Annotated in this window: 106 protein-coding genes and 1 pseudogene; 46 read left to right on the top strand and 61 right to left on the bottom strand. The window is 41.3% G+C overall.

Annotated features, from left to right (window positions below; all coding sequences use genetic code 11):
* Positions 1-3: 3 nt before the first annotated feature.
* From cas4 to PseudUWO311_RS24035, 11 genes are all read right to left on the bottom strand, one after another.
* Complete coding sequence (gene cas4, locus PseudUWO311_RS13880; RefSeq protein ID WP_190303499.1) at positions 4-585, bottom strand: CRISPR-associated protein Cas4; 582 nt, start codon at positions 583-585, stop codon at positions 4-6.
* Positions 586-655: 70 nt separating this feature from the next.
* Positions 656-1,015, bottom strand: a complete 360-nt coding sequence (locus tag PseudUWO311_RS13875) for a four helix bundle protein (protein WP_142655838.1) — start codon at positions 1,013-1,015, stop codon at positions 656-658.
* A 12-nt stretch (positions 1,016-1,027) separates the two neighbouring features.
* The gene (gene cas6 / locus PseudUWO311_RS13870; protein ID WP_142655836.1) at positions 1,028-1,942 is read right to left on the bottom strand and encodes a CRISPR-associated endoribonuclease Cas6; all 915 of its coding nucleotides are present in this window, start codon (positions 1,940-1,942) and stop codon (positions 1,028-1,030) included.
* Between the two features lie 3 nt (positions 1,943-1,945).
* The gene (locus tag PseudUWO311_RS13865) at positions 1,946-2,500 is read right to left on the bottom strand and encodes a Uma2 family endonuclease (protein WP_142655834.1); all 555 of its coding nucleotides are present in this window, start codon (positions 2,498-2,500) and stop codon (positions 1,946-1,948) included.
* Positions 2,501-2,597: 97 nt separating this feature from the next.
* Entirely contained in the window at positions 2,598-2,906 is a 309-nt protein-coding gene (locus PseudUWO311_RS13860) for a hypothetical protein (protein ID WP_142655832.1), read from the bottom strand.
* Between the two features lie 6 nt (positions 2,907-2,912).
* Entirely contained in the window at positions 2,913-3,617 is a 705-nt protein-coding gene (gene cas5d / locus PseudUWO311_RS13855; protein ID WP_142655831.1) for a type I-D CRISPR-associated protein Cas5/Csc1, read from the bottom strand.
* 5 nt (positions 3,618-3,622) lie between these two features.
* Entirely contained in the window at positions 3,623-4,690 is a 1,068-nt protein-coding gene (cas7d, locus tag PseudUWO311_RS13850; protein ID WP_142655829.1) for a type I-D CRISPR-associated protein Cas7/Csc2, read from the bottom strand.
* A 50-nt stretch (positions 4,691-4,740) separates the two neighbouring features.
* Positions 4,741-8,253 carry a type I-D CRISPR-associated protein Cas10d/Csc3 gene (gene cas10d / locus PseudUWO311_RS13845; protein WP_142655828.1) on the bottom strand — a complete coding sequence of 1,171 codons (3,513 nt, stop codon included), beginning with the start codon at positions 8,251-8,253 and terminating at the stop codon, positions 4,741-4,743.
* Positions 8,254-8,349: 96 nt separating this feature from the next.
* Positions 8,350-8,649: a hypothetical protein gene (locus tag PseudUWO311_RS13840; protein WP_142655827.1), complete on the bottom strand. Its 300-nt coding sequence runs from the start codon at positions 8,647-8,649 to the stop codon at positions 8,350-8,352.
* Between the two features lie 249 nt (positions 8,650-8,898).
* Positions 8,899-11,088 carry a type I-D CRISPR-associated helicase Cas3' gene (gene cas3 / locus PseudUWO311_RS13835; RefSeq protein ID WP_142655826.1) on the bottom strand — a complete coding sequence of 730 codons (2,190 nt, stop codon included), beginning with the start codon at positions 11,086-11,088 and terminating at the stop codon, positions 8,899-8,901.
* Complete coding sequence (locus PseudUWO311_RS24035) at positions 11,085-11,222, bottom strand: hypothetical protein (RefSeq protein ID WP_190303498.1); 138 nt, start codon at positions 11,220-11,222, stop codon at positions 11,085-11,087. Before PseudUWO311_RS24035 ends, cas3 begins: the two co-directional genes overlap by 4 nt.
* Before the next feature lie 239 nt (positions 11,223-11,461).
* On the opposite strand from PseudUWO311_RS24035, the gene PseudUWO311_RS13830 reads away from it, so the two are divergent.
* Positions 11,462-12,100 (top strand): Uma2 family endonuclease, encoded by a 639-nt coding sequence (locus PseudUWO311_RS13830; RefSeq protein ID WP_142655824.1) that lies wholly within the window; start codon positions 11,462-11,464, stop codon positions 12,098-12,100.
* 39 nt (positions 12,101-12,139) lie between these two features.
* The gene (locus PseudUWO311_RS13825; RefSeq protein WP_142655823.1) at positions 12,140-13,006 is read left to right on the top strand and encodes a WYL domain-containing protein; all 867 of its coding nucleotides are present in this window, start codon (positions 12,140-12,142) and stop codon (positions 13,004-13,006) included.
* A gap of 384 nt (positions 13,007-13,390) precedes the next feature.
* Here PseudUWO311_RS13825 and PseudUWO311_RS13820 read toward each other — a convergent pair whose 3' ends face one another.
* Entirely contained in the window at positions 13,391-13,747 is a 357-nt protein-coding gene (locus PseudUWO311_RS13820; RefSeq protein ID WP_142655821.1) for a hypothetical protein, read from the bottom strand.
* Positions 13,748-14,183: 436 nt separating this feature from the next.
* On the opposite strand from PseudUWO311_RS13820, the gene PseudUWO311_RS13815 reads away from it, so the two are divergent.
* Positions 14,184-16,415, top strand: coding sequence for an NADP-dependent isocitrate dehydrogenase (locus tag PseudUWO311_RS13815; RefSeq protein WP_142655819.1), 2,232 nt, complete (start codon positions 14,184-14,186; stop codon positions 16,413-16,415).
* Positions 16,416-16,670: 255 nt separating this feature from the next.
* On the opposite strand, the gene PseudUWO311_RS13810 is transcribed toward PseudUWO311_RS13815, so the two are convergent.
* Entirely contained in the window at positions 16,671-18,407 is a 1,737-nt protein-coding gene (locus tag PseudUWO311_RS13810) for an ATP-binding protein (RefSeq protein WP_142655818.1), read from the bottom strand.
* A 265-nt stretch (positions 18,408-18,672) separates the two neighbouring features.
* A complete protein-coding gene (locus tag PseudUWO311_RS13805) occupies positions 18,673-19,368 on the bottom strand; it encodes an SRPBCC family protein (protein ID WP_142655816.1) in 696 nt (231 codons plus the stop codon).
* A gap of 18 nt (positions 19,369-19,386) precedes the next feature.
* On the opposite strand from PseudUWO311_RS13805, the gene PseudUWO311_RS13800 reads away from it, so the two are divergent.
* Positions 19,387-20,088, top strand: a complete 702-nt coding sequence (locus PseudUWO311_RS13800; protein WP_142655815.1) for a phosphoribosylanthranilate isomerase — start codon at positions 19,387-19,389, stop codon at positions 20,086-20,088.
* A gap of 103 nt (positions 20,089-20,191) precedes the next feature.
* Here the strand turns inward: PseudUWO311_RS13800 and PseudUWO311_RS13795 are convergent, their stop codons facing one another.
* Positions 20,192-21,667 (bottom strand): cryptochrome/photolyase family protein, encoded by a 1,476-nt coding sequence (locus PseudUWO311_RS13795; protein ID WP_142655813.1) that lies wholly within the window; start codon positions 21,665-21,667, stop codon positions 20,192-20,194.
* A gap of 636 nt (positions 21,668-22,303) precedes the next feature.
* On the opposite strand from PseudUWO311_RS13795, the gene PseudUWO311_RS13790 reads away from it, so the two are divergent.
* Positions 22,304-24,838, top strand: a complete 2,535-nt coding sequence (locus PseudUWO311_RS13790) for a glycogen/starch/alpha-glucan phosphorylase (protein WP_142655812.1) — start codon at positions 22,304-22,306, stop codon at positions 24,836-24,838.
* A 76-nt stretch (positions 24,839-24,914) separates the two neighbouring features.
* Positions 24,915-25,928 carry a 2-hydroxyacid dehydrogenase gene (locus tag PseudUWO311_RS13785; protein ID WP_142655810.1) on the top strand — a complete coding sequence of 338 codons (1,014 nt, stop codon included), beginning with the start codon at positions 24,915-24,917 and terminating at the stop codon, positions 25,926-25,928.
* A 61-nt stretch (positions 25,929-25,989) separates the two neighbouring features.
* Here PseudUWO311_RS13785 and PseudUWO311_RS13780 read toward each other — a convergent pair whose 3' ends face one another.
* The 3 genes from PseudUWO311_RS13780 to ureE form a co-directional block, all read right to left on the bottom strand.
* On the bottom strand, positions 25,990-26,835 hold the full coding sequence (locus PseudUWO311_RS13780; protein WP_142655808.1) for a diguanylate cyclase: 846 nt from the start codon (positions 26,833-26,835) through the stop codon (positions 25,990-25,992).
* Positions 26,836-27,146: 311 nt separating this feature from the next.
* Positions 27,147-27,878: an urease accessory protein UreF gene (locus PseudUWO311_RS13775; protein ID WP_142655806.1), complete on the bottom strand. Its 732-nt coding sequence runs from the start codon at positions 27,876-27,878 to the stop codon at positions 27,147-27,149.
* Positions 27,868-28,338: an urease accessory protein UreE gene (ureE, locus tag PseudUWO311_RS13770; protein WP_142655804.1), complete on the bottom strand. Its 471-nt coding sequence runs from the start codon at positions 28,336-28,338 to the stop codon at positions 27,868-27,870. Before ureE ends, PseudUWO311_RS13775 begins: the two co-directional genes overlap by 11 nt.
* A 79-nt stretch (positions 28,339-28,417) precedes the next feature.
* Between ureE and ureG the strand changes: the two genes are divergently transcribed.
* Positions 28,418-29,011: an urease accessory protein UreG gene (gene ureG, locus PseudUWO311_RS13765; protein ID WP_142655803.1), complete on the top strand. Its 594-nt coding sequence runs from the start codon at positions 28,418-28,420 to the stop codon at positions 29,009-29,011.
* Positions 29,012-29,201: 190 nt separating this feature from the next.
* Here the strand turns inward: ureG and PseudUWO311_RS13760 are convergent, their stop codons facing one another.
* The 8 genes from PseudUWO311_RS13760 to fmdA form a co-directional block, all read right to left on the bottom strand.
* The gene (locus PseudUWO311_RS13760; RefSeq protein ID WP_142655802.1) at positions 29,202-30,020 is read right to left on the bottom strand and encodes an MOSC domain-containing protein; all 819 of its coding nucleotides are present in this window, start codon (positions 30,018-30,020) and stop codon (positions 29,202-29,204) included.
* A gap of 127 nt (positions 30,021-30,147) precedes the next feature.
* Positions 30,148-30,846: an urea ABC transporter ATP-binding subunit UrtE gene (urtE, locus tag PseudUWO311_RS13755; RefSeq protein WP_142655801.1), complete on the bottom strand. Its 699-nt coding sequence runs from the start codon at positions 30,844-30,846 to the stop codon at positions 30,148-30,150.
* Positions 30,836-31,618 (bottom strand): urea ABC transporter ATP-binding protein UrtD, encoded by a 783-nt coding sequence (gene urtD, locus PseudUWO311_RS13750; RefSeq protein ID WP_142655852.1) that lies wholly within the window; start codon positions 31,616-31,618, stop codon positions 30,836-30,838. The genes urtE and urtD overlap by 11 nt, the downstream gene beginning before the upstream one ends.
* Positions 31,619-31,752: 134 nt before the next feature.
* Positions 31,753-32,841, bottom strand: a complete 1,089-nt coding sequence (gene urtC / locus PseudUWO311_RS13745; RefSeq protein WP_142655800.1) for an urea ABC transporter permease subunit UrtC — start codon at positions 32,839-32,841, stop codon at positions 31,753-31,755.
* Positions 32,842-32,895: 54 nt separating this feature from the next.
* The gene (gene urtB / locus PseudUWO311_RS13740) at positions 32,896-33,858 is read right to left on the bottom strand and encodes an urea ABC transporter permease subunit UrtB (protein ID WP_142655799.1); all 963 of its coding nucleotides are present in this window, start codon (positions 33,856-33,858) and stop codon (positions 32,896-32,898) included.
* A gap of 221 nt (positions 33,859-34,079) precedes the next feature.
* Positions 34,080-35,483, bottom strand: coding sequence for an ABC transporter substrate-binding protein (locus PseudUWO311_RS13735; RefSeq protein WP_142655798.1), 1,404 nt, complete (start codon positions 35,481-35,483; stop codon positions 34,080-34,082).
* Positions 35,484-35,597: 114 nt separating this feature from the next.
* The gene (locus tag PseudUWO311_RS13730; protein ID WP_142655797.1) at positions 35,598-35,858 is read right to left on the bottom strand and encodes an FmdB family zinc ribbon protein; all 261 of its coding nucleotides are present in this window, start codon (positions 35,856-35,858) and stop codon (positions 35,598-35,600) included.
* 6 nt (positions 35,859-35,864) lie between these two features.
* Entirely contained in the window at positions 35,865-37,073 is a 1,209-nt protein-coding gene (gene fmdA / locus PseudUWO311_RS13725) for a formamidase (protein WP_142655796.1), read from the bottom strand.
* A gap of 328 nt (positions 37,074-37,401) precedes the next feature.
* On the opposite strand from fmdA, the gene PseudUWO311_RS13720 reads away from it, so the two are divergent.
* From PseudUWO311_RS13720 to ureC, 5 genes are all read left to right on the top strand, one after another.
* The gene (locus tag PseudUWO311_RS13720) at positions 37,402-38,226 is read left to right on the top strand and encodes an urease accessory protein UreD (protein ID WP_142655795.1); all 825 of its coding nucleotides are present in this window, start codon (positions 37,402-37,404) and stop codon (positions 38,224-38,226) included.
* 68 nt (positions 38,227-38,294) lie between these two features.
* The gene (gene ureA / locus PseudUWO311_RS13715; RefSeq protein WP_103670766.1) at positions 38,295-38,597 is read left to right on the top strand and encodes an urease subunit gamma; all 303 of its coding nucleotides are present in this window, start codon (positions 38,295-38,297) and stop codon (positions 38,595-38,597) included.
* 32 nt (positions 38,598-38,629) lie between these two features.
* Complete coding sequence (locus PseudUWO311_RS13710; RefSeq protein ID WP_190303497.1) at positions 38,630-39,253, top strand: Uma2 family endonuclease; 624 nt, start codon at positions 38,630-38,632, stop codon at positions 39,251-39,253.
* 16 nt (positions 39,254-39,269) lie between these two features.
* On the top strand, positions 39,270-39,581 hold the full coding sequence (locus tag PseudUWO311_RS13705; RefSeq protein ID WP_103670767.1) for an urease subunit beta: 312 nt from the start codon (positions 39,270-39,272) through the stop codon (positions 39,579-39,581).
* Between the two features lie 4 nt (positions 39,582-39,585).
* Positions 39,586-41,301: an urease subunit alpha gene (gene ureC / locus PseudUWO311_RS13700; protein ID WP_190303496.1), complete on the top strand. Its 1,716-nt coding sequence runs from the start codon at positions 39,586-39,588 to the stop codon at positions 41,299-41,301.
* A gap of 88 nt (positions 41,302-41,389) precedes the next feature.
* Here ureC and PseudUWO311_RS13695 read toward each other — a convergent pair whose 3' ends face one another.
* Positions 41,390-41,944, bottom strand: a complete 555-nt coding sequence (locus PseudUWO311_RS13695) for a PadR family transcriptional regulator (RefSeq protein WP_142655794.1) — start codon at positions 41,942-41,944, stop codon at positions 41,390-41,392.
* Between the two features lie 91 nt (positions 41,945-42,035).
* Between PseudUWO311_RS13695 and PseudUWO311_RS13690 the strand changes: the two genes are divergently transcribed.
* The 4 genes from PseudUWO311_RS13690 (at position 42,036) to PseudUWO311_RS13675 (ending at position 46,055) form a co-directional block, all read left to right on the top strand.
* On the top strand, positions 42,036-42,860 hold the full coding sequence (locus PseudUWO311_RS13690) for an SDR family NAD(P)-dependent oxidoreductase (RefSeq protein ID WP_142655793.1): 825 nt from the start codon (positions 42,036-42,038) through the stop codon (positions 42,858-42,860).
* 6 nt (positions 42,861-42,866) lie between these two features.
* Entirely contained in the window at positions 42,867-44,036 is a 1,170-nt protein-coding gene (locus PseudUWO311_RS13685) for an ABC exporter membrane fusion protein (RefSeq protein WP_142655792.1), read from the top strand.
* A 54-nt stretch (positions 44,037-44,090) separates the two neighbouring features.
* On the top strand, positions 44,091-45,293 hold the full coding sequence (gene devC / locus PseudUWO311_RS13680; RefSeq protein ID WP_142655791.1) for an ABC transporter permease DevC: 1,203 nt from the start codon (positions 44,091-44,093) through the stop codon (positions 45,291-45,293).
* Between the two features lie 66 nt (positions 45,294-45,359).
* Positions 45,360-46,055 carry a DevA family ABC transporter ATP-binding protein gene (locus PseudUWO311_RS13675; protein WP_142655790.1) on the top strand — a complete coding sequence of 232 codons (696 nt, stop codon included), beginning with the start codon at positions 45,360-45,362 and terminating at the stop codon, positions 46,053-46,055.
* Between the two features lie 68 nt (positions 46,056-46,123).
* On the opposite strand, the gene PseudUWO311_RS13670 is transcribed toward PseudUWO311_RS13675, so the two are convergent.
* Positions 46,124-48,391, bottom strand: coding sequence for a hypothetical protein (locus PseudUWO311_RS13670; RefSeq protein WP_142655789.1), 2,268 nt, complete (start codon positions 48,389-48,391; stop codon positions 46,124-46,126).
* 939 nt (positions 48,392-49,330) lie between these two features.
* Here PseudUWO311_RS13670 and PseudUWO311_RS13660 point away from each other — a divergent pair.
* The 3 genes and pseudogenes from PseudUWO311_RS13660 to PseudUWO311_RS24900 all read left to right on the top strand — a co-directional run bounded on the left by PseudUWO311_RS13660 (position 49,331) and on the right by PseudUWO311_RS24900 (position 52,458).
* Entirely contained in the window at positions 49,331-50,980 is a 1,650-nt protein-coding gene (locus tag PseudUWO311_RS13660) for a 2-isopropylmalate synthase (RefSeq protein ID WP_142655787.1), read from the top strand.
* Positions 50,981-51,094: 114 nt separating this feature from the next.
* Complete coding sequence (gene ribD, locus PseudUWO311_RS13655) at positions 51,095-52,210, top strand: bifunctional diaminohydroxyphosphoribosylaminopyrimidine deaminase/5-amino-6-(5-phosphoribosylamino)uracil reductase RibD (RefSeq protein ID WP_142655786.1); 1,116 nt, start codon at positions 51,095-51,097, stop codon at positions 52,208-52,210.
* Positions 52,207-52,458: pseudogene (locus PseudUWO311_RS24900) on the top strand (HNH endonuclease). The gene ribD and the pseudogene PseudUWO311_RS24900 overlap by 4 nt, the downstream one beginning before the upstream one ends.
* Positions 52,459-52,486: 28 nt before the next feature.
* Here the strand turns inward: PseudUWO311_RS24900 and cax are convergent.
* Positions 52,487-53,569 (bottom strand): calcium/proton exchanger, encoded by a 1,083-nt coding sequence (gene cax / locus PseudUWO311_RS13645; RefSeq protein WP_142655785.1) that lies wholly within the window; start codon positions 53,567-53,569, stop codon positions 52,487-52,489.
* A 172-nt stretch (positions 53,570-53,741) separates the two neighbouring features.
* Between cax and cobO the strand changes: the two genes are divergently transcribed.
* The 9 genes from cobO (at position 53,742) to PseudUWO311_RS24395 (ending at position 59,727) form a co-directional block, all read left to right on the top strand.
* Entirely contained in the window at positions 53,742-54,350 is a 609-nt protein-coding gene (gene cobO / locus PseudUWO311_RS13640) for a cob(I)yrinic acid a,c-diamide adenosyltransferase (RefSeq protein WP_190303495.1), read from the top strand.
* A 78-nt stretch (positions 54,351-54,428) separates the two neighbouring features.
* The gene (locus PseudUWO311_RS13635) at positions 54,429-55,517 is read left to right on the top strand and encodes a Gfo/Idh/MocA family protein (RefSeq protein ID WP_142655783.1); all 1,089 of its coding nucleotides are present in this window, start codon (positions 54,429-54,431) and stop codon (positions 55,515-55,517) included.
* A 25-nt stretch (positions 55,518-55,542) separates the two neighbouring features.
* Entirely contained in the window at positions 55,543-55,701 is a 159-nt protein-coding gene (locus tag PseudUWO311_RS24895) for a hypothetical protein (RefSeq protein WP_190303494.1), read from the top strand.
* Between the two features lie 5 nt (positions 55,702-55,706).
* Positions 55,707-55,910: a VanZ family protein gene (locus tag PseudUWO311_RS24890; RefSeq protein WP_142655782.1), complete on the top strand. Its 204-nt coding sequence runs from the start codon at positions 55,707-55,709 to the stop codon at positions 55,908-55,910.
* A 162-nt stretch (positions 55,911-56,072) separates the two neighbouring features.
* Complete coding sequence (locus PseudUWO311_RS13625) at positions 56,073-56,381, top strand: hypothetical protein (protein WP_142655781.1); 309 nt, start codon at positions 56,073-56,075, stop codon at positions 56,379-56,381.
* Complete coding sequence (locus PseudUWO311_RS13620) at positions 56,382-56,645, top strand: type II toxin-antitoxin system RelE family toxin (RefSeq protein ID WP_142655780.1); 264 nt, start codon at positions 56,382-56,384, stop codon at positions 56,643-56,645.
* A 121-nt stretch (positions 56,646-56,766) separates the two neighbouring features.
* Positions 56,767-58,929 (top strand): ATP-dependent helicase, encoded by a 2,163-nt coding sequence (locus PseudUWO311_RS13615; RefSeq protein ID WP_142655779.1) that lies wholly within the window; start codon positions 56,767-56,769, stop codon positions 58,927-58,929.
* Between the two features lie 208 nt (positions 58,930-59,137).
* On the top strand, positions 59,138-59,317 hold the full coding sequence (locus PseudUWO311_RS24400; protein ID WP_223807572.1) for a hypothetical protein: 180 nt from the start codon (positions 59,138-59,140) through the stop codon (positions 59,315-59,317).
* Positions 59,318-59,442: 125 nt separating this feature from the next.
* Positions 59,443-59,727 carry a hypothetical protein gene (locus PseudUWO311_RS24395; RefSeq protein ID WP_223807571.1) on the top strand — a complete coding sequence of 95 codons (285 nt, stop codon included), beginning with the start codon at positions 59,443-59,445 and terminating at the stop codon, positions 59,725-59,727.
* A gap of 130 nt (positions 59,728-59,857) precedes the next feature.
* On the opposite strand, the gene PseudUWO311_RS13605 is transcribed toward PseudUWO311_RS24395, so the two are convergent.
* The 6 genes from PseudUWO311_RS13605 to PseudUWO311_RS13580 form a co-directional block, all read right to left on the bottom strand.
* On the bottom strand, positions 59,858-60,727 hold the full coding sequence (locus PseudUWO311_RS13605) for a DNA-formamidopyrimidine glycosylase (protein ID WP_142655778.1): 870 nt from the start codon (positions 60,725-60,727) through the stop codon (positions 59,858-59,860).
* 104 nt (positions 60,728-60,831) lie between these two features.
* A complete protein-coding gene (locus PseudUWO311_RS13600; RefSeq protein WP_009626231.1) occupies positions 60,832-61,023 on the bottom strand; it encodes a photosystem I reaction center subunit IV in 192 nt (63 codons plus the stop codon).
* Positions 61,024-61,199: 176 nt separating this feature from the next.
* Entirely contained in the window at positions 61,200-61,709 is a 510-nt protein-coding gene (locus tag PseudUWO311_RS13595; protein ID WP_190303493.1) for a L,D-transpeptidase, read from the bottom strand.
* 209 nt (positions 61,710-61,918) lie between these two features.
* Positions 61,919-62,206 (bottom strand): DUF4090 family protein, encoded by a 288-nt coding sequence (locus PseudUWO311_RS13590; protein ID WP_142655777.1) that lies wholly within the window; start codon positions 62,204-62,206, stop codon positions 61,919-61,921.
* A 53-nt stretch (positions 62,207-62,259) separates the two neighbouring features.
* Complete coding sequence (locus tag PseudUWO311_RS13585) at positions 62,260-62,955, bottom strand: class I SAM-dependent methyltransferase (RefSeq protein ID WP_142655776.1); 696 nt, start codon at positions 62,953-62,955, stop codon at positions 62,260-62,262.
* A 251-nt stretch (positions 62,956-63,206) separates the two neighbouring features.
* Positions 63,207-63,866, bottom strand: a complete 660-nt coding sequence (locus PseudUWO311_RS13580; protein WP_142655775.1) for a DUF2301 domain-containing membrane protein — start codon at positions 63,864-63,866, stop codon at positions 63,207-63,209.
* Between the two features lie 386 nt (positions 63,867-64,252).
* Between PseudUWO311_RS13580 and PseudUWO311_RS13575 the strand changes: the two genes are divergently transcribed.
* On the top strand, positions 64,253-65,119 hold the full coding sequence (locus PseudUWO311_RS13575; protein WP_142655774.1) for a hypothetical protein: 867 nt from the start codon (positions 64,253-64,255) through the stop codon (positions 65,117-65,119).
* Positions 65,120-65,579: 460 nt separating this feature from the next.
* On the opposite strand, the gene infC is transcribed toward PseudUWO311_RS13575, so the two are convergent.
* From infC to holA, 3 genes are all read right to left on the bottom strand, one after another.
* Complete coding sequence (gene infC, locus PseudUWO311_RS13570) at positions 65,580-66,104, bottom strand: translation initiation factor IF-3 (protein WP_009627301.1); 525 nt, start codon at positions 66,102-66,104, stop codon at positions 65,580-65,582.
* A gap of 178 nt (positions 66,105-66,282) precedes the next feature.
* Positions 66,283-67,413: a 3-dehydroquinate synthase gene (gene aroB, locus PseudUWO311_RS13565; RefSeq protein WP_142655773.1), complete on the bottom strand. Its 1,131-nt coding sequence runs from the start codon at positions 67,411-67,413 to the stop codon at positions 66,283-66,285.
* Positions 67,414-67,518: 105 nt separating this feature from the next.
* Positions 67,519-68,502 carry a DNA polymerase III subunit delta gene (gene holA / locus PseudUWO311_RS13560; protein WP_142655772.1) on the bottom strand — a complete coding sequence of 328 codons (984 nt, stop codon included), beginning with the start codon at positions 68,500-68,502 and terminating at the stop codon, positions 67,519-67,521.
* 41 nt (positions 68,503-68,543) lie between these two features.
* Between holA and PseudUWO311_RS13555 the strand changes: the two genes are divergently transcribed.
* A complete protein-coding gene (locus tag PseudUWO311_RS13555) occupies positions 68,544-69,236 on the top strand; it encodes a sugar transferase (protein WP_142655771.1) in 693 nt (230 codons plus the stop codon).
* A 32-nt stretch (positions 69,237-69,268) separates the two neighbouring features.
* On the opposite strand, the gene PseudUWO311_RS13550 is transcribed toward PseudUWO311_RS13555, so the two are convergent.
* The 3 genes from PseudUWO311_RS13550 to PseudUWO311_RS13540 all read right to left on the bottom strand — a co-directional run bounded on the left by PseudUWO311_RS13550 (position 69,269) and on the right by PseudUWO311_RS13540 (position 72,661).
* The gene (locus PseudUWO311_RS13550; protein ID WP_142655770.1) at positions 69,269-70,210 is read right to left on the bottom strand and encodes a hypothetical protein; all 942 of its coding nucleotides are present in this window, start codon (positions 70,208-70,210) and stop codon (positions 69,269-69,271) included.
* Positions 70,211-70,326: 116 nt separating this feature from the next.
* Entirely contained in the window at positions 70,327-70,983 is a 657-nt protein-coding gene (locus PseudUWO311_RS13545) for an Npun_F0813 family protein (RefSeq protein WP_142655769.1), read from the bottom strand.
* 202 nt (positions 70,984-71,185) lie between these two features.
* On the bottom strand, positions 71,186-72,661 hold the full coding sequence (locus tag PseudUWO311_RS13540; RefSeq protein WP_142655768.1) for a hypothetical protein: 1,476 nt from the start codon (positions 72,659-72,661) through the stop codon (positions 71,186-71,188).
* A 318-nt stretch (positions 72,662-72,979) separates the two neighbouring features.
* On the opposite strand from PseudUWO311_RS13540, the gene PseudUWO311_RS13535 reads away from it, so the two are divergent.
* The 5 genes from PseudUWO311_RS13535 (at position 72,980) to PseudUWO311_RS13515 (ending at position 80,750) form a co-directional block, all read left to right on the top strand.
* A complete protein-coding gene (locus PseudUWO311_RS13535; RefSeq protein ID WP_142655767.1) occupies positions 72,980-75,649 on the top strand; it encodes a replicative DNA helicase in 2,670 nt (889 codons plus the stop codon).
* Between the two features lie 115 nt (positions 75,650-75,764).
* Positions 75,765-76,361 (top strand): antibiotic biosynthesis monooxygenase, encoded by a 597-nt coding sequence (locus tag PseudUWO311_RS13530; protein ID WP_142655766.1) that lies wholly within the window; start codon positions 75,765-75,767, stop codon positions 76,359-76,361.
* Between the two features lie 215 nt (positions 76,362-76,576).
* Positions 76,577-77,422 carry a hypothetical protein gene (locus PseudUWO311_RS13525; protein ID WP_142655765.1) on the top strand — a complete coding sequence of 282 codons (846 nt, stop codon included), beginning with the start codon at positions 76,577-76,579 and terminating at the stop codon, positions 77,420-77,422.
* Positions 77,423-77,543: 121 nt separating this feature from the next.
* Positions 77,544-79,556 (top strand): HAD family hydrolase, encoded by a 2,013-nt coding sequence (locus PseudUWO311_RS13520; RefSeq protein WP_142655764.1) that lies wholly within the window; start codon positions 77,544-77,546, stop codon positions 79,554-79,556.
* 63 nt (positions 79,557-79,619) lie between these two features.
* Complete coding sequence (locus PseudUWO311_RS13515) at positions 79,620-80,750, top strand: CO2 hydration protein (protein WP_142655763.1); 1,131 nt, start codon at positions 79,620-79,622, stop codon at positions 80,748-80,750.
* Positions 80,751-80,805: 55 nt separating this feature from the next.
* Here the strand turns inward: PseudUWO311_RS13515 and PseudUWO311_RS13510 are convergent, their stop codons facing one another.
* The 4 genes from PseudUWO311_RS13510 to PseudUWO311_RS13495 form a co-directional block, all read right to left on the bottom strand.
* Complete coding sequence (locus PseudUWO311_RS13510; RefSeq protein ID WP_142655762.1) at positions 80,806-81,390, bottom strand: O-methyltransferase; 585 nt, start codon at positions 81,388-81,390, stop codon at positions 80,806-80,808.
* Positions 81,391-81,398: 8 nt separating this feature from the next.
* On the bottom strand, positions 81,399-82,784 hold the full coding sequence (locus tag PseudUWO311_RS13505) for an FtsX-like permease family protein (RefSeq protein ID WP_142655761.1): 1,386 nt from the start codon (positions 82,782-82,784) through the stop codon (positions 81,399-81,401).
* A 60-nt stretch (positions 82,785-82,844) separates the two neighbouring features.
* The gene (locus tag PseudUWO311_RS13500; RefSeq protein WP_142655760.1) at positions 82,845-84,101 is read right to left on the bottom strand and encodes an ABC exporter membrane fusion protein; all 1,257 of its coding nucleotides are present in this window, start codon (positions 84,099-84,101) and stop codon (positions 82,845-82,847) included.
* Between the two features lie 316 nt (positions 84,102-84,417).
* Positions 84,418-84,726: a hypothetical protein gene (locus tag PseudUWO311_RS13495; protein WP_142655759.1), complete on the bottom strand. Its 309-nt coding sequence runs from the start codon at positions 84,724-84,726 to the stop codon at positions 84,418-84,420.
* A 122-nt stretch (positions 84,727-84,848) separates the two neighbouring features.
* Here PseudUWO311_RS13495 and PseudUWO311_RS13490 point away from each other — a divergent pair, with 122 nt between their 5' ends.
* Entirely contained in the window at positions 84,849-85,703 is an 855-nt protein-coding gene (locus PseudUWO311_RS13490; protein ID WP_142655758.1) for an Rpn family recombination-promoting nuclease/putative transposase, read from the top strand.
* Between the two features lie 61 nt (positions 85,704-85,764).
* On the opposite strand, the gene argJ is transcribed toward PseudUWO311_RS13490, so the two are convergent.
* The 3 genes from argJ to PseudUWO311_RS13475 form a co-directional block, all read right to left on the bottom strand.
* Positions 85,765-86,976, bottom strand: coding sequence for a bifunctional ornithine acetyltransferase/N-acetylglutamate synthase (gene argJ, locus PseudUWO311_RS13485; RefSeq protein WP_142655757.1), 1,212 nt, complete (start codon positions 86,974-86,976; stop codon positions 85,765-85,767).
* A 59-nt stretch (positions 86,977-87,035) separates the two neighbouring features.
* Positions 87,036-87,518: an acyl-CoA thioesterase gene (locus tag PseudUWO311_RS13480; RefSeq protein ID WP_142655756.1), complete on the bottom strand. Its 483-nt coding sequence runs from the start codon at positions 87,516-87,518 to the stop codon at positions 87,036-87,038.
* An 84-nt stretch (positions 87,519-87,602) separates the two neighbouring features.
* Positions 87,603-87,986: a DUF3110 domain-containing protein gene (locus PseudUWO311_RS13475; RefSeq protein ID WP_142655755.1), complete on the bottom strand. Its 384-nt coding sequence runs from the start codon at positions 87,984-87,986 to the stop codon at positions 87,603-87,605.
* 143 nt (positions 87,987-88,129) lie between these two features.
* Here PseudUWO311_RS13475 and PseudUWO311_RS13470 point away from each other — a divergent pair, with 143 nt between their 5' ends.
* The 8 genes from PseudUWO311_RS13470 to PseudUWO311_RS13435 all read left to right on the top strand — a co-directional run bounded on the left by PseudUWO311_RS13470 (position 88,130) and on the right by PseudUWO311_RS13435 (position 98,883).
* Entirely contained in the window at positions 88,130-88,675 is a 546-nt protein-coding gene (locus tag PseudUWO311_RS13470; protein ID WP_142655754.1) for a WcaF family extracellular polysaccharide biosynthesis acetyltransferase, read from the top strand.
* A gap of 53 nt (positions 88,676-88,728) precedes the next feature.
* Complete coding sequence (locus PseudUWO311_RS13465; RefSeq protein WP_142655753.1) at positions 88,729-89,679, top strand: class I SAM-dependent methyltransferase; 951 nt, start codon at positions 88,729-88,731, stop codon at positions 89,677-89,679.
* Positions 89,680-90,051: 372 nt separating this feature from the next.
* Positions 90,052-93,090, top strand: a complete 3,039-nt coding sequence (locus PseudUWO311_RS13460) for an alpha-mannosidase (RefSeq protein WP_142655752.1) — start codon at positions 90,052-90,054, stop codon at positions 93,088-93,090.
* Positions 93,091-93,259: 169 nt separating this feature from the next.
* Entirely contained in the window at positions 93,260-94,018 is a 759-nt protein-coding gene (locus PseudUWO311_RS13455) for a hypothetical protein (protein WP_223807570.1), read from the top strand.
* A gap of 108 nt (positions 94,019-94,126) precedes the next feature.
* A complete protein-coding gene (locus PseudUWO311_RS13450) occupies positions 94,127-94,843 on the top strand; it encodes a hypothetical protein (RefSeq protein WP_142655751.1) in 717 nt (238 codons plus the stop codon).
* 108 nt (positions 94,844-94,951) lie between these two features.
* On the top strand, positions 94,952-95,296 hold the full coding sequence (gene patD, locus PseudUWO311_RS13445; protein ID WP_142655750.1) for a heterocyst frequency control protein PatD: 345 nt from the start codon (positions 94,952-94,954) through the stop codon (positions 95,294-95,296).
* A gap of 141 nt (positions 95,297-95,437) precedes the next feature.
* Entirely contained in the window at positions 95,438-97,309 is a 1,872-nt protein-coding gene (locus PseudUWO311_RS13440; RefSeq protein ID WP_142655749.1) for an NAD(P)H-quinone oxidoreductase subunit F, read from the top strand.
* Between the two features lie 59 nt (positions 97,310-97,368).
* A complete protein-coding gene (locus tag PseudUWO311_RS13435) occupies positions 97,369-98,883 on the top strand; it encodes an NADH-quinone oxidoreductase subunit M (RefSeq protein ID WP_142655748.1) in 1,515 nt (504 codons plus the stop codon).
* A 44-nt stretch (positions 98,884-98,927) separates the two neighbouring features.
* Here the strand turns inward: PseudUWO311_RS13435 and PseudUWO311_RS13430 are convergent, their stop codons facing one another.
* The 9 genes from PseudUWO311_RS13430 to PseudUWO311_RS13390 form a co-directional block, all read right to left on the bottom strand.
* Entirely contained in the window at positions 98,928-100,145 is a 1,218-nt protein-coding gene (locus PseudUWO311_RS13430; RefSeq protein ID WP_142655747.1) for a glycosyltransferase family 4 protein, read from the bottom strand.
* A complete protein-coding gene (locus PseudUWO311_RS13425) occupies positions 100,142-101,002 on the bottom strand; it encodes a class I SAM-dependent methyltransferase (protein WP_223807569.1) in 861 nt (286 codons plus the stop codon). Before PseudUWO311_RS13425 ends, PseudUWO311_RS13430 begins: the two co-directional genes overlap by 4 nt.
* Positions 100,977-101,957, bottom strand: a complete 981-nt coding sequence (locus PseudUWO311_RS13420) for a polysaccharide pyruvyl transferase family protein (RefSeq protein ID WP_142655746.1) — start codon at positions 101,955-101,957, stop codon at positions 100,977-100,979. The genes PseudUWO311_RS13425 and PseudUWO311_RS13420 overlap by 26 nt, the downstream gene beginning before the upstream one ends.
* The gene (locus PseudUWO311_RS13415) at positions 101,954-102,496 is read right to left on the bottom strand and encodes a hypothetical protein (protein WP_142655745.1); all 543 of its coding nucleotides are present in this window, start codon (positions 102,494-102,496) and stop codon (positions 101,954-101,956) included. The genes PseudUWO311_RS13420 and PseudUWO311_RS13415 overlap by 4 nt, the downstream gene beginning before the upstream one ends.
* Positions 102,497-102,502: 6 nt before the next feature.
* Positions 102,503-103,180, bottom strand: coding sequence for a TylF/MycF/NovP-related O-methyltransferase (locus PseudUWO311_RS13410; protein WP_142655744.1), 678 nt, complete (start codon positions 103,178-103,180; stop codon positions 102,503-102,505).
* Positions 103,181-103,216: 36 nt separating this feature from the next.
* Complete coding sequence (locus PseudUWO311_RS13405; protein ID WP_142655743.1) at positions 103,217-104,467, bottom strand: polysaccharide ABC transporter ATP-binding protein; 1,251 nt, start codon at positions 104,465-104,467, stop codon at positions 103,217-103,219.
* Between the two features lie 149 nt (positions 104,468-104,616).
* On the bottom strand, positions 104,617-105,585 hold the full coding sequence (locus PseudUWO311_RS13400; RefSeq protein ID WP_142655742.1) for a glycosyltransferase family 2 protein: 969 nt from the start codon (positions 105,583-105,585) through the stop codon (positions 104,617-104,619).
* 13 nt (positions 105,586-105,598) lie between these two features.
* Entirely contained in the window at positions 105,599-106,879 is a 1,281-nt protein-coding gene (locus PseudUWO311_RS13395) for an ABC transporter ATP-binding protein (protein WP_142655741.1), read from the bottom strand.
* Between the two features lie 57 nt (positions 106,880-106,936).
* Positions 106,937-107,485: a hypothetical protein gene (locus tag PseudUWO311_RS13390; RefSeq protein ID WP_142655740.1), complete on the bottom strand. Its 549-nt coding sequence runs from the start codon at positions 107,483-107,485 to the stop codon at positions 106,937-106,939.
* 148 nt (positions 107,486-107,633) lie between these two features.
* Here PseudUWO311_RS13390 and PseudUWO311_RS13385 point away from each other — a divergent pair, with 148 nt between their 5' ends.
* The gene (locus PseudUWO311_RS13385; protein WP_142655739.1) at positions 107,634-108,428 is read left to right on the top strand and encodes a DevA family ABC transporter ATP-binding protein; all 795 of its coding nucleotides are present in this window, start codon (positions 107,634-107,636) and stop codon (positions 108,426-108,428) included.
* Positions 108,429-108,554: 126 nt separating this feature from the next.
* Positions 108,555-109,910 (top strand): TldD/PmbA family protein, encoded by a 1,356-nt coding sequence (locus PseudUWO311_RS13380; RefSeq protein WP_142655738.1) that lies wholly within the window; start codon positions 108,555-108,557, stop codon positions 109,908-109,910.
* An 81-nt stretch (positions 109,911-109,991) separates the two neighbouring features.
* On the opposite strand, the gene PseudUWO311_RS13375 is transcribed toward PseudUWO311_RS13380, so the two are convergent.
* The 4 genes from PseudUWO311_RS13375 to PseudUWO311_RS13355 all read right to left on the bottom strand — a co-directional run bounded on the left by PseudUWO311_RS13375 (position 109,992) and on the right by PseudUWO311_RS13355 (position 113,321).
* Positions 109,992-110,258, bottom strand: a complete 267-nt coding sequence (locus PseudUWO311_RS13375) for a hypothetical protein (RefSeq protein ID WP_142655737.1) — start codon at positions 110,256-110,258, stop codon at positions 109,992-109,994.
* Positions 110,259-110,387: 129 nt separating this feature from the next.
* Positions 110,388-110,996: a hypothetical protein gene (locus PseudUWO311_RS13365; RefSeq protein ID WP_142655736.1), complete on the bottom strand. Its 609-nt coding sequence runs from the start codon at positions 110,994-110,996 to the stop codon at positions 110,388-110,390.
* A 504-nt stretch (positions 110,997-111,500) separates the two neighbouring features.
* Positions 111,501-111,935: a DUF3592 domain-containing protein gene (locus PseudUWO311_RS13360; protein ID WP_142655735.1), complete on the bottom strand. Its 435-nt coding sequence runs from the start codon at positions 111,933-111,935 to the stop codon at positions 111,501-111,503.
* 186 nt (positions 111,936-112,121) lie between these two features.
* Positions 112,122-113,321 carry a lipid-A-disaccharide synthase-related protein gene (locus PseudUWO311_RS13355; protein WP_142655734.1) on the bottom strand — a complete coding sequence of 400 codons (1,200 nt, stop codon included), beginning with the start codon at positions 113,319-113,321 and terminating at the stop codon, positions 112,122-112,124.
* Positions 113,322-113,554 lie beyond the last annotated feature (233 nt).

Raw genomic sequence — 113,554 nt, 5'->3', positions numbered from 1 at the left:
CATTCATCTTTCTTTATATTTACTAACCTTTTCCTTTGCCATCGGTACACATTGAGTAAATAGGCTGCAACCTTTACACCGATCGCTATATACCGCAGGTGGCATTTTGCCCGTTTCCATCATTTGCGAGATTTCGGTAATCATTGCGATCGCCTCATTCCGCAAATCAGCCGTAATCTCAATCTCTTGTCTTTGGTGCGTCTGAGCATAATAAACATAGCCCTTAGTAATGCTTTTACCTGTCATCTCTTCTAAACAGAGCGCTTGAGCCACAACCTGCATCGCATCGTTATCCCATTCCCCTTTATGTCCCCGTTTATATTCAATGGGATAGAGATTACCATCAACTTCTTCAATCAAATCAGATTTGCCAATCAAGCCATATTGTTCCGACTTCAGCCAGATCGCTCTGATTTGCCAAGTCTCCTCTCGTTGATTTTCGCTAACCGTATGCACGCGCTGATGTAAATCCGTCCCCTCAATCGTGTAATGATTCTCGACAAATTCTCCTGCACAGAACATCCGCCAACATCGATGAGGGCAGTAGGCATATTGATTCAGAGCCGCGATAGGAATTGGTTCCATAGCTTTAATTGGTAATGGGTGATTGGTAATGGGTGATTGGTAATGGGTGATGTTTTTTACTTTTTACTTCTCATCTAGCTAGGGAGTTCAGGTAGGCGTTTAGTTTTGGGAGTAGTGGGTTTAGGATGGATTTTAGTTTTTGGACTTGTTCGGGGTTTAGTAGTTTGCGACGGTAGGCTAGTCTGAGCCAACTAGTTGTTTCATAGAGAGAACCTCGTGCAATTCTGATAAATCTTTGATTATCTTTTAAGCTGCCGCGTCCTCTTCCTTCAGCAATATTGGCGCAAACACTATCTGCCGATCGCACAATTTGTTTACCCACAGTATCTTTAGCAAACTGATCCCACAAACTCACCATATCCCATACCTCATTAGCCAAACTCTCCGCCAATCGATAAATCTCCAAATCCTCAAAATCAGGTCTACCCATACCAATCACCAATTACCAATCACCAATTACCCGCCTAACCATCCCCATCCCCATCGTCGTCTTCCTGCCAATTCCTGCGAACATTGCAAAGTCTGTTAGAGCATTAATTTGTTTGATTGTCTCTGGCGAAGCATCACCAAGAATCCGATAGCCAATTTCACCGACACATCCGATAAAACTATGGGTGTCGTAATTTTTGACTACTTCTGTCTTAATGTCAAAGCGGCTGGGAAAGATATATTCGATGATTTCGGGATCGATTGAGATTTCGCTGTAGGTATTCCAGCGATCGCATAGACTCTTAAATACATTGTCGCGAGTTGGCAATGGCGAATCATATTTACCCTGACGGAAAGCGGTGGGAGTGGCGAGGTGAAAGGTAATGTTTCGTTCAGTTTCGGAAGCGCGATCAAAAATTTGTTGATAGGTCGCAAAATTTGACCATGGCTGACTCGATTGAGGTGTGCCAAGAATACTGGTGATATAGAGGTCGGCGGAACCGAGATGAAAAGCGCGATCGGGGTTAAGATTAAGCCATAGACTTGTGAGTTTGCTAAAGAGAACTTCATCTAAAAGGGAGATGCGCCACCAGCAGGGGGTTGAAGGGGGGATTGGTAATTGGTAATTGGTAATTAATGATTGGTAATTGGGTGATTGGTGATTGGTGATTGGTGATTGGGATCTTGTTTTTGGCTTTTTACCTATTACCGATGACCCATTACCCATTACCAATGACCCATTACCCATCACCAAAATTGGACTCAGCCCAAATCCTTTATTCGCTTTTTCACCATGCAGGCGATCGCCTAATTCTTGATCTACAGAGCTAACTAAGGTTAAAAAAAGTGCATGAATATGCCGTCCTGTTAGGTATTCAGGATAAATCGGCGTTTTCGGTATGAAATTTACAACGAGACTATGGGGCATATTTTATAACTCAACATCTTCATAAATATCTGAAAGGGCGATCTCTAGATCAATCGACTGCAACTGTAAGATTTCTCCCACACTCAAGGATTGGACTAACCAACCTTCAGGATCGCGGCGATAGAGTTCTACTTTGATTTCAGACTGAGAAACTAAGACGTATTCTTGCAAAGATTCCAATTTCTGATAGTTGAAAAGTTTTTCTCGCCGATCTAGCATGGCTGTGGAAGGAGATAGAACTTCGATTAATAGGCAAGGTTTTTGTTTCACATAGGGATCGTTATCGGTGCGATCGCAAACTACCATCACATCAGGGTAGTAGGTGGCGTTATTTGCCGAGGCGATCGTGAGTTTCATTGCTAAAGCTAACAACCGAGAGCCAGTACCGCGCACATGTGGGAGGATACAAGCAACTAGATTGCCAACAATCAAATTATGATTTTCATCTTCCTCAGCCATTGCAAAAGCTTGCCCATTTACAAACTCATGCTTAGTGAGGCTAGTTTGTTCGTAGGCGAGATATTCTGAGTAGGTTAGGTTGGGTTGTCTAGCAAGCATTTGCGATATCCTTAAAATATATTCTATTTCACAGCTAACAGCTAATCGCTAATCGCTCCTAATCCAAAAGTCCCGATCGCTCTAAAATCCGATCTGACTAGATCTGTGCTTGTGCAGCAACTTCCATGCGTTGTGCTTGATCTGACCAGATTTTTGTCCAGCGCAATTGCCACAGTGCAAGCTGAATCTGTAATTCAACCAATTCGCCAGCCGTGTCGATGTCAGCATCGTTAGCTGTCCATTCGATGAATATTTTGCTTTCTTCCACTAGGCTGACAGCCACGTTTGAGGCAGTTGCTCTTTGAGACAAGTTTTTAATCTTTGCTAGATTTGAAGCTATATTTCCCAATCGGATCGGCAATCCATCTCTTAAATAGCGTTGCTTGATGGCTTCCCAGTTTCTCATAATGTTTTATATCTTAAAGCGATATTCCATACGTGCAGGGATTTGCAAACCATCGAAATCATAAAAATGTCCTTGCAATCTGACATTGCGAATCAGGCTAACAGGCGGCATATTTACGGTGTCATAGCTTAAAACTTGGTGAGTAAACATCACATCAAGGGGATTCAGTGGGAAAGGAAATATAAAATCTTCATTTTTGGATTTTGAAACTTCTACTTCCTTTGTTATTTTTAACTCAGCCTTACTCATCCATTTACCCAGACGAATCCATTTAGAAAGTTTAGGTAAAGGATTTTGCGACAAGATGAAAAATTCAAAAGCACTTTCGGGCGCGATTTCCTTAGCTCTGCCAAAGCTAGGAATATTTTTTTGAGTTTTTTCCATCTCAACGTGATAGTTGTTATTGGCATATTTCCATGTATGTAACACAGAAGTATGCTGAAGTGATCGCGCAGGAGTGACATAGATTCCCACTTCATTGAGTTTGCTCAGATGCTCCTCATACATGGGAACCTGTTCGCGGCAAAAGTAGCGATATTCATGTTCTTCGGATACTCGCGTACCATAGCGATCGCTATCAACTAGTCCCAAGGCATAGCAAAGGGCGTAGTTATGAACGATCGCTTCGGTTTCATACAAGCGTCCGATCTCACGAGTGGCAAAGTAAAGCGTATCATGTAGCTCTAGCTCACAGCGATAGATATGAGTCATAGTAATTACTCCGCCGCAACAGGAGTTCCAGCTTTGCCCTTGATGTGGACTTTGGCATAAGCCTTAGCTTCATCATCGGCTTTTTTGAGAATTGCTTTGAGAGTAGTTTCGTTGCTAGTCAAAGATTTGACCTCTTTTAAAAGCTCGTCAAATTTATCACCTAGAAAAGGAATAATCACAATTGGCTCATCGTTAAGTAGTTCTTGGATGGCAGTCTTGGCATTGTCTAGAACATCTCCTTCATCAAGAGGGTCGAGAGATTCGATGGCTTTAGGCTCGAACAAATCGTAAATTTTCTGAGTCCATCGGAGATTACTAATGATTTCACCGTCAGCAAATATGACTCCAACAACTTCATTTCTGACTGTACCTGTGCGTGTAGTTTGTGCGCCATAGCGACTTGTACGTAAGAGGTTGTTAAAAACGTACAAGAAGCTTGCTTCTGTGGGGTCTTTGAGCGTCACGATGCTAGGAAAGAAAACCTGTGGACGGATGTGATCTTGTTGGTTAATGCGAGAAGTTGTTGTACCAATTTCTCCATCAAGCTTACCTTTGTCCTTGCCTTTGCCAAGTTCTTTTTTCTCCCCTTTAGAGGTCATCGTCCCATTCTCATAGGGAGCATTGAGAGTAAATGTTTCATGAGAATCATCGAACTGGGTGATGGAATAGGCTGTGTCAACAATGACTTTAGACTTTTCTGAGCCAGAATCTCCGATCGCAAAGCCGTAGATAATGCAATCAGGGTTGTCCATTGCAAATCTAACGTTGTATTCGCATTCCTCGGCTGTCATAAAACCATAGTTACGAAGCAATTCCCGACCAACTAGACGTTCGGGCGATGATTGTTTGCGCTTGAACATGGCAAGGCGGCTGATAGCGTTTTTGTTTTCCTTCTTGATACCTGCGCGAACTTTCGCCTTGTTTAGCTCTTGGTCAGTTTGAAATAGAGCATAAGACTCAGTGACTCGCACAGTGAGGAAGTGTACATATTTCCCCATTGGCTTGTATTGAAATTGATCATGAAAAAACTTCTTTTGTTCTTCGGACTTGATACTGTTCTTGATAAGTGTCATGATGATCTCCTTTGTAATTGTTTAAAATTTAGTCTTGAGTTGAGGTGTTGTTACTCTTCTTCAGAGTCTTCTTCTTCAGAAGCTACTAATAAACCTTGGGCTTGTTTCAGCTTGCGTTCCTTGTCATCCTCCAATCGATAAAGAAACTCACAGGTATCTCGAATCAAGTTAAGTTGACGACCTGCTAAACGAGCGCGATCGCTGTTGAAACTGTCTCGAAAGACATTCTCGACAAAATAACGAGAAAAATCTAGAACAGCTTCACGCTCTTGATCGCGTTCACTATTTTTAAAAACCCATCGACCTTCTGCGGTACTGCTATGTACACGATTCATGAGCGCACAGAGACGTGCAGCAACATAATCGATCAAAGCATCTGTTTGGCTTTTGCTAAGTTCAGCCTTGAGAATGACAGCAGCAGCTTCATCAACAGGTTTCAAAATCGCATTTGCAGGTGTTGGCTTTCCCTTGGTTCCTTTAGATCGATAGAACTTACGATAAAGTTCAACGAGTTTTTTAGGATGATTGATTTGAGAGGCTTGACTCATAATAACTAACTCTTCATTTTCTAATTGAACATAGGGATCGAAGCAGGGATAAAACTGATAAGTGTATAGACGGATTTTCGGTAAGCTTGGGCTATCGAGTTTGTTGTCTCTTGCATAGCGTTTGAGATAGCTAAACACATAGAGCGGACTTGTCTCGAAATCCCTTGCGAGTTCGGATAGTTTGCCCCAGTTGGGGTTATATCCATTTTTTGTTTGTTTCCCATTAACATCCAGATTGACTGCATAGGCAGTAGTGAGAGCATTAAGCGGTGATGTGTAATGCTTTCCATTTCTTTCCCAGCCTTCCAAAATAGCATCAAGTCGAAAATGACTTTCTTGTGTTAGCATTCGGAACGCTTGGGGCGCACTATCAAGAAAAATAGTTTGCTCAAAATCAGTCCCATCCGTACAAGGTGGAATCGGCGATTCCGACACTACAGTTTTAACGTCTAGAATCATCGGGAAAGCAAAAGCTAACCATGTTGGCATCACCCAAGATTCTGTATCTGTGGGATCGGTTTTACCCCGTTTTTCTGGTGGAAGCGCCATGAAGTAAAAAGTCATAGGCTGATTTTCAGAATATTTCAGTCTAAGAATGCGACCTTTATAAGAATTAGTGTCTATATTCTCCTTGCGTTTAAATATTCCCGCATTTTGATAGTTTTCAAGTGACAAGTCAGCAACCATATCTTTACTTACAAAGTGATTCCGAAGACTAGAATCAAATCTTGTTTGAGAGATATCATCATAGGCTTCATGTAAAAACCGATTGGTTTCAGGGGTGAAGTAATAAGTTGGATAGAAAAACAAATAACGGTATTTGCCATCTTCAAACTTTTTACCTACTTGCTGACTTTCACTCATCAAGATTTGACGAAGCATAAACTCAGTTGAGGCAATACTAGAAATATTGCGTTTGGCATTAGAGCCGCCTAGCATTTGCTTGTTTGTGTAAACCTGTGGGGTAAAAAGTACAGATGCTTCTTCCTGTGGTTTCACACTGTAAGCGGAATGAGTGATCGAGCAAATTAATTGTTTGCCGCGTCGCTGTTGCTTTGCTGCATTGTAGTTATTAAGCTCCTCCAAAAATTTGTCAGTTGAGGTAATCTGATTGCTAGGTAACATCACAACGCGACTTACCCAATCACGCAGATCGTCCCATCCATCTTCTTTAATATTGGGGTTGTTTTGACTCTCCTTAAGAATTGAATCTTTCAGGTTTTTAAACTCTTCAAGGATAGGAGAAATCAGAGAGCTAACACATTCAATAATTTGATGTCCTGCTTTTTTAATATCTTCAATACCAGCATGAGCTTTGATGTACTGGGCGGCTAGGTAGTACCAATCTAAAGGCATACCGCCTGTATTTCCCTTGAGTTTTTGTTCTTTTAGACTTTCGTTTATTCTTAAAATTTCTCGAACTTGGGGAATACACTCAGCAAGCCCCAAATGTTCGGTAACTTTTAAGATTAGATAGTCTGGTGATTCAAGAGCGCCAAAACTAAATTCTATTTTTTTCTTTTTGTCTGGACTTTTCTTGTTTTTGAGCCAGTTATTGATATTCTCGACTCTACTACCCCAGATTTTACGAGTAACTAGATCTCCAAATTCTGCAAGTTGATCGATGCGAACATCAGTATCAAAACTGAAGTCATAATCTGCGGATAAAGCTTTCTTTTTTTGAAATTCAATTAATGAGGCACTGCGATCGCCAGATTTGCTATTTCTAACTACAGAACTAGTCGCATTGAGGGCAATCCGCATTAATTCACAATCATCAAAGAACAAATCGTAGTAGTCAGCATATTTCATGCCTTTCCCTTCGCGCATGATGCCTTTGTGTCGCTCTGCTAGTTCATCACTGCAAAGCTCTTTGATTTTTTGAACAACGCGATCGGGTAAAAATTCTGTTGAAACGGTTGGAGCATCTTTGAGCTTTAGATAAATAACCCCAGTTGGTAAATAGAGTAATGGTTCATAGTATTGATGCTCTGGTGTATTCACACTTTTAAATACATCCATCATGGCGTTATTAACTACATTGGTTAATACACCGTGATTTTCAGAAATACTGTGATAGGTCAGTTCTAATTGACCATCGCTCAACTCATGCAAAGCACTATAAAGGCTTGGATTTTCTGCATCTTGTGGCTTCTTAATGATTGAAGCAAATAAATCTGCTAGACGCGCTAGATTGGATGACTCGACAAAAGCATTTGACTCACGCCCAAGATTATACTCAGATGTATTGAGATTAGTATCACTCTTCCGTTGAGCGTTCTCAGCAATATAAAGCAAACCGTTGATTTGACTTTTATAAGCTTCAGGATCTTCTGAATCGAGAAAGTAATCGAGTCCAAGTTCCCGAATAATTATATCTAAGATATTGCGCCGATCATCAAGTGGAAGTTTGCGAATCTCATCTTTATCTATCGACTTGTACTCATCAGGCATCAATAAAAAGCGTTCATAGCAAAACTTTTCGTAGTCATGCAAAATAAAGCCAGCGATCGCTTGCCGTCTGCGCTGTGGTTTGGGACGAAGAAGCCGTTGTACTGTGGTATCAAGATTTTCAAGTCTTTGCTCAGTCATATTTGCAGGGAATAACCCATTCAATATATGAGTGTTTAGCGACTGATCATCAGCACTACGGCGACTAATAGATTTGATTTCTTTTCTATTTTCTCGAACTTGACGCTCATAGTATTCCTGCTCTTTTTGCTCAAAATACTTACCACCTTTCGCAGTAGTACCCAGCGATACACGCAATAGATTAGGCAACACATACTCACCAAAGTCTTGCATGATTTGGTCGTCAGGATTTTGAGCGGCGATCGCCTTTCGCAAAAGTCTTAGTGTAATGAATTCAGGTTTTGGTAGCTCAATCTCACGATCTTGAAGATTGGCATCCATTCCATAGCTATCGTCATCATCCATAGATGTCTCATCTGACAATATTTCTTCTTCTAAAAGACTTAGTTGATTTGTATTAGTCTCTTTAGTTTTTTTAGGCATAAAATCCTATCCTCTCTATACAGTTGAAGGGAGTGTGAAGAGATGTATGGAATAGAGTGGGATTAAGAAAGAGGTTCCTCAATCCCATCTTTTTGGTTACGCAGCTACTTTAGGTAACATACGTTTTTTCCTGTTAGGAGACTTAGGAAAAAGGTTAAGCTCAAGTTGCTGATACTCAACTTTTTCTTTAGCCATTGCAACCCTTGAGCCTACAGGAATGATCTCAGCCATAGGCGGAACATTGTAGTCTTCAAGGTCAAACAGAGTCAGTTGAACTGACATAATTTGCCTCCTATTCGTTAAGTTTATAGTTGGCGCTAAGTCGTAAAGTTTCAGGTCATAGTCACGCAACCGACGCAAACTGAGTTTGAAGTCTGGCGATCTTGGTCTCTGCATTACTAGGCTTTCGCTACCTGACCAGATATTAACACAAAACTTTAATTCAGTGTCTAAAGACCTATAAAACTTTTTTCTTGTCATTTACTTAACTGGTATCATTAATATTGGAGTTCAGCCGTAATAACCTTTGATTAGAAAGCAAAGGCTCTAAATCCTTTTTAAGGATTGAAATTTTGGACACTGAATTACTAGGCTGTAGCTTTCTTGTTTTTTCAAAACAATCTGAAACCCTTTTAGGGATTGCGTTTAACATATCCATATCTCCTGTCCTTTACTTTTCATCCGCCAAGCAACTGTTTCTAGCAAAAGTGCAGCCTGTCCAAAAGCCACAGAATATTGAGCCTCGCGATCTCGCCTTCCAACCTCATCAATTGAGTAAATCGGAAAATGCATCGGTAGCTGTAATCTTCTACGAGCTTCTATAGCTGGACATCGCAACACATAGCTAACTAACGCCTGACGACCTAAGCGATCGTTAATCTGGTTAACCCATTTATTTTGTGGTTGCCACACCTGCACACCCACCAAAATCTTTACTTGATAAGCATCCGCAGACGCTTGTAAAGATTCGGCTGGATATGTGAAACGCCAGTCTAGACGCTCCTCACGATATCCAAGCAATTTCATAAACCCTAAACAGTACTCAAATCTACCTTTAGCAATAGGTTGCTTAGTTCGAGCTACTGTCGATTCGATTTGGCGATCGAACTCAGCCTTAGTCATCATCTCTATTTCTAAGTTGCTCAAAATACCAGCGAGATCGTAAGTCTTGAATTTTTCAGAATCGTAAGACTCAGTAAGATCGAGAACTCCACAAAGTAAAGGACTTGTACCCCGAAAGCTAGAAGCTTCCTGTCCAATTGGATTACCATTTTTTCCTGATAGCTCTAACCATTCCTGATTCCAGCGTTTTAGACAGCCTCTGACCCGACTAAATTTTGTTTTGAAAATCTCCTCAGTTATGGTTTGAAACTTCTCCAAACTGCCAACATAATTAGCTTGTAATCTTGGATGTCCTAAACCCGTTTTACTACAAAGATTTACAGACTGAATCGCCGCCCATCGTAAATAGTAATTTTTAAAGTCATTAATCGGGCGATAGTGTATTTCTATTTGTTGACGTAAAAAAGAGCGATCGTATATTTCTCCATCGTCAAAGGGATGATCTGCATCCGAAAACAAACGCCCTGCTAGAAAATTTGGTGTTAACGCATAGGCAGTAAATTTTTTAAAACTTACCTTCTCACCGTCTTTCTCATATCCATCATGTCTGCCAAGCCTTCCTAAACGCTGAACAAAGCTACCAGCATCGGCTGACTCGAACATCAGAAAATTTATTTTGAAATCAACACCAACATCAATCGTGCTAGTACCCAAAATCAAATCAGCTTTTCGTGATTCTTCGCGTACAGTCTTACCTGATAATCCCGTATTTTCGCCAACCGTCAATCCATAAGGTTTCAAAAACTCACGAAAGAAAGGAGTGAGACGCTTAACCGATGCGATCGAGTTGAGAATAATTGCTGCTTTACTGCCTTGATTTTTGAGGAAATAATCCAATACGATTTGAGCATTCTCTTTGATCCAACTTTCTGAACAACGAGATGAAGGCTCTAAAGGCACAAAATTAAGATCGATTTCCCTTATCACCTTGCGCCACTTCTTAGGGTCTAAAGCTTGTGACTCCTCAAATGTATCTGGAAACTTATACTTCCCGCTTGCACTAGGATCGATTACATAGGGATTCAACCCCGCATCTTTTAAGCGCTGCAATAAGTCCTCATTAGGAGTTGCTGATAAAAAGAGAAACTTCTTATCTCTTCCTTTAGTACAACGAATTAGCAAAAGCGTATTAATGACACTCGCAACTTGAGGCGCACTAAAAATATGGAACTCATCAAAGATAAACAAATGAAACTTATCATCAATTCTGCCCCATAGCTTATCTGGGTTTTCGTTTTCAGGCATGAGATAAGTGCCACGATGCAAATAATGGAAGATATCAGGATTTGTTAATAAAATCTCTCTTTGACTAGTACGAGTAGCGATCGCATCTGCTTTTCTCAATTTCTCAGACTCAGCGTATATTTCTAACTCCTCTCCACTAAGTCGGGCAACTCTAGGACGGCTAGGCGGCTGAAACTTAGCTATATAGTCCTGAACTTGCATTTCCTGATCTCTTGCTAGTTCATTTGTTGGATATAAACCAATGACATTAATTCCATAACCTTGCATCACATCCAAATAAGCCGCTAAGCTCTTACCATCACCTGTCATGGCAGTATTAAACACCACATCAATATCTGGATCTTGCAAAGCTTTAAAAGTTTCTAACTGATGCCAAGCCAAGCGCCAACCATCAGGAATTTCGATCCCTTTTGGGGTTTCTACAGTCTCAGAATAGACAGGCTTGAGAACGATTTTGTATTCCGTCATAACTTCACATCCTCGTAAATATCGGAAAGCGCGATCGCAAATGCTTGACCATTTACAAACTCATGCTTGACTTGGCTCTCATGCTCATAAGCAAGATATTCGATATAGGTTAGTTCAGACTGTTTGGTAAACATCAGCTTTTTCCATAAATACCCTAGCTCTCCGCAAATTTAGTATACCCAATATATTTGGAAATAAATTATTGAGTTTGATTTGTCCTTGTCTATAAGCTAAAACCATAATTACACACAAAATAAATACTTACAAGGCTAAAATCCATAAAAGTATACGGACACATTTTAGCAAGGTTAAAGCATTTGCGATCGTATATGATTAAAATAGCCAAACCTATCACCCTCGGAGATTGGTAACTATGAAACTTTTAGAAGTTTTAGCTAGAAACCCCATCGAACTTCCTGGCGATGAAGAACAACATCTCATTATCAGTAATGTGACTTGGGAGCAGTACAGTACCTTGGTCAACATCTACACCGATGAATATCCTTCGCTCCACATGACCTATCTAAATGGAGTTTTAGAAATTATGACCACATCCAACGAACACGAACGCCTCAAAAAAATCTTTGCCCGACTACTTGAGATGTATTTCGTAGAGAGGCAAATCGATCTCAATGGTTATGGTCAAACCACCTTTAGACAAGAACTAGTCCAGAGAGGACTAGAACCCGATGAATGCTATTGCTTTGGTGAACTCAAAGAAGTCCCAGATATCGCGATCGAAATCGTCATCAGCAGTGGTGGCATCGATAAATTAGAAGTATATCGAGGCTTAGGAATCCTTGAAGTCTGGTTTTGGTATGCCAAACAGCAACAATGGAAACTCTATCGCCTTAGAACAGAACTTGATGAATCTCAAAATGAATCAAGATATGAAAATATTCCTCGCAGTGAATTTCTACCCGAACTAGACTTTGATTTACTCAGTCAATTTGCCAATGAAACCAGTCAAACTAAAGCCGTAATTACTTATCGCGAAGCGTTGGGCAAGTAAAAAGGAAAAAGGAAAAATAATCACCAATTACCAATCACCGTGTCCCGAAAAGGCGAATCCATCACATTATCAATATCCGATCGCGATAAATCTAACCTAGAAGCGATCGCGATGGAACTTGGCATGATGTGGGGCGATCGCCCCAATATCTCCAAACTAGTCGAAGCGATCGCCCGTCGTCAAATCCAAATCTCAAAAAATAATGACTGGGCAAGCGATCGTATCGAGTCCCTAGCACGTACCTATCGATTATTCGTAGACTACGGCGAACTTGAAAAAGCCCAAGTAATAGCCAATCTCTTAATAGAACGGAGCGAACTCTCCTCCCCATTGCGCCGCGAGATCGAGAAATTCCTCGACAAACCTCCCGAAATTTGGCGACATACCATCGATCGCTACATCAAGCAGCAACAGCCATTTCGTCTGCAATATCTCGATGCTGCCGATCACCCCCACCAGTTCTCAATTTATCATGCCAAATTTACTCCCCACGACAAGCGCATCTATCTAGATTGCTGGTGCGAAGAATCCACAAGTAGTGACGATGTTGTCGCCCTAAAAAACAATCGCTGTCTCAGACTTGATCGCATTCCTGTTGAAGCGGCGATTACATCCATTCAAGGCAAATGGCGATCGCAACTGGATTACATTCATGTCACTTTTAACCTATCGGGAAATCTTGCCTTTGCCTATCAACCGCGAGAAGAAGATATCGATAATACATGGCTAGATACCGTCCCACCGATGCGTCAAATCATCCGCAAAATTAGCAGTACATTTTGGTTCTATCGAGACATCATGCCCTATATCGAAGACTGTGAAATTATCGAACCCGATGACGTGCGCGAAAAGTTCAAAGAGAAAGTGCGATCGCTATACCTCAAATATAAGGACTTCCCCCTGTAATCAATCACTGTCGCCACCACAAAAAATCAAACAGCGATCGCCCTATCAACATCCAAAATCACGATCGCCTCTCCACAAAAAATCAAACAGCGATCTCCCCACACAAACAAAACAACGGGAAAATAAGCGATCGTAAAGGGGAATAAATGGCAACATTTGCCTAAAAATGAATCAATTTACGATCGCCTCAAAAGGCTAAATGCATCGTTAGTTTCATTTTGATAAGATCAGTATGATGCTGTTCGATATGTTTTTGCACAAAAAAAGGCGATTGAGGAGATCGCCTTTTGGGAATGTGATAAATCCATTGTGTGAGGATATTTGCACTGTAGCTAACAATTATTAAGAAGAACTTAAAAAGTTTTTGCTTCGCTTGAGTAAAATTTATTGTCGCCGCCCCCATCTATAGGGTTCCCCATTTTTAAATACAATGAACTCGTTAGCATTGAGAAAGTTAACTTCAAATTCATCTTGGGAGGGAATCACAACATTAATTCTATTTCCAATTTCTTCTTTCCAAATTCCTCTCCATAAATTTCCAGCATTTACGGTTTTATTGGAACGAAAAACCCATGGTACTGGTTCAGCTTCGGATTTAACCCCATTTTCATATGAACCAACTTTCCAAGATGTCTCATTCACGAATTGATAATCGAGAGCCAAACTAATCGATGGATAATTGAGATTTAAGCTGGCTAATGGAAAGAATAAAAAAAGCAAAGCAAAAAGGAATCTTTTCATGTTTGAAGAATATAAGAATCGAATTTTTTTGATCGTAACCGATAATTTTGCATTCAATATTTTTCTTTACAAAAACTTTATCGTTTTTTGTGGAAGACCATTTTAGTCATGATACATATTGGGTAAAGCTTTCAAGCATAGTATTATTTTTTGTCCGTTTGCTGCTTGATCTGCGATCGGCTTGCTTCTAGATGATTGCTTCTTAGTTCCTTTTTCTCGCGTGACCACAGTAATAAATACCAATTCACAAAAGGGTCGTCATACTTTTGTGAATTAAAAACTAAACCCAGCAAGGGTTTTAGAAATACAAAATGGCTACGCCATTTCGTGTTTTGGTATAAGGCTAATTTGTGGATAAAACCGATACGTATCGGTTTAACTAAGCCATGTATCATCTAAGCTGTATATTGATCCGCAAAAAATCCGCCCCATTGACATGAGCAATCAAACCTCAAAAATCACCTATACCTTTACCGATGAAGCTCCAGCCCTAGCCACTTACTCCCTACTACCCATAGTCCAAGCTTTTACGAGAGCCGCTGACATTGAGGTTGAACTCAAGGATATTTCTCTAGCTGGGCGGATTATTGCGAATTTTCCTGAATACTTAACCGAATCGCAGCGTCAACCCGATGCCCTCGCGGAACTGGGAGACTTGGCAAAAACTCCTGAAGCATATATCGTCAAACTCCCGAATATTAGCGCCTCCCTGCCCCAGTTAACGGCGGCGATCGCAGAGTTACAAGCCAAGGGTTACAACATCCCGAACTATCCAGCCGATCCACAAACTGAAGAAGAGAAAGCGATTAAGGCGAAATACTCTAAGGTGTTGGGCAGTGCGGTTAATCCAGTATTGCGTGAAGGAAATAGCGATCGCCGTGTCGCCTCAGCCGTCAAAGAATTTGCTCAAAAGCATCCCCATTCCGTTGGTGCATGGTCAAAGGATTCTAAATCCCATGTAGCGCACATGACTGAGGGGGATTTCTACGGTAGCGAGAAATCAGTGGTAATTCCCAAGGCTGGCGTAGTCAAGATTGAATTGATCACAGCCGATGGTTCTATTCAAGTTCTCAGGGAGAAAACCCCTATATTAGAAGGCGAAGTAATTGATGCTTCGGTGATGAGTGTCAAGGCTTTACGGGCTTTTTATGCTCAGGAAATTGCCAAGGCGAAGGAAGAAGATATTTTGCTGTCTCTCCATGTCAAGGCGACGATGATGAAGATCTCTGACCCGATTCTCTTTGGTCATGCGGTGACGGTCTATTATCAAGATGTATTTGAGAAGTATGCTGATACCTTCAAGCAATTAGGCATCAATCCGAATAATGGATTGGGCGATGTTTATGCCAAGATTCAGTCTTTGCCTGACAAGCAAAAAGAAGCGATCGCCGCAGATTTGCAAGCAGTTTGTGAAAAGCAACCACGTCTAGCGATGGTCAATTCCGATAAGGGAATTACCAATCTGCATGTTCCTAGCGATGTGATTATTGATGCATCCATGGCGGCGACCATTCGGACTTCTGGCAAGATGTGGGGCGCGGATGGCAAGGCTTACGACACTAAGGCAATGATTCCCGATCGCTCCTATGCCACCATTTATCAAGCCTGTATCGAATTCTGTCAGGAAAACGGAGCCTTTGATGTTACGACGATGGGCAATGTTGCCAATGTGGGCTTAATGGCGCAGAAGGCTGAAGAATATGGTTCCCACGATAAAACTTTTGAGATTCCTGCGGATGGAATAGTGCGCGTTAGTGATGAAACTGGAACTATTCTCATTGAACATTCTGTCGCTAAGGGTGACATCTGGCGGATGTGCCAAACTAAGGACTTACCGATTCAGGACTGGGTTAAACTTGCTGTCAATCGGGCGAAAGCGACGGGAAATCCGACGATTTTTTGGTTAGATGAGAACCGCGCCCATGATGCGAATTTGATTACTAAGGTCAAGACCTATTTGCAAGCCCATGACACCACAGGGCTAGATATCCAAATTCTGTCACCTGTGGCAGCGATGAAATTTACCTGCGAACAAATTAAAGTGGGTAAAAATGTGATTTCTGTAACGGGTAACGTTCTGCGGGACTATCTCACGGATTTATTCCCAATCCTCGAACTTGGTACGAGCGCCAAAATGCTCTCGATCGTGCCATTGCTCGCGGGTGGTGGACTGTTTGAAACGGGCGCGGGTGGCTCGGCTCCCAAACACGTTCAGCAGTTTCTCGAAGAAGGGCATTTACGTTGGGATTCCCTCGGAGAATTTTTAGCGATCGCCGTTACCCTCGAAGACCTCGGACGCAAAACCAACAATGAGAACGCCAAGATCTTGGCGATCGCCCTAGACCAAGCCAACAGTCTCTATCTCAATAACGATAAATCGCCATCCCGCAAGATCGGCGGCATCGATAATCGTGGCAGTCATTTTTATATCGCGCTTTACTGGGCGCAAGCTCTAGCAGAACAAAATCAGAATTTGGAACTAAAGTCGAAATTTGCTGAGTTGGCGAAGGTATTGGCGGATAAGGAAAGCCAAATTATTCAAGAATTGAGCGCTGTTCAAGGTCAATCTGTCGATATTGGCGGCTATTATTTTGCTGATCCTGATAAGGCTAATCAAGCGATGCGCCCTAGTCAGACTCTGAATGAGGCGATTAATTCACTCCATTGATACAAGTACTATTTCCAAAATAGGAATAACGAACTGAATGTAGCTCAGAATAATGTTGGGACGGTATTGTAGGGGCGGGTTTAGTTGATAATTCTGTGCTAAAAGCAGGATTTATGTGCAAAACCCGCCCCTCCAGCCTACATTCTCATGGCAAATATTTTTTGCCCTGATTACCTGCTGAATGTAGGATCTCCTTATGCCAAGTGTATTTTCAGCAATTTGTTGCCAAACAAAAAATATGATTTTTGCTAAAAATTAAAGACGCTTAACTTTACTTTTTAGAACCTTTTCTTCAACCTCATTAATTTGGACTTCTCGCAACCTCGTTGCATAGGCAGGGAAAGGAAATCCAACCAGCAAAGGTGATGGAACTTCGGGCTGATGAATAAACATACTGCCAGATTTTAATAATAGCGATCGCTTCCGACAAGCACCCGTCAAGAAATTATACTCAGGGCGTTCTACTTCGGCAGAGTCGAGACGACCAACTACGCGCACTGCCGCCTGTCCGACCACGCGACGTTCTACCTCCGAAGCAGTTTGTTGAGCGCCTATTAGGATAATGCCAAGCGATCGCCCCCGCTCCGCGATTTCCACTAACAAATCCTTAATGGGGCTACGACCTTCCTTTGGTGCGTATTTATTTAACTCATCAAGAACTATAAAGACAACGGGATATTGACCGCGCTTTTCTTTTTCCATGAATAGCTTTTGAAGCAATACACCCACCACAAACTTTTGGGCTTTGCTACCTAGCTTGTTGATATCCGCGATCGTTAGCTGATATTCTGCATCAAGGGGATCGAGTTTATATTTTTGCAATTCTTCCGCAGGTAGATCGCCGCGAATGAGATGACCCATTTCATCGGCAATTCCCCATAAACGCCGCGTTAGAGCCTCCGCAGTCGCAGGAGCATTGCGTCCTAGCCATTTCTGATCGGGATTCTCGACTAACTTCTCTTCAAGAAATTCAATCAAATCTCGAAATGTTTCCACTTTATCTTTGTCTTCTTCACCATAGGTGTCATCCAAGTCCAGACTAGCTCTAGGCAAAAATCCTAGCTTCTTATCATATTTGTCATTATCCATTGCCAATCTGGCTAGACGCTCCTCAACAATACTTGCCAAGAAGCCAATGTTCCCACGCTCTAGGTCGTCACCTGCAAATAAGAAACGAAACAGGCGATCGCGACAAAATTCACGCATTCCCCATACATAGGCGGAGATATTATCGGAACGTTGATCGAGATGCGGTTCTATCTCTTGGGTGTTTTTCTTGGGCGCAACACAAAAACGGACATCCCGAAAAGGTTCTACGGGCAAATCGAGGGCATGATAGGTATGGCGATCTTCCTCTCGCATTTTATTGTTGGGTTTATCTAAGAAAAATAAATCTTCCCCTTTGACATTAAAAATGAGTGCTTTCGTATTTGCTCTCTTAGAACCCAAAGCTGCTGAATTAAAAATAGAATGCAGTAAAAATAAAGCAAAAGAAGTCTTCGTTGCTACCCCCGAAATCCCTGAAATATTGACATGAGCGCCCTTTGTGCCATCAATAAATTCATAGTTCAAATAGGCTGGACTTCCATTTCGCATAATCCCTGCGGAGATGCGCTGTTCCATGCCATCGAAATTGAGTGCAAATCTGAGATTCTCATCTTCGGCTAAATAAACAGCATCGCTCGGTTGTGGTGGTAAATATTCTTCAGGCTCAATGCGCGTGACTTGAATATGGGCAGCATAGGATACATTTACGGGCATACTGCCAGTGGTAACCAGAAATGTATCTGTATCAAATTGCGTCCCCTCATGGATGGTTCGCACATGATCGACAACCCCATAAAAGTTAACGATCCCTTTTTTATCAGGACGATCGGTTTTTACTTGCACGACATCATCGAGACGAAGGACTTTGCCATCACTCACCGCTACCCAAAATTCAAGTGGGGTAGCATCTTTGGTTCCTAATATATATCCAATCGGCTCGATCATGTCGTTAATTATTAAGTTTGAGAATTTGAGAATAAGAGAGAATGGGAATAGCACATTCTCTCCTGTTTGAAGTCTCTATAGTGACAATTCATGAATTGTTCCGCAGAAACCATTTAAGAGTTGCTTTCTACAGTTAAAACTTCTAAGAGATTCCCCTCAGCCTCCTTGTAAACGAGGATTAGAGTCTCCCTTGCAAGATGGATTGAGGGGTAATCTGGACAATTCTTAAATAGGCTCTAAGGTGAGGCAGAAGCCCTATTATTTTTTAATTTCTACTAGCAACTTCTTGTTTAATCGCTTGTAATGTATCTCCTAAAGCGTCTTTAAAAATCCCATAGAAAGCATCAGTAGGAGTTCCACTTTTTGGCTGTGCATTGACTGTGTAAGTAATTAGAATTTGATTGGCTGGACGCTTGGGTACTGAGGAGACAGGCTCAATTTTCCAATAGCCCTCCATTTTGGCAAGATCACCATCAATAAGTCGAAAATCGATTTGTCTGCGATCGGTTTCTTGGATAGCGAGTTTAGTACGCGAAACAATCGAAACTAAGAAAACTTGGCGCGAATCCACTTGTTCAATTACTTTACGACTGCCACGATTTTCGATGATCCTGCTGGAAGTCATATTGGGAATAAACTTATAGAGATTGGCATAGTCGGTCAAAACTCGCCAAACTGCATCAGGTGAGGCATTAAGTAATACTCGCGCAACATATTTGCCATTGTTACCAGTGACCACTGTTTGACCTTTACGTAGTGAATCACGCTGCACTGAGGGCAGACGATCTACTGGACCATCAAAGAGACCAGCACGGGCTGGAAGAGTGGGAGTACAGCAAGCGATCGCGATCGCCATAAACATTGCCGAGCCTGCGGAAATTTTTGTCACGATTTTCTTGCCTAATTTCTGATCGAGTTGTTGGTGAGACTGCATAAACTTTGGATAGGATGAGTCAGTCATGGAATTAATTGCTTGAGTATGTATATCAAAATTTGTGGCATTACGAAACTAGATCAAGCACAAGCGATTGTGCAAATGGGAGCCAATGCACTTGGTTTTATCTGTGTATCCTCTTCACCACGATATATCAGCCCAACTGCGATCGGGCAAATCACCTCTAGTCTACTCTCTGCCCAGACAGAGATGGCAAGATTCTCAGAGCTAGATTTGATTGGGGTATTTCTTAATTCCAGTATCAGTGAAATTAGTGAAACAGTTGCGCTAGCTGGACTAAACGCGGTGCAACTACATGGCGATGAATCTCCAGAATTTTGTGCTCAACTGCGATCGCATCTAAGTGCTACTCACCCGAAAATAAAGCTAATTAAAGCGCTACGAGTTAAAGATCAATCAGGTTTAGAGAAAGCAAATCTTTTTAGCAATGTTGTAGATGCGATTTTACTTGATGCCTATGATCCTCATATGGCGGGAGGAACTGGTAAAACTCTGGATTGGCAAATGTTGCGCGATTTTCGTCCAGCTTGTGACTGGTGGTTAGCGGGAGGCTTATCACCTGAAAATGTTGCCGATGCGATCGCTTTGGTAAGTCCACATGGTCTAGATGTATCCAGTGGGGTCGAACGTGCTGCTGGGGATAAAGATTTGTCGAAAGTTGAGCAATTTGTGCAGAGATGCATTTGCGATCGCGCAGCATTAGCCCAGCACTCAAGTGCTGGCTAAAAGCTCAAGTCTGCTGAAGCAGACTAAAAAATAATTTTCCGTAACCCGTTTCAACGGGTTTTAGCTTTTAGCCCGCACTTGAGTGCAGGGCTTGAGTGCGAGCTTAGGGACTAGCTTTGCAATCTTTATAGAGCTGCTTAAACTTTTGCTGCTGAATATTGTGATCGACAATTGGCAAAGGGTAATCACGTTTTTTACACTGGTGTGGTGGAATATTGCCACTTAAAAGCTCGGCAGTCGTTAATCCCTGTAATTCTGGCAACCAGCGCAAAATATATTCACCCTCAGGATCATATTTTCGAGCTTGCGAAGCAGGATTGAAGATTCTTAAGGGCTTTGGATCCATGCCACTAGAAGCACTCCATTGCCAACCGCCATTATTTGCCGCCAGATCGCCATCCAGTAATTTCTGCATAAAATAGCGCTCGCCCCACTGCCAATTAATAATCAAATCTTTGGTTAGGAAGCTAGCAACGATCATCCGACAACGGTTATGCATCCAGCCTGTTTGATTAAGTTGCCGCATCGCCGCATCGACAATCGGATAACCTGTGCGCCCTTCACACCATGCCACAAATTTCTCCTCGTCATCATCCCAAGGGAAATCTCGCATCTGCGGACGATATGCACCCGTTTCTAGTTCAGGAAAATAGAACAACACATGTTGATAAAATTCGCGCCATGCTAATTCCTGTTTCCATGTGGTGATGCCTGAAGATTCTTCTTCACTTCTGATAAGCTGCTCAGCCGCGATCGCCTTTTCCCAAACTCTTCTAATTCCCATAGTACCAAAGCGCAAATGTGGACTCAGGCTCGATGTGCCCTCATGAGCAGGAAAGTCACGTTCAGTCTGATAACGCAAGATTCCATTACCATCGCAAAAGGTTTCTAATAATTGCAGAGCCTCGGCTTCACCAGATTTTGGTAACGTTATGTCGTTAATAAATTTGAGTTCGCGCAAGCTTGGCAAAGCGATTACAGGCAGATGCTCATAACTAGCTAAACCTGTTAATTTCTGAGGAGCATTAAAAGGTTTTGGCTTTGGTTTAGCTTGCCAGTTGCGCCAAAAAGGAGTGTAAACCTTATAAGGTTCACCTGCTTGGGTGGCGATCGCATTGGGAGCAATCAAACCAATATCAATAAAACTTTGCACTTTAATTCCTAATTCTTGCAGGGCATTAGTTGCTTCGCGATCGCGTTTAAGTGCAAAGGGTTCGACATCTTGATTAAAAAAGACATGACTTACCTTAACCGCCTTGGCTAGTTCGCAAATCGAATTTACAGGCTGACCATGCATGAATAACAAATCACTGCCCAACCGCCGATAGTTAGCTTGCAACTCGCGCAGACAAACCAGCATAAAGTCAACCTTGCTTCCCTCCGTTACTCCATCATCAAGAATATCAGGGTCAAAAATAAACACCCCCAGCACGATCCCCTGATCCCCAACTTGGGCGATCGCCTCACTCAGCGCAGGATTATCATCCACCCGCAAATCGCGCCGATGCCAGACTAAAGCGATCGATTGCCCCAATGATATTTCAATATTTTTCCCAGAGTTACTGGTTATTTGATTCATAACTATTGACGGTTGTATATTTAAATCACATATCTATTGTATATAGGCTAAAAGTCAAAAGAGAGTGGCAGCGTGAAGCGCTGCCACTCTCTTTTGGCTTATGTTAGATTTTCCGCTTCATAACCACAAAAGTGATGTCGTCATAAACTTTATGAGAACCAATAAAGAGATTTATAGGTGATTTCATTGGGGCACAATGTCAAAATTTTCTGGATATCGCTCCTAAATGCTTTTGGGAGAATATTTCGCTGAAAATGGGGGCATCATTTTCAGCAATAGTCTTAAGTAAACCTGCATAATTTAAAGTCCCAGAGCCAAGATCTGTCCCGACTGCTAAGCGGGTGCTAAAGATCTTGGGGTTTTGTATTTAATTTTTGCGTAGCTACTTATGCTGAGTGGGGCAGCGATCTGCCTAATGTACTTTCTGCGATCCCCAAAAGATTACGAGGTAAATTTTTTATAAAAATTTGAGCTAATGTCAGGGAACCGTAAATATTATGCCCCTCAAACATAAATTATCAGTTAATAAATGACCAACAACTCAAAGTTTATGCTTGGATAGGACAGGGGCATAACCCTCCGCCTTAGGGTCAGCAGAACGGCAATAAGACAAAGTAACCATTCAGGAATAATTCTATGCAAACAAATGTTGCTAATCAAACCAGCAATATTACGGTAGAAGACGATCGCACAGGTTTAAGTATTGAAACCCTCAAGCGGGCCTTTGCCGATAACCTGTTCTACATACAAGGCAAACTCGCAATTCTCGCCAACTTCACCGACTACTACATGGCGTTGTCTTACACCACACGCGATCGCCTATTGCAACGTTGGCTACAAACACTCAAGGTCTACCACGAACAAGATATTAAAACCGTTTATTACCTGTCCGCCGAATTTTTGATGGGGCGACATCTGGGTAATAGCCTAATTAATCTTGACCTGTATGAAGCGATCGAGCAAGCTGTTAAAGAGTCAGGACTGGATCTGACCGAAATTCTAGAGCAAGAACCTGATCCAGGACTCGGTAATGGTGGTCTCGGTCGCTTAGCGGCCTGTTTCCTTGACTCCCTTGCCACCCTAGAAATTCCTGCAATGGGTTATGGCATTCGCTATGAATTTGGTATTTTCAACCAATCGATTCAGCATGGTTGGCAGGTTGAGATTCCTGACAAATGGTTGCGTTGTGGTAATCCTTGGGAAGTCGTGCGCTACGAGTCCACCGTCCAAGTTAAATTTGGCGGACATACCGAAATCTATAACGATGATCGCGGTCGTCCTCATACCCGTTGGATTCCTAGTTTCACCGTTGAAGGGATTCCCCACGATACCCCCGTGCCTGGATATCAAACCAACACGGTTAATACGCTTCGTCTCTGGAAAGCTGAAGCAGGCGAAGACTTTAACTTCCAAGCCTTTAACTCAGGCGACTATGATGGCGCGGTTGCTACTAAGATCAAGTCGGAAACTATTTCCAAAGTTCTTTACCCCAACGACAACACGCCCCAAGGTCGTCAGTTGCGTCTAGAGCAGCAATTCTTTTTTGTATCTTGCTCTCTCCAAGACATCATTCGTCGCCATCTCAAAAAGTATGGTCGTTTGGACAACCTTGCAGATCATGCAGCCGTACAGTTAAATGACACTCACCCAGCTATCAGCATTGCCGAAATGATGCGTTTGTTGGTAGATGATCATCAAATGTTCTGGGATGAAGCATGGCGGATTACCCAAAGCACCTTTGCTTATACTAATCATACGCTCATGCCTGAAGCGCTCGAAAAATGGGGTGTACCTCTATTTGAGAGCCTTTTGCCTCGTCATTTAGAAATCATTTACGAAATCAATCATCGCTTCTTGCAAGATGTACAGACTTGGTTCCCTGGCGATGATGAGTTGCTATTGCGCCTATCGATTATCGAAGAAGGCGGTGGCAAAAAAGTACGGATGGCAAACCTCGCAACCGTTGGCAGTCATGCCGTTAATGGTGTCGCGGCTTTGCACACCGAATTGCTCAAGCAAGATGTATTGAAAGACTTCTATAAGCTTTGGCCAGAGAAGTTTAACAATAAAACTAATGGAGTCACTCCTCGACGTTGGGTATTGCTAGCTAATCCTGCGTTGTCAGGTTTAATTAGTGAGAAAATTGGTGATACTTGGCTGAAGCATCTTGACGAACTTCGTAAGCTTGAAGCCTTTGTGGATGACAAAGATTTTCGCGATCGCTGGAGACAAATTAAACAAGCAAACAAGCAAAAACTTGCCGATTATATTCGCATCCATAATGGCGTAGAAGTTGATGTTAATTCTATCTTCGACATTCAAGTAAAGCGCATCCACGAGTACAAGCGTCAGCACCTTGACTTACTGCACATCATCGGACTCTATCTACGGATTAAACAAAATCCTAGTATCAAGATCACTCCTCGTACGTTTGTATTTGGCGGTAAAGCTGCACCTGGCTATTTCATGGCAAAGCTAATCATCAAAGCGATCAACGCGGTAGCTGATGTTGTCAATCGCGATCCTGATGTGCAAGGACGTATCAAAGTTGTTTTCCTTGCCAACTTTAGTGCTTCCCTTGGTCAATTGATTTATCCTGCTGCTGACTTGTCAGAGCAAGTCTCGACCGCAGGTAAAGAAGCTTCGGGTACTGGCAACATGAAGTTCACTATGAATGGCGCTTTGACTATCGGTACTCTAGACGGTGCGAATATCGAAATCCGCGAAGAAGTTGGTGCTGATAACTTCTTTTTATTCGGTTTAACGGCTGCCGAAGTTGAACAGAAAAAAGCTGAAGGTTACAATCCTCAAACCTATTACCAAAGCAATGAAGAACTTCGCAATGTTCTCGATCGCCTCGGCATGGGATATTTCTCCCCTGGAGACAAGGACTTGTTTAAGCCTTTAGTGGATTCGCTGATGTATCACGATGACTATATGTTGTTGGCTGATTATCAAGCCTATTCCGATTGTCAAGCTGAAGTCAGCGCAGCTTATCAAGATGTCGAGAAATGGACAACTATGAGTATTCTCAACGTGGCAAGATCTGGGAAGTTCTCTTCCGATCGCACAATCAAAGAATATTGTGATGAGATCTGGAATGTGAAACCTGTAAAAGTGGAGTTGCAACCCTATGATCCAGCAAGGGCAACACTCAATGTTGGCGGCTAATATCTAAATCGCAAATAAGAAAGGCTCGCTTAGCGAGCCTTTCTTATTTGTAGCAAAAATTCCTATCATATTATTTATGAAAATTGCCTTTTTCAATACCAAGCCCTATGATCGTCAACCGTTTAATGTTGCTAATGAGCAACATCAACATGAAATAGTTTTTTTTGAATGCCATCTTAGCCATGAGACTGTTTCCCTCGCCATAGGGTTTCCTTCTATCTGCATTTTTATTAATGACTACCTTAATGCAGACATGTTGGAGAAGTTAGCTCAGGGCGGCACAAAATTAATTGCTCTCAGGTCGGCTGGATTTAACCATGTTGACTTAGTTGCGGCATCTCGTTTGGGAATAACGATCGTGCGTGTTCCCGCCTATTCCCCCTATGCTGTTGCTGAACATGCGATCGCCTTAATTTTATCGCTCAATCGTAAAGTTCATCGAGCCTATAACCGTGTTAGAGAAGGTAACTTCTCTATTGAAGGATTACTTGGCTTTGATTTGCATGGGGCAACGGTAGGCGTGATTGGCACTGGTCGAATTGGTGCAATTTTTGCCCAGATTATGCATGGATTTGGCTGTAAATTAATCGGCTATGATGCTTATCAAAACACTGTTTGCTTAGCAATGGGAATGGAATATTTATCAATGCCCGAACTCTTCGCTCAGTCAGATATTATTTCGCTCCATTGTCCACTTACCCCCGATACGCATTATTTGATTAATGCCGATGCGATCGCTCAAATGAAAACTGGGATGATGTTAATTAATACTAGTCGCGGCGCATTAATTGATACTCAGGCGGCGATCGATGGTCTGAAATCTGGTGCGATCGGCTATCTCGGTATAGATGTATATGAGCAAGAAGCGGATTTGTTTTTTGAAGACTTGTCCAATGAAGTTATTCAAGATGACACATTTCAGCGGTTATTAACCTTTCCCAATGTTATTGTTACGGGGCATCAGGCTTTTTTTACCAGCCAAGCTTTGGCAAATATCGCTGATACTACGCTCTCAAATATTACAGAATTTGAGCAGGGTAAAAATTGTGTAAATGAGGTAAAGATCGAAAATGCGATCGCCACGAAATAATACCAACTAAAACCCAATATTATTGTTGCGCAGCTTTACCGCGCAACAATAATATTGGGTTTTAGTTACTGCTATATACTGCTCGATCGCGACCTTGATTTTTGGCTAGATATAAGCCCTTGTCAGCAGATTCAATGAGGCTTCTGTGATGTACGTTCTTCTGAGGCATAGTTGTGGATATACCAATGCTGACAGAAACACAATCTTTGACAAAAGAGGCTTCGTGTGGAATTTGTAGATTAGCAATAGCAAGGCAAATTTCTTCAGCGATAAAAGTGGCTCCTTCTCTTAGAGTATTTGGCAAAATCACCGCAAACTCCTCACCACCATAACGAGCCACTAGATCGGCAGGGCGACGTATACAAGACTCTATTGTCTTTGCTACCGTCCGTAAACAGTCATCGCCAACAGGATGTCCATAGCGATCGTTATAGCGCTTAAAAAAATCTACGTCGCAGAGTAACAATGAAAGTGGCAAATGCTCTCTAGCTAGGCGTTGCCATTCTCCTTCTAACCTCTGATCAAAGGCTCTACGGTTAGCGATTTGGGTCAGTCCGTCAATGGTGACTTCGCGGGCAAGCGATAAAGCGCGATCATAGAGCAATGCTTCGATGGTGTCACTGTGAGAAGTAGTGGTGTCAAGAATGATCTCTAGATCATTCTTTTCGCTTGACAGTCTCTCTAAAAGTAGTCTAAGAGCCGTCTCGGTCTGTTGGCGATCGAGAATTTCAGTTTGCAGACGATGATTAACTTGCGATAGTTGTTCTCCTTGAGTGATTTTTGTGTCTAAATTCTTTCTTAAGCTGATATTCTGCGCTCGCAATGATTCTATTTCTTGCTCTAAGCGTTCAACTTTAGCCAAGAAAAGCTGTTCATTAGTAACTAGTTGTGGTTTTTCAGTTTCCATGCTTTTCTGATCTGTTGGCTTAAGCAATTTTAGAACAGCTTTAAGAAATTGCCAAACTTAAGGCGACAATATCTCAATAAGTCATCATAATTTTATTTTTAATTTTGCAAAATAACAGTCTTAAAAAATTGTCATCAGATCAAAAGCACATCTGGGTAGTACCAATTCACGAAAGTGTGGCTACATTTCTGTGAATTAAAAAACAAACCCTATAAGGGTTTTAAAAACGCAACATGGCTATACCATGTTGTGTTTTGGTATAACGATCTTGCGAAGCAAGATCGTTACCCAGATGTGCGTTTGACTATATTTTAGCTACGAAATAATCGTGAATATTGAGTTTCGTGGTTAGCACAAGCTAAACTTGCTCCCCAACCACACCACTCCAATTCGTCATCTAATCGGCTTAATGCTAATTGAGAACTGCTTAGAATATCAGAACTGAGATTGAAGATAACCTGTTGACCAGTCGTTTGTCCAAATGGAACAGACCTTACAGCTGCACTAACTAAATTGGATAACCAACTATAAATATAACCAACAGTTGTATTACTAACATCAATTCCTAGGCTTGCCGCTACAATTCCAAAGGCGATCGCATAGTTACAACCTTTACCTTGAGCATTAGCTTTGGCAGTCGGTAAAAGCTCGTTGATTGATTTACAGATAGCTAATTGATCATTTTGACTATCTGGAAGTTGCCACCATAGCTTCATTAAGGACTGTCCCATTTGCCAACTGGCAAGGCGTACTTCTTCCGACTCTCTGGTGGCTGATAGCCAATTATTCCAATAGTTTAACGCAGTGATATCGTTAGATATCATCGCCTGATGAGCGCGAAGTGCGATCGCTGCTTCGTTAGTAACAAATCCAAAACTCATCTCTCTTTTTAACCAGTCGCAAAGATCTGAATCAGTTTGAATAATGCCATTACTACAAAGATATTCAATTCCTTCGGAATAGCTGTAAGCACCAACTGGTAAAGCGGGACTGGTGAGTTGGAGCAATCGCAATAATTGCCAAGAATCGGGATTAATGATCATGATGATGATGGTAAGCGCCAGATTCTGGTTGAAAAGGTTGAGTTTCGTGAGTTACGGTCAGTCCCATCTGTAAAACCATATCTTCTAGAACTGAGTCTGGAGTTAAGCGTAAATAGGTTTCTGTAATTTCCAAAGAAATATGGCGATTACCCAAATGATAGGCGGCTCTCAAAAATTCAAGAGGATGTTTAGCAGTGACGGTGACTACTGGCTCAGGCTTAGCCACAACAATTGCGATCGCCTGATCTTGAGCATCAGCAAGAATATCGCCTTCTCTGAGGACGGTTCCTCTTTGAAGCTGTAAACTAATCTCTTCTCCTTCAACAGTCATAAATCGATGACGACTACGGGTTCTATCTTCAGCAATGAGCGCAAGTGTTAAGAGGGATTTCTGATCGACTAATTTTTTTACTTCTGTCGATACACCTGATGTCGATAAACGCTTTGTAACAATGTGCATTAGCTAAAATTACAGTAAAGTAGAAACGACGCTTTGCGTCATCACCACTTTACCTCATATATAAGCAGGATAAATCCCAATGTCACCATTTCGTGTCGGAGTTGCTGGCCCCGTTGGTTCTGGAAAAACTGCCCTCGTTGATTCTCTTTGCAAATCTATGCGATCGCATTTCCAAATTGCCGTTGTCACCAATGATATCTACACTCAAGAAGATGCTCAATTTTTAGTCCGCAGTGAAGCTCTATCGCGCGATCGCATAGTGGGTGTAGAGACTGGTGGCTGTCCTCATACTGCGATTAGGGAAGATGCATCGATGAATTTGGCAGCGATCGAGCAGTTAGAGCTTTGCTTTACCGATTTAGATTTGCTGTTTGTAGAGAGTGGTGGTGATAATCTTGCTTCTACTTTTAGCCCAGAATTGGTTGATTTAACGCTATATGTAATTGATGTTGCTGCTGGCGACAAAATCCCTCGCAAAGGGGGACCTGGAATTACTAAATCTGATTTATTGGTAATTAATAAAATCGATCTTGCCCCCTATGTTGGTGCTGATTTGCAGGTAATGGAACGCGATGCATTAAAAATGAGAGGCAACAAGCCTTTTGTGTTTAGTAATCTCAAAACTCAGATCGGCTTAACAACAATCACAGAATTTATTATTGGACGAATGTAATAGACTTAATCGGAAATAAGTGAAAGCCTTACTACACAAGGTTTTCAGAAACACCCAAGAAATCGATAAAATGCTTACTGCATAAGAGTTTGATGGCATTTTGGCTGTTTTATTTCCGATTAAGTCTAATGAATAAAGTGTTGTGCGGCTTTGCCGCACAACACTTTATTCATTACATTTGTCTTTTGGTCTACTCTAACCAAATTTGATCGCCACAACGAATTACTCCTTGCTGTAATACTGAAGTACGAATACCTGCGATCGTCTTGTTGTGTTTAGTTGTAGTCCGTAAAATATTTAAATCCGTAGGAAGATCTAACTGAGCAATGGTTGTCACTACGCATCGAGGACATGAAGTATCAATACTTAGGCTTACCTCATCGCCAATTAACATCTTTCTGCTAACCCAACCATCTTCAATAAATGCGGCTTCTAAATCTTTTGGCTCAATTAAGATGTTTGGACGAAAACGACAAGGCTCAAAAGCTCCTTCAGGATAGATGTTCTTTAATTGAGCTAATGTAGTTGTTGTAATCGCGTGAATGGGGCAAGAATCAAAAAAAGTTCCTGATGGCATAAACAATTGAGTAATGACTTCCCGATTAAGCGCTCCTTCAATATCTGGCCAGTACTGATCTAAACTTGGTGCGTCAGGAGCAGAAGTGAGTAGCTGCACATTCCTTCCCATTGCTTGAGAAAGAGTTGTATTTATATCAATATTGTCACTGGTAGTTGTACTTCCGTCGGGTAAAACAAATTTAACGGCAGGCATTGAAGTTGGGGATGTTGGCGAAGAGACAAACTCAGCCTTAAACTCTAGTAATTTTGCCCATTTTTTTGGGTTCTTGGCACTTGCAATTCTCTCCGTTTCACGATCCCATAGAGCGTAAGCACGATCGCCTAAAATTCCTTTAGATACAACATCAACTTCATCAAGTTGCTCTCCCAGCATAGACTTGACTGGATACCGCCAGAGTGAGGCAACTTCACCAACTAAAATTCGAGTCATATCATTTCCAATTAGTATTTGACTGTATCAACTTGCAAATAAAAAAGCCAATAACCGATAAAAAGTGCGACTTAGTGACACATTTAACCGAATTATTGGCTTTTCCTTCAGCGAATACGCTATGATTTTAGATCGCGAGGTACTGATGCACTAAATCATCGCTTAAATCAGATGTTGCACCATTTGCGACAACCGCACCCTTTTCCATGATGAAGAACTTTTGAGCAAGCTGTTTTGCAAAGTCAACTTTCTGCTCTACTACAATTAGTGTAATACCCTTCTCACGGTTAATTCGTTTGAGAGTGTCCTCAATTTCCTGCACAATTGAAGGCTGAATTCCTTCAGTAGGTTCATCTAAAAGCATCATTTTAGGATTGCTCATCAACCCGCGTGCGATCGCTAATTGCTGTTGCTGTCCTCCACTCAACAGTCCACCTTGGCGGCTGAGATGCTGTTTTAGCATCGGGAAAAACTCAAAAATCTCATCAGGAATTTTACGCAACTTCTTCTGGGCGGCCGACATACCAAGTTTGAGGTTATCTAAAACTGATAAATAAGGAATGATTTCTCGACCTTGAGGAATGTAAGAGATACCATACCGCGCGCGTTTGTAGGTCGGAACTTTGGTAATTTCATCAGCATCAAAAACGATATTGCCAGAAAGCACCTTGTTCAAGCCAATAACGCTACGAAGTAATGTAGTTTTCCCTACCCCATTACGCCCTAGCAAGCAAGCAATATCTCCCTGATTAATTGCCATGTTCACTCCGAACAACACAGGTGTTTGTCCGTAGGACACTGTAACATCAGTCAGTTCAAGCAGCATCGATTTGTTCGCGTCCAAGATATACCTCAATTACTTTTGGATTTGATTGAACTTCATTGACTGAACCTTCAGTCAATTTTTCACCTTGATGCAATACCACAATCCGTTGAGCAATTTGCTTTACAAATTCCATGTCATGCTCGATTACCACAACAGAGTGATTTTGAGAAATCGTTTTAATGATTTCTCCTGTCAAATGAGTTTCGTCGGGAGTCATACCAGCAGTTGGTTCATCTAGCAAGACCAAGGTTGGATCTTGAGCAATTACCATACCAATCTCTACCCACTGTTTCTGTCCATGAGATAGTGATGAGACTTTATCGTAGCCTTTTTCTAAAAGCCCAACGCGATCAAGCACAGAAATGATTTTGTCTCTTTTTCCAGCTGTAAGTTTAGATTTGATCGAAGCAAAAACACCATGAGTGCCTTTGAGGGCTAGTAAAATATTGTCAAATACCGATAAGTCATTGTAAACGTTAGGGTTTTGGAACTTGCGCCCAATCCCCATTCGAGCAACTTTATAAGGACTTTGATTAGTTATGTCCTTGCCATGATAATAAACATGCCCTGAAGCTACTGGAGATTTACCAACGATCGCATCAAGCAAAGTGCTCTTGCCAGCTCCATTTGGACCAATTATCGTAACAATCTCATTTTCGCCAACTTCTAAATCAACACCTTTTAATGCTTTGAATCCAGAAAAAACTACTTTAAGATCTTTAACGGACAAAACAGATTTTCTAGAACTAGAAACGTTGCTAGTTTCAGACATAAATTTATCGGTCTCAACTACAGAAGTTGTTTCCATGAGGTTACCTATCAATGTTAAGAAATATATTATTGTACTATTGCTAATCTTAGCAAAGGTTGTAATTAGCAAAAGATAGTATTGTTACATTCTAAAAATTATTCAGTCCTAGTCAATTGATTAGACTTTTTAGAAAGAAACTTCTTAGGTAATAGGCTAATTAATCCATCAGGAAGAAATAATACAACTATCACCAAAAGCACTCCGACAATTAACTGCCAATCTTGAGTAACTCGATCCACTGAATTTTGGATCTGCCCAAGTAAGATGGCAGCAAGAATTGGACCAAAAAGTGTTCCTCTACCACCTACAGCAACCCAAATTACGATCTGAGTACCAAAAGCAACTCCAAGATAAACTGGTGAAATAAATTTATTTAGAGGAACAAACAAGCCCCCAGCAATTCCAGCAATTCCAGCCGAAAGTGTCCAAATAAAGATTTTAAAATTAGCAACATCATATCCAAGGTAGGAAATACGTTGCTCATTTTCTTTAATAGAACGGAGAATCAATCCAAAGTTTGATTGAGTTAACCACCAACTACCAGCCATCACAGAAGCAGCAAAGACAAGAATTATAAAATATATTCCTATTGGCGGAACAGTTAAGCCAAATAGGGATAATTTTGAAACGTCAGTGATACCATTTGTTCCACCAGTATAAGCTTGTTGGCTAACAAAGAAAGTAGTTAAAGCCGACGATATGGCTAGAGTGATAACGGTAATGTAAACACCGCTAACTTTAGAACGAAAAATGAATGAGCCAATTAAATAGGCAAATCCTGCGGGTAATACGACCATTGCAATGACAGCAACTGGAAAAAACTGCAATGGAGCTATGAACCAAGGCAGTTCCTTCAAACCATTCCAAACCATAAAGTCTGGAAGTGTGCCACCATAATTGTTAGCGGTAGCAGATAGGTTGAGCTTTAGGTAATATGCCATCGCATATCCTCCTAACGTAAAAAATACGCCATGGGCAAAGCTCAGAATACCCGTGAATCCCCAAACTAGATCGAGAGAAACACCTAAAGTCCCGAACAAAAGCAACTTTGCCATAAGGTTGGTCTGGAATTCACCAGCAACAAAAGGAAAAATTGCGAATATCACCAACAAGACTAAACTTGTTACTAGCCATCTCTTCGGAACATAGTTAGCCTGTCGAATGCGACCTACTGCTTCTGCCATAATAAAACCTCCACTAAATTCGCTCTTATTGACAAAAAAATAGATGTAAATAGCTTAACTTCGCTTCTGAACTGTAAATAGACCTTCGGGACGGTAGCGAATCAATACTATTACGGCTGCCAATACAATTACTCTCGCTGTGGGATCGTTGATAAGGTATGCGATCGCAGCATTCGATTCTCCAATCAAAACTGCCCCTGCCAAAACTCCAATCAACTTATCGACACCACCTGTAACAACAGTCATCCAAGCGTCTACTAGGTAATCTTGACCCATTGGCGGTGCAACGCTTTTTAGTGAAGAAATAACAGTACCTGCAACTCCCGCTAAACCGCATCCATAGGCAAAAGTCATCATATCTACGAGACTAGTATTTACACCCAAGCACTTAGCCATGTCTCGGTTTTGGGTGACTGCACGCACTTCTCGTCCAAGCTTTGTTCCATAAAGCAGAAAAGCCGTTATTCCCAGCAGCAATAGAGCCATGAAGATAATAAACAATCGATAGTATGATATCTCGATTGCTTGTCCGCCGATTTCAAACGGAGTCCAGTTGCCACGAATATATGGAGGAGCTTTTACGTACTTTAGTTGAGCGGTGAAAATAAGTTTGACTACTCCTTGAAGAACTATACTTAACCCCCAAGTAGCTAAAAGTGTCTCAACAGCTCGTCCATATAGCCGTCGAACAATTGTTAATTCAACAATTGCACCAATAAAAGCTGTGAACAAGAAAGAAAATGGGATTGTCAATAACAAATCCATTTTGAAATTACTTTGCAACACAAACGATGTATATGCTCCTAGCATGATGAATTCACCATGTGCTAGGTTGATTATTCGCATAACTCCGAACGTTATTGAAAGTCCTAAACCTGTCAACAAAAGAATACCGATAATACCAACACCATTTAGGAGCTGATTGGTAATTGCGATCGGGTCGAACGACTTTGCTGCCGGAGTTGCCTGTGCTAAGTGTATTAACGAAGATAATGCATTAATTGGCAAGACGTTCATGGCTTTCTTAGTTGAATCATTCAGTGTTTGGTTAATTCTGGTTAAGTTAACAACTTTACTTCAGTCCTATAGAAAAACAATTTATATCTTTCTAAGATATGTGAGAGGCTCACCCTCTTTGGGTGCACCTCTCACATATCTTTTTGTGTTGCTATAGGCAGTAAGCAGCAGATTGTTAAATGCAATTAGACTAGACGTAATTTGACTAGACGGAAGTCAATTTATGTTTCCTTCAGGAACTCAATAGGAACATCCTTCTTCGTCTCAACGATGGGGTTACTGCGATCATCTGGGGTCTTGTGAACGCAGATACGACCCTTGTACAGCGCTTGACTCCAAGGAATTGGTTTAACAGCTGCCTTGGTAGCAAATACGATTTCAGCCTGACCATCTGCTTTCCATTTGCCAATTCTGGAATATAGATAGGTGTGGTAGTTGTCTGGATCGACCTTCACAGTGCCTTGAGGAGCCTTGAATACTTGTCCTCTGGTTGCTTCACGCAGACTAGCGGTGTTGAGGGTTTTCTTTTCCTTAGCGACTTTTTCCATCGCTTGTGCCATGAAGAAGGTTTGCAGATAAGCTGCTTCCATAACTCCGTTGGTAACGCGATCCTTGCCAAACTTCGCTTTGAACTGTTCCACAAATGCCTTGTTCTCAGGAGTGTCAACTGACTGGAAATAGTTGAAGCTACTGTAGTGACCTTCAGCAAACTCAGGCCCCATCGCTTGGATTTCTTCTTCTGTGGTAGGAAATGCCATGATAGGAATATCCTTGGAAGTGATCCCAGCATCCTTAAGTTGCTTGTAGAAAGCAGGAATACTGTCTCCAACTAGATTGCTGAGGATGAAATTGGGCTTAGCTTGCTTGATCTTGTTGATGATTGTGATGAACTCAGTTGTACCGAGCGCAGCGTATTCGTCACCGACAACTTCACCGCCACCATTGACCAACTCTGCCTTGGCGATCCGATTGCTTTCTTTAGGATAGATGTAGTCAGAACCGATGAAGAATCCTTTCTTGCCAAAATTTTTGATGCAATAAGGGATGGAGTCGGTGATCTGTTGGTTGGGTGCAGCACCAGTGTAAATGACGTTCGAGCTACATTCGTTTCCTTCATAGTAGACAGGATAGTAGAGTAAGCTGTCTTTTTCTTCAAAAACTGGAAGAACTGATTTGCGGCTAGCTGATGTATAACAACCAAGAACGCATACAACCTTGTCTTCATCAATCAAACGCTTGGACATTTGATTGTATAAATCCCAGTTGGAGTCAGGGTTGACGACGACCTTTTCAATCATTTGTCCGTCGATACCCTTCTTGCCAGCCCAAGGACCAGTACCTTCATTGATTTGATCGATCGCAAGGAAAGTTGCATCCTGTAATGATTTTTCTACAATCGCGATCGTACCCGTAGTGGAGTACATTACGCCAACCTTGATTCCTTTTTTGCCATCTGCGGCAGGAGAGGCTGCTGTAGTGGTTGTACCACCAGTTGTAGTTGGGGTGGTTGTAGTAGGGGTACAAGCTGCAACAATACTGCTAGCAGCAGCTAAAGAACCGTACTGGATAAATCTGCGACGGGTTATCGCATTCAAAGCATCATTCGATCTATTGATCTTCTTCATCAGATGAAACACTCCTAAACTATTTTAAAACTCACACCAAAAGATATGTAATTCTGATATCAATATAGATTCTCTTTACGAGTAAATACAAGATATCAATTCCTAATATTCAATCTAGTGACCAACCATCCAAGGACGACTTCCAGAATGATACTGAACTCTAGGTGCTTTAGGTTCCAGATCTCGCTTTACAAGCTCTGGCTCCGCACTCACTTTTTTCATTCGTACCGTTCTAGATAAAGTCATTGGTGGTGAAAAGATGCGTTTTCCGCGTTTTTCGCACGATGGGCAGTAAGCAGGGTCACTGGATTCCGCCATCGGTCGCCACACTTCAAAAACATCACAATCTTCACATCGAAATTCATAGAGAGCCATATTTGATTAAACTGGAAGAATGTTTTTATCAAAAATTGCAGTCGGAATTGCCAGAGTACAGCAGGCATTGGGAATATCTACAATACCGCTAACTCTTCCTTCTACAGGCGCACAACTCAGCAATAGATATGCTTGTTCACCTGTGTAACCGAACTTCATGAGATAGGCGATCGCATTTAAGCAAGCTTGACGGTAAGCAATATGGACATCCATGAAATATTGCTTGCCAGTAAACTCATCTACAGAAATGCCTTCAAATACCAAGAACTCTGAGTAATGGGGCTCGACGGGACCTGGCTTGAAGATTGGATTCACCATAGCATACTTATCTACACCGCCTTTAATGATGTCTACATGTAGATCAAGGTATCCAGACATCTCAATTGCGCCGCAGAAAGAGATTTCACCATCGCCTTGAGAGAAGTGAATATCTCCCATTGAAAGCTTTCCACCTTCAACATATACAGGGAAGTAAATGCGAGTTCCTCTTGACAGATTCTTAATATCGCAGTTACCGCCATGCTCACGAGGTGGGATGGTGCGGGCAGCTTCGGCAGCAACACGCTCATATTCAGATTGAGGTAAAGTACCTAAAACTGCATTATGAGGATTTGGTAGAGCAGCCAATACAGGCACTCCATCCATATTGATGCCAGCACCGTAAGTGCGGCGATCTGGCTGAGTCGCCATTAGCTCAGCCTCACGCTTATTCCATTTAGCTAGCAGCTCATGAGATGGTGCGCAACCGATCAAACCTGGGTGAGTAATTCCAGCAAACTTAACTCCAGGGATGTGACGCGAAGAGGTGTAAATCCCCTGCAAATCCCAAATTGCTTTCGCTGCATTTGGATAGTGATCCGTTAAAAAGCCACCGCCATTTTTTTGATCGAAAATACCTGTAAATCCCCACTCATCGCCTTGAAGAGCGCCAATGTCAACAATATCGACAACGAGGATATCACCAGGTTCTGCGCCATTTACCCAAATTGGCCCACTTAGGACATGAACAATCGATAGATCTACATCGCGAACGTCGTCAGAACTGTCGTCATTCTTAATCTGACCATCTGTCCAATCTTTACATTCGATCCTAAATGTATCGCCTGGATTAACAGAGGCTATAGCTGGAATATCTGGATGCCACCGATTATGACCAGGTAGTTCTTGCTCACTCATGGGCTTAGTGAGATCAACTTTAAACAGCGTCTTTGGCATAAAATCTTTCTAGCAACTGTAAAAGAATATGAGAACAATAAAAAGTTGATTACTACGAAGAGTTGTGCACATTAACAACGTACACAACTCAAAATCTAACTAAATTTCAACTTCTTAATGACATACTGCGTTACTTTTTCTTTGCAATCTGTCATGTCCTATACCAAATTAGATGCGATTTCTTTTACCTGAATTATTTATAGACAAGAATAAAACCAAAAGAAAAAGTAATGAAAATCTTCCACAATAGATGGTGATTTACCACTAGGAATTGGCTTACTTTGTGCTTCAATTCCTAATAACAAATAAATTAGTATCTGAGTATTCTATGAACGCAGCTTGGGCGGGAGAATTAGAATTAGAGTTTGCAAAAAGAGATCAGCAAACTTTACTGACTCGAAGTTATACAGTTGCTCCTTGGAAAATTCAGCGATCGCTTTATCCAGAAGGTGAGGAAGTTTGCCATTGCATCCTATTGCATACGGCAGGTGGTTTAGTTGGCGGTGATCGCTTGTCTGCAAAAATCCATCTCCAACCTCATACCCAAGCGCTGCTAACTACAGCGACCGCCAGTAAAATCTACCGCAGCAATGGCGAAGAATCGCAGCAAAATATACATATTCATATTGATGAAGGCGCGAGTTTAGAATGGTTCCCTCAAGAAACGATCGCCTTTGCTGAATCAAAATATCGCCAAACCACAAGAATCGATCTTGGACAAAATGCAACTTGTACTATGTGGGAAATCGTTAGGTTTGGTCGTACTGCGAGGGGCGAAAAATTTATTGATGGTAATTGGCGATCGCATACTGAGGTATGGCGTGACGGTTGTCCATTATGGATTGATCGGCAATATCTGACGGGAAATATTGAGATGTTAGGCAGTCCTAATGGATTAAATAACTATGCGATCGCGGCTAGTTTTATTTTTGTTGGTGCAACTATTGATACAGAAATAATTACCAATATTCGTTCTATATGGGAACAAGGAAACTATCAGGGCAGCTCAGGAGTAACTCGATCACTTGCAGGGCTAGTCTGTCGATATTGTGGTGACTCTTCAAGTGATGCGCGGAAATGGTTTCAAGAAATTTGGCAGCTTTTGCGTGTATTCTATAAAAATAGACCGATATGCGTACCAAGAGTTTGGTAGGTGTATTTAGTGGTGTTTCGCATCACTAAATTTATAAGTAAATATATACAGCGAATTTGGGAATTTCTATGCAGCTTACGCCACAAGAAAAAGATAAATTATTGATTTTTACGGCTGCTCTTTTAGCCGAGCGTCGAAAAGCTAAAGGACTTAAGCTCAATTATCCTGAAGCGATCGCTTTTATTACTGCCGAGATTATGGAAGGAGCAAGAGAAGGTCGCACTGTCGCTGAGTTAATGTCTTACGGTGCGACATTGCTTACTCGCGATGATGTGATGGAAGGCATTTCGGAAATGATCCACGATGTGCAAGTAGAAGCAACTTTCCCCGATGGAACTAAGCTTGTTACAGTACATCAACCGATTCGCTAAAATATATCTATAGATAATTTTGGAGGTTTGAGATGATCGCGATCGCTGAAACACAAGGATCACAAATTAAATCAAAGTTGACTTATGAACAATTTGTAGGAATGCGTCTTACAGATGGTCGTTATGAATTTGTTGATGGAGAAATAATTAAGGTGGTAAATACCAGACAGCATGAAGATGTTGTTGCTTTTGCTTACAAAAAATTTGATCAGGAAATTGATAAATTAAATTTAGATTTTGTAGTACGTCAAAATGTAAGTATAAGAACGACAAAATCTAACGGTGCAAAGCAAAGTAGAACCCCCGATCTTAGTGTCATTGACCGAGAATTTTGGCGATCTAATCCATCTGACTATTCTCCTTTGCAAAAGCCAATTCAATTAGCTTTAGAAGTAACCTCAAACAATTGGGAAGATGATTACATTGATAAGTTTGAGGAATATCAGCGCTTGGGTATTCCTGAATATTGGATTGTGGATTATTTAGCGATCGCTAGTCGTGAGTTTTTAGGCAATCCTAAAATCCCCACTGTATTTGTAAATTTACTGGACGAAAATGGCAAATATCAAACCTCTAAATTTACAGGAGAAGACAAAATTATTTCTGGAACTTTTCCTGAATTAGACTTAACTGCTGCTGAGATTCTAAATATTTAAAAAAGGAGACAAAATTATGATTGTTGGTGAAATAATTGCGCTAGAAGGTGATATTGAATTAAATGCTGGGCGCGAGGTGATTACTCTCAAAGTTGGTAATTCAGGCGATCGCCCGATCCAAGTAGGTTCGCATTATCACTTTTATGAAACAAATCGCGCTTTGATATTTGATCGCGATCGCGCTAAGGGCACTCACCTTGATATTCCTGCGGGTACTTCTATCCGTTTTGAGCCAGGCGATGAGAAAGATGTAAACCTTGTGCCTTATGTGGGTACTCGCGAGATTTATGGATTTAATGCCTTAGTTGAAGGCAAATTGGAGAATTAAACAGATGAGTTATAGAATGTCTCGCCGCGCCTATGCGGAAACCTATGGACCTACAGTTGGTGACAAGGTTCGTTTAGCTGATACAGAATTATTTATCGAAGTAGAACGCGACTATACTACCTATGGTGATGAAGTCAAATTTGGTGGTGGCAAGGTGATTCGCGATGGCATGGGACAATCGCCAATTACCAATGCCAATGGAGCTGTAGATGTCGCGATTACTAATGCCCTAATTCTTGATTGGTGGGGAGTTGTTAAAGCTGATGTTGGGATTAAAGATGGCAAGATTGTGGCGATCGGTAAGGCGGGAAATCCTTACATTCAGGACAATGTAAATATTATCATCGGCGCTGGAACGGAAATCATTGCAGGAGAAGGTCGCATTCTTACAGCAGGTGGTATTGATACGCATATTCATTTTATTTGTCCGCAGCAAATCGAAGTAGCGATCGCATCTGGCATCACGACCATGATCGGTGGTGGTACGGGGCCAGCCGTTGGTTCTAATGCTACGACTTGTACTCCAGGCCCTTGGAATATCTATCGGATGTTGCAATCTGCTGATGCCTTTCCGATGAATATAGGATTTTCCGGCAAGGGAAATAGCAGTAAACCTGAGGGCTTAATCGAACAGGTGGAAGCTGGGGTAATCGGTTTGAAACTCCATGAAGATTGGGGAACTACGCCTGCGACTATTGATACTTGCTTAAGTGTTGCTGATGAATATGATGTGCAAGTTGCGATTCATACCGACACACTTAATGAAGCAGGATTTGTGGAAGATACGATCGCAGCATTCAAGAATCGTGTAATTCATACCTATCACACCGAAGGTGCTGGCGGCGGTCATGCTCCTGACATCATCAAAATCTGCGGTGAAGCGAATGTCCTTCCCTCTTCGACTAATCCAACTCGTCCTTACACCTTAAACACCTTAGATGAACATCTAGACATGTTGATGGTTTGTCACCACCTCGATCCTAGTATTGCTGAAGATGTCGCGTTTGCTGAGTCGCGCATTCGGCGCGAGACGATCGCAGCCGAAGATATTCTCCATGATCTCGGTGCGTTTAGTATGCTTTCTTCGGACTCGCAAGCGATGGGAAGAGTTGGTGAAGTGATTATCAGAACTTGGCAAACTGCACATAAGATGAAAGTTCAAAGAGGTGTTCTTTCTGGGACTGGAGGATCAGTAAGCGCCGACAATTTTCGCGCTCAGAGATATATCGCCAAGTACACGATTAATCCTGCAATTACTCACGGTATTTCCGAATATGTTGGTTCTGTTGAAGTTGGCAAAATTGCCGATCTGGTGCTGTGGCATCCCGCCTTTTTTGGTGTGAAGCCAGAAATGGTAATTAAGGGCGGCTTTATTGCATGGGCGCAGATGGGTGATGCGAATGCCAGTATTCCCACACCACAGCCTGTCTATATGCGTCCAATGTTTGGCAGTTATGGCGGGGCGATCGCGCAGACCTCTTTCACTTTCGTTTCTCAAATTGCAATGGAGCGGGGTATTCCCGATCAATTGGGGTTGAAAAAAAAGGCGGTCGCGGTCAAAGGTGTGCGGAATATCAGCAAGCTCGATATGAAGCTCAATGATGCTCTACCGCATATGGAAGTTGACCCTGAAACCTATGAAGTGAGAGCCGATGGCGAATTGTTAACCTGCGAACCAGCTTCAGTTTTACCAATGGCGCAGCGATATTTCTTGTTCTAAAATTTGGGCGATCGCCATGATTTAGCTGTCGTCAAATATGATGTGACATAGAGCCCAAGGATTGATAAGTTGCACAGAGTGCAACTTATCAATCCTTGGGCTTTACTTCTTGTGCGATCGCTTCTAACACTTCATCACACCAGCCGACCCAGTCTTCTTGGTAGCGAATCGCACGGCGGATAATTAGATGCATATATAGATCCTTTAGCTCCAATGATTCCAAATTTCGAGCAAAGTGATCATCCATTTTTTTGACATGAAGCACCATATTCGCATGGAGTTGCCGCCGTCTTTCGATTTCCCTCATCATCACTTCATGGGGAACCAAATGAGCAGCTAAGCCCATTACGCCTAAATCTTCGCGAATTGCAGTCGGTTCGCTGGGCAGGACTAGCCAATCGGTGAGTTCTTTCAGTCCTTGCTCGGTAATTGAATAAATCTTTTTATCTAGTCGCCCTGCCTGTGGAATTGCCTCATAGGTCAAACTGCCCTGCTTTTCTAGCTTGGCTAATTCGGCGTAAATTTGCTGCTGGCTTGCTTTCCAGAAACAACTCCCAAAACCTTCGGCAAATTCTTTGGCGACTTCATAGCCACTGAGGGATTGCCGAGATAGGAAAGCAAGGATGGTTTGTTTGAGCGCCATTTTTGATCGCAAACTACTTGACGAATTTTATGGTTTAAGTATACATTGTTTTTTGTATTCAAAAACTTGAATACAAAAAACGGAGTTAAAAATGCAGGGTATTAATTCTCGTAAGCAATATCGCGCTAGCAACTTGACTAAGCGATACGGATCTTGGGCAATCGTGACGGGTGCTTCTTCAGGGATCGGGCGTGAGATGGCGCTGCGACTTGCGGAATCAGGGCTAAATCTGGTTCTAGTTGCACGGAGTCAAAATGTATTAGAGCAAATGGCGGTTGATTGGCGCGATCGCTATGCCATCGAGGTCAAGGTTCTTGCCGTTGACTTAGCGATCGATTCGGGAACCAAAATCATTGTGGAAGTAACTCAAGATCTCGATATTGGGCTACTTGTGGCGGCGGCGGGGTTCGGGACTGCGGGAGCATTCCTTGCCTTGCCCATAGAAACAGAAATGGAAATGCTGAATGTTAATTGCCGATCGCTATTAGAACTAACTTGGCATTTTGGGAGAAGGTTCGCTAAACGCGGCAATGGTGGCATCGTGTTGATGAGTTCAATTGTCGGCTTTCAAGGAGCACCCTTTGCGGCTCACTATGCCGCGACCAAAGCTTATGTCCAGACCCTAGCCGAAGCCTTATATGTGGAACTTGCACCGATGGGAATTGATGTAATTGCCTCTGCTCCAGGTCCTACTAATAGCGGTTTTGCGTCCCGTGCGGGAATGAAATTGGGAATGGCGTTAAATCCTGTAGATGTGGCTCAGGCAACGCTAAAAGCTTTAGGCAAAAAGCCCACAATCTTACCAGGATTCATCTCCAAACTTTTGACCTATTCCCTTGCATTTTTGCCACGTTGGGCGAGGGTGCAGATTATGGGGGGCGTAATGCGAGATATGACTAAACATCAAAAAGGTTAAAACCCCATGAGCATTAGATTTCCAGTTCAATATTTACCTCTAACAGCGATCGCGATCGCTTCTGTAAGCATCGCTGGTATCGCCTATGTCAACCTCTCCCAAAAGTCCATCCAGCCTGTAATTTCCGAAACTACTCCCAAATTAGAATCTGTTTCAGCATTGGGCAGATTAGAACCTGATGGCGAAGTAATTAAAGTATTTGCACCGATATCTGGCGAAAGTGCGCGAGTCGAACGGCTCAATGTGCAGCATGGACAACAGATTCGTAAAGGTGATGTGATTGCTTATCTCGATAACTATGCTCCGCGTGCGGCGGCTCTAAGGGAAGCACAGGAAAGAGTTGCTGTTGCCGAAGCGCAATTACGGCAAGTAGAAGCAGGGGCAAAGTCGGGTCAGATTGTGGCTCAGCAAAGAGTCGTCGATCGCATCCAAGTAGAGTTACAAACGGAAACTGCTGCTCAAGAAGCAGCGATCGCAAGGTTAGAAGCCGAACTTCGCAATGCGGAGCTAGAGGATCGGCGGTATCAATATCTGCAAACGGAAGGCGCAGTTTCCTCTTCCCTGCGCGATAGCAAGCAATTAACTAGCGATACAGTACGTCAACAACTAAATGAAGCGAAGGCTCAGTTATCACGCATCGTGCGATCGCGTCAATCACAGGTTGCTGAGTCCCGCGCCACCCTCGACCAGATCGCCGAAGTTCGTCCCGTCGATGTGGAATTAGCGCGATCGCAGGTTGCTCAGGCAGAGGCAGGTGTAGCAAGGGCAAAAGCTGATCTTGATTTGGCTATAGTGCGATCGCCCCAAGATGGTCAGGTTCTCAAAATCCATACCCGTGCTGGGGAATTAGTGGGAAATAACGGAATTATTAGTTTGGGACAAACTCAACGCATGGTTGCTGTTGCTGAGGTTTACGAACTAGATATCAACCGAGTCAAAATCGGTCAATCCGCCACTGTCGTCAGCAAAAACAATGCATTCTCCGAAACATTGCGCGGCAAGGTGAAGGAAGTTGGCTTGCAGATTAGTAAAAAAGATGTCTTAAATACCGATCCTGCGGCGCAGTTCGATGCAAGAGTCGTAGAGGTAAAAATATTGCTAGATGAGCCTTCTAGTCGTTTGGTTGCAGGGCTAACCAATCTCAGTATTCAGGCAGCGATCGATGTTCGGGATTGAGGGGGAACATTAGCATCTTTAAATTTTTAAAATGATTTCCTAACCTAAAAAGTTATGACCAAAATTATAGATAAGCCTATAAATGTCACAGTAAAATCCAAAAAGAAGAAACCGCTTTTTCTTTCTTGGTTGCAATTGCGGAAAGAGCGCGTGCGTCTGTTGGTAGCGATCGCAGGAATTAGTTTTGCTGATGTGCTGATGTTTTTGCAAATGGGATTTCGGGGCGCATTATTTAGCAGTGCCGTAGAACTCCATCACAGCATCAATGGCGAAATTGTCATTTTGAGCAGTCGCTACCGATCGCTAATTTCCCTCGATCGCTTTACCGATCGCCGCCTTTACCAAGCCGCAGGAATATCGGGCGTACAGTCCGTGAGTCCGATTTATCTCAACTTCATTCAATGGCGCAACCCTTATAACAAAGAGATATGGGATATATACGCCATTGGCATTAATCCCGAACATCAAGTTTTAAACATTAAAGGAGTTGCCGAGAATCGCCAAAAACTGCGCGAACCCGACACTGTTCTTTTTAATTCTGGAGCGCGGAACGAATTTGGGGAGATCGCAAAAAACTTTAAAGCAGGCGAATCCATCGTTACCGAAATTGACGAACGCCAATTTCAAGTGCGCGGACTATTTCAGCTCAGCCCCACTTTTGGAATTAATGCCCATCTCATCACCAGCGATATTAACTTTTTGCGAATGGTGCGATCGCGCCAAGGTGGACTAATTGATATCGGTGTAGTCAAGCTCAAGCCCGATGCTGATGTAAATAAAGTCTTAGCAGAATTGCGATCGCTCCTTCCTAACGATGTCAAAGTCATGACGAGACAAGATTTCGCCAAAGCCGAAGTAGCCTTTTGGAACGCCAGTACACCCGTGGGCTATACCTTCGATCTCGGTGTCGTAATCGCCTTTATCGTCGGAGCCGTGATCGTCTATCAAATTCTCTACAGCGATGTCACCGACCATTTACCCGAATACGCCACCCTCAAAGCGATGGGATTCCGCGATCGCTATTTATTAATTGTCGTCTTCCAAGAATCCCTTATTCTCGCTGTCCTCGGCTTCATTCCCGCCACAGCAATGGCATGGGGCATTTATGAAATTACTCATATCGCGACACTATTACCAATGGCAATGGATGCTGGGCGCATTACGTTTGTATTCGTTCTAACCGCTATCATGTGTTCTGTTTCCGCCGCCGTTGCTGTGAGAAAAATTCAAACTGCCGATCCTGCGGATATTTTTTGATTGGTGATTGGTGATTGGTAATTGGTGATTGGTGGCTGTTAATTCGTAATTCGTAATTCAAAAACAATGTCTTCGCAATTTGCTATTTCCGTAACGCAACTGAATCATTACTACGGTCAGGATGTTCTCCGTAAACAGGTTTTGTATGATATTAATCTGCAAATCGATCGCGGGGAGATTGTGATTATGACGGGGCCATCGGGTTCGGGGAAAACGACTTTGCTGACGCTCATGGGTGGGTTGCGATCGCCTCAAGAGGGCAGCCTCAAGATTTTAGGTCAAGAATTGCTTGATTCTATTCCCGACCAAATGACGCTGATTCGTCGCAATATTGGCTATATTTTCCAAGCCCATAATCTCTTGAACTTTCTCACGGTTTATCAAAATGTGGAAATGGCGCTAGAACTGCATGATGTGACTGCGGAAGAAGCTGATCAGCGTATTCGAGAAGTCTTAAATGCCGTGGGTTTATCCCACAGATTGGATTATTATCCCAGCGACCTATCGGGAGGACAAAAACAAAGAGTAGCGATCGCTCGTGCCTTGGTGGGACAACCGAAAATAATTCTTGCTGATGAACCAACGGCGGCTCTGGATAAAAAATCAGGGCGTGATGTAGTGGAAATCATGGAGAAATTAGCCAAACAGCAAGGCTGTACGATTCTCCTTGTGACCCATGACAACCGAATTCTCGATCTTGCCGATCGCATTATTTACATGGAGGATGGATGCTTAATGAATCATGCGAGTATTTTCACTTAATAAAGCCCGATAATAGAATGCCGGCGCTGTGTGCCGCAGTTCTACTATCGGGCTTTATTGCGGCTTGACTAACGGAAATTCCACACTTCGTAACGTCCATTCCGAAGTGTGAGAATTTGCCCATCAATACTGCTGGGCAAAACATCCATCCAGATTCTGCCACCACTCATATCACTAAACAGTAGCGAACCGTCGCTAGAAAGAGCGATCGCTAAGGGATAATGACGATCTCCTAAATCAACTTTTTCGCGATCGAGCAATAGTAAATATTCAGGCTTTCCACTGCCATCGAGACTTACCGAGGATAGAGTCCATTGCTGCTGTACTAGTACACCAAACTCCTCAATGCTGAGCGAAACTTCACCATTGCGTTGCAACTCTCGATACATCGTCCGAACTATGCGTTCAATCGTTATTGAAGAGAGGGTTTGCCATTCGACAGGAGTTCCAGTGGGTGGATTAAATGCTCCGCCACTGGTAACAAGTGGTGGAAGAATACTTTTATTTAGCAAAGGTGCAAGTGCAGCCTCGCCTGAAGCCAGAATTTTGAGACCACCATTATTACTAACCCAGAGAGAATGGGCGGTTATAGTTGCTGCTTGCGATTTACCATTGGGTTCGTATAGTACTACTCCCAGACTGCTATTGATAGAAAGCCCTAAAATTCTCCACAACAAAATTGATGAGCGATCGCTAAGTTCGCTAAATGGTGCATTGCTCCACTTATCACCGTCCTTCATCAAATTGATGTTGACTTCATACCAGCCTTGCCCTGATTCGAGCTTTGGTGGCGGCAAAAACCATTCCGATCCAGCATCTCCCTTACCAATGTAGGCAACTGTTCCGATTAATTGTCTCGGGTCGAGAGTAACAGGGGCAAGATCGAGACGTTGCAATAATTGATTGGATTCTTTAGGATCGACTTTCTGCTCCCGTAGCCAATGCTCGGCACGGCGTAACCCATTGCGCTGTAGAACAACTAGTCCACCCCATAGCTTAATTTCCTTAGCTCCAGTAAAAGTCAACATGGTCATCACCCGTTGCCAAATGTGAGGATGATATTTAGCTAACATTTCGGCAATCTTATCGCCTTTATATCCTGTATCATTGGCGATCGCTAAAGCCTCACTCCATCTTCCATCAATAATATTAACTAATGCTTTTTCTCCCAAACTAGAGTTAGGATTCTGGGCTTGGTCAGAAGTAATTTTGGCATGCAATGCAATCAAATCATACTGTTCTTGCAAAAATGGCGAGAGTTGTTTCCCTTGTGATCTCAATTCATCCACCATCAGATTAAATTTGCCCAATGCAGGTGACCATAGACCAACACTCGCCATCACTAAGGCATCTTGATAGGATTTGGGTTGACCCTTTGCTTCATTTAATGTCACCTGACGCAATTGCACTTTACGTATGGATCTAACGATTACTTCTTCAGGTTGAAAAATCAGCAAAGAAGGCTCATATTCTTGAGTTTGGTTAACCACCAATTGCACAGAATTAGTATTGCTGGGCAAAGCATTACGCCATATGGGAAGCTCTCCTACTGGGCTAGTCCATGTATCTAGTTCTACTAGCTGCGATCGCTTATCGTTGGAAAAGTAATAGATTTGTCCATAGGCAATACCGCCGATATTCCCCGTTGTACTAAACCAAATTCCATTGAATTGAGAAGGAGGATTGTTTAATAGGGATAATTTTTTGAGTGGAAGCCGATTGCGGTCTGGTCGCATCCGTTCAGGAATGGATTCAAGAGCATATTTAAACTTAGGCGATCGCACAAAATATTCGTCGATTCCTGCAACTGTGGTTGTGCTAACTAGCAGGTATTTCTCTACACCCCGATCCCAAATGGTCTGATAGAAGCGAATTTCACGAATATTCTGGGTTTCTGTTTCCAAAACCGTATAAATGGTTTCACCCGTTTTGAGATTGTAACTTTCGCCGAGCTTTAGGTAACTGCGTCCTAACTCAGCTTGGATTTGCGGGATACTTTTGGGGATATTCCATAATGAATTAGAGTAAAAAGCAGGTGCATCAGAAGACGCTAGCCAACTGATTGCTAAAGGATTGGCTAGATAAATTAGTCCTATTCCTAACAAGCCTCCTACCAAGGGAATACTTACAACTACAAAAAAGTTTGACCATGTAAAGCGATCGCGCGGATCAATTTCTGGCAAATCTGATATGGCTAGTTCAGACTGGTGATTGACTTGATCGCCAAGCTGCAATTTGCGATCTTTTTTTACCAGATCGCCATGGGGTTGTGAAGATTCAGGTAAAGACTCCATGCGCGGCATCGAAACTCTCAAACAGTTGCCATAGCCTAGCATATTTAATTTTTTTAAAGCATCATAAAGCAATGCTTTAAAAAAATTATTGCTTTATGACTAAAGTAAAGCTACAGCAAGTTCTGCTAGTTTAGAACGTTCTCTTTTAACTAGGGTAATATGACCCTTGATAAGCACCAAGAAGATAAGCTGCCCGACTATCTTCTTGGTGCTGACTGGCGAAAATTTGTGTCATAAAAAAGCACTAGAACGATGATTTTGTGTGATTTAACTTCCATCGCATATAATCCTCCACTGTTGGGAAATATTGCATAACTGTATCTAAACCACCAGGTCTATCCTTTAGATATCCCTCAAGATAATCAGAATTTTTCTTGCGAGGTAGTATGCCCTTATCACGATCTTGACGACCTTCATGAAAACGCGCTTCTCTGATTTTGCCAAACATACTTATTTACGACTCCGCCTTCGTCTTGCCGGTTACATAATTAATTTATTTTTACTGTATCAAATTTAACAAAAAATGATGAATACCCTTAGAAGTTGAAACAATAATTAAAATTGATAGGAAATCGTGACGTGATTTATTGTCTTGTAATTATTGCGGAGTATATTAAATATCCATTTAGCAAACCAAAAGTCCAAAGCTAAAGGCAATACTTAGTATTGTCTTTAGCTTTGGACTTTTGGTTTTTCTGACTTTTATGCTAAGGCTTAGCTGTTGCGATTCTTGTTAGGACATAAAACCCAAATAGTGAGAGGCGGTGCGAAGCGCCACCTCTCACTATTTGGGTTTTGATTTGTCTTGATAAAAGTGGCTAAGGCTATATAAGCTTGACTTACCATTTTCAAAGAAAAAGGCTAAGATTGCATTAGCATAATTTTGAGGAGATCGCAGTAGTTTAACAAACTAGTTGCCAGAGAGTTATGCCTAATTTCGTCGTTACGCTTTCACAATATATATTCATGAAATAACGCATTATGTCTACATCAGTAACACCCCAAGAGTCTAACGTTGCTCAGGATCGCATTATCTTTTTTGATACCACTCTGCGCGATGGCGAACAGTCCCCAGGCGCAACTCTGAACGTGGAGCAAAAACTGCTAATCGCCCAGCAACTGGCTCGACTTGGTGTAGACATCATTGAGGCAGGTTTCCCCTTTGCCAGCAAAGGAGATTTCCATGCTGTCCAAGAAATTGCCAAGCTAGTTGGTACGGAAACTGGCCCCACTATCTGTGGTTTAGCAAGGGCTACTAGAGGCGATATTGAAGCTGCTGCCGAAGCAGTCAAGCCTGCGGCTAAGGGGCGAATTCATACTTTTCTTGCCACTTCTGACATTCACTTGGAATATAAGCTTCGGAAAACTCGCGCTGAAGTTTTGGCAATCGTGCCAGAGATGGTTGCCTTTGCCAAATCAAAAGTTGCCGATGTTGAGTTTTCACCTGAGGACGCAGGGCGCTCTGATCCTGAGTTTCTCTACCAAGTATTAGAGGCTGCGATCGCAGCGGGTGCAAACACTGTCAATATTCCCGATACTGTCGGCTATTTGACTCCCTCAGAGTTTGGCGCTTTGATCAAAGGGATCAAAGAGAATGTGCCAAATATTGATCGCGCCATTATCTCGGTGCATGGTCACAATGATCTTGGCTTGGCTGTGGCGAATTTCCTTGAAGCTGCCAAAAATGGGGCGCGTCAAATGGAATGCACGATTAACGGCATCGGTGAACGCGCAGGCAATGCCGCCCTCGAAGAATTGGTGATGGCTCTGCATGTGCGCCGCGCCTATTTCAATAGTTTCCTCGGTCGTCCTGCGGAATCAACTGTGCCACTCTGCAATATTGACACAAAGCAGATTTACAAAACTTCTCGCCTTGTGTCCAATCTTACGGGCATGTTGGTACAGCCCAATAAAGCGATCGTCGGCGCAAATGCCTTTGCCCATGAGTCAGGTATCCATCAAGACGGCGTATTGAAAAATCGCCTCACCTACGAAATCATGGATGCGCAATCCATCGGCTTAACCGACAATTTGATCGTGCTTGGTAAGCTCTCAGGACGCAATGCCTTGAGTTCTCGCCTCAGAGAGCTTGGCTTTGAACTTTCAGAACAAGAACTTAATGCTGCCTTTGTGCGGTTTAAGGAACTTGCTGATAAAAAACGGGAGATTAGCGATCGCGACCTAGAGGCGATCGTTAACGACGAAATTCGTCATGCACCCGAAGCTTTCAAGCTCGATCATGTCCAAGTAAGCTGCGGCGATCGCGCCATTCCTACAGCGACAGTCACGATCGTCATGCCCGATGGTGCAGAAATTACTGATGCTTCGGTGGGGACTGGGCCAGTTGATGCAATTTACAAAGCGATTAATCGCATTGTGAATGTACCGAATCAATTGATCGAGTACTCAGTGCAATCGGTTACCGCAGGTATTGATGCCCTCGGCGAAGTCACGATTCGCCTTAAGCATCCTGATGTCGGGACTCTTTCTGGACATTCTGCAAACACCGACATTATTGTTGCTTCGGCGCGAGCCTATCTCAGTGCTTTGAATAAGCTCTACTTTGCTCTTCAGTCTCCGACCACGAAGATAAGCGATCGCGACAAGCTTAAAAAAGAAGCAGCTTTGTAAAGCTAATTCCATAACAATTTGTAAAAAGAAATTTTTGAAAGTGACGCTTTGCCTCACTTTCAAAAATTTCTTTGTTTTTAATGTCAACTCAAAGCGCCGTAAATCCTATCCTAAATGCTAGAAAAAGTAGATAAAGAAGCATCAACACAGCACGATCGCTGGATGCAACGCAGTATTGATTTGGCTAAAAAAGCAAGAGGGCAAACTGCGCCAAATCCTATGGTGGGAAGCGTAATCGTACAAGATGGACAGGTCTTGGGTGAAGGCTTTCATCCTAAGGCAGGTCAACCTCATGCAGAGATATTTGCAATTCGATCAGCGCAACAAAAAGTCGAAGATCTGCGAGATGCAACCCTATATGTCAATCTAGAGCCTTGTAATCATCACGGGCGCACGCCTCCCTGTTCTGAAGCAATTATCATGGCGGGAATTGGGGAGGTTGTCATTGGTGCGATCGATGCTAATCCACAAGTATCTGGGACTGGTCGCGATCGCTTGATTGCGGCGGGAGTGAAGGTAACTACAGGCGTTTTAGAACAGCAATGTTTAGAGCTAAATGAAGCATTCTTCTATCGTATGAAGACGAATTTACCATTTGGCATTTTTAAATATGCGATGACTCTTGATGGCAAAATTGCGACGACTTCTGGACATAGCTATTGGATTACTGGTTCAGAAGCGCGGCATTTAGTGCATGACTTGAGAGTGGGATGTGATGCAATTATTACAGGTGGCAATACTGTTAGGCTCGATAATCCCCACTTAAATACCCATGGTTTGAGTGTGCATTCCCCTTTGCGAGTAGTAGTAACTCAAAGCTGTGATCTGCCTGATGAAGCGAATTTATGGAAAGTTACAGACACCGAAAAAACTTTGGTAATCACTCTACCTGATGTCAATTTTCAATTAAAGCAAAAGCTACGCGATCGCAAAGTTGAGGTTCTCGAACTCGATGACATCTCTCCTGAAGCTGTGATGAGAGAGTTGGGTAAGCGTGGCTGCAATACAGCTTTATGGGAATGTGGAGGGCGCTTAGGGGCAGCCGCAATTAAGGCTAGTATGGTGCAAAAAATTTATGCTTTTATTGCGCCTAAGTTAATTGGCGGATTTACGGCTCCTAGCCCTATTGATGATCTTGGTTTAATGCTGATGACTGATGCTATGGAATTATCGCGATCGCAGTTTCAACAAATTGGCACAGACTTCTTAATTACTGGCTATCTGCAATGACCGATAAAACACCGCGCATTAATCTTCCATCTGAAGTTAGAAAATATGTTTTTGAGCGTGACAATTATCATTGTCAAAGCTGTTAGAAAGTCGATATTACTGCTAAAAACTTACAAGTTGATCACATTATCCCATTAGCACAAGGCGGCACTAATGATATGAGTAACTTACAAACGCTTTGTGCTAAATGTAATCGAGAGAAAAGCGCCAAACTCGATCCACGCTTTCGGAGATTGTATAGCGATTAGCAAAAGCGGCACATTGCGCCGCTTTTACTTAGACTGGTTGAAAATAAAATGCGAAGCCTAGAATTGCGTATGTCGCTACCAGCAAAGATCCTTCTAGCCAATTCGATCGCCCATCAGAACTAATCGAATTCGCGATCAGCACCGCTACAGCCACCGCAACTAGCTCAAAAGGATTGAAGTTTAAATCCATTGGTTGCCCCATAAACCAACCAATAATGACTAAAACAGGTGCAACAAATAGCGCTATTTGCATACTTGAACCTACGGCAACCGAGACCGAGAGTTCCATTTTGTTCTTCATCGCCACGGTAATCGCCGTTGTATGCTCCGCAGCATTACCAATGATCGGCAATAGAATTACCCCAGTGAATAGTTCTGTTAAGCCGAGTTGGGCTGTTGCCTCTTCTAAAGTTCCGACTAAAAGCTCAGATTCTAAGGCAACTAACAAGGTCACGCCAAGCAGAACCGAAATCCATAACTTAAGATTGATTTCCTGAGGATGCCCTTCTTTCTCCTCGGCATCATCTGCTTCAGATTTGCCCACATCATAGAGATAGGCATGGGTTTTCATCGAAAATAGAAGGGTTAGACAATAGACAATAATCAGCACGATCGCTACAGCGATCGATAGCTTTTGCAAGACATCTTCACTAATTCCCGTAGTCGTAAAATTTGCGGCTGTCGGCAACAAAATTGCCACTACTGCTAAATTCATAACTGAAGCATTTAATCGCGCCATAGTTGGCTGAAATTCCTGCTCTTTATAGCGCAGTCCGCCTAAAAGCATAGACATACCCATCACCAGCAACAGGTTGCCAATGATGGAGCCAGTGATGCTAGCTTTTACAACACTGGTAAATCCTGCATTCAGTGCCACGATCGCAATGATTAGCTCCGTCGCATTACCAAAAGTCGCATTTAACAAACCGCCCCAAGAAGGCCCCAACACCACCGAGATTTCTTCGGTTGCAGTACTTAACCATCCTGCTAAGGGCAAGATTGCGATCGCTGAAGTCACAAATATCAGCGTAGAATTCCATCCTTGCAAGTGACCGATGACCGATATCGGGACAAATACAAGCAAACCAAAGGAGAAGATTTTCTTAAACATATGCAGCCGTTGTAGCATCAAGGCTAAATATACCAACAAAACCCAAAAAATTTAGAGGAGGTCGTGAAGCGACCTGCTCTAAATTTTTTGGGTTTAATTTTTTCTAAGCATTATGACGGTTTAAAATAACCTAACAAAGCATCGCTTTATTGCTATTCATCAGGAAATCTCCATGTCTGAACTTACTGCCGAACAACATCGCACTAAAATGCAGCGCCGCCAAGAGGTGCAACATCAGCGAGTCGCAGAGCGTAACCTCGAAAAAGGGCTGATCATCATTAATACTGGTGACGGCAAGGGCAAAACTACCGCCGCGTTGGGGATGGTATTGCGATCGCTAGGGCATGGATATAAAGTCGCGATCATTCAGTTCATCAAAGGCGCATGGGAACCTGCGGAAAAGAAAGTATTTGAAATGTGGCACGATCAACTGGTTTTTCAGGCTTTGGGCGAAGGCTTTACATGGGAAACCCAAGATCGCGATCGCGATATTGCCAAAACCAAAGAAGCATGGGAAATGGGACTTAGCTATATCAAAAATCCTGAATACAAGCTTGTTCTACTTGATGAGGTAAATATTGCTCTCAAATTAGGCTATCTCGATGTTGAGACTGTGATTGCAGGGCTAAAAGAGAAGCCTGTTGATTCTCATGTGATTCTGACTGGTCGTGGCGCTCCTGCGGAACTGATCGAAGTTGCTGACTTGGTAACAAGAATGGAACTTGTAAAACATCCCTTTAGGGAGCAAGGTGTCAAAGCCCAAGCTGGAATCGAGTTTTAGAAAGAGCGTAGCGTAGGGGTAATTCATGAATTGCCCCTACGCTAGAAAAAATTTCAAGTCATTCAAGCAATAAAAAATATGTCAAAAATTGGTGTTGGTATTATCGGAACGGGCTTTGGTCAGATTATCCATATTCCTGCTCTACAAATTCATCCTGATACAGAAGTTGTGGCGGTGTACCATCGCGATCGCACGAAAGCGCAGCAAATTGCTGATAAATTTGGTATTCCTCACGCTTGCGATCGCCTTGAGGATTTACTCGCACTTCCCGCAGTCCAAGCGGTGACGATCTCCACGCCACCAAGTTTTCATTATGAAGAGGCAAAAGCCGCGATCGAAGCTGGCAAACATATTTTGCTGGAAAAGCCTGTGACATTGAATGCTCAACAAGCGATCGCACTGTATCAACTTGCCCAAAAGCGTCAAGTCGTCACCGCTACTGACTTTGAATTTCGTTGCGTCCCGCAATGGCGCTACTTTAAACATCTACTAGATCAGAATCATGTGGGTAAAAAAAGACTGATTCAAATTGATTGGTTAGTACAAGGTCGCGCCGATCCAAAGCGGGTTTGGAATTGGTATAGCCAAAAAGCTTTTGGTGGGGGTGCATTAGGTGCGATCGGTTCCCATGCCTTTGATTATGTGCGCTGGTTATTTGGGGATATCAAGAGTCTCTCAGGTCAACTCAGCACAGGCATTTCTGAACGTCCTGATGCAAATGGTGTTCTGCGTCCCGTCGATGCCGATGACACCTGTAACATTCTCCTAGAACTCACTGATGGAACTCCCTGTAATATTTCTCTGAGTACTGTCACCTATCGCGGTCGTGGGCATTGGCTGACGGTTTACGGAGAGAATGGAACCCTTGTATTGGGTAGTTCTAATCAATCGGATTATGTGCATGGCTTCAGTTTGCGCCAAGGCAAAATCGATCGCACGGAAATGGAAGTCGTACCGATTTCATCTGAATATGACCTCCCGAAAACCTATACAGATGGTCGTCTTGCGCCTGTGTTAGCCATATGCGATCGCTGGGTCAAGTCAATTCAATCAGGACAGCCGATGACACCAAGCCTTTATGAAGGTGCATGGTCACAGTTGCTTATGGATTTAACCCAAGAGTCTCACCAGCAGAAAAAATGGATAGATGTGCCTTCCTCAATCTAAATTACTTTGAGTTAAAATCTTTCCCATGAAATCGAACAAGTTAGTTTGGAAAATTCTGGTTGTAATTTACCTGCTTGTATTTACATTAATCATTGTGCTTGCCTATAACCATGCCCTTCCAGAATATCTGACTAAAAATGATAAAGCTGGTCATGTGTTCCTCTATGGGCTAGCAACTTTTTAGGGCAGATGGCTGGGAAATGGCGCACAGTAAAATTTTGGTCTAAAGCATTGCCTTTATTTCCATTGTTGTTTTTTGTATTCACTGTCATCGAAGAGTTAGCCCAATCACTTTCCCCCAATCGCACCTTTGATATCGGTGATTTGGTCGCAAGTTCTTTTGGGATCATGATTGGATATTTTTTAGCAGAAAAGCTAAAGCCGATCTCGTGATATTTCGAGAAGGTTTTTAGCGATCGCAGTCTTGTAATTGGGATGATAGCAGATGCCATAGAGCATTGGTTCTTCGTGCATCGAGATGGTGTGGAATATTTAGAGTAAAATTAAATTCAGATGGCATTCATGCCTCTTACTTTTTAGCTATTGAGTAAAATTATGGCAAAGTTAACTGTTGATTTAGAAACTTCAGCAGATGTTTTGGGAACTACGCCCGATCGCTTTTTAGCATGGTTAAAGCAGGAAGATTCTCAGGGTTTGCTCTATTTTAACGATACGCCGCAGATTTCTATTTTTACGCTAGCAAAGATTCTAGATACTACGCCTAGAGAATTGGTTAATTTTTTAGAAGAATCTGATCTAGAAGATCGTTTAGATTTGCAAGATGCTCTAGAGGCGATCGCTGAGTCAGAAAGATTAGATGAGCAGCCAATTCCTTGGGATTCGGTGGTGGGAGAGTTAGTTTAGATGTCCTATGAGGTGCAAATATTGCCAAAGGCGGCGCGACAAATAAAAGCTTTATCGCTTGAGATTCGTCAGGATATAACGCTCACGATTCAATCCTTAGCCAATGAGCCAAGACCTATCGGAGTTAAGAAGCTATCAGGGGAAAAGGATATTTATCGGGTCAGGGTAGGAAATTATCGCGTTCTCTATCAAATTATTGATAAGGTTTTGGTTGTTGTGGTTGTCTCAGTTGGTCATCGCCGTGAAGTTTATCGCGATCGTTAAACTAGAAAATATTAATGCTCTATATACAATCAGAAAAATTTGTATAATTATCTCGAATTGATTATAAACACGAAAAACATGAGATAATCAGTTAATATTTGAAAAGATATTTCTAAAATCTATGATTAGAACTGGGGATGTACGCATATTAGCAAAAGCTTTTATGCAGGATTTAACAAAAACGCTTATAGCGGAAAATCGGGAAAGGGTTCAATCAAAATTTGATCTAGATGAATCTCAGAAACGGGTTGTTGAGTCTCAAGCAAAGTTCATGCGTGTTGTCGCTCCTGCTGGTTCTGGCAAAACACAAACATTAACTGCTAAAGCGGTAAATGTTTTAGCAAATAATCCAAACGCAAGAATTTTATGTTTGACTTTCACAAACTCAGCAGCTAGCGAGATTCAAGACCGTATCGCCAAGAAAATTTCGTCTTCCTCTAATCTTCCTATCAAAGTTTCAACATTAAATGCTTTTGGCTATGATCTTCTAAAATCGATAAATCCATCTTTACAAATAGCTGCTCCCAATGGAAGAGGTCTTGGTAGAGCTATGAATTTGATAAAAACAATAATGGTACAGAGCAATATTTGGGGAGAAAGAGTGAATCCAAAGCTTTGTTCTCCTATTCTAGAACTTACAAATATGATGAAAAGCCTTGGATTTAATCATTTACATGAAGTTGAAGAGCTTCAGAGTCAGTATGATTTAGTTAGAGCATTAGGTATGTCACAGCTTATCGAAAAGCTAGTAGAGGATATTGGAGTAAATGGTGATTTCAACAATGTTTTTATCAATCTATGGATGCCATTTTGGAAAAACCTCAGTGACAAATTATGGGAATCTAACTTGATCACGCTTGAAGATCAAAAATACTGGGCAATGACTCAACTTGCTAGTAATGCTCAAGCTCAGGGGTGGTTAAAAATAAAGCAGTTTTCTCACGTTTTTGTCGATGAGTTTCAGGATATCAATCTTCTCGATCTTTTTCTTATTTCCCAAATAGTCCATCTTTCAAATGCCAGTTTAGTAATTGTTGGAGATGATGATCAGTGTATTTATGAGTGGCGAGGATGTACGTCTGTTTTTGTTCAAAAGCCTGAGATGAGTTTTGGTCAAATTTTAGATGGGAACAATTTTGAGACTATCACATTAGAAAAAAATTATAGGTGTCCTAGAAATATAGTTACGCATTCGGAAAAACTCATCAACCATAACACTAGCCGCATTGCAAAAAGAATGATTCCTATCAGAGAAGGGAATGCAAATATTCGCGTCGTATCAGTGCCAGCAGCTTACATAACTTTGAATATTGTTGATGAGTTAATTGCAAATATTGTAGAGAAACATCCCAAACATACAGTTGCTATTGTAGGACGTAAAAAGTGTCAGCTAATTCCAATTCAAATTTTACTCACGAAAAGAGAAATTAAATTTGCAATTGATACAGATCTCAATGTGTTTGCAGGGGGAGCATTTAAAGATTTTCGTCACTTTTTATCTTTGCCAAATATTTACGCGATATCTAGATCTGCTAGAGAAAATGTTACGGATATGATGGCTTTGCTTAAGAGAGTACAAAAGACCCCTTTGAGTAAGTCAGAAAACCAAGAAATTGAAGAATGGCTAATACAACATCAACCAGAATCTCTTCAATCTACAGTAGATATGTTTGGGGATTATCTAGGACAATTTAGAAGAGGTAGAGTTAATCCAAGAGATGTTTCAATTCGTTTAAAATCTTTTCTTGAAAAGTCTTCAGTCGTTGCGTGTGTAAAAGTAGCAAGTGATGTCTTTATAGGTTTTCAAAAAGATTTTGTGAGATCGAAAGATGATATTTTTTACTCTGATCCACCTTTTAGTCATCTTGCTGATTTAGCTGTTAACTACGAAAAGGATTTTCAGTTATTCCTACAGGATATAGATAGAGCAATTGAAAGATCTACAACTACTGATTCACGCGAAGCTAAAATCGAGCTAATGACGGCACTGCGTACCAAAGGAAGAGAATTTGATACAGTTATTGTCCTTGATGTTAATGACGGAATCTTTCCTAATAAGATGGCTAAAGATGCTGGACGTATTGAAGAAGAAAGAAGGCTTTTTTATGTAACAGTTACACGCACAAAAAATAATTTGTTGCTTTTTGATAGTGGTCGAATACAAGGTCAGAGGCTTAATATTTCCCCATTTGTTGATGAAATGGATTTGCCAAATAGTTGTCGTTTATCTCATCCACAAGTAGATCGTATTTCTAGAGAACTACTAGATCAACTAAGAATCTAGTGAGTGAGTGGCAATCGCTGTTTGACAATGGAAATAGGCGATCAGGTTTTGTCGGTGATGAGAGGAGATCGCTGTTTGATGTTGAGATTTAGGCGATCGCGTTTATGGTTGTGAGTTGCGATCGCTGTTTGATGTGGGGCAATAGGCGATCACAAAAACCTATCTTAATTGCTAAAATACTTACACCACAATTAATCCCATATATACCATGTCCGATAACACTATCACTCTAGACGACATCTTCGCCCTCTTCCGAGAAAGCGAACAACAACGACAAGAATATCAGCACCAAGCTGAACGAGAAATGGCAGAACTCCGAAAGACTATTGAACAAACTAACAAACAAATCGAACAAACTAACAAACTAACAAACAAGTCGGAGGACTAACCAGCCGCTGGGCAGAATTTGTTGAAAATCTAATCAAACCTGCCGCCGCTAGAATTTTTAGAGAACAGGGAATTGACGTTCATTACACCGCTATGCGCGTAAAGGGTGATGATGATCGAGGCTCAATGGAAATTGATATTCTGGTGGAAAATAGTAATGAAATCGTAGCGATCGAAGTTAAGTCACATTTAGAAATTCGCAATGTGAAGAGATTTTTAGAAGTATTAGCAAGATTTAAAGAGGCATTTCCAAAATACAAAAATTACAAGGTTTATGGAGCCGTAGCAGGAATAAAAATTGATGAAAAGGCAGATGAATATGCAACGCAAGAAGGACTGTTTTTAATCGAACCCGCAGGAGATTCTGTAATTATTGCCAATAGTGAAAGTTTACAACCGAGAGTCTGGTGATTTTTATTGATTGATAGGAGATCCGTTTTGTGAATGATGAGTGGAGATCTCTGTTTGATGTGGAAAAGGGCGATCGCATTTATGGGTTGTGAAGGGCGATCGCTGTTTGATTTGAGGGAAAAGGCGATCGCTATAAACTCTGACATTGAGAACAAAAATGTGTTGAGCGCCCACCGAGCTTAATCCTTGAGATTAATGTACCGCAGACATTACAAGGCTGACCAGTTCGTCGAAATACCCAAGCAGTATCGATGTAATTCCCCTTCAGTCCAGCCACATTCTGAAAAGAACTAAAAGTCGTTCCACCCTTCGCTATACCATCACTCAGAGAACGAATAATTCCTTGACGCAGAGATGTGACCTGTTCCAAACTAAGAGAATTTGCAGCTTTTTGAGGATGGATTTTGCCCAAAAATAATGATTCATCAGCATAGATATTCCCAATCCCTGCGACAGTTTCCTGATCTAGGAGCACAGTTTTTATCGGGCGACCAGTACGGCTAAATTTTGCGGCTAAATGCTCTGGCGTAAACTCAGGATCAAATGGTTCCAAACCTAATTTCTGTAACCCTGTAATAATTGATTCTGTTGTTTGATGAGATGGAACCCACCAAACCTTACCAAAAGTTCGCTGATCATCAAACCGCAACTCCTTCAATCTTTCCTTTTTTTCCTTTTTCCCTTTTCCTTTTTCCTTTAAAAACAACCTCACCCGCGTATGCTTGCCCACAGTAGTATCGCGATCGCACCAAAGCAAACTCCCCGTCATTCGTAAATGCACCCCCAACCGATCACCCTGTGAAAGCTGAGCAATTAAATATTTTCCCCGTCGTTGCCATTCTGTGAACTCAGCACCAATGACTGCTGCTAAAAACGCCTCTGAATTTTCAGGATAGGCGATCGCACGGGGCAGCAATACCTCACCACCTTCAATCTGCCAACCCAGCGTATTTTCATTTAAACCAATACGAACTGTCTCAACTTCTGGTAATTCGGGCATTTGACAAGTAAAAAAGTAAAAGTAAAAAGTAGTTTTCAGACCCATAAAAACAAGAAGGGGCGCAAAGCGTCCCTTCTTGTTTTTGGGTTTTGAGTTAGAAGAATCTAGGCGACTTCTTCAACTTCATCGATCGCAAAGTTGTTGGTTGCGATGTTGGAGTAGTTAACGCTGTCGAAACGAACAATCACTGGGTAAATGATGCCGCTTTTATCAACGGAAGCCACAGTACCGACTTCGCGATACCAGTAGGACTCTTTACGCAAAATGCGAACCTTAGAACCACGTGCAACTGCCATAGTTTTATCCTTATTCCTAAAGACTGTAATGTGAAAAATAAAATGATTACAGATACCGTCTCTAGGTTACTGCGAGGCGATCGCCTCTGTCTATTTCTAGCTCGTTAAGTTTTATTTAGCAAAACCCTAAAAACTGTACCACCCGCTACGTGGGCGGTGCAGTTTTTAGGGTTTTGCTAACGCACAACTACGGGTGTCCCCACAGAAGCCCATCGATACAGCCATGCAGCATGATCTGGAGCGACATTAGTACAGCCATGACTGATAGGTATTCCAAAGCTACGATGCCAATATGCCCCATGAATGCCATAGTTGCCACTGTAATACATCACATGCGGAACATCAGGTACGTTATAGTCCTCACCCTGCATTCTCGCCGTAGGGTGTTTAGTCTGAATGTTAAAAATACCTGTAGGGGTGGGCGTAGCGCTTTTGCCCGTGGACACAACCACAGCATAAACGAGTTGATTGCCTTGCCATGCCAATAGTCTCTGACTACGCAGACGAATTTCGATCCAGCGCTGTCCCGATCGCTTTAGTCTTTCAATATCTTGGCTACGGACAGAACGAGATGTGGTTTGCGCGATCGCCCTATCTACATTAATTAAGTTAACTCCGCCGCTCAGTCCCGTTAAAAACAAAGCGGTAATTAAAGCAGTAGATCTAGTTTTCCAATACTTAATCATGTTGATCGCAAGGTTGCATATCGACAAGTATGCCCAAAATTTACTGGAAATTCGCCAAAAGCTTTAATAAATAAGAAAGGTTGAGCTGAGCGAAACCTTTCTTATTTCCTTCTAACCCAAGAATTAGAGGTGCGGCGCGGAGCGCCGCACCTCTAATTCTTGGGTTTTACTGTCTATTTTTTTAGGCTGAGAAAGGGGTAACGAATAAGTTATTTATTGTAAAAAAAGGCTATGTCTTTGTCCTTTAGTGGGGCAAAACCTGCATCCAGCAACTTTTGATTGAGTTCATCTTGAGGGATGTGTTTTGCACCAATACGGACAATGCGCGATCGCATGGTATTAGTTACGCCACTACGCTGACGATTGCCTTCAAGCGCCATTACGCTGCTATAGAGATCAAGTTTCTTAGGGTCAATTGGTGTGCCATCAAAGTCGATACCCTGCGCGATCGCGACATCGATCGCATCAGCACCCGTTGTTTGAGAATTTTCGGACATAAGTAAAAACCAAATGCTTGTTGAGAGCGGCGCATTGCGCCACTCTCAACAAACTACCATTGAACGCGATACATGGAAAATAGCAACCCGTCTTTTTTGGCAGTAATTTTGCCACCCATAGATTGCACAAGCTCAGTAACTTCACTAAGCGGAGTCAGAAATACCTCTGATCCTAAATAGGTCTCTAAAATTGCCCAATTTTCCGCAAATTCCAAATCAGGGTTGAGCGCGTCAAAAATCATTACTCCATTCGGTTTTAATACCCGTTTAGCTTCACGCAAAACCAATTTCAAATACTCAAGTGGGTAATAGCAGCTAAACCCAGTTGCAATCACACGATCAAAAAAAACATTCTCGTAACTTAACTGATGTGCTGCCCCAAGTTGCGCCCCTTTAAATAATTTGGAATTTAGTTGCGAACCCCTTGAATTAAGAGCTTCTTTTGCCACAAAACTAATTTCCTGTCCATAAAAAAATACTTCCCAGTCTCGCCAAGGATAAATCAAAAAACTTACGCCACAGCCAATATCTAGGCAACGCTGATTTTTTTGAAATTGCGCCAATTCCCAAAAAGGCGAAGCAATTTTGCTAGATAGAGCATGACTTATCCACTCCCGAAAAAGCGGCATCGACTCCACCTCAGCGGGCAAATCAAATGCTTCATTACGATATTCGCGATCGTAGCGCTTCTGCACAATAGCGATCGCAGGTGTCCAGTCATCAGCTTGAGAAGTAAAAGCTTTATTCATAAATATTTATTATGCCGATGAATAAAAATATAGAGAGCGTTGCTTTATAAATCTTTTTAGGCATGGACTTTTTGAGGTAAAGCCACAAGCATCTTTGGACAAACCAAAACCCAAGAATTGATTGGCAGCGCGAAGCGCTGCCAATCAATTCTTGGGTTTTACGTCCTAGTACATTTGGCGACAACTATAAAACCCTCATTGGGGCTAGTTTTTGATTTCCGAAAGTGCAGCCACACTTTCGGAAATCGTTATTATGCAGCTTGTTGCTTACTAAGTTTTTCAGCTTTGAGGTAGGCAAAGACCGACTTATCACCAATATCAGGTGGAATTTCTTGAGTCACTTTACGAATCGCAAAGATTACAAACAAAACAGCCCAAGCACCTAATAGTCCTCGCTCGATCGCTACAGGTAAAATATTCACCAAATGACCAAGAATGAGCAGAGGCAATAGGGGGACTAAAAACTTTGTTTCAAAACGATTAAAACAAAAAGTCTCTTTGAAAAAAATTCCAGTTAGAGCAGCAAAGCTAAACCCGACACCAATAAGCGCGATCGGATTATTGTAAATAGCGATCGCTAAAGGCTCAGGAAAATAAAGTGCTACACCTACCGAAGCGATCGCGCCGATTGCCCAAAAGATTTGCAAAACCCTATGTAGCAATTCCAGATAAATATGAATTGTCCAAAGGGCAACACCTAATCCTATGGAAAAACCGATATACAGCCAAGTTAACCAATTATTTAGAATTTCAGGATTATTGGGCTGCAACAGCACTAATATTGCGCCCACGCTAAAACAAAGAGATGCGATCGCTAAAGCACTACGATACACAATTACCCCAAGGCGATCATTTTTCGTGATTGTAAATTCACCAAACTGACCTTGATAAACTTCAGATGTAATTTCCACAAATTTCTCCGCCAATCACTATTACTAAAAGTATAGATGACAGCAATCTGACTCTGTCTTCATAGCTATAGCTAAAAAAATTCATAGAGTTTCGACGCTTCGCGCCGAAACTCTATGAATTTTTTTAATGTCTTAACTAGAGTGACTAATGCTACACATCAATTTCATTGAAGCGTAAACTGCTATGACCAAAACAATTTCGATAGTTGGTATGACTGCAACATAAAAACTTCAGCCCAAAAATTGGGTTAATCATGAAACTTGATGTTATCTCTTGTTAATGATTGCCAAAATTACCATAATGCTTTACTATCTTGCAGTCAAAATCGACAAAAATTCGGATGACGCTGTACCGAAAACCAAGTAGGCAGCAGAGGAACTTTATTATGCGTATTTATTACCTAGCTGGCGTGATTCTTAGCGTTACTACAATCCTTAGTGCTTGCGGTGAGGGTACACCAGTCGAATGTACGATCAGCACGAAACGAGAGCTCAGACAAGGCGTTGTCAAAACTGCTAAATTTGCCTCTGGGACTGATTGCGAACAAATGAAAGGACTTGCGGAAGAAGGCAAGCCATTGCCCAGTATTGCGGCTGGCGCAACCATAGCTACTCCACCGAAGGTGGTTGAAACTACCGCGCCAACTTTTAATACTCCATTTGTCGCTGGACAGAAAACACAGGATCTGATTACCATCACAGATAAGCAGGCAAGAGTTCAGGAACTAGAGCAAAAAATTGGCGTTGACTCCAAACAATCTCGCGATCCCTTCACTAGTACTGTGATTAATCCAGTACCAAAATTAGAAACATTGTTGGCAAAGAAAGTACAAGTACAACCTAATCTACGGGCTGCTGTAGTTGTAAGAACATCTAACCGTCCGAGTAAAGTAGTGTTGCCACCTGACACTAGAGCTGCCGATGGTACAAAAGTCACAGGTACTGTTGAAGTTGCAGGTACAATCTACGCAATTATTAGTGCCTTTGGTGAGTCCACATCTCGTTATGTTAGGGCTGGGCAAATGATTTCTAACGGTAGAGTATTGGTGAAGCGAATTGATACCAATGCAGAGCCACCAATTGTTGTGTTACAGCAAAATGGAGTTGAGGTATTACGTGCTGTAGGTGCTCCTATTGTTAGTTCTAATCCTGATCAACCTGTTGACCCTGCAGCTGCGCCAGCCGCAGCCCCTGCCCCAGCAAACCCTCAGCCTACAACTGCTCCATTTACGCTATTGCCTCCTACTCGTTAATCCAAACCTCCAAATGGCGTTGCAATTTGGAGGTCTTAAAAAAACTTTCTGGATCTGAGTTTTACTTAATCTATCCTTTTACATCCCAAAAAAGGAAATTAAATAACGTCAGTTCGCGTTAAGCTGCAAATTTTAAAAGCCCAAAAGTAAAAGCCTTGCTTAGCAAGGCTTTTACTTTTGGGCTTTGAGATAGGGTTTGCGTAGCAAACCCTATCTCAAAGCTCGGTTCAAATTATCCTGAACTCGTGTTAAATAAATGATTAGTGGTGTTTGGCTTTGCTGCTGATCCCTAATCATTTACTGCGAAGGGACGGATCTGTCTACATTTTGGATAATTTTGTTAGAGCAATGCAAGAGATAGCTAGGACTCTTAAGACCCAAGCTGTGAATTACTGATTGGGTCTTAATCTAACTGAAAACATGTATAAATCAAAAAGCCTCGCGTTGCGAGGCTTTTTGATTATTTCTTGGGAGCCATTAACATAGTGATGTTTCTTCCTTCGCGCTTAGGATATTGTTGAATCTCAGCGACAGACTCTAGATCACTAGCCATACGATTCAACAAAACTTCAGCAAGATCAACGTGTTGAATTTCTCGACCACGAAACATTACGGTTGCTTTGACTTTATCACCTTCTTTCAAAAAGCGTTCTGCGTGATTGATTCGCACTTTATAGTCATGCTCCTCAATTTTGTAACGCATCTTCACTTCTTTAACATCGGAAGTATGTTGCTTTTTACGAGCTTCGCGTGCTTTCTTCTCTTGCTCAAATTTGAATTTGCCATAGTCCATGATTCGACAAACAGGAGGATCAGCTTTGTCGCTGACCAGCACGAGATCTAGCTCTTTTTCTTCAGCCATTTTCAAGGCTTCTTTGGGGGTTAGGATGCCGAGTTGCTCCCCCTCCATATCAATGACTCGAATTTTTGGATATCTGATGCGTTCGTTGATTTGGGGAAGGTCTTTAATTGGCTTTTTAGTCATGAAATCTCTGTTGTCTAGACTCTTGGGGGTATTGGTTTAAATTACTAATGGTTGACAAATATATGCCGATCTGAAGCGTGATATTCAAATTAAGAGTTTGAAATATTTAGGCTTAGCAATTTTTTGCTTGACATAAACGTTTAAGTATAGTACGAACTACCACTTAATGTGTCAAGTATTATGCCATTATTTTTCGTAAATTTTGGTTAACCAGCTCTGAGGTTACCCGATCGCTAAGAGTTACCGATCCGATCGCCGTTGGTAAAATGAAGCGAACTTTGCCAGCTTCTACTTTTTTGTCGGTAGATAGCGACTCAATAATTGATTCAAGATTAATGTCCGTAGGTACTGTCTGTGGTAAACGAGTTTTAGCAATTAAGGCTACTTGTTTGGCTTGATCTAACTCAGACCATAGACCAAGATCGACAGCGATCTCACCCGCTATTACCATTCCTAAACCCACAGCTTCGCCATGGTTGTAAAGGCGATAGTTGGTAACGGACTCAATCGCATGACCGACTGTATGACCATAGTTAAGAATGGCGCGAAGATTTCCTTCTTTCTCATCCTTGGATACGACTTCAGCTTTAGCTTTGGCACAACGATACAAAATTGTTTGTAGCAATTCTGATGAAATATAGCGTAGCTGATCAAGGCGATCGCAATTAGCTAATAAATCAAATAATTCTTGATCCCAGATTACGCCGTACTTAATAACCTCTGCCATTGCTGAGCGAAACTCACGGGCTGGCAAAGTTTTTAAGACTTCAGGATCGACCCACACTAGTCGGGGTTGATAGAATGCACCGATTAGATTTTTACCTTGTGGATGGTTGATCCCCGTCTTGCCACCAATTGCGGAATCCACCATTGCCAAAAGTGTGGTGGGAACTTGAACAAGATCAATACCGCGCAACCAAGTCGCGGCGGCATAGCCCGACATATCGCCAATCACGCCACCACCGAGGGCCACAATCATTGATGAGCGTTCTAAACGATGGACAAGAGCCGCATCATAAATCTTTTGAAGTGAGTTTGCAGTTTTAAAGCGTTCACCTGCGGGCAAGATTAAATGAGCAACATCAAAACCTGCATTACTTAAGGAAGTCTGGACAGTTTCGCCATAGTGCTTATAAATGACGGGATTCGAGACGATGAGAATTTTTTTGCTTTTTTTGCCTAAACCAATTTCTACTAATTTATCGCCTAAGTTTTTGAGGCTATGCGATGCGATCGCAATGTCATAACTACGATTAGGTTGGTTATCGCTATTTAGTGCAACATTAACTGTTGCGGAATGTTCGGACATATTTCTGACTAAAGGATCTATTTGTCATGTTAGCAGCGATCATGTTTTCAAATCTTATAAATAAGAAAAGTCGCACTTATGGCAAAGCCATAAGTGCGACTTTTCTTATTTGGTCATAGCTTGGCATAGCTCAATAATTGCCGTTTGCAACGTCGCCGTTTCATCTTTACCAAGTTTGAGATCGGCTTCTAGTCGCAACAAAATACTTAGCGATCTCATTAACTTTTGACTATTTAGCCCCTGTACTTCTTGCTTCAGAAAATATACTCGCTTAGGATTGCCAATTTCCGCAGCATCAGCGATCGCCTTATCATCTCGTTCTCCTGATTCTTGCATCAGCTTAATCCATAGCCATGTGCGAAACTGACCCACCAAAGTTGCGCAAATTCGTAAACCCACTTCGTTATTTCGCAGTAATTCCGCAATTAAAGAGAGAGCTTGACTAGTATTTGCAGAGCGAATTGCACTTGCTAATTGCAAACTATTGTGAGCTGAGACTTGCACAAGTGGTGCTATTTCTTTAGCAGTAAGTGGATTCGTTTTCCCATAATGTGACAGTTGTAACTTTTGCAATTCCATTGTCAGTCGGCGAGTATCATTGCCAATTGCATCAACTAGGAGATCTATGCCATCTGATGCTATTTTTAAGTCAATTTCTGCGGCGGTCTGTTTTACTAATTGGACGATCGCATCAGTTTTCCAAGGAGGTATTAGCGAAAATTCTAAAATCTGGGAATACTTCTGCAACAACTTGGTAGATTTGGCTCTCCCGTCAGGCTTATTGGATGTTGTAAACAAGATGTAGGAGTCTACAGGTAAATTCTTAAAAGTTCTTTCTAGCTCTGATAGTAGCGATTCAGAACAACGTTGGGCGATCGCAGTATCAGCTAACCAAGTTAACCGACTACCCATGCCAAAGGGCGAAGTTACGGCTTGGTTTAGCCCATCCATCATCTCAAGATCCCCTGTAGCAATGATTTTGACATAATTAAAGTCAAGCCACATCGGATCGACATGAGTGTCTATCAATTTTTTTACTGCTTGAGAAATTTGATAGTCGTCATCGCCCCAATAAAAGTAGACAGGCATTGTATGATTAGTTCAACTATGTGGTGTGGTGAAGAGATTTGATGATTACTAGAAGCAAAGCAAATAGTCAAGTTAGCCTCCGTCCAAAGAAATCGGTTACAGATCGTACAGATCATTATGCAACTTGGGGAAAAAGAGTCTTTGATATCGCATTTGCATCAATTGTTTTAACTGTGTTTTCGCCAGTTTATTTAGCAATTACGTTGCTTGTTTTCATTAGCTCTCCTGGCTCAGTTCTATATATTCATCCTAGAGTTGGTTTAAATGGTTCTAAATTTAATTGCATTAAGTTTAGAACGATGATTAATGGTGCAGATCAAGCTCTTGAAGATTATTTAAATGCCTGTCCGATTAGCCGAGCTGAATATGAAGCATCTTTTAAACTTAAACATGATCCTCGGATTACTAAAATTGGTAAGTTCTTGAGGACGACAAGTTTGGATGAGTTGCCTCAATTTTGGAATGTACTTATTGGCGATATGAGTGTAGTTGGTCCAAGACCATTGGTTCAAGATGAACTAAGTAAATATGGCACTGCGATCGATCGAGTGCTCAGTGTTCGCCCAGGTATTGCAGGACTATGGCAAGTATCGGGACGAAATGATATTCCTTACAGCAAACGGGTACAGATCGATGCGAGCTATGTTAAACGCATGAGTTTTTTGCTTGATCTGCATCTGATATTTAAAACTATTTTGGTTGTGATTTTCCCCAAAGGAAATGGAGCATACTAACAATAAAGGGGCGCTTAGCGCCCCTTTATTGTTTAATTTCGACGACTACGAGTAGTTGGTCGTGAAGATAAATCAAACTCTAAAGCGGCTGCCATGCCCCAGAGAATAAATGCAAGAATCCAGAAAAATTCGGCAGGTTCACCACTTTGATATTGTTTACCTTCACAAACTTTACTGATACCAGTATTGATGCTGTAGTTAAACCATAAGTCACCAAAGAACATAGCGATACCAGCACTACCAAGCAATCGCCAAGATTGAGCAGCTTTACCACCCCAAAAAGCGAGTAAAAGAATTGTGGCGACAATTAGTAACCAAATATCGCCAAGGGCATAAACAATATTCAGTATTTTTCCTGTATCTAGAGAAAACTCACCGCCGACTCCGAAGGTAACATAGGCAGCTACAACGACTCCAACAAATCCAACAGCCCCGACGATCGCCCATTGCTTAGGATACAGATTTAACCTGCGTCCAATCACGGACATCGCCATCCCCCATGATAAAAATACGTAAGTAGCTGTAAAGAATATATCGGCGATTGATGGAAATGTTTGAACTAAATTCTTAGCGCCTTTTGCTCCGCCTGCAATTAATCCACTTTGGTATTGAAAATCTAGATAACCAAAAATTAAATTTCCGATACCCCAAGACAGGATACCTATTCCCAGCCCTAACCAAACATTGCGACCGCTAATGATTTTAGAACTCCGCCAGTTACGTAGACAGAGTATCCCTGAACAAGAGATCGCTACAGTTTGAAAAATGTACGTTCCGTATCGATACCAATTTGGTCTGACGAATAGGTCTTTTATTGCCTTGGCGCATTCTTCGGGTTTGATGGTATGTGGTCCATCGGTTGGGACATTAAAAAATAGGTAGAACATTAGAGCTAGGGCTGCCCATCCGATCGCTGCCCAAACAATAGATTGCGTGGAAATCCCTGACGGCGAGGGAGATTTAGCTCTACTCATGAATCTTGCACCTTAGCTACAACCATAAGAAATCAAAGTATTTAAAAAAAGAAAATAACAAGTATTGTGCTACAAGTCATAACTTTAGAAGAAAACATAGAAAGTAGCCAGTTAGATTACTTCCAGAGCTTACCTTTAGGAGTTTTTGTCAGCCAAGCAGTTACGGATGCTGATTCAGGTAATTCATTTAAAGCTGCGATCGCACTCTCGACAAAACTATTATTTCCAAAATAGGAAGTTGCTAGTCGATGTACTTCACCTAAAAGAAGCTGCAATTTGCTTTCATCCCAGTTGGGGATTTGCACACTATTAAGTGGATTGATCGACAAAACTGCTTCTAGAGCCGAAATTGTTTCGCTTTGAGCAAATTTTCCTTGTTGCATGAACTTAAGTAAATCTTGCTTGAATGAACCTGCTTGCCTAACACCAAGGAGATCTTCAACATCAATATACACAGCTTGTAATATGAGTAAACAGCCCTGAACAAGATGTGTACCTACGGAAGAACTCTGAGTAGATGCTGTATGGAGTTGGTCTAGTTTGACTCGACCCCACACGCTAAAACGCTGAGGCTCTTCTAATAATACGCAAGCTTTGCCTTTGTTATCAGTTAAGTCACGCCAAAGTGCTAAAGCCTCATCTCGATTATCTCCAAACATGTTGAGCAACCGAAATGTTTGCCCCTGATATTGCAAAATCGGTATTTGTTGGTCTTTGTTTTGTGGGTTTTGGACGTTAACGATCTCAACGTCTTGGCGCTTCAGGATGAACATGTATCTACTGTTGACTTAACTGATGTTACCAGTAGCAACAAATCGTGGCTACCTAATGCCAAGGTTAATGATAATGCCAAAATCACATTAAAGTCTTGAAAATTTAAAATAAAACATTAACTTGGAGCATAGGCGTTAACCTTTGGAGGAAAAAATGAGAGGGTGTTAGTTACGGTGCTTTGCGCTACAACGCTCTCTTGGGTCATAACAAAACGGCTTTTGGTATAGGCAGGATAATTAGTACTGCGATCGCAACTAATATCATGCCGATTAGATCGCGAGTTTTACCAATTTCCATGCGTTCATTCAAAATAAGAGAGCGTGGGGTGGGTAATAAAAATAATAAGAAGCAGTAAATCCGTAGCCAAGGTTGTGCAAGCAAAGCGATCGCCAACAATACTAGTCTTGCGATCCGCGCAATTTGGATGGCTTGCCTATGCCCAAACATAGCAATTATAAGATTGCCTCCGTCCAATAAATCAAATGGCATTAGTTGGAAAGCGCTAAGAGCTAATCCAGCCCAGCCAGCTAGGGTAAGTGGAGAAAAGGTGGAGATCGCGTCTGAAGTAGTTGCAGTTTTACCTAAGGAAAAAATTGTTTGCAATATTGTTGCAAAAATCGAGTTTTTGATATCGAAGGTATTTAAGTTTGTAATTAATAAAGATGGCGCGATCTCAGGATCGATTAGCGGCAGAGCTGCGGGAATTAGCATCCAGTTTCCCAAAAACAATAAAAAGATGGAGATTACCAAGCCCGCAATGGCTGGAATCACGGCTAGATCAAAAATGATGCGTCGCTGATGTGTGGGGTTTAGTTCTCCTGTGGGGAGATTGGTATTTAAACTGCCTAACAAGCCAAAACCACCTAAGCATGGCAGTGAAAATGGTGGTAGAAGTTGCAATCTATAGTGTTTGGTTATGTAGTATTGCGTGATCGCCCTTGCAATAAAAATGCTAGTTATACCTAAAAAGTAAGGAATTCCTTGCTGTAAGTTGCTTAAACTTAAAGATTCAATTCGCTGATTTGCACCTACAACTAATATGGTGAAAGCAGTCAATACGATACTAATAATGCTTGCAATCCAACTTTGGCGATCGCTTAAAGCAAGTTGAGAGTTAGATAAATGCTTTGGTGTTAAATAAAAGCAGTAGTTTGTTTCGTTTCCCTGACTATTTTGATCTCTACCAAAGCTTGTACCTAAATTTTCTAATGGACTTTCTTGTAAATAACAGACAAAACGATCGCCAAATGTATTTTGAATATTTTGGTTAATAGTTTCGTAGGTATATTTAGGATTTTGCGATCGCAGATTTCCTCGACAGTATATTTCTTGAGGGCGATATTCTAAGCCTGTCAGATGGTAAACATTGGAGGAGAAACAATCTTTGAGTGCCTTTTCTTCGGTGATATCAAGGTTGATGACTTCTGGATTTAAGTTGAGAGATGTGGAGAAACTGCTATATATCCATACACATAGCAAAAATACAAGTATCACAAAAGTTAATGGCAATGCTATGGGATTAAACTTTGTCCATGCGATCGCTAAACTTGGCAAGGCAACCGCCAGAATCCACAAAATAAATATTTGAGTTTGATTGTTGGCGCGTTGCTGTGACCGTTGATGGTAGATCGCTACACATCCTGCTACCACAAAAACAAATATTTCCTCAAATCTCATATAAATTGCTCATCACTACAAGCACTATAGCAACGCAAGAGATAGCTTGGACAAATCAAAACCCAAATAAAGAGAGGCGGCGCTTCGCGCCGCCTCTCTTTATTTGGGTTTTATGTCCTAAGTAAAATGGGAATTAAAACCCCAAAATCTGTACCTTCCGCTGCGCGGGCGATAAAGATTTTGGGGTTTTATATTTAGTTGTGCCTAGGTAACTAGGTTTTAATTTTGCAATTAAAACCTAGAATTATGAATGCACTCAAACCTAGCCTCCAACTTTCTAAGTATTTTCTCCAGACAGCAAACTAGTCAGCAAGTTATATGAGCCAAGATTTTGAATCTATCAGCGATCGCCTACCACCACAAAACATTGAGGCAGAGGAGGCTGTCTTAGGTGGCATCTTGATCGACCCAGAGGCAGTTTCCCGAGTACTAGATACTTTGCGTCCTGAAATGTTCTATGTAGCGGCACATCAGGAGATTTTTCGGGCTTGCCTGATGTTACATAATCAGTCTAATCCCACAGACATGATGAGCTTGACAACATGGCTAAGCGATCGCGATATGCTCGAAAAAATAGGTGGTCAAACTAAAATCGCTCAACTATGCGATCGCACCGTTAGCGCCGTCAATATCGATTTTTATGCGCAATTAGTTGCTGATAAATATGCCCGACGTAAACTTGCTGAAGCTGCTAGAGGCGTAGTCGAAATAAGTTATAGCAATGAAATTGAATTGCCACAACTTCTTGATCAATCTGAGCAGAAAATTTTTGCAGTCACTCAATCCCGTGCTCAACAAGGGCTAGTTCCTGCCGCTGACATTCTTACGAAAACCTTTTATGAATTAGAAAATCGTTTTAATTCTCTAGGTACGGGTAATTCAACGGCTACGGGGTTAATTACAGGATTTTATGATTTCGACGCGATGACTAACGGATTACAGCGATCGGATCTGATTGTTCTCGCTGGTCGTCCGTCAATGGGGAAAACTGCCTTCGGTTTAGAAATAGCGCGAAAAATGGCAGAAATCCATCGTTTGCCTGTGGCTATTTTTAGTTTGGAAATGTCGAAGGAGCAGTTGGTTTATCGTCTACTAGCTAGTCAGTCCAAAGTTCGTTCCAGTGATATGGGGATCGATAGTAATCGCCTCCGCACTGGACAAATTAGCGAAAATGAATGGGGGACTGTGGCGATGGCGATTAGTGGGCTATCTGAGTTGCCGCTATTTATTGACGATACACCCAATCCGCCAATTACGGAATTACGCTCTAAGGCTCGTCGATTGCAGTCAGAAAAGGGAGGGGTGCTAGGTTTAATTTTGATTGATTATTTGCAATTAATGGAAGGCTCTGGTTCCGATAATCGGGTGCAGGAAATTTCCAGAATTACGCGATCTCTAAAAGCTTTAGCGCGTGAATTGAATGTACCAGTAATTGCTCTATCCCAACTAAGCCGAGGCGTAGAAGCAAGAACTAATAAGCGTCCAATGCTTTCTGACTTGAGAGAATCTGGGTGTCTTAGTGGTGATTCGTTAATCACAATGGCAGACACAGGCGCAGAAATTTCCATTCGCGATCTTGTCGGTAAATCAGATTTTGCAATCTGGGCAGTTAATCCCCAGACCTTTAAGAGAGAACGAGCAATAGTGAGTAATGCTTTTTGCACTGGTTCTAAACCCGTTTACCAACTCAAAACTCAATTGGGGCGATCAATTAAAGCCACTGCAAATCATCAATTTCTGACAATTCAAGGATGGAAGAGACTTGATGAATTACAAATAGGCGATTGCATAGCCATGCCTCGGCAGATTCCCAGTCCAGAATTACAAACAATGGGAGAAACTGAACTAGCTCTGTTGGGGCATTTGATTGGAGATGGTTGCACATTGCCACGTCATGCAATTCAATACACCACTAGAGAAATTGATCTAGCAGAATTAGTGTCAAGTTTAGCAACTGAAGTATTTCGCGAACAAATTTCACCAAGGATCAAACAAGAGCGAGATTGGTATCAAGTTTATTTAGAATCTGCTTATCACCTAACTCACGGTGTTAAAAATCCTGTTACTAAATGGTTAGAAAATCTTGGTGTATTTGGTTTGCGATCGCATGAAAAATTTATTCCATGCCAAGTTTTTGAACAACCTCAAGAAGCGATCGCCCTCTTTTTGCGGCATCTATGGGCTACTGATGGTTGTATTCTCACAAGTAAGAAATCTTACTATCCCGTAGTTTACTATGCTTCTAGTAGTGAGAAATTATCAACAGGCGTACAGTCTTTATTGTTGAGAATAGGTATTAATGCAACTCTACGGGTTGTATCGCAAGGTCAGAAAGGACGTGATCAATATCATGTTGTTGTAGGCGGTAAGCCCGATCTAGAAAAATTTATCAATCTTGTTGGTGCAGTTGGTAAATACAAGCAAGAAGCTCTGCAATCAATCAATATATATATAAATAACTCTGGGAAAGCTAATACTAATAGAGATTTAATCCCTAAAGAAGCCTGGAAAATGCATGTAAATATAGCTAGAGAAGAAATGGGGTTAACAACTAGGCAAATGCAAGCTAGTCTTGGTATGAAATATTGCGGTACGAGTCTTTACAAAAATGCAATTGGTCGAGATCGCGCCTATAAGCTATCTGAAATTTTGGAGTCAGAGGATATTCTAAATCTTGCTACTAGTGATATTTACTGGGACAAAGTAAAAACTATTGATTTGTTTGAAGAAGAATTGGTGTATGACTTGACAGTGCCAATCTTGGCTAACTTTGTGGCAAATAATTTTTATGTGCATAACAGTATTGAGCAGGATGCGGATTTAGTGATTAATTTATATCGTGATGAATATTACAATCCAGAAACACCTGATCGCGGAGTTGCTGAAATTATTATTGCCAAACATCGTAATGGGCCAGTTGGAACAGTTAAATTACTCTTTGAACCGCGCTTAACTAAGTTTGAGAATATGGCTTCTAGTCGCAGTTAAGATCACAAACCTAATATTTGGTGAGGCGGGCTTCGCCCGCCTCACCAAATATTAGGTTTTATTTAGAGATATAATTTAGATAAGCTCAACTATAGCTAGACTATCTAGCTACTCTATGCAGAATCTTGGACAGAATTCAGATCCGATTACCTTAGTTATCTCAGAAGTCGTTGAGTCACATCTTATAGAAGAGTATGAAACTTGGACAAAAGGAATTAATCAATCAGCTCAACAGTTTGAGGGGTTTATGGGGGTTGAGATCATTCGTCCTCGTGATCATCAATATCCAGAATATGTAGTTATCGTCAAATTTGACAACTATGCTCATTGCAAAAATTGGCTTGCTTCACCTGTTTATCAACAATGGATGCAAAGATCTGAAGAATTTATCTCCAATAGATCTCAACAACATCAGCAAAATGGATTAGAGATATGGTTTAGCTTGCCTAAGAGTAAATCAGTAAATCCAAAAGAGCCACCTTATTATAAGCAAGTAATTATTGGTGTGATTACAGTTTATCCGCTGATTTTGCTCTCTAACTTGCTTGTAGCTCCATTGTTGCAAGGACTACCTGCGCTATTAAGCTTACTAATCTCAGTTACTTTTATATCTGCTTTACTGTCTTATCCAGTTATGCCATATATAACTAAAATACTAGCCTTTTGGCTCTATCCCTCATCTCAAAAACGAGCTAAGAAAAAAAGAAAGTAAATGAGGCACTTAATGATTCATTTGCTTTCTTTTTATTTTATTCGCGATCGCAATATTTCGGCTTTATAATTGCTTAGTAATCATCATTAAAGCAATTTACGATCAAGAAAACACAATAAACTTTTGAAAGTGTTATGTAGCAGCACTTTCAAAAGTTTATTGGTTTAAATTTGAGCGCAAAGCGCTTTAAAACAACTAACTTTGAAGAGGAATGAATGGTAAACATTGGTTATCACGCGGCAAAAATTCAAGGTAATTTTCTTCGCTCTATCTATAAATCTAGCCTGTCAAACTTAGTTAGTTTTCCGATCGCCCAAGAGCGCCAAGTCCCTATTAAAGTATATGCCCTATCATGTGAACGAGACTTACCCGAACAGGTAGCCAGTCTACGATCTTTCCTTCGCTATGTAGGAATTCCTAAAGCATTTACGATCATGTCTGATGGAAGTTATACGGAAGAGAGCATTAAATTGCTTCGTCGTGTACATCCCTGTGTAGATGTTCAACTTCTGACTAAATTCCAAAGGGATGACTTGCCCCAATCCGTCTATGAGTATGCATCTCAGCAGGCCATGGGCAAAAAATTAGCGGCTCTGATGTCCATTCCTATTGAGGAAGCCACACTTTACACGGATTCAGACATTTTGTTTTTTCAAGGAGCTTCGGATTTAGCTGAATTAGCAACTGCTTTAGAGGATGTCCATACTTACTATCTTCCCGACTGCAAAAGCTCATTAGACAAACGGCTTATTTATGAGGATATTGAACAGCAAAATCCAATTAATGCAGGATTTATTCTATTCAAAAAAACCTTGAATTGGGATGTATCTGTGCAAAGATTGGCTAGCCTAAAAGAGCCTCCAAATTATTTCTCTGAACAAACGATTGTCAATCTAACGATCAAACTAAATAAAGGCAATGCTCTTGCTAGGGAGAAATACATTATGAATGTTGATGATCAGTTTATGTATTCAGACAAATTTGTTTCTAAGCAAATTGCCATGAGACATTATGTAAGTGATATTAGGCATAAATTTTGGCAATCGGTCTTTATTAACTAACAAACGAACTAGAATAATTTTTTTAAACTTCTTGCAAGGCAGAGCTTTTTAAAAATTTATTAGCTCGGATCTGATAACACAACGCTATTACTCCTCAAAAGAATCAAATATCTTTATCTATATGACCCCAATATTTAGCTTTGATATTTTTGATACTCTGCTCACAAGAATAGTAAGTGAACCAACTGAAATCTTTAAAATCTGTGGCGATCGCGCTTTGCAGTTTGGCTGGATCAATTTCTCAGCCCAAACCTTTTATGAGATTAGAGTTAACGCTGAACAGCGATCACGTCTGTTCTATGAAGCTGGAGAAGCTAATCTAGATGAGATCTATCGCGAAATTGCGAACACCTTAGAAATTGAGGCGGAAACCATTGACAAACTCAAAAATCTAGAATTAGAAGTTGAATTGGAATATCTAGTGGCTGTTCCTAGGGCTTATCAACTGATCGAACAAGCAAGGCGATCGCACCCAAACATTTTGTTCCTATCAGATATGTACTTACCTGAGTCCTTTCTGGAAGGACAGCTCAAGTATCATGGCTTTTGGCAAGAAGGCGATCAGCTTTATGTATCTTCACAGGAGCGAAAATCTAAGGGAAGAGGCGATCTGTTTTTACAGGTTTTAAAAGATTTAAACTTGCATCCTGAAGATATCACTCATGTCGGTAACAATTGGCAGTCTGATGTTACTCAGCCTCGATCGTTAGGGATTAATTCTATTTACTTTAATGATGCAAATCCAAATCGTTATGAATTAATACTCCAAAAATATACTGATGCTACGAATGGAATTACTTCTCTTTGGGCAGGTATATCTCGCTATACACGTCTCAATAGAGAGACACAAACACCAAAAGAATCAATTGTTCGAGATATTGCGGCTTCCGTTGCTGCACCGATCTTAACCGCCTATACAATTTGGATTTTGCAACAGGCTAAGGCAAAACAACTCGCCCGCATTTACTTCTTAGCAAGGGATGGGGAAATGTTGCTACAAATTGCCAAGGAGCTTGCTCCGAAGATTTATCCAGAAGTAGAACTTCGTTATCTCTATGTCAGCCGTCAAGCATTGAGAATGCCTGGGCTAACTAAGATTAACAAAGCTTTTTGGGAATGGATGTTTGATGATACGACTTTTTTTACTATTGATAGTCTGCTTGCCCGAATGTGTCTCGATCACCAAGCTGCCAAGCCAATTTTTGAGCCGTTGGGCTATCCCGAAGCGTCTTGGCAAAAAGATTTAACAGCAAAAGAAAGAATTTCGCTACGATCTAAGCTAGAACAGCATCAACCTTTACATACGTTAGTTCTCCAAGTTGCGGAGCGGAAACGCGAAGTTTTAAAAGCTTATTTACTTCAGGAGAAAATGCTTGATGGAAAAGCCTTTGGCTTGGTTGATGTCGGCTGGCGAGGTAGTTTACAGCTTTCTCTAGAAAATGCTTTTGAGATGTTTGGTACTAGGATGCCCATCGGCTTCTATTTTGCCTTGGATAAACCTACTGGCGGACTTAAGCATAAAGGAGAAGCACTTGCCTTTTTCTTTAATTTAAATAATTCTGTGGGACTTCGCAATGATATCGACTATCGTTATGTGTCTGCGATGGAAGTCTTTTGTGCAGGCTGTGAAGGCACAACCCTTGAGTATACTTTGCAAGCCGACGGTTCGGTAGTTCCATTGCTCAAGCATAAGAGTAATGAACCTGCTCTGGGCTGGGGGCTAAAATCTTTTCAGCAATCTGTAGTAGATTTTGTTCGTCTTCTGGTGGAGCGATCGCCTGCTGATTTTTCTTTCGATACTTCTCCCAAATTATTGCGTGAAGCCTTAGATGAAATGTTTCTTGCTTTTAATAACTCACCAACGCAACAGGAGGCAGAGGCATTCATGGATTGTCCATTTTTTGATGATCCCAATGAGCTTTATCACTTTTATTGGGCAATGCCTTTACGCTTAGGTGATGTCATTAAATATGCGATCGCAAAACAGGATGGCTTTAATGTGCATCGCAATGCATGGAGTGAAGCAAGTCTGCAAGTTAGCTCTCCACTGGTCAAAAAATTAGTACCCTTGGCGATTATCCAACGCAAGTTGCTGAAGCGGTTAAAAAAATTGCTTCTGGCTAAAACCCAATAAGTAAGGTTGGCGAAGCACACCTTACTTATTGGGTTTTAGCCAGAAGCATTGTAAAATTTGGTTATGAGTGTATCGAGTCAAAATAAAATTATTGAACCAGCCCTTGCTGCGGTAAAGCAACGCCTAGAATCAGGTGGTGCATTGCTTCCAGATTCCCCTGAGAACTTGCTAGAGGTTGTTGGCATCCTCAAAAGCTATGGTGTCGTGCTGGGTGAATATTATCGGAATCTCACCTATATTTCTGAGCATCAGTTTCTCGTGTTTTTTCCATTTTTTAAGTTTTTTAATGGTGATTTCTCCTTAAATAAACTCGGTCGCCATTGGTGGCACGATCGCATCAATTTTGAATTTGCTGAATATTGCATGAAAGCAATGTTTTGGCATGGCGGTGGCGGTCTAGACGCTTATTTAGACTCCGAAGAATTTAAAAAATTTGCCAAGTTAGCGATCGCTGCCAAAGTTGGTAGGAATCCGTTAACGGCGTTGGTAAATCAATTATTTCCAGATTTTTTGCTAGAGCAGGTGCGATTAATGACCTACTACAGTGCTCTGGGGTATTTTTGGTCGTTTATGTCGCCGCTGTTTTTAGACTTAAGCGATCGCTATGATCGCGGTGAAATTAAGAGTATTCCCGATGTTGTGCAGCATGTTCAAAATGGTCTAGTTACCAACGCTAGTGTGCCTTACGTTTATAAAGTATCGATCAATGGCAAAGATTACGAAATCGTACCTGCATCAGCAAATTTGACGTTTCTAATGGATACAGCTGTGCCCTATGTGGAGGCTGTATTTTTCCGTTCTTTTCCATTTCGTGGCACGGTTTCTTACAATGCCCAAGCGCATCAAATTTCTACGGAAATTTCGCAATTCAACTATGGTGTACTATACGCCGATCATCTGCCCGTAGGCGGTGCAGGGATTCCACCCACATTGCTGATGCAAGATATGCGGCATTTTTTGCCAGACTATTTGCATGAGATTTACAAAAAAGGCGATCGCGGTGAAGAGGATTTACTGGTCAAGATTTGTCTCTCTTTCCAAAAGTCGATGTTTTGCGTAACTACAGCTGCTCTGAGAGGTTTAGCACCCCATGCGTTGGAAACTGAAGATCCTCAAGAAAAGCAAGCTAATGACAAATTTCTTGCTCCTTTTTTAGATCGTCTATCGCGATCGCGTTTATATACATTGCAATAAATTAAAAAATCCAAGAAATAAAAAAGCGGCGCTTAGCGCCGCTTTTTTATTTTGCCTATTTCTTTGCAGCGATTATAACTCCACTAGCCCAACTTATTTTAGTTATACTCAACTCACTACGGTTCTCAAGCTCAGAAATCAGCGCATTTACCTTTAATTCGTGACCTTCTGGCCAGTTACTCTGAGGCAACATATCATCAATAACATATAATCCTCCAGACTTTAAACATTGCAGAACCTCCTCAAAATGAGTGTATTTACCTGCCCATGTATCCGCAAAAATTATATCAAACTGCTCTTTACCACTGCTCAATTGCTGAATCAAATCACCAGCATCTCCTACATGAAAGGTTACTCGTGAATCTTCTCCTAGATACTCTTTCGCAATAGCTACAAGCTCTGCATTATTCTCAACTGATAGTAGCGTTGATTGTGAATCCATTCCATTCAGAATCCACGCTGTCGATACTCCTGTTCCAGTGCCAAGTTCTAAAAATCGACTTGAGGGCTTACTTGTGACTAGAGTATGCAGCAATGAGCCAACAAGAGGGTCTGACACCATCTGAAATCCAATGCTTTCGGTCTTCTCTAAAATATCTTGGATACTTTTAAAGCTTTTAACGTTTTCTAAGTCATTCATATCGCTCTCTATCCGAATATCTCCGCAGGATCGGCAGATTGGACTTTGCGTAGGGATATCGCACCGGAAATTACGCACATGACTATTGTTAAGAGCATAACTGGAATTGCTTTGTCCCAAATATACAAAGGTAATAATGTCGCATTTTTGGTGAGATTATATAGAAAGAAAGAAATTCCTAATCCTGGGATAAAGCCTAAAATCGATAGTGCAAAAGCTTCTTGAATTACAACTTGAGCTAAGTATAGATTGCCATAACCCATCGCTTTTAGAGTTGCATATTCAGCGAGGTGATCGGAGACATCAGTATAGAGAATCTGGTAGACAATCACAATTCCTACGATAAAACCCATCACAGTTCCAAGAGTAAAAATAAAGCCGATCGCAGTGCTTTTTTGCCAATAGCCTTTCTCAAAGTCAATATAGCCTTGGATCGTCAAGATTCTTGTATCATCGATCGCAGCATCCTCAGTCTTTTTCAGATCTTCAACTGTTAAATCAGATTTGGAAATCACTACTTTGTTTTTATCTTCTTCACTAGTAATTTTGCCATCTGCACCGATCTTCTCTTGAAACAAACTCCGAATTCGTTTGCCATCGGGTTGTAATTTTTCACGCGGCAAAACTACTTTGTCACTGGGCTGACTAAGGATAAAGTTTCGCATCGCTTCATAGGGAGATGCGTCAGGTTTTAAATTAACCAAACCTACATTAATTAATCCCGCACGTCGATTATCAAAAATTCTTAGGAAGTTAGTGTCACTAGTAATCATTGCGCCATCAGCGGCAAAAGATGCTCCTAGCTCAAATAGTCCGCCGACAGTAAGTTTGCGATTAGCCACTTCACGGCTGACCAAATGATTGCAGACAAAAGCTTCATCATTAAATTGGGATTTTAAAGCTAAAGTGCCACATTCGCCAACAATTGGGCCAAATTCCGCACGAGAGGCACGATCGAATAGAACTACGTCTTGAGTTTTAACGCGATCGATATTTGATATGGAACCTGGCATCTTAAAAACCTTAGCATCAGGATTTGCGCCTAGGACGAGAATGTTTCGAGTTTGTCCTGCTGGGTCTTCTTTGATTTTCCATGCGCCAATGCCAATGTAAAGAGGATTTACAGAAGCGACTTCTTTCATTCCTAAAGCTTGATATAGGCGGCGCTGAGAGAAGTTCCGCATCCCTACTAAATTAGTAGATTGAGGGCTGATCATCACTAAATCACCCACTAAATTACTTTGTAGTCGAATTGCACTGTTAAATAGAGCATCGCGGAATCCTAATTGCAAAAACATTAAGACCACCGCAAATGTAATTCCTGCGATCGCAACTAGTAGACGGCTTTTTTCGTAAGTAAGTTGTAGCCAAGCAAGAGGTACGGCAAAAATCATAAATTCATCTAGCGATTTTAAAAAATATTTGAAAGTTAATGAGCGCGATTTGCGCTTTCATTAGCTTTCAATCTTGACTCTGACTTGCAAATTGGTAAGCCCTGCAACCTTTTTACTGTCATCTAACTTAATCTTGACTTCGATAATCCGCACATCAGTTTTGGCGGCTGGGTCAGTTCCGAGAACATCATTTTTGGCAATCCGTAAACCAATACGATCAACTTTGCCCGTAATCAGACCTTCAAAAGCTTCACTCTCAATCGTGGCAGTCTGTCCAACCTTGATTTTGCCGATATCAGTCTCATAGATTTCTGCAACTACATACATCTGACTAGTATTGCCAAGATCCATGACTCCATTTGTCTGGCTGACGACTTCACCAGTTTTAGAGTTGATTTTAAGAACTTGTCCATCAATCGGAGCACGAACTTGCGCTAGATCAAGATCAACTTCTGCTTTTTTGACATTGACGATCGCAGTTTGAAGTTGAGCTTCGGCAAATTGGACATCAGTCGGACGAACTTCTCTAATGCTACTAAGCAAACCCTGAGACTGACGCAACTGGAATTGTGCTTGCTGAATTTGTTGCTGAGCTTGCATAAATTGACCTTGCAAAGTCTCAACCTTGAGGCGATAAGTATCAAGAACAGTTTGGGAAATTGCGCCTTCCTTGAAAACTTCAAGAAAGCGATTGTAATCTCGACCTGCAATTTCTAATTCAGCCTTAATTCTGGAGGCATTGGCTTCTAAAGATTTGATATTGGCGGCGGCAGACATGACGTTACCTTCTTGGGCAACAATATCACCACTTTTTGCGCCTGAGCGAACTCTAGCAAGGTTGCGATCGCTTTCTTGAGCTTGGCTTTGTGCTTGGAGTAATGCTGCTACAGAGCGATCGTAACTGTCGAGAATGGCAATCACTTGTCCTTGTTTGACGGTATCGCCTTCTTTGACCATCAATTTCACAATACGCGATGTGCCCAGTGCTGAGGGTGAGGCAACTTTGATAACTTCGCCTTGTGGCTCTAAGCGCCCTAATGCACTGATGGCTTTTGGCTGATCTTTGGTGTTGGTATTGGTTGCTGGCGTAGGCGCGGGGTTACTGCTAAAACGCCCGATCACAAACCAAATACTTACGCCCAGTAAGGCTAGGGCAAGTGCGATCGCAGGGATTAAAAATTTGTTGGAGCCTTTTGAGCCTAGGGCGTTTTTCATATTGCTAGGTTGATTTCTGGCAGAGGTGCTTGGTGTATCTCTCATACTACTGATTTCCGTAGACGTTTCTACCTGTTTGTCCGCCTGTTCATCTACTTGCATATGCTCTTTGCCTCTTTAATACTTCAAACCAGATTTTAAAAACTAGCCAATAGTTTACCAAGCTATAACAGTTTGTCCATGCCTCAGGCATCCTACATTAGCGCTAACTTCGTAAAGTAAATCTAAAAATTTTTTCAGGATAAGGCGCTTACTTCCTTGTTTTTATGTTCGCGATCGCCAAAATCCTAATTTTTAAAAAGCAACTTGCGATCGCTATTTTTGAATTGTGTATGCGATCTCAAAAATCCTCACTTTCAAGAAGCAACCTGCGATCACTATTTTTGAAATATGTCAGCTTGTGAAAGATCACAAAAAACTAAAGATGGCAATTTGGAGAAATTCTTATTTCAACTATGTATTTATAATCTTGAATCTCCTTCGATTGCCAAAAATTTAAAAAGCGAAAAATTCGGGCGCTTTTACAATCGATTTGGAGGATTTTGTTTTCTATCCAAGTTATTCTCAGATCTTCCACTTTATCTGCAATAAGTTGTGAGTGTTCGAGCGGTAATTCCTTGCTGCTTGTTCCTTTAGGTAGAATAAATAAGTTATAACTTACAGAGGTGGTTGCACCTCCATCACTTTTCCTTAAAACTGCATCAACTTCACCATCTGGTGATTTCACTCGATAATGTTCCTTGTTTGATACCTCAGAGAATGGAATTGCGTTGCATCCAAAAGAGTAAAAGCTGAAGAACAAAAAAATATAGCCTAAGAAAATTTTATGATTCATTACTTCTAAAACAGATGTATGACAATACCTGCAAGTTTCTAGCTGAGAACTTCCCCGAAGACTTTGCCTGTTGGCTCTTGGGGAAATCTATTCCGCTAACCAAACTTGAACCATCGGAACTCTCCGCCGAGCCAATCCGTGCAGATTCCGTCATATTTCTAGAGTCGTCGGAAATAGTTGTGCATTTGGAGTTCCAGACCAAAACCGATGAGACAATGGCTTATCGGATGGCGAATTATTGGTTGAGACTTTACGGAAAATATCCGACTAAAGAAATTCATCAAACTGTCATCTATTTAAAGCCAACAAAATCACCACTTGCATACCAAACCAGCTTTAGCTCTAAGCAGCTAAACCATGAATTTAATGTCATTCGTCTCTGGGAACAACCCACTGACATCTTTCGGCAATACCTTGGGCTATTGCCACTCGCTGTCTTAACCCAAACAAGCAACCCTGAAGCAACTTTAAGGGATGTGGCAAGACAAATTACTCATATTGCCGATAAACGAGTCCAAAGTAACGTGGCAGCATCTACCGCTATAATATCGGGTATAGCCTTAGACAAAGCAATCATCCAAAGACTACTAAGGAGTGAAATCATGAAAGAATCAGTGATTTATCAGGATATTTTACTGGAAGGCGAGGCAAAAGGCAAAGCTGAAGGCAAAGCTGAAGGTAAGGCTGAAGGCAAGGCTGAAACTGCTCGTCAAATAGCTCTAAACATGTTGCTTTCAAATGTCTCCACAGATTTAGTTGCCCAATTTACTGGACTAACTCTAAAACAAGTCCAAAAACTGCAAAAGATTTCCACAAAACAGCCCAAGATGCCTAAGTCTTTAAAACCAAAGCGATCGCCTAAAGTTTAACTTTTAAAAAATAACCCGTGATCGATATATAAAAAAGAGGCGTGCAAAGCACGCCTCTTTTTTAAGTTGTGTATTCAGCGTTGATCTTGACGTAATCGTAGCTGAGATCACAGCCCCATGCAGTGCCATCACCACTACCATCACCGACACCGACATTAATGATTACGGTGTCATTTTTGAGATAGTCACTAGCAGCATTGCGATCGTATTCCTGCGGTGTGCCATCCTTCATCATTACAAAACCACCCAGTTGAATATTCAACAAATCTTGATTGAAATCAACACCCGATCGCCCTGCGGCGGCGGCAATTCTGCCCCAGTTCGGATCGTTACCAAAAATTGCGGATTTTACAAGCGATGAACCGACAATGGTTTTGGCAATTTGACGAGCAGCCTCGGTGCTAGATGCGCCAGTGACATTGACCTCAATCATGCAGGTTGCGCCTTCACCATCACGAGCGATCGCCTTAGCTAAGCTCATGCAAACCTCTTTGAGCATTGACTGTATCTGCTGCGCTGCATCAGAATCTTCATCATCAATAGTTACGCCAGACTGACCATTGCAAAGTGCCAACACCATGTCATTGGTGCTGGTGTCGCCATCGACAGTAACCTGATTGAAGCTGGCATCGATAGAACTAGACAACATCTTTTGCCAAAGCTTTGGCTCTACTCCCGCATCGCAAGTGACAAAGCCCAGCATCGTCGCCATATTGGGGTGAATCATCCCCGATCCTTTGCAGATGCCGCCAATTCTAACTGGCTTACCATCGATCACCGTTTCTAAGGCAATACTCTTGGGCACAGTGTCCGTGGTCATGATCGATCGCGAAGCATCTTCACCACCGTCGGGTGAAATTAATGGGGCAATTTTGGCAATGCCTGCCCGCATCTTTTCCATCAGCAATTGCTTACCGATGACACCAGTAGAAGCCACCAAAACGCCATCTGAGGTATTTAAAGCTTTCTGTACAAGTTCAGCGCATTCAACGGCATTGCGCCAGCCCTCTACACCTGTACTGGCATTGGCTTGACCCGCATTGCAGAGGATCGTACTGATGTAGCCGCCCTTAGCTAATACTTCACGGTTAAAGTCCACACAGGCGGCTCTGACGCAAGACTTGGTAAATACACCTGCGGCGATCGCAGGGACATCGGAGGCGATCAAAGTTAGGTCAGGTGCGCCCGATGGTTTCAGTCCTGCTGTAATCCCTGCTGCTTTATAGCCCTTTGCTGCGGTCACACCGCCTGCAATTACTTGCCAATTTGCCATGATTTGATTGATTTCCTCAGTTACTATGCATTTAAACCTCGCAATGCGAGGTTTAAAACTTAAATTCCCGTAAGCTTAGCGATCGCCCCTTCTAAGGAGCTTGGTAGCGATCGCAACAACTTACGTTTTTCAAAATCTACAGGTACGAGGGTAACCACTGCTGTTACACATAGATCTGTTTCAGTGCGAATTTGATATTCCCAGTTCAGGCGGACTTTATCTGGTACAAGCCTAGTCATTACCAGCACATCATCACCCATTCGCGCCGAGCGGTGATAGCGCAGATTCATCTCGGCAACGGGTAAGTCCACACCCGCTGAAACTAACTCCTCAAAGCTCATACCTACAGTGCGTAAGCATTCTACCCTTGCCTCTTCCATCCAAGTTAGATAAGTACCATGCCACACTACGCCCGCATAGTCAGTGTGATGAGGATAAACACGTACAGGATAGTTAAACCAACCATCACTTTCATTACCTTCAGCTGTCGGTTCAAATTTGGTAATGATGTTGGTTAAAGTATTGGAAGGTAGATCAGACATCGTGGTAATACCTATAACAAATTCTAATCAGGTTTTGTAGTTCTGAGTTTGTCATCGATATGTGGAAAGACAAATTGAGAATCACTACAGTAAATTCTCTAGACGACGACGCATCATGGCAATTACGGGATCTTCTACCTCATCCTCATCATCTGATTCTGGTAAATTGCGATCGCGATCGCTAGACCAATCAGTTTTGTCAACATTTTTCTCAGGAGGAACCAACAAAGCATCGGTCGGTACAATGTTTAAGTCATAGCCTGCTTCTTCACAAAATTCTTCTAAATCTTGCTTGTCGATGCGTTCAACTGTCGGCGACAAAAAATCTTGAGCCTCCAATAGACCTGCATAACGAATCGCGTCATCCTCTTGCTCAAAGGCGACAATAATATTATTGCCTTCAATTTCTAGAGTATAAATACCTTCGTTATCGGTGTTGGCGTTAAACAGCAATACCCAAACTTGCATAGAAAAAACTCGACCATTCAAAAAGCTCTAATATTGTATAACATGCCTACTCCAAGATTTTTATTGAGAGCATTGCAAAGCAATGCTCTCAATAAAAATCTTGGATTTTATTTCAGTTCAGAACGCTGTGAGGAGCTACAACTTTGCGCCTTGATCGCTACACAACGGGTACATATACAACAGGCGCAACGATCTGGAAACAGGTGCTTTGGTACTTTGTAGGAGAGCCTTTAGTGCGTAGTTATTTAATCCCTTTTTCGGGTTTGAAGGTTAATATTTTGCGTTGGTTTGGGGCAGAAATTGGGCAGGGGGTGAGGATTAAAACTGGGGTGCGGGTCAAATTTCCTTGGCGCTTGGTGATCAAAGATTTTGTTTGGATCGGGGAAGATGTTTGGCTAGATAATCTCGATTTGATTACAATCGAAAGCCATTGCTGTATTTCGCAAGGGGTTTACCTCTGTACGGGTAATCACGACTGGCGCGATCGCAGTTTTGCCCTTAGCACCGCCCCAATTTATATCGAAGCAGGTAGTTGGATCGCAGCGCGAGCGATTGTTGCCGCAGGGGTAAGAGTCGGGCAGGGCGCTGTTTTGGGCTTAGGCAGCGTTGCGACGCGATCACTAGAACCAATGACAATTTACCTCGGCAATCCCGCGATCGCCATGAAGCCACGTAAAATCAGAGAGTAGCAAGTTAATCCTGTTACGCTTTAATTTCAGGAATTAAATTTTTAAAATTAATTATGACTGTTGCAACTTCAAATCCGACCCCAAAAATTGGACTAGCTTCCCGTTTAGTAAATGGTCTTTTATCGATCGCGCCTTTATTTAACATAGCTAAGCAACGCGCTCGGAAAATGATGATCGAACGTGCTGAGTCGATGGGCGTAAACTGGCTTCAAATTGCCGCCGATCTCCAAAAACAAGATCTTGAAGCTGAACTAATCCAGGTTCGAAATCCAAACTTAAAGTATCCTGAATATTATCTTAAGCCTTTTCATGCTTATGAAGAAGGTAACCTTGGCTGGTTGCCTGCAACTGAAGTAGAATCTGCGGCATATGCTGTTCACTCTCGCATCTGGAAGGATGAAACACCTCCAATTGAGGGTGATGCGAGGTTGCGTCAGAGCTATTTTGATATTGTGAAAGAAAAGATTAGCACTCAGCCTCAGGATATTCTCGATATCGGTTGCAGTGTGGGCATGAGTACTTTCGCGCTCCATAACGCTTATCCTCAAGCCAAAATTACTGGGCTGGATTTGTCACCACATTTTTTAGCGATCGCAAATTACAATACTCGTACCAAACATCCTGAATTAGCAGAAAATCAACAAGTACAATGGATTCATGCCACCGCCGAACAAACAGGATTACCTGATAGTTCCTTCGATTTTGTTTCCTGCTTTCTGCTATTCCACGAGTTACCTCAAGAGGCTTCTCGCCAAATCCTGCGGGAGATGCGCCGTGTTTTGCGGCCTAATGGTCACTTTGCACTCATGGATATGAATCCCTATTCAGATATCTATGTCAAAATGCCCCCCTATATTTTGACTCTACTCAAAAGTACGGAACCATATCTCGATCAGTACTTCTCTTTTGACCTCGCATCTGAATTAGTTGCCGCAGGTTTTGAGGCTCCAACGAGCATCGCTAATACACCACGTCATCGTACTGTGATTGCTAAAGCAGCTTAAAGTGCTTTGCACCTAAAACAAACCAGAACAAAATTTTAAAAAGTGTTGCTTTACACCACTTTTTAAAATTTTGCTCTGGCTTGTTTTCCATGTAATGGTCAAGCGAATAAATAAAGTACCATTCCAGATTTTAGAGAATTGGTGGGGCGGCGAAGCCGCCCCACCAATTCTGGTTTTATATTTGCTACTTTATTAAATTGCACAGCCCTAAGGAAGATGGCAGTATTGGACGCAATCACAACTAGCTGAGTGGGCTATACAGCAAAACACGTCAGTTTATATCATTATTTTCTGTAACCGAAAGATTCGTGGTGTCTAAATGAGTAAACTGGTTTAAGTAACGTTTAACTCGAATTGGGAGATATAGATAGAATGATTGATTTAGTGACAAGTCTGACTAAAGTTATTGAACAATTAAAATCGCGATCGCGTTTATCTATACTCGACAATTGGCAAAGAGAAAATAAACAAGGTACTTGGGAGACTTTGCCAACAGTAAGCTCTAAGCAAAATAAGCCTATGGTATCTTTCTTGCAATGCGAGGAAGATATTCATCTAAGGCAAGCTTGGCAAGTGCCAGACAGCTATGCTGGATTATCGATAATCGGCTCTACTATTCGGCTAAATTTAATATGGTGGGTGGATATTTGCGAGGTGTGGATTAATGGCAGTAAAGTCCAAGAAGGAGATTTATTTGATCAAAAATGTCGGATTTTGTTAACTGATTATGCGGAACCTCATGAAGAATTTATCCTAGAGATCAAGCTAAATAGTCCTAAACACGACATAGGCGCATTGCAACTTTCAGAATTAATCTTTGAATATTTGCGTCAACCATGCGATCCTGATCAGTTAGCGATCGAATTAGAAATTCTCCAGACTTATATCCCAATTTTTACTAGGCATCAAGTTGATTTGCTAGCTCTTGAAACTGCCGCGAACAGATTAATTAATCTATTCGCAATGTCTGCATCGATTACAAGTGAAAGCTTCTTTGCGCATCTCGCGGAAATTCGCAAGCCGCTTCTGCAATATAGCGAATTCCTGAAACAGCGCCAGATTTATATGCTGGGGAATTCGCATATTGATGTGGCTTGGTTATGGGCGATCGCAGAAACTAAAGATGCAATGCAACGCACATTTACATCGGCTTTAAACATCCAAGAGCAATACCCAGAATTAATCTTCAATCAAAGTACAGCTGTCTCTTACCAATGGATGGAACGCGAATATCCTGAATTATTTGCCCGCATTCAATCTGCCGTTGCCGAGGGTAAATGGGAGCCGATCGGCGGTATGTGGGTGGAGCCAGATGGGAACTTGCCGAGTGGAGAATCTTTAATTAGACAAATTCTCTATGGTCAAGAATATTTTCGAGGGAAATTTAATAAAGAGGTCAAAATCGCATGGTTGCCAGACACCTTTGGGTTTCATTGGCAAGTGCCGCAGATCCTCTTAAAAAGTGGCTTTGAAGCATTTGTCACGCAAAAACTAATGTGGAATGACACTAACAAATTCCCGCATCAACTTTTTTGGTGGGAAGGTGTGGATGGAAGTCGTATCTTTACTTATTTTAGTAATGAGATTGGGCTGGGACTAGAGCCAGTCGCGATCGCTAAATATCTTGCTACTCAAGAAGAAAACCACGATATCCCTGAGACTGCATGGCTTTATGGTGTTGGCGATCATGGTGGGGGACCAACTGCGGATATGCTCGACATGGGACGCAAGTGGGCGGATTCACCCATCTTCTTTGAGATGCAGCCTAGCACATTAGAGGATTTTCTATTAAATCTAAAAGAGAAATTACCCACAGATTTACCAGTTTGGCAAGATGAACTCTATTTAGAATTTCATCGCGGCACATTTACCTCCAAAGCCGAACAAAAACGCCAAAACCGCCAAATTGAAGTCCTAATTGGCAATGCCGAAAAATATAGTGCGATCGCATCTTTAATTACAAATATTCCCTATCCTCAAACTCAATTAGAGAATGCTTGGCAAGGATTATTACTCAATCAATTTCATGATATTCTCACTGGCACATCAATTCCTGAAGTATTTACTGATGCCGATCGCACATGGACTGAGGCAAGAGAAATTTGCGATCGCCTTTTCCCCCGTGACATTCAAGAAAACACTAATTTGCAAGCATGGAATTTTCTCAACTGGTCGCGATCGCAGTTAGTCGAAAAGCCAGACGGTTCATTTTGTTGGCTAGCGAATATTCCTAGCTTTGGATTTGCAGAGATGGAATCTGGAGGAATTGTCGAGACAAATGAGCCTTTAAGTATTATTTCTGATAGTGAAAAGTTTTATCTAGAGAATAGATATCTTAAAGTTGAGGTTGAGCTTAAAATGGGTGCGATCGGGCAAATATTTGACAAGCGATCGCAAAAAGCGATCTTGCAATCACCCAGCACTCTAAAGTTCTTTGAAGACAAGGGACAATATTGGGATGCATGGAATATTGATCCAAATTATGAAAACAAAAAATTAGAATCGACAACGCTTGAAGCAATTGAGATTTCTAGCAATAGTAGCCTACAAGTATCAGTCCGCACCGTCCAAAAGTTCCGTAATTCAACCTTTATTCAAGAGATTCAACTATTAGCCTTTGAGCCATTTATTACTGTTAAAAATTGGGTGGAGTGGCAAGAGGAATATACCTTAGTCAAAGTAGCCTTTCCTGTGAATTGGCGATCGCCCTATGCTACTTACGAAATCCCAATGGGAACGATTCAGCGTAGTACGCTAGGCGAAACACTCGAATCAAAAGCAAAATGGGAAGTCTCTGCCCAATATTGGGCAGATATTGCGGTTTCTTCAATCCCAGAGAGTTTGCTCCCGCCTGCGGCGGGAGCAAACTCTGGGGTTGGTTTGAGTATTCTCAATGACAGTAAGTATGGCTATGACGCAAAGCCTGACTGTTTACGTTTAACTTTGCTGCGTAGTCCTAACTGGCCCAGTCCAAATAGCGATCGCGGTCATCATGAATTTACCTATCGCTTAGTTCCCCATCAAGGTGATTGGCGAGAAGCAAACATTGTCCAACTGGCTCAAGAGCTAAACAATCCTCTTGTGTTACAACATTCCCCAATTCCAAATTTACTAATTTCAAACAAGCGACAAAGTTTTTTAGAAGTTTCTGCCCCCAATATTATTCTCTCGGCTTTTAAGCGATCGCAGGATCAATCAGGCTGGATTATGCGTTTTTATGAGGCGCATGGGCAAACAACTGAGACGGAAATAGAGATTTCACTCGATTTATTGCAAGCAGAGAATATTTGGGAATGCGATTTGATGGAAAACAAAAACACGTTACTTTCTACAGATAAAGGGGAGTCTAATCACTTGAAAGTTACATTTAAGCCCTACGAAATTAAAACTTTTTTCTATTCCAACGATTAATAGCGTCGCGAAGCGACGCTATTAATCGTTGGACTTATGACTTACAGCAATTGCCGATTAAACGAGCCACAAGAAAAATTTTGAAAGCGTTGCTTCGCAATGCTTTCAAAATTTTTCTTGATTGGGGTTTGAGCACAAAGCACTGTAAGGAACATTTACTGTTCAAAAAATGTCCAGAGTTATCAAGTTTAACTTCAGCCCTAATAACTTTATGCCATTTTTTTCAGTTCTTATTGACTTACTTAGCGATCGCGATCGGTTCATTCAAGAAATCTATGACGGCATCAAAGTCAACACCAAAATATTTGGCTTGTTAGTTTGTAGCTCCATATTTTTAGCGATTTATGGCGGATTGATCGGTGCTGTTAGTTCTTGGATGCAGGTTTTATCCTCGGCAGCTAAGTTGCCATTTTTGTTTCTTATTACCCTAGCAATTTGCTTGCCTGCGCTCTATTTCTTTAATGTTTACTTCGGTGCAAAAACTCGTCTGAGTCAATATACGGCGATTTTACTTTGTGCAGTAACTATTACGAGTACTTTATTATTTGGTTTCGCGCCAGTCACTTTATTCTTCTTGATTACGACAGAAAGCTATTTCTTTTTCCTGTTGTTAAACGTTGTCATATTTACGTTAACAGGAATTATTGGAGTTTATTTTCTCTATCAAGTTTTACTGCCAAAAGTGGAAACTATTGTCTCAGATAAAGGCTTAGTGATAGAAGATACAGCGATCGACAAAAATCGCAAAGTACGGATATCGATTTTGAAGTTTTGGCTAGGGCTTTATGCTTTTGTTGGAAGTCAGATGGCTTGGACGCTCAGACCATTTTTTGGCTCCTTTGGCTCCAAATTCGATCTTTTCCGTCCGCGTGAAGGTAATTTTTATATGGCGGTCTGGAATGCTATTAAGCATTTATTTGTCTCTTAAATTTGAACTTATACCCAAAATCCAAAATAGAGTTGCGGCGCGAAGCGCCGCAACTCTATTTTGGGTTTTATTTCTTGATACACTTGGCGACAGCTATACCAAACAACCATGCAAACTGACATTAGGAATTTGCAGATCACCGAACAGGATCTAGAGAGGGTAACAGGAAAAGAGATTAGCCTTTTATTTATTGGAAGTGCTTATAGGATTTCTATGCTCCAAAGAAAAAAATGCTTGGTTCCTTTTTTACTGAACGAAGCTATCATCATATTCTTAATTTCAATTTTCAGTTTGCCAATTAGCATTTTGATCTTTCAATCTCTTGGGAGACCCATAGATAATCGTCAAGATCAAGTTGGGTTTGCCATTTTTGTCTTCGCATTTGTATTAATTCTGTTTGCTGGTTGGAACCTGTTTGCTTGGAAGAGAGCTAAAAAAATGGCTTGTTTATCACATCTTCTCGATGAAGTGGATAAATATAATCAAGTAATCGCAGCTATCGATATTTGCGATCGCCTAAAGTCTGCTAGCAATCAATCCGTAAATCGCGATCAGCACCTCGATCATCGCGAAGATATACTGCAAGCTCTTGAGCTAACTAGAGATAGTCTAATTTGTGGCTTAACTACAGAAAAAATCCTCCGAGAGCATCGGAACTTTTTAAGTAGTCATCACCAGCTTTTTGATAATATTGAGCAAAATCTAATTGCATTAGAGTCCTTAGAAGTTAAGAACCAAGCCGATCAGTATAGTTCTATGCTGAATGATGCATTAGTCATTGGTATGAATGTCCAGAAAGAGATGCTGAACTTACAAAAGCCATAGAGTGACAACGCTTCACGTCGTCACTCTATGGCTTTTATGTGCCGATACACTTGGCGATAAATTTATAGTCAAATGTTGTAGTATCAGATAAATTTCACTGCTAAGATCTTGTCACAAAATTATTTAGATTTAGTTCATGATTTGCAAAGTCAGTTAGAAATATTGCAAATTGCGATCGCCTCCCAAAAAGAACCTGCACCTGCGATCGCTAAGGATTGGCTGCGATCGCATCGCGAAATTCAAACATTTTTTCAGTCAAATCTTATAAATACTAATTTAGAGATAACACCGCAAAATTTATCTTTGCAAGTGGAAATTGATAAACAATTAAAAATGCTTGGCGTAGATTTAACAATGTTGCAAACTGCGCGTAGTCCCGCCACATGGCAAAAAAGGCATCAACAAGCCTGCAATCGCTTTGTTTTATTAGATCGCTATTTTCAAATGCATTAATTACATGAATTAACCACATGAATTAATCATATATATTAATCACTTGGATTAAACAAAGGGGTGCAAAGCATTTTACGGTAAACTCTTAGAATATCTAATAGATTTTAAGATAAACATAGTAAAAACTCTATAGTAAAATCAATGATCCTAGAAACAGCTTGGTTATTGCCTTGCTATGGTTTGCTGGGCGCAGTGCTGACACTCCCTTGGTCATTAAGGATAGTGCGTCGATCAGGCCCCCGTCCTGCGGCTTACCTAAATATATTGATGACTGTACTAGCACTAGTTCATAGCTGTTGGCTGCTGACATCAATTTGGGGACAACCTTCTCAACAATTTGAATTTATTTGGTTCCAAGCTTTTGATCTAAATCTTGCTTGCGCCTTTGATGTCTCCACGACTAGTGTCGGCGCGGCAGTGATGATTGCCGTGATGAGTCTAATCTCACAGGTCTATGGACTAGGCTCTCTTGAAACTGATTGGGCGATCGCCAGATTTTGCGCCTTAATTGGCTTTTTTGAAGCTGCGATCACAGGGATTGCTTTTAGTGACTCACTATTTTTCAGCTATGCTCTGCTCGAAATGCTCACCCTATCAACTTATTTACTGGTCGGATTTTGGTATGCACAGCCCCTAGTAGTAACTGCCGCTAGAGATGCATTTTGGACAAAGAGAGTCGGCGACTTATTTTTGTTAATGGCTGTAGTTACATTGTCCAATCTTACGGATAGTTTGAATTTTTCCGATCTTAAAACTTGGGCTGGTGCACCACAAACGATCGCCTATTTTGCTGAGAATCAACAATTTGGCACATTATTAGGTCTAGCTCTAATTGCGGGACCACTGGGTAAATGCGCCCAGTTCCCACTGCATCTATGGCTAGATGAGGCAATGGAGGGGCCAAACCCTGCTTCGATTTTGCGAAATTCCGTCGTTGTGGGCGCGGGAGCCTATGTCTTGATTAAGTTTCAGCCCGTACTAACTCTGTTCCCAGTCGCGGCGGAAGTTTCGGTGGTGATTGGCGCAATTACAGCGATCGGTACATCATTAGTCGCGATCGCCCAAATCGATATGAAGCGAGCTTTGTCCCACTCAACCAGTGCTTACCTCGGTCTAGTTTTTATTGCGGTGGGGATGCAACAACCCGATCTAGCATTGGGTTTGCTCTTTAGTCATGGCATCAGCAAAGCACTACTATTCCTCAGCTCAGGCGCTGTGATGATGACCACAATGACTCAAGATCTCACCGAAATGGGCGGCATCAAAACACGAATGCCCGCTAGTCTAGTTGGTTTTACTATTGGTTCATTGGGCTTAGTGGCTTTGATTCCCTTTGGTGGATTTTGGACACTCTTACGCTGGGAAGAAACCTTTTGGAATAGTGATCCTTGGCTAATTGCGATCGCCTTATTAGTCAATAGCATTACTGCCTTTGGCCTCATGCGAATGTTTGCACTCGTATTTCTTGGACCCACTCAGCCCAAAACCCGCCGCGCGCCAGAAGTTGCTTGGCCAGTTGCACTTCCATTAGTCTCTCTAACGATCATTACTTTGCTAGTGCCCATCTTGTTACCATCATGGGAATTCGTAGATATTGACTTAGATACAGTAGATATCTGGGGTACTGTCGTACTTTCTGCTTCTGGGCTTCTAGGTTTTGGATTAGGTGCATATATCTACATCAAACCCTACGAAACTGGTAGCTCAGTACCGATGTTGCCCAAGCCTACTCGTCAGTTATGGAAAGCTGTGCAGGATTTGCTAGCCTATGACCTCTATGTCCAATCCATCTATAAATACACAGTGGTCTTAATTGTGGGCGGTGGTTCTAAATTTTTGGCTTGGATTGATCGCTATTTAGTCGATGGGTCAGTCAACTTTGTTGGCTTTGCCTCAATCTTTAGTGGCGAAAGCTTGAAATATACGGTAACAGGCAGGTTACAGCAGTATGTGCTGACGATCATGATCGGTTTAATTGTGATCGGATTTGCTGCTTTTTATGGTCTGAATTAAATATTCAGTGCCAACGGCACTGAATATTTAATTGTTTTAATTATTATTTTTAATCAAATATGCTTAGTACATTAGTTTGGGGACCGATCGCAGGTACACTACTTATCATTTTAGTGGGAGCAGCCCTCGACTCCCAGCAGCTACGCCGAATATCATTAGGAATTGCGATCGCTACATTTGGATGGTCGATTTTCTTAATCACCAAATTTGATATTAGTCTATCCACAATCCAATTAAGCGAATCCTTAGCTTGGTTAGATCCAATCGGACTAACCTATCGGCTAGGTGTTGATGGTCTATCATTCCCACTAGTTCTAATGAATGGATTATTGCTGATTGTTGCTATCTATATCAGCAATGATGTCCAACGTCCTCGACTCTATTTTCCCCTGCTATTACTGCTTGGGGGAGGTGTCAATGGAGCATTTCTTTCTCAAAATTTACTCCTTTTCTTCCTGTTCTTTGAAGTTGAACTAATCCCTCTCTACTTACTAATCGCGATTTGGGGCGGAGAAAAACGTGGCTATGCGGCTACTAAGTTTTTAATTTATACTGCCATCTCAGGTGTGCTGATCTTAGCGGCTTTCTTTGGCATGGCGTTTTTGGGCAGTAGTGATATTGCCTTTACCTTTAACTATCAAGACTTAAATCTTGAAGGCGTATCGAAAACCACCAAAGGAATTTTGCTAATTCTGCTACTCCTTGGTTTTGGTATCAAAATTCCAATCGTGCCATTGCATACATGGCTACCCGATGCTCACGTTGAAGCCTCAACCCCAGTTTCTACGTTACTCGCAGGAGTTCTGCTGAAACTAGGAACTTATGGTCTATTGCGATTTGGACTGGGGTTACTGCCCGAGGCATGGCAAGCGATCGCCCCATTTCTGGCTGGTTGGGCTGTGGTCAGTGTCATTTATGGATGTCTTACCGCAATCGCTCAAACTGACATGAAGAAAATGGTTGCCTATAGTTCTGTAGGACATATGGGTTATATCCTACTCGCCTTAGCCGCTGCTACGCCCTTGTCACTTGTAGGTGCTACTTTTCAGATGGTTAGTCATGGGCTCATCTCGGCACTACTATTTATTCTGGTGGGTATTGTTTACAAGAAAACAGGAACCCGAGATATCAACTCCCTCAATGGTTTGCTCAATCCTGAACGTGGTTTACCAATTACAGGTTCGCTGATGATTTTGGCAGCCATGGCAAGCGCAGGTACACCAGGAATGATTGGGTTTATTGCTGAATTTGTGATTTTCCGTAGCAGTTTTGCGGTGTTCCCAATCCAAACGCTTCTCTGTATGATTGGGACTGGATTAACTGCGGTCTATTTCCTCATCATGATTGATCGCGTGTTTTTCGGACGGCTTGCTGTCGAAAAAGCTGCCAGTCAACCACCGATCAGTAATTTTCCCTTTGCGAAATGGCAAGAAAAATTTCCTGCGATCGCTCTCGCGCTGATCATCGTGTTTTTTGGACTAGTTCCCAACTTTGCCACCAAAATGATCGAGAGTTCCGCCGATGCGATCGCGCCAAATCACACTAAGCCAAGTCATATTGCTCTGATAGAATAGTCCAGTAAGAGGCGGTGCAAAGCACCGCCTCTTACTTTTGTGATTTAAAGCAAAATCTCTTTGTAAAGTTTGATATAACGCTCTGCTTGCAATTCTAAAGGATATTCTGCAAGGGCGATCGCACGGCAATTGTCGCTCATGGTTTGCCGTAGTTGATCATCTTCTAGTAACGTCACAATGCCATTACAAAAATCCTTGGCATCTTCTGTCTTTGCTAAATAACCCGTGACCATCGGCCTTACTAGGTCTGGAACACCGCCAATATCAAAGGAAACCATTGGTGTTCCACAAGCCATACTTTCTTGTAATACCAAAGGTAAATTATCAGCACGGGTAGGGAAAATAAACAGGTCAGCTGCCGAATAAGCAATAGACTTTAAGCGATCGCTGCTAATATATCCCAAGCCAATAGTTGGTATTCCCAATTCAGCAGTAATCGCTTCACTGCCATTGCCAAAAGTCAGGAGTAGTACCTCTGCTTTAAGAGATTTCGGTAATTGCCGTAAAGCATTTAATAATAAATCCCCACCTTTTCGTTTATCTTTAAGACTTTCTGCACCGAATAGAAGCACTCTTTTATCTTGAGGAATACCTAAAACAGCCTTACATAAATGTCGATCTAATGGTTGATATGCATTTGTATCAATACCATTAGGAATGTGGTGGATAGAAAAGCAACTGAGCATACTTGCTTTAGCTTGTTCAGTTAGCCAATGGCTGAGAGTAACGATAGTTAGATTTGATTTACTGTAAATCCAATTTTTGAGTTTCCACTCAATGAGAGTACTATCATGACAAATGGCAGGATAGGTGTCAGGATAAGGACATTTCCCACAGCCAATTTTCCAGCGATCGCAGTCATAGCTATAAGCACAATGTCCAGTAAAGCTCCACATATCGTGGAGAGTAAAGATTGCAGGTTTTGTTTTAGTTAATTTTGAAACAGCTAAATAGTTAAAGTAGCCTGCATGTAAATTATGAAAGTTTAGAATATCTGCATCTTGATAAAATTTGTGATTAGGAATATCAAAACTGCTAAGAAGATTGATGTAGTTAAGCCCAGAATACCTCGTAAAACGATTGAGTAGATTTTCAGTACGTGGTTTACGAGGAACAGCCACTATGCGATCGCTATCAGTCTTAACAATTCCCACCAACATCTTAGAATCAATCCCTTGTCCTAATAATCCTTGATGAAGACGATATCCTGCGATCGCAGCACCACCCGAGGTATCAGATTGATTTATATGTAAAATTTTCATAAGACTAGTTTTATAGATTCCATATACAGAGAATCTGGCTTATAAACAGAACCATCAGGCTCTGTATCTAAATTAAAGCTAGTCCATTCAGGGATATAGCTTTCATGAGCAGTTCGTTTTGTGATTTCTTGTAATCCGCATTTTTTTAACAAACAAGATAAAGAATAATGATCGTACATCCACTGATGAACCTCTCCACTTTGTCTAAACTGCCCTATTTCTAGCGCATCTAGTTCTGTTTGACTAAGGATAAGATTGAGAACTGCCTGACGGCGGTAATTAGAATATCGCAATAGTCGATAAATATGCTTAAGGAACTTTTTAAAATTATTTTCAGGCTTATTTTTTAAAAAAGACTGTTTTTGAGAATTATTTATAAAGTTGTCAATTTCAACTCCGCAGCGTTTGATCACAAATTCTCGGTTAGAGATGTTTTGTTTGGATAGAAAATTGAGCATTTCTCCACCAGATTTATTTCTCACTGTTTGGTCATACATTTCTAATAATATCCACTGATAGTTTTGCTCCCATTCTTCAGGATTAATACTGGCATTTTCTAGGCAATGCAAATACATTCTGGCTATTTGCTCAAGATCTGGAACTACTACTCTTAAGATTCCTTGAGGACGTAGCACACGATAGCATTCTCTAATAAATGTTACTGCGTCTAGCTTAGGGAAATGCTCTAACACATGGGAGTGATAGACTACATCAAAGGAATTATCAGCAAAGGGAATTCCTTGTTTTAAGTCGTGCGCTATAACATCTTTTCCTGTAGATATAAAATTTATGTTTTTCCAAGAGCTATGAAAATGCTCTCCACAACCGAGATTAAGATATTGAATCGTGTTTAGCATTGAATTGGCTTTTCCATTTATTAATTAGTTTTACGTCCAGATTAATTTTTGTAATTAATGGTTTTTCTATCCATTGCTTTATATAGTCAAAATTATTCCTTTGTGCTGTAGTTATGCCAGTATCAATAGCTATCTCTTTAGCTCGATTATCAACCTCAAGAATTAGCGATCTTTTTCGCGCCAAAAGACATCTAATACCGCCATGTAATCTTGTGCCAATATAGTCAAATTGAATTCCTGATTTTATAAAATCATCTAATGATTCTAGAGAGTGTTTAAGTATCACTACTGGCAAGTTGAAATTACGTATATATTCCAAGTCATTTCTACCTTGTGGCCATGCAAAAACGGTTTTATATTGGCTTACCAATACTTCAATCAGTTTTTTGTCTAAATCAATATCTTGGTAATAGTCAGTAAGCATCAAAAGTACATTTTCAGCTTTTGACGATGCAATTTCATCAGGTTTGAGCTCTGCTAATGGCCACATAGTTGGACATCCAGTATTTAAAACATTTTTAATCCCTATGGATTCTAGCTTTAGTTTAGTATAGTTATCCCTAACTGAATGTAATACTTTATTAGATAAAGCACATCTTAAAATAGTCTTTGTATATAGATTAGGATTTTCTTGGTATTGCCACCACCCAACTCCTAACAAAATTGCATTACTTATCCTGAAAGAATTAAATAGAGATATTTTCCACTGTCTATATTCATTCATCTTTGAAGAAAGTAGATTGGTTCCACCAACAAAAATAAGTGAGCAATTGTGAAATGTTCTAATCTGCTCTTGTTTTAAATAAGTTTGAGTTGAAATTCTTTTTATCTCACACTCATTAAATATGCTAATCAATTCTCGATTAACAGCTTCTTGAATAATTAAATCACCAAGATTTGAACTTGATGAATAATCATTGTTTTCAATACTTGGATCAAATAAGCAGATTTTCATACGTTTTTTTGGTCAAAAACAAAAATTGTATTGCCGTTTACATCATCAATATTTACTAAGTTGTATTTGCTGGAGAACAAGTATAGTATTTCAAAAATAGATTTGTGACTTATCCAGTTTAAAGAGATTCTGCCATTTAGGTTGCTAAACTTTTCTAAGGTACAGTACGACAATATAATTTTTTTGAAATTCCTATTGATTAGCTGACAAATGAAATTATTTACATCTTCTACGTACTCTAAAACCCCACTTAGAAATGCTATCTCAGCATTGATTTCTGGAATTAAATCCACGTTCAAATTTATAACTAGCGTACGACTATCTCTTGAAATATAATCAATAGGTAGATAACTATTTTCTGGTTTTAAAAGTGGCTCCAACCACATCAAGCCACAACCAAAATCAGCCACTGTGCCAGAGATATTAATATAGGATGCCATTACAGCAATTCTATTTTTCCATACCTCATCAAATTCTGATTCAGAGTACCACAATACTTTTTTGGGTTTATTCCATTTGAACAGCCATTTTCTCTGCATTAATGATTACCGATTTGAGGTCTTACCTTTATACCAAAAAAGTTGATCGCCAGACACACGTTCGACAAGTGGTTTAATGTCATACTCTTGACAAAAATCGTAAAAAGCCTCTCTGCTTCCTTCCCAATAGCCGAAGTCATCAAGAACAATTACTCCACCTTCAGGAATGAGATGATAAAAAGTTTTTAGTACAAGTAGTACTGATTCATACCAATCTGCATCACAATGTAGGAAAGCAACTTTTTTAGGTTTTTTTTCGGCGAAAGATTCCTGAAATAAACCTTTATGTATAGTAACTTGGCTTAGGTCTGTGTTAACTAATTTAAGGATTTCATAAACATCCTCTTCTGATGCTATACCTTCTCCAACATACTCTTTAGCTTTTTCGCCATCTTTAATAGATGTTTCAGGCATTCCCTCAAAACTGTCATAAAGCCAAAGATGTCTATCTCTACCTAAATATCGTGAAATGACAGCAGCAGAGCCACCTTTGTATGTGCCACATTCAACCAAGTCACCCTGAATATTTTGGGAATTGATATAATACCCAAGTTTCATTAAGTTCTTAAGTTTCTCTGAGCCACAAAATGTATATGGTTTAACTTGATTAAGTATAAAGTCGTCTTTATTAAGGAAAAATCTTTTCTTAATTTCTTTTAAATTGGTAGAAATGTTACTAAACATATTTGTTCTTGTATTTCTCTTAATGCTAATAATAAATCATTGCCATAGAAGAATTCCTGGTCCACATACTCCTTTCCAATCGCTATCGATTGTCTGATTTGATCTTTTTCCAGTAAATTCAACTTCAAAATTTAAAGCATCTATAATATTGTCAAACTCCTCATAGTTTCTTTGAGCTAGGCATAGATCAACATGATACTTACCTGATCCTAGTCCATAGGCAGGAATTATGCAATTTCGATTAGCATTTGTACTTCCAATCTGTTCTTCTTTGTGTTCTCTAAATTCATCGCTAGAGTGATGTACCCATATTCCTTGTTGATTACGAATAACTATACCGACCAAAAATTCATTGTTTTCGCAGTTTTCTAGTTTAACTTGAATAGTGATTGGCTGATCAATGGCAAATTTTTTACTAGCTTGATTAATTGACTGAGAAGCACAAACTTTTTTAATGTAGGGAGTCTCTTTATGTTGCTTAGCGAAATAACTCAGATTATCTGCTGTGTTTAAATCTAAATAAAAACTGATGGTTTTCTCTATACTATCATTCCCTAACAGTTTACCCTTCTTTAGATATAATCCTTTTTTGCATAAAGTTCTAATCGCGCCTAAATTATGACTGACAAACAAAACAGTTCTACCTTCTTTTTCCACATCTTCCATCTTGCCTAAACACTTCTCCTGAAACTGAGCATCTCCTACGGCTAATACTTCATCAACAATCAAAATCTCTGGTTCTAGATGCGCTGCTACCGCAAACGCTAAGCGGACATACATTCCTGAGGAATAACGCTTAACTGGTGTATCTAAAAACTTTTCTACTTCCGCAAAGGAAACTATTTCGTCAAATTTTTTCTTGATTTCAGATCTATCCATTCCCAAGATTGCGCCGTTGAGATATATATTTTCTCGACCTGTTAATTCGGGATGAAAGCCAGTACCAACCTCTAAAAGACTAGCAACTCGACCTTTGATGGAGATCCTGCCAGAGGTGGGTTCGGTAATGCGGCTGAGGATTTTGAGGAGGGTGGATTTGCCTGCGCCGTTGCGTCCGATGATGCCAACGCGATCGCCTTGCTTAATTTCAAATGACACATCCTTGAGTGCCCAAAGCTCTTCACTACGATCATCAAGGGTTGCTTGGCGATCGCTGGTCAATCCTTGCCATAGAGACTTTGCCCCATTAGAGAGCACATCGCGGAAAGACGTATGACGTTCTTGCTTTTGGTGACCAATAATGTACTTTTTACTTAAATTTTCGACCCGAATTACTATGTCAGACATTTTTGCGTCCTTAAATCGTATTGCCAAGAATTACTGATAATATCATCACTCTGAAAATCATGTAGATAGTTATCTTGTGATATAGATCTGCTTTAGATCTTTAGGTGCCTTTGTTAGATCATTTATGGAACTGGCGCATATTCCCTGTCTTATAAACTTTTCAAGGATTTTAATTTGCTTTTAAAAAATTTTAATTTGTTGATCAATTTACCTCTCAATGTCTTGTTTTTTAAAGCTAATTCCCTCATCTCCTTACCACCAAATACATGATCAAATGTATATTCGTCAGCAGTGCGATCGCGCACAGTGAAGGATGGATGCTTAATTTGACCAATATCTTCAATAGGTAAATTCGCCAATTTTGACTCCTTGGTTAGATTTGTACCATCACTCCTAAATCCAAGATTTGAAATGAGATTAACATTCGGAAGAGTCGTTAATCCATGATTCTGCCAACATGTAAATGCCCAAGTGTAGTCCCAATTGGGATACTTAGATTCACAGATTAAATTATATAGATTTCCAAAAATTTCTGTCCAGTATTGAATTTCTAATTCACTATCTAAAACACCTCTCAAATATCTGCCATCGTTGAATTTTAGCCAATTTGTATATTTGCGATCATACTTCTGCCAACATCTGCGCCAAGTAGCCCAGCCCCAGCAATGAGCATAATTTGAGAAATAATAACTACCATCTCCTCTCCATTGACCATCTTGGAAGTTATCACCACTTATGCACCAAATCCTATTGTCTTCCCGATAATAAGCTAGTAGCTCTTGGCAATAGCTAAAAAATGAAGGATGGGGAAGACAATCATCCTCTAAAATTATCGCTTCTGATACTTGCTCAAATACCCAATCTATTCCACTACTGACTCGTTTTCTAGATCCAAGATTAACTTCAGAATAATTACGAAATACTTCACAATCCCAGTCAATTAGCTCAATTACAGAACGAGACTGCTGACAAAGGATTAATTCAGTCTCATTACGTGTGCCATCAGCAATCACAAATAGTTGTTTAGGCTGTGCTTGTCGAATTGCATCAAATACAATTTGTGTCAGATCTGGACGATTGAAGATAATAAAAACTACTGGAGTATTTAGGCTAGTCATAGTAACAAAAAATTTACGTTACGCTCCAAGAAGCACGGGTTAACACTTTACAATGAGATGGCAAGCCAATACTGCCCGTCCCGAAAAAATCGCCACCTTCAACCACTAATGCCGCAACGTTTTTAATAGAATCTAGAATCTCTACTTCCGCATGTGAGAGAAAAAGCTGAATACTATATACTCCTGTAGCTATATTGAGATCTTTGATCTCACATTCGATTCTGCAAGTTTTGTTATGCAAATTAAAATTTTGATTGGTGAAATTCGATCTAACTAGAAAGAAAACATCTCCTTTAGAGTCGAGTATATCTATACTGCATACTACATTATCTAGCTTCTCAATTGAGTTGCTTTTTTCAACTTCCACAACAAAAATATAGTCTTCCCCAGAGCTTAATATCTCTTGTCTTTTTCCTGCATGGTTAGTTATAAAAAAATCAATGATTTTTACCTTGCCAGTACCTTTCCGATCTTTTCTATCTTTCAGGTTTAATGATTTAATCTGATTCTGACTTTCATCTAAATATTTTTCAATAACTTGCTCTGTACATCCTTGAAGTTGGATTTCTCCCAACTGTAAATAAATCCCCATAGAACATAAGTTTTGAACAGTTGATAAATTATGACTAACAAACAGAACTGTTCGTCCTTCTTTCTCTGCGACATCTTCCATCTTGCCTAAACACTTCTTTTGAAACTGAGCATCTCCTACTGCTAATACCTCATCAACAATTAAAATCTCTGGCTCTAAATGCGCTGCTACCGCAAACGCTAAGCGGACATACATTCCTGAAGAATAACGCTTAACTGGTGTATCTAAAAACTTTTCCACTTCCGCAAAAGCAACTATTTCGTCAAATTTTTTCTTAATTTCGGATCTATCCATTCCCAAAATTGCACCGTTGAGATATATATTCTCTCGACCTGTTAATTCGGGATGAAAACCAGTACCAACCTCTAAAAGACTAGCAACTCGACCTTTGATGGAGATCCTGCCAGAGGTGGGTTCGGTGATACGACTGAGGATTTTGAGAAGAGTGGATTTACCTGCACCATTGCGTCCGATGATGCCAACGCGATCGCCTTGCTTAATTTCAAAGGACACATCCTTGAGTGCCCAGAACTCTTCACTGCGATCGTCAAGGTTTGCTTTGCGATCGCTGGTCAGTCCTTGCCATAGAGACTTTGCCCGATTAGTGATCACATCGCGGAAAGACGAATGGCGTTCTTGCTTTTGGTGACCAATAATGTACTTTTTACTTAAATTTTCGACCCGAATTACGACATCAGACATTTTTAAGTTCTTAAATGGTATCGGTAAGAAGTGCTAGTAGTATCATCGATCTGAAAATTATTCTGATTGGTCAGATTTGACGAGTTTTAAAATTGAGGTTCTGAGATTGTGGATAGCTTGGGTATTTTCTTCGTCAGATGTATAGGTATCGTCGTGGGATTCTTCATGAGCTTCTTGATCTTGATTCTCTGATTTTTGTGATAGGCGATCGCATAGATCGTCAAGATGTGATGCCAATGTGACTGGTCTATGAGGAGCAACCAAGTCAAGGTTGGGATGAGTGGGTAAATCACTACAGGGGCAACAAACGGGAACTCTCGGACCGATGTCGATGGATGGTACAAGCAAGTTGCAACGGGCACAAGCAACAATTTCCCATTTATTGCTGAGTAATTCACTAACGGTTTGATCAGTACCACTTAAATAGGCTTCTTGGGCTTTAGTAGTGCTAATTTCATCCCAAAGTTGGTTAAATGAAGGTGAGTATTTTTCCCCTTGCAAAATCTTATAGATCCGAACTTGTTCACCTTGAGTAGACAAGCTTACGGTTTTGCCCATTTGCATCCATTGTGCGACATAATTTTTGACTAAGGTTCGTGATGCCATAATTTTAGAACCTTTAATAAATAATTAAGTAGATTTGAGTACACAGGTAATAAATGCACCTGCCATAATTAATATAGTCTGAGAGCTTCATTGATAGTTTGAATAAATCTTATAATTTTTTATTTATTTTGCTCACAGGACATAGCTTATGCTCGATACCTACCTAGATCCTACGACACAGTCTTTATCCGCTAACTTCGAGCCATCAGTCCAAATCCGCAATTTAAATTTTCATTACGGAGAAGGAGATTTATTTAAGCAAGTTTTATTTGACATCAATCTAGAGATCTACCCTGGGCAAATTGTGATCCTGACGGGACCCTCGGGTTCAGGTAAAACTACGCTCCTAACTTTAATTGGAGCTTTACGGACAATCCAAGATGGTAGTCTGAAAGTTTTGGGTCAGGAACTAAAAGGGCTAAATCCTAAAAAATTGGTGCAAATACGTAAAAATATTGGCTTTATATTTCAGGCGCATAACCTCTTTCATTCTTTGACGGCTAGACAAAATGTGATGATGTCCACGGATCTATTTACCCATAAGGCTGGTAATGCGATCGCAACGAATAAATCTGCGGAAATTTTGACTCAGCTTGGATTGGGTGAGAGGATTGACTATAAGCCCCATGCTTTGTCGGGTGGACAAAAACAACGGGTAGCGATCGCAAGGGCTTTGGTCAATCGTCCGAATTTAATCCTTGCCGATGAGCCAACGGCGGCGCTAGATAAAAAATCTGGGCGCGATGTGGTGACTTTGATGCAAAAAATGGCTAAGGAGGAAAACATCACTATTTTGATGGTGACCCATGACAATCGTATTCTTGATGTTGCCGATCGCATTATTAACTTGGTGGATGGCAATTTAGAATCTGACAATGTGATGAATGATTTTCTGGCGAATCGCGATGCTTCAGGTGTTGATTCGCGTACATTTATGCTGTAGATAAGTATGGTTGGCACTTTGCGCCGCCTATACTTAATCTACAGAAAATTTTTGAAAGCGCCGCTTTGCGGCGCTTTCAAAAATTTTCTGTAGGCTGTAATTAATTTATTTGGAGTTAATTTTTTGATGAGCAGACATCTAGAAGAACAGTCTCTAGAAAAAGCATTTTATCAACTCGCCGATCGCTTGATTGATAGTCTGCATCATGGTGAACATTTAACGATTAACTTAGAGAGTGAGCGTAGTCAATTCACCAGATTTAACCATGCTAAAGTCCGACAGTCAGGAGTGGTCGCTGATGGGAATGTGACTATTTTGCTAATTTATAATCAGCGAGAAGCTTTTGCGAAGTTTCCGTTTACAGGCGATCGCGAAGTTGATATGGCTTATGCGATCGCTAATCTTGAATATCTCAGGCAAGAAGTGGCACAAATTCCTGAAAATCCTTATCTTGTCCTTCCTGAGAACCAAGGCTCCAGCCGCGAGGTTTATCAAGGAAATTTGTTGAATCCAGAAGATGCGATCGCTACAATTCTCGCGCCAGTGAATAATGTTGATTTTACAGGCTTCTATGCTTCAGGTTCGGTAATTCGCGCTAATGCGAACTCCGCAGGTCAAAGACATTGGTTTGCGACGGATTCATTTTTTGTTGATTATTCAATGTTTGTCCAGACGGATTCAGGCGAAAAAGCGGTTAAGGGTATTTATGCTGGCAAAGATTGGGAAGCAGAGGCTTATAACTTACAGATTAATCGCTCTCAGCAACAATTAGTAGCCTTACAAAAGCCAAGTAAAACTTTAGAGCGTGGTCAGTACCGTACTTACTTTGCACCTGCGGCTTCATCGGAGCTATTGGGCTTTTTGGCATGGAGTGCGGGAGAATCAGGTTTGCAGCAGAGTAGTAGCGCTCTATTGAAATTAAAAAATCAAGAGAAAACTCTTTCGCCATTGCTATCTATTAGTGAAAACTTCACCTATGGGAATGTGCCTCGTTTTAACGATTTAGGAGAAATTGCTCCAGAATATTTATCTATTATTGCTGAAGGGAAACTGGTTAACACATTGGTGAGTTCTCGCAGTGCGAAGGAATATAGCAAGGTTGCCAATGGTGCGGATGAAGGTGAGTCGATGCGATCGCCTGAAGTTGCCGCAGGAAGTTTAGCCGAGTCCGACATTCTCAAACAGTTAGATACGGGACTCTATCTATCAAATTTGCATTATCTCAATTGGAGCGATCGCAGTGGCGGTAGAATTACTGGGATGACTCGCTATGCTTGTTTCTGGGTTGAGAATGGTGAGTTTATCGCTCCAATTGAGAATCTACGTTTTGATGATAGTATCTATGACTTTCTCGGTGAAAATCTCGAAGCTTTTACAGATTTTCGTGAATTTATTCCTAACACTGGAACCTATGAAACGCGATCGCTTGGCGGTATTCTCGTTCCAGGAATGTTAGTCAAAGACTTTACATTCACTCTCTAAAAAACCACGACAACAATCGACTTATCGGTTTGGCTTAGCAATGCAGTTGAGCTGACAAATATAACCTTTGGATTTTAAAGATTATATTTGAGAGGTCGGCTCCAAAGCATTGTTAGGTTTCTGCCTTTGGGCAATTTGCATGAGCAGCCGAAGTGCTTCGTTAACGGCTTCACTAGTTGGAAATGCTTGAGCAACATCAGGATCAAGTAATACTATGTTTGTTCCTGTTCTGTAGCGTTCGACATATTTCCCTCTAACACCGCCCTTCATCCTGCTAAAGTCGTACTCAGGACGTAAATCGTCTTCTAGGTCTTGATTATTCTCCATCTTCGTAAAACCTTTGCTCATTTCGGGTTGCCTCTCGTGCACTGATTATCCGAACTCGATCTGCTCGAATTGTAACTGACTAGAAACTGCTCTACATAGATTGCTTTCGTTAAAACAAAAATAAGGTGTGTTCTATTTCATAAAAGAACTCTAAGGGATAGGTGATCGCACAGGGCGAATGTAACCGAGAGCCCAAACAGCCTGACAAAATGACATTAGCCAAAGAGAAGTGGAACTTCCATCATTTTGCTCATATAACCAATAACGAAATATTCCGTCGCAAATATTATCGATTTCCTCAAATGGTAAGCGGGAAAGTTCATTGCCAAGTTCTAGATCAGGAATTTTAATTATCAATTCATGATCGTTTGGAATTAAATGACTGTTCCTCAGAAAGAAAAGCCCTTTTACTATTCTCTTTAGTACACCTTCTATTCTATGCCATTCTAGCTTTGTTGCTGGTTTAATCCCTAGAAATATTCCGCCCTCTGAATAAGCCTCTACATCTTCTAGGCTATTCACAACCCTATTTTTGTAATGTTTTGACTCAAGTCTTCTTATTGAAGAAAAAATACTATCAACTGCCTTGTCACATGATGGATGTTTTTCTGCCCCTTCAGCAGACCAAACAAATCTCCTAAATTCCTCATCATCTTTCGACCAACCTTTTCGGCATGATTCACAGCAATCAACTTTTATAAGACTAGTAGTCCGTGGTTTAGGAAAAATGCACTGAGGTGGAATGTGATCTTCTGTCACTAAACCTACACTACCTCAGTAACCACACATACCAGATTTCATTGAACCTCATGCCAAACAATAATGTTCTACTTGAAATACTAACTAATAATTATCCAGAAAGTTTCTGTATAGTTACCATAATTAAGGTAATTATACAGAAACTTTCTGGACAACACAAATATTTTGCGTAATACATGAAACTTAACCAAGTAGGATTTCATATAGGTAAGTTATATAAAAAAATGCAATTAATCCGACATAACAGAAGTTAAAAACTTCTAGATTTATGTTACCAATCCGCGTTAAACACTACTTCCTTAACGCTAGAACCTGTAAAATCCACGCTCAGAGAGGATTTTACAGATTAACAAGACTTTGCCAATATTTGCGCGATCGCATCGGCTAATCTGTCAAAACCACCTTTTGCTCCAACTCGTTCCAACCCGCTCAATGGAAGAGTTACGCAACACGCTCAAACATCCCAAAAATCATCTAAACAGAGGATTTACGGATTCAGGATATTTAGCCAAGCAACATCGTCGCGCCGCCTATTAACAAAAACGACGCACAAAAAAGCAAAAAGAAATGTCGCCACAAAGGCACATGTCTGTTGAGTACAGCCTCTTCTGGTTTCACTGGATCGTAGTAGATAGTTACAGTCTTGCCAACAGCATAGGGAGAAAGATGCTTCATAGCATCTCGTTTAGTACTTCCGTTAACGGCGTAAAAGTAGAGTCGCTCGCTCGCGTAGCGCTTTCTCTGCACAGTATACTCATAGCGAACATGAGGATACCAACCATCAGAGTCTTCTTCAATGTTGCTTTCCAAAATCTCTCCCGTTGTCGTGTACCAATGCTTTGACATGTGCTGTTGCCTCAATGTCCAGAGCAGGTAGAAGGCGGAACCTAGTCCGATGACAATGCAGATGAGACCAGCGATTTGAGGACTGAGTTGCATAGGTGTCGGGTAGTTCGCGATAAGTGTTATAACGCCTAACTAGTAATCATACTGAAGCTTTTAGCATGACAACCTAAATTATGGCAACTATGGAAAAACTTTCTGAATAATACAACTATTGCGCCTAATATGCAGAATTTGTCTGGTTAAGATCCTGTAAAGGTGAGTTATACAGACAAATATAGGTTAAAAAGACTTTGCCAATATTTGCGCGATCGCATCAGCTAATCTCTCAGAACCACCTTTTGCGCCAACCCGTTCCATTCCATTTTGTTTACAACGTTCCAAATAATCGCGATCGCTGAGAGTTCGTTTCACGCATTGCGCCGCTTTTTGCAAGAGTTGGGGAGTAGCTGGTTCCTTCCCAATCGTTTGAACTGATAAACCTAGCAAACGTTCCTGTGCATTCGCAAAGCGATAGGAAAATTGAGGACCATTGCCCATGATTTGAATCACAGGTTTTCCCAAGCCGACCATCTGCTCGACAGCAGTTCCCGCCATACCGATCGCCAAATCACAATGATGCAGAATATCTGCAAAAGCATCACTGAAGCAAAGAACATAGATATTTGATTTTGCATGATACATTTTGCCATCGGCATATTCCCAGCCAGCTTGAGCAGCCAATTCAGGCAATTTGGGTGTCAGGCTCGGTACGATCGCAGCTCGGAATTGCACAGGATTGGGAGCAAATTCTTGAGCGATCGCTACACATAATCGCAACTGTAATACGAGATTTTCGGCAGCTTCAGGTAGCCGACTTCCAGAGAGTAAGGCGATCGCAGGCACATCAGGACTCAAAGCCAAATCTTTGCCTGACGGTTCCAATACATCCATAATTGGATAACCAACAAAGCTCGTATTCTGATAGCCTCTTTTTCTAATCAGTTCCGCACTATAAGCATCGCGGGTCAAAATCTGGCGACATCGTGGCGATCGCATCATTAGTGCTTGCAGCCAGCGAGGAACATAACGGTTTTCGTAAAATGCTGATGATGACACTAAAAATAAGGCATAGGGCAACCCCGTTAAATACGCAAATAGCGCAGGCACTACATCACCTGTCGCAAACACAAAATCACAAGTTTTGCCACATTCTCTCGCCGCCTTAATTTGTTGCCAAGTCAGATTAATCAATCCAGATTGAAAATCTGCAATCTGCTTCTGCACACTCATATAGGCAAATCCCCCCGATGGCAAGATCTTGGTCTGAGTAGCGATCGCTACACCAGCCCGACGATAGGCATTCCCTTCACCAACAATCGGCAATGCGATCGTCTCTATCTCAGGATATTTGTGCCGTAAAGCTTTGAGAACTTCACAAGCATTTAGGTCTTCACCGTGACCGTTACTAATAAATAAAACTCGTTTGGGGATTGAAGTCACGATGATAAAGCTAATAACTGATAGCTAAAAATTATCGCATTTTCTTTAACTAAGTAGCTACGCATAAATAAACTTATGAGGATATCCCGCGTAGCGGGATATCCTCATAAGGAATGAAAAACAAATAACTTGTGCAAATTAGGATAATCTCAGATAAAGAAAGAAAAGGAATAATTTTGGGTTATTACAGCGAAGAACTTGAGACGGAGATGTTGAAATTTTACGGTTCACTG

The sequence above is a fragment of the Pseudanabaena sp. UWO311 genome (assembly GCF_006937785.1).
Lineage (GTDB): Bacteria > Cyanobacteriota > Cyanobacteriia > Pseudanabaenales > Pseudanabaenaceae > Pseudanabaena.
The sequence above is the reverse complement of the archived record's forward strand: the minus strand, read 5'-3'. Positions and strand labels throughout refer to the sequence as shown.

What these genes read in the sequence shown, in the direction of transcription:
- cas4 (WP_190303499.1), bottom strand. Translation starts at nt 585, where the DNA reads ATGGAACCAATTCCTATCGCGGCTCTGAATCAATATGCCTACTGCCCT.
- PseudUWO311_RS13875 (WP_142655838.1), bottom strand. Translation starts at nt 1,015, where the DNA reads ATGGGTAGACCTGATTTTGAGGATTTGGAGATTTATCGATTGGCGGAG.
- cas6 (WP_142655836.1), bottom strand. Translation starts at nt 1,942, where the DNA reads ATGCCCCATAGTCTCGTTGTAAATTTCATACCGAAAACGCCGATTTAT.
- PseudUWO311_RS13865 (WP_142655834.1), bottom strand. Translation starts at nt 2,500, where the DNA reads ATGCTTGCTAGACAACCCAACCTAACCTACTCAGAATATCTCGCCTAC.
- PseudUWO311_RS13860 (WP_142655832.1), bottom strand. Translation starts at nt 2,906, where the DNA reads ATGAGAAACTGGGAAGCCATCAAGCAACGCTATTTAAGAGATGGATTG.
- cas5d (WP_142655831.1), bottom strand. Translation starts at nt 3,617, where the DNA reads ATGACTCATATCTATCGCTGTGAGCTAGAGCTACATGATACGCTTTAC.
- cas7d (WP_142655829.1), bottom strand. Translation starts at nt 4,690, where the DNA reads ATGACACTTATCAAGAACAGTATCAAGTCCGAAGAACAAAAGAAGTTT.
- cas10d (WP_142655828.1), bottom strand. Translation starts at nt 8,253, where the DNA reads ATGCCTAAAAAAACTAAAGAGACTAATACAAATCAACTAAGTCTTTTA.
- PseudUWO311_RS13840 (WP_142655827.1), bottom strand. Translation starts at nt 8,649, where the DNA reads ATGCAGAGACCAAGATCGCCAGACTTCAAACTCAGTTTGCGTCGGTTG.
- cas3 (WP_142655826.1), bottom strand. Translation starts at nt 11,088, where the DNA reads ATGACGGAATACAAAATCGTTCTCAAGCCTGTCTATTCTGAGACTGTA.
- PseudUWO311_RS24035 (WP_190303498.1), bottom strand. Translation starts at nt 11,222, where the DNA reads ATGTTTACCAAACAGTCTGAACTAACCTATATCGAATATCTTGCTTAT.
- PseudUWO311_RS13830 (WP_142655824.1), top strand. Translation starts at nt 11,462, where the DNA reads ATGAAACTTTTAGAAGTTTTAGCTAGAAACCCCATCGAACTTCCTGGC.
- PseudUWO311_RS13820 (WP_142655821.1), bottom strand. Translation starts at nt 13,747, where the DNA reads ATGAAAAGATTCCTTTTTGCTTTGCTTTTTTTATTCTTTCCATTAGCC.
- PseudUWO311_RS13815 (WP_142655819.1), top strand. Translation starts at nt 14,184, where the DNA reads ATGAGCAATCAAACCTCAAAAATCACCTATACCTTTACCGATGAAGCT.
- PseudUWO311_RS13810 (WP_142655818.1), bottom strand. Translation starts at nt 18,407, where the DNA reads ATGATCGAGCCGATTGGATATATATTAGGAACCAAAGATGCTACCCCA.
- PseudUWO311_RS13805 (WP_142655816.1), bottom strand. Translation starts at nt 19,368, where the DNA reads ATGACTGACTCATCCTATCCAAAGTTTATGCAGTCTCACCAACAACTC.
- PseudUWO311_RS13800 (WP_142655815.1), top strand. Translation starts at nt 19,387, where the DNA reads ATGTATATCAAAATTTGTGGCATTACGAAACTAGATCAAGCACAAGCG.
- PseudUWO311_RS13795 (WP_142655813.1), bottom strand. Translation starts at nt 21,667, where the DNA reads ATGAATCAAATAACCAGTAACTCTGGGAAAAATATTGAAATATCATTG.
- PseudUWO311_RS13790 (WP_142655812.1), top strand. Translation starts at nt 22,304, where the DNA reads ATGCAAACAAATGTTGCTAATCAAACCAGCAATATTACGGTAGAAGAC.
- PseudUWO311_RS13785 (WP_142655810.1), top strand. Translation starts at nt 24,915, where the DNA reads ATGAAAATTGCCTTTTTCAATACCAAGCCCTATGATCGTCAACCGTTT.
- PseudUWO311_RS13780 (WP_142655808.1), bottom strand. Translation starts at nt 26,835, where the DNA reads ATGGAAACTGAAAAACCACAACTAGTTACTAATGAACAGCTTTTCTTG.
- PseudUWO311_RS13775 (WP_142655806.1), bottom strand. Translation starts at nt 27,878, where the DNA reads ATGATCATTAATCCCGATTCTTGGCAATTATTGCGATTGCTCCAACTC.
- ureE (WP_142655804.1), bottom strand. Translation starts at nt 28,338, where the DNA reads ATGCACATTGTTACAAAGCGTTTATCGACATCAGGTGTATCGACAGAA.
- ureG (WP_142655803.1), top strand. Translation starts at nt 28,418, where the DNA reads ATGTCACCATTTCGTGTCGGAGTTGCTGGCCCCGTTGGTTCTGGAAAA.
- PseudUWO311_RS13760 (WP_142655802.1), bottom strand. Translation starts at nt 30,020, where the DNA reads ATGACTCGAATTTTAGTTGGTGAAGTTGCCTCACTCTGGCGGTATCCA.
- urtE (WP_142655801.1), bottom strand. Translation starts at nt 30,846, where the DNA reads ATGCTGCTTGAACTGACTGATGTTACAGTGTCCTACGGACAAACACCT.
- urtD (WP_142655852.1), bottom strand. Translation starts at nt 31,618, where the DNA reads ATGTCTGAAACTAGCAACGTTTCTAGTTCTAGAAAATCTGTTTTGTCC.
- urtC (WP_142655800.1), bottom strand. Translation starts at nt 32,841, where the DNA reads ATGGCAGAAGCAGTAGGTCGCATTCGACAGGCTAACTATGTTCCGAAG.
- urtB (WP_142655799.1), bottom strand. Translation starts at nt 33,858, where the DNA reads ATGAACGTCTTGCCAATTAATGCATTATCTTCGTTAATACACTTAGCA.
- PseudUWO311_RS13735 (WP_142655798.1), bottom strand. Translation starts at nt 35,483, where the DNA reads ATGAAGAAGATCAATAGATCGAATGATGCTTTGAATGCGATAACCCGT.
- PseudUWO311_RS13730 (WP_142655797.1), bottom strand. Translation starts at nt 35,858, where the DNA reads ATGGCTCTCTATGAATTTCGATGTGAAGATTGTGATGTTTTTGAAGTG.
- fmdA (WP_142655796.1), bottom strand. Translation starts at nt 37,073, where the DNA reads ATGCCAAAGACGCTGTTTAAAGTTGATCTCACTAAGCCCATGAGTGAG.
- PseudUWO311_RS13720 (WP_142655795.1), top strand. Translation starts at nt 37,402, where the DNA reads ATGAACGCAGCTTGGGCGGGAGAATTAGAATTAGAGTTTGCAAAAAGA.
- ureA (WP_103670766.1), top strand. Translation starts at nt 38,295, where the DNA reads ATGCAGCTTACGCCACAAGAAAAAGATAAATTATTGATTTTTACGGCT.
- PseudUWO311_RS13710 (WP_190303497.1), top strand. Translation starts at nt 38,630, where the DNA reads ATGATCGCGATCGCTGAAACACAAGGATCACAAATTAAATCAAAGTTG.
- PseudUWO311_RS13705 (WP_103670767.1), top strand. Translation starts at nt 39,270, where the DNA reads ATGATTGTTGGTGAAATAATTGCGCTAGAAGGTGATATTGAATTAAAT.
- ureC (WP_190303496.1), top strand. Translation starts at nt 39,586, where the DNA reads ATGAGTTATAGAATGTCTCGCCGCGCCTATGCGGAAACCTATGGACCT.
- PseudUWO311_RS13695 (WP_142655794.1), bottom strand. Translation starts at nt 41,944, where the DNA reads ATGGCGCTCAAACAAACCATCCTTGCTTTCCTATCTCGGCAATCCCTC.
- PseudUWO311_RS13690 (WP_142655793.1), top strand. Translation starts at nt 42,036, where the DNA reads ATGCAGGGTATTAATTCTCGTAAGCAATATCGCGCTAGCAACTTGACT.
- PseudUWO311_RS13685 (WP_142655792.1), top strand. Translation starts at nt 42,867, where the DNA reads ATGAGCATTAGATTTCCAGTTCAATATTTACCTCTAACAGCGATCGCG.
- devC (WP_142655791.1), top strand. Translation starts at nt 44,091, where the DNA reads ATGACCAAAATTATAGATAAGCCTATAAATGTCACAGTAAAATCCAAA.
- PseudUWO311_RS13675 (WP_142655790.1), top strand. Translation starts at nt 45,360, where the DNA reads ATGTCTTCGCAATTTGCTATTTCCGTAACGCAACTGAATCATTACTAC.
- PseudUWO311_RS13670 (WP_142655789.1), bottom strand. Translation starts at nt 48,391, where the DNA reads ATGCTAGGCTATGGCAACTGTTTGAGAGTTTCGATGCCGCGCATGGAG.
- PseudUWO311_RS13660 (WP_142655787.1), top strand. Translation starts at nt 49,331, where the DNA reads ATGTCTACATCAGTAACACCCCAAGAGTCTAACGTTGCTCAGGATCGC.
- ribD (WP_142655786.1), top strand. Translation starts at nt 51,095, where the DNA reads ATGCTAGAAAAAGTAGATAAAGAAGCATCAACACAGCACGATCGCTGG.
- cax (WP_142655785.1), bottom strand. Translation starts at nt 53,569, where the DNA reads ATGTTTAAGAAAATCTTCTCCTTTGGTTTGCTTGTATTTGTCCCGATA.
- cobO (WP_190303495.1), top strand. Translation starts at nt 53,742, where the DNA reads ATGTCTGAACTTACTGCCGAACAACATCGCACTAAAATGCAGCGCCGC.
- PseudUWO311_RS13635 (WP_142655783.1), top strand. Translation starts at nt 54,429, where the DNA reads ATGTCAAAAATTGGTGTTGGTATTATCGGAACGGGCTTTGGTCAGATT.
- PseudUWO311_RS24895 (WP_190303494.1), top strand. Translation starts at nt 55,543, where the DNA reads ATGAAATCGAACAAGTTAGTTTGGAAAATTCTGGTTGTAATTTACCTG.
- PseudUWO311_RS24890 (WP_142655782.1), top strand. Translation starts at nt 55,707, where the DNA reads ATGGCTGGGAAATGGCGCACAGTAAAATTTTGGTCTAAAGCATTGCCT.
- PseudUWO311_RS13625 (WP_142655781.1), top strand. Translation starts at nt 56,073, where the DNA reads ATGGCAAAGTTAACTGTTGATTTAGAAACTTCAGCAGATGTTTTGGGA.
- PseudUWO311_RS13620 (WP_142655780.1), top strand. Translation starts at nt 56,382, where the DNA reads ATGTCCTATGAGGTGCAAATATTGCCAAAGGCGGCGCGACAAATAAAA.
- PseudUWO311_RS13615 (WP_142655779.1), top strand. Translation starts at nt 56,767, where the DNA reads ATGATTAGAACTGGGGATGTACGCATATTAGCAAAAGCTTTTATGCAG.
- PseudUWO311_RS24400 (WP_223807572.1), top strand. Translation starts at nt 59,138, where the DNA reads ATGTCCGATAACACTATCACTCTAGACGACATCTTCGCCCTCTTCCGA.
- PseudUWO311_RS24395 (WP_223807571.1), top strand. Translation starts at nt 59,443, where the DNA reads ATGGAAATTGATATTCTGGTGGAAAATAGTAATGAAATCGTAGCGATC.
- PseudUWO311_RS13605 (WP_142655778.1), bottom strand. Translation starts at nt 60,727, where the DNA reads ATGCCCGAATTACCAGAAGTTGAGACAGTTCGTATTGGTTTAAATGAA.
- PseudUWO311_RS13600 (WP_009626231.1), bottom strand. Translation starts at nt 61,023, where the DNA reads ATGGCAGTTGCACGTGGTTCTAAGGTTCGCATTTTGCGTAAAGAGTCC.
- PseudUWO311_RS13595 (WP_190303493.1), bottom strand. Translation starts at nt 61,709, where the DNA reads ATGATTAAGTATTGGAAAACTAGATCTACTGCTTTAATTACCGCTTTG.
- PseudUWO311_RS13590 (WP_142655777.1), bottom strand. Translation starts at nt 62,206, where the DNA reads ATGTCCGAAAATTCTCAAACAACGGGTGCTGATGCGATCGATGTCGCG.
- PseudUWO311_RS13585 (WP_142655776.1), bottom strand. Translation starts at nt 62,955, where the DNA reads ATGAATAAAGCTTTTACTTCTCAAGCTGATGACTGGACACCTGCGATC.
- PseudUWO311_RS13575 (WP_142655774.1), top strand. Translation starts at nt 64,253, where the DNA reads ATGCGTATTTATTACCTAGCTGGCGTGATTCTTAGCGTTACTACAATC.
- infC (WP_009627301.1), bottom strand. Translation starts at nt 66,104, where the DNA reads ATGACTAAAAAGCCAATTAAAGACCTTCCCCAAATCAACGAACGCATC.
- aroB (WP_142655773.1), bottom strand. Translation starts at nt 67,413, where the DNA reads ATGTCCGAACATTCCGCAACAGTTAATGTTGCACTAAATAGCGATAAC.
- holA (WP_142655772.1), bottom strand. Translation starts at nt 68,502, where the DNA reads ATGCCTGTCTACTTTTATTGGGGCGATGACGACTATCAAATTTCTCAA.
- PseudUWO311_RS13555 (WP_142655771.1), top strand. Translation starts at nt 68,544, where the DNA reads ATGATTACTAGAAGCAAAGCAAATAGTCAAGTTAGCCTCCGTCCAAAG.
- PseudUWO311_RS13550 (WP_142655770.1), bottom strand. Translation starts at nt 70,210, where the DNA reads ATGAGTAGAGCTAAATCTCCCTCGCCGTCAGGGATTTCCACGCAATCT.
- PseudUWO311_RS13545 (WP_142655769.1), bottom strand. Translation starts at nt 70,983, where the DNA reads ATGTTCATCCTGAAGCGCCAAGACGTTGAGATCGTTAACGTCCAAAAC.
- PseudUWO311_RS13540 (WP_142655768.1), bottom strand. Translation starts at nt 72,661, where the DNA reads ATGAGATTTGAGGAAATATTTGTTTTTGTGGTAGCAGGATGTGTAGCG.
- PseudUWO311_RS13535 (WP_142655767.1), top strand. Translation starts at nt 72,980, where the DNA reads ATGAGCCAAGATTTTGAATCTATCAGCGATCGCCTACCACCACAAAAC.
- PseudUWO311_RS13530 (WP_142655766.1), top strand. Translation starts at nt 75,765, where the DNA reads ATGCAGAATCTTGGACAGAATTCAGATCCGATTACCTTAGTTATCTCA.
- PseudUWO311_RS13525 (WP_142655765.1), top strand. Translation starts at nt 76,577, where the DNA reads ATGGTAAACATTGGTTATCACGCGGCAAAAATTCAAGGTAATTTTCTT.
- PseudUWO311_RS13520 (WP_142655764.1), top strand. Translation starts at nt 77,544, where the DNA reads ATGACCCCAATATTTAGCTTTGATATTTTTGATACTCTGCTCACAAGA.
- PseudUWO311_RS13515 (WP_142655763.1), top strand. Translation starts at nt 79,620, where the DNA reads ATGAGTGTATCGAGTCAAAATAAAATTATTGAACCAGCCCTTGCTGCG.
- PseudUWO311_RS13510 (WP_142655762.1), bottom strand. Translation starts at nt 81,390, where the DNA reads ATGAATGACTTAGAAAACGTTAAAAGCTTTAAAAGTATCCAAGATATT.
- PseudUWO311_RS13505 (WP_142655761.1), bottom strand. Translation starts at nt 82,784, where the DNA reads ATGATTTTTGCCGTACCTCTTGCTTGGCTACAACTTACTTACGAAAAA.
- PseudUWO311_RS13500 (WP_142655760.1), bottom strand. Translation starts at nt 84,101, where the DNA reads ATGCAAGTAGATGAACAGGCGGACAAACAGGTAGAAACGTCTACGGAA.
- PseudUWO311_RS13490 (WP_142655758.1), top strand. Translation starts at nt 84,849, where the DNA reads ATGTATGACAATACCTGCAAGTTTCTAGCTGAGAACTTCCCCGAAGAC.
- argJ (WP_142655757.1), bottom strand. Translation starts at nt 86,976, where the DNA reads ATGGCAAATTGGCAAGTAATTGCAGGCGGTGTGACCGCAGCAAAGGGC.
- PseudUWO311_RS13480 (WP_142655756.1), bottom strand. Translation starts at nt 87,518, where the DNA reads ATGTCTGATCTACCTTCCAATACTTTAACCAACATCATTACCAAATTT.
- PseudUWO311_RS13475 (WP_142655755.1), bottom strand. Translation starts at nt 87,986, where the DNA reads ATGCAAGTTTGGGTATTGCTGTTTAACGCCAACACCGATAACGAAGGT.
- PseudUWO311_RS13465 (WP_142655753.1), top strand. Translation starts at nt 88,729, where the DNA reads ATGACTGTTGCAACTTCAAATCCGACCCCAAAAATTGGACTAGCTTCC.
- PseudUWO311_RS13460 (WP_142655752.1), top strand. Translation starts at nt 90,052, where the DNA reads ATGATTGATTTAGTGACAAGTCTGACTAAAGTTATTGAACAATTAAAA.
- PseudUWO311_RS13455 (WP_223807570.1), top strand. Translation starts at nt 93,260, where the DNA reads ATGTCCAGAGTTATCAAGTTTAACTTCAGCCCTAATAACTTTATGCCA.
- PseudUWO311_RS13450 (WP_142655751.1), top strand. Translation starts at nt 94,127, where the DNA reads ATGCAAACTGACATTAGGAATTTGCAGATCACCGAACAGGATCTAGAG.
- PseudUWO311_RS13440 (WP_142655749.1), top strand. Translation starts at nt 95,438, where the DNA reads ATGATCCTAGAAACAGCTTGGTTATTGCCTTGCTATGGTTTGCTGGGC.
- PseudUWO311_RS13435 (WP_142655748.1), top strand. Translation starts at nt 97,369, where the DNA reads ATGCTTAGTACATTAGTTTGGGGACCGATCGCAGGTACACTACTTATC.
- PseudUWO311_RS13430 (WP_142655747.1), bottom strand. Translation starts at nt 100,145, where the DNA reads ATGAAAATTTTACATATAAATCAATCTGATACCTCGGGTGGTGCTGCG.
- PseudUWO311_RS13425 (WP_223807569.1), bottom strand. Translation starts at nt 101,002, where the DNA reads ATGCTAAACACGATTCAATATCTTAATCTCGGTTGTGGAGAGCATTTT.
- PseudUWO311_RS13420 (WP_142655746.1), bottom strand. Translation starts at nt 101,957, where the DNA reads ATGAAAATCTGCTTATTTGATCCAAGTATTGAAAACAATGATTATTCA.
- PseudUWO311_RS13415 (WP_142655745.1), bottom strand. Translation starts at nt 102,496, where the DNA reads ATGCAGAGAAAATGGCTGTTCAAATGGAATAAACCCAAAAAAGTATTG.
- PseudUWO311_RS13410 (WP_142655744.1), bottom strand. Translation starts at nt 103,180, where the DNA reads ATGTTTAGTAACATTTCTACCAATTTAAAAGAAATTAAGAAAAGATTT.
- PseudUWO311_RS13405 (WP_142655743.1), bottom strand. Translation starts at nt 104,467, where the DNA reads ATGTCTGACATAGTAATTCGGGTCGAAAATTTAAGTAAAAAGTACATT.
- PseudUWO311_RS13400 (WP_142655742.1), bottom strand. Translation starts at nt 105,585, where the DNA reads ATGACTAGCCTAAATACTCCAGTAGTTTTTATTATCTTCAATCGTCCA.
- PseudUWO311_RS13395 (WP_142655741.1), bottom strand. Translation starts at nt 106,879, where the DNA reads ATGTCTGATGTCGTAATTCGGGTCGAAAATTTAAGTAAAAAGTACATT.
- PseudUWO311_RS13390 (WP_142655740.1), bottom strand. Translation starts at nt 107,485, where the DNA reads ATGGCATCACGAACCTTAGTCAAAAATTATGTCGCACAATGGATGCAA.
- PseudUWO311_RS13385 (WP_142655739.1), top strand. Translation starts at nt 107,634, where the DNA reads ATGCTCGATACCTACCTAGATCCTACGACACAGTCTTTATCCGCTAAC.
- PseudUWO311_RS13380 (WP_142655738.1), top strand. Translation starts at nt 108,555, where the DNA reads ATGAGCAGACATCTAGAAGAACAGTCTCTAGAAAAAGCATTTTATCAA.
- PseudUWO311_RS13375 (WP_142655737.1), bottom strand. Translation starts at nt 110,258, where the DNA reads ATGAGCAAAGGTTTTACGAAGATGGAGAATAATCAAGACCTAGAAGAC.
- PseudUWO311_RS13360 (WP_142655735.1), bottom strand. Translation starts at nt 111,935, where the DNA reads ATGCAACTCAGTCCTCAAATCGCTGGTCTCATCTGCATTGTCATCGGA.